This window comes from Cohnella mopanensis, assembly GCF_022352055.1.
In the GTDB taxonomy this organism is placed as follows: domain Bacteria; phylum Bacillota; class Bacilli; order Paenibacillales; family Paenibacillaceae; genus Cohnella; species Cohnella mopanensis.
On the sequence record NZ_JAKRWM010000014.1, the window covers coordinates 115,343 to 230,685 of the forward strand.

At 50.7% G+C, this 115,343-nt stretch carries 97 protein-coding genes (2 of these 97 running past the window's edge); 49 read left to right on the top strand and 48 right to left on the bottom strand.

From position 1 onward, the window contains the following. The 3 genes from L3D05_RS19865 to sigJ form a co-directional block, all read left to right on the top strand. Positions 1–716: the 3' portion of a hypothetical protein gene (locus L3D05_RS19865; protein WP_239618069.1), read on the top strand. Its footprint begins 118 nt before the window's first position; 716 of the gene's 834 nt are visible here — the last part of the coding sequence; its start codon lies off the left edge, out of view; it ends in the stop codon at positions 714–716. A 28-nt stretch (positions 717–744) separates the two neighbouring features. Beyond that, entirely contained in the window at positions 745–1,023 is a 279-nt protein-coding gene (locus L3D05_RS19870) for a DUF2277 domain-containing protein (RefSeq protein WP_239618070.1), read from the top strand. 90 nt (positions 1,024–1,113) lie between these two features. After that, the gene (gene sigJ, locus L3D05_RS19875) at positions 1,114–1,995 is read left to right on the top strand and encodes an RNA polymerase sigma factor SigJ (protein ID WP_239618071.1); all 882 of its coding nucleotides are present in this window, start codon (positions 1,114–1,116) and stop codon (positions 1,993–1,995) included. On the opposite strand, the gene L3D05_RS19880 is transcribed toward sigJ, so the two are convergent. The 3 genes from L3D05_RS19880 to L3D05_RS19890 all read right to left on the bottom strand — a co-directional run bounded on the left by L3D05_RS19880 (position 1,988) and on the right by L3D05_RS19890 (position 4,476). Further along, complete coding sequence (locus tag L3D05_RS19880) at positions 1,988–2,434, bottom strand: carboxymuconolactone decarboxylase family protein (protein WP_239618072.1); 447 nt, start codon at positions 2,432–2,434, stop codon at positions 1,988–1,990. The genes sigJ and L3D05_RS19880 overlap by 8 nt on opposite strands. A 157-nt stretch (positions 2,435–2,591) precedes the next feature. Beyond that, positions 2,592–2,996 carry a VOC family protein gene (locus tag L3D05_RS19885; RefSeq protein WP_239618073.1) on the bottom strand — a complete coding sequence of 135 codons (405 nt, stop codon included), beginning with the start codon at positions 2,994–2,996 and terminating at the stop codon, positions 2,592–2,594. Positions 2,997–3,165: 169 nt separating this feature from the next. Continuing rightward, on the bottom strand, positions 3,166–4,476 hold the full coding sequence (locus L3D05_RS19890; RefSeq protein ID WP_239618074.1) for a DUF5050 domain-containing protein: 1,311 nt from the start codon (positions 4,474–4,476) through the stop codon (positions 3,166–3,168). Positions 4,477–4,809: 333 nt separating this feature from the next. Between L3D05_RS19890 and L3D05_RS19895 the strand changes: the two genes are divergently transcribed. Continuing rightward, positions 4,810–5,472 carry a DUF2306 domain-containing protein gene (locus tag L3D05_RS19895; RefSeq protein WP_239618075.1) on the top strand — a complete coding sequence of 221 codons (663 nt, stop codon included), beginning with the start codon at positions 4,810–4,812 and terminating at the stop codon, positions 5,470–5,472. Next, on the top strand, positions 5,469–6,242 hold the full coding sequence (locus tag L3D05_RS19900) for a gluzincin family metallopeptidase (protein WP_239618076.1): 774 nt from the start codon (positions 5,469–5,471) through the stop codon (positions 6,240–6,242). The genes L3D05_RS19895 and L3D05_RS19900 overlap by 4 nt, the downstream gene beginning before the upstream one ends. A 52-nt stretch (positions 6,243–6,294) precedes the next feature. On the opposite strand, the gene L3D05_RS19905 is transcribed toward L3D05_RS19900, so the two are convergent. From L3D05_RS19905 to L3D05_RS19915, 3 genes are read right to left on the bottom strand one after another with little or no spacing between them, the layout of a single operon-like run. Further along, positions 6,295–7,059, bottom strand: coding sequence for an amino acid ABC transporter ATP-binding protein (locus L3D05_RS19905; RefSeq protein ID WP_239618077.1), 765 nt, complete (start codon positions 7,057–7,059; stop codon positions 6,295–6,297). A 14-nt stretch (positions 7,060–7,073) separates the two neighbouring features. Further along, entirely contained in the window at positions 7,074–7,742 is a 669-nt protein-coding gene (locus L3D05_RS19910; RefSeq protein WP_239618078.1) for an amino acid ABC transporter permease, read from the bottom strand. A 28-nt stretch (positions 7,743–7,770) separates the two neighbouring features. Beyond that, positions 7,771–8,610, bottom strand: a complete 840-nt coding sequence (locus tag L3D05_RS19915) for an amino acid ABC transporter substrate-binding protein (protein WP_239618079.1) — start codon at positions 8,608–8,610, stop codon at positions 7,771–7,773. Positions 8,611–8,937: 327 nt separating this feature from the next. Between L3D05_RS19915 and L3D05_RS19920 the strand changes: the two genes are divergently transcribed. Further along, a complete protein-coding gene (locus tag L3D05_RS19920) occupies positions 8,938–12,339 on the top strand; it encodes a copper amine oxidase N-terminal domain-containing protein (protein ID WP_239618080.1) in 3,402 nt (1,133 codons plus the stop codon). 51 nt (positions 12,340–12,390) lie between these two features. On the opposite strand, the gene L3D05_RS19925 is transcribed toward L3D05_RS19920, so the two are convergent. After that, positions 12,391–12,990, bottom strand: coding sequence for a TetR/AcrR family transcriptional regulator (locus tag L3D05_RS19925; protein ID WP_239618081.1), 600 nt, complete (start codon positions 12,988–12,990; stop codon positions 12,391–12,393). 84 nt (positions 12,991–13,074) lie between these two features. Between L3D05_RS19925 and L3D05_RS19930 the strand changes: the two genes are divergently transcribed. From L3D05_RS19930 to opp4C, 10 genes are all read left to right on the top strand, one after another. Beyond that, complete coding sequence (locus L3D05_RS19930; protein ID WP_239618082.1) at positions 13,075–13,635, top strand: hypothetical protein; 561 nt, start codon at positions 13,075–13,077, stop codon at positions 13,633–13,635. An 84-nt stretch (positions 13,636–13,719) separates the two neighbouring features. Then, positions 13,720–13,941: a hypothetical protein gene (locus tag L3D05_RS19935; RefSeq protein WP_239618083.1), complete on the top strand. Its 222-nt coding sequence runs from the start codon at positions 13,720–13,722 to the stop codon at positions 13,939–13,941. A gap of 164 nt (positions 13,942–14,105) precedes the next feature. After that, positions 14,106–14,495, top strand: a complete 390-nt coding sequence (locus L3D05_RS19940) for a ribosomal maturation YjgA family protein (RefSeq protein WP_239618084.1) — start codon at positions 14,106–14,108, stop codon at positions 14,493–14,495. A 136-nt stretch (positions 14,496–14,631) separates the two neighbouring features. Then, on the top strand, positions 14,632–15,495 hold the full coding sequence (locus L3D05_RS19945) for an alpha/beta fold hydrolase (protein ID WP_239618085.1): 864 nt from the start codon (positions 14,632–14,634) through the stop codon (positions 15,493–15,495). 1 nt (position 15,496) lies between these two features. Further along, positions 15,497–16,285, top strand: a complete 789-nt coding sequence (locus tag L3D05_RS19950) for a DUF1684 domain-containing protein (RefSeq protein WP_239618086.1) — start codon at positions 15,497–15,499, stop codon at positions 16,283–16,285. Between the two features lie 292 nt (positions 16,286–16,577). Further along, positions 16,578–18,212: an ABC transporter substrate-binding protein gene (locus L3D05_RS19955; protein ID WP_239618087.1), complete on the top strand. Its 1,635-nt coding sequence runs from the start codon at positions 16,578–16,580 to the stop codon at positions 18,210–18,212. 44 nt (positions 18,213–18,256) lie between these two features. Continuing rightward, entirely contained in the window at positions 18,257–19,258 is a 1,002-nt protein-coding gene (locus tag L3D05_RS19960) for an ABC transporter ATP-binding protein (protein WP_239618088.1), read from the top strand. Beyond that, the gene (locus L3D05_RS19965) at positions 19,242–20,243 is read left to right on the top strand and encodes an ABC transporter ATP-binding protein (RefSeq protein ID WP_305037459.1); all 1,002 of its coding nucleotides are present in this window, start codon (positions 19,242–19,244) and stop codon (positions 20,241–20,243) included. Before L3D05_RS19960 ends, L3D05_RS19965 begins: the two co-directional genes overlap by 17 nt. 18 nt (positions 20,244–20,261) lie before the next feature. Then, positions 20,262–21,233 (top strand): ABC transporter permease, encoded by a 972-nt coding sequence (locus tag L3D05_RS19970; RefSeq protein ID WP_239618089.1) that lies wholly within the window; start codon positions 20,262–20,264, stop codon positions 21,231–21,233. After that, positions 21,230–22,150, top strand: a complete 921-nt coding sequence (gene opp4C, locus L3D05_RS19975) for an oligopeptide ABC transporter permease (protein WP_239618090.1) — start codon at positions 21,230–21,232, stop codon at positions 22,148–22,150. Before L3D05_RS19970 ends, opp4C begins: the two co-directional genes overlap by 4 nt. Before the next feature lie 336 nt (positions 22,151–22,486). Here opp4C and L3D05_RS19980 read toward each other — a convergent pair whose 3' ends face one another. After that, positions 22,487–23,377, bottom strand: coding sequence for an AraC family transcriptional regulator (locus tag L3D05_RS19980; RefSeq protein WP_239618091.1), 891 nt, complete (start codon positions 23,375–23,377; stop codon positions 22,487–22,489). A 188-nt stretch (positions 23,378–23,565) separates the two neighbouring features. Here L3D05_RS19980 and L3D05_RS19985 point away from each other — a divergent pair, with 188 nt between their 5' ends. Further along, entirely contained in the window at positions 23,566–24,690 is a 1,125-nt protein-coding gene (locus L3D05_RS19985; RefSeq protein ID WP_239618092.1) for a serine hydrolase domain-containing protein, read from the top strand. A 56-nt stretch (positions 24,691–24,746) separates the two neighbouring features. On the opposite strand, the gene L3D05_RS19990 is transcribed toward L3D05_RS19985, so the two are convergent. Continuing rightward, entirely contained in the window at positions 24,747–29,429 is a 4,683-nt protein-coding gene (locus L3D05_RS19990) for a glycosyl hydrolase (RefSeq protein ID WP_239618093.1), read from the bottom strand. Positions 29,430–30,032: 603 nt separating this feature from the next. Here L3D05_RS19990 and L3D05_RS19995 point away from each other — a divergent pair. The 4 genes from L3D05_RS19995 (at position 30,033) to L3D05_RS20010 (ending at position 35,908) form a co-directional block, all read left to right on the top strand. Beyond that, the gene (locus L3D05_RS19995; RefSeq protein WP_239618094.1) at positions 30,033–30,491 is read left to right on the top strand and encodes a MarR family winged helix-turn-helix transcriptional regulator; all 459 of its coding nucleotides are present in this window, start codon (positions 30,033–30,035) and stop codon (positions 30,489–30,491) included. A gap of 66 nt (positions 30,492–30,557) precedes the next feature. Then, a complete protein-coding gene (locus L3D05_RS20000) occupies positions 30,558–31,388 on the top strand; it encodes an NmrA family NAD(P)-binding protein (RefSeq protein WP_239618095.1) in 831 nt (276 codons plus the stop codon). Positions 31,389–31,614: 226 nt separating this feature from the next. After that, complete coding sequence (locus L3D05_RS20005; RefSeq protein ID WP_239618096.1) at positions 31,615–34,758, top strand: hybrid sensor histidine kinase/response regulator; 3,144 nt, start codon at positions 31,615–31,617, stop codon at positions 34,756–34,758. Next, positions 34,739–35,908 carry a response regulator gene (locus L3D05_RS20010; RefSeq protein ID WP_239618097.1) on the top strand — a complete coding sequence of 390 codons (1,170 nt, stop codon included), beginning with the start codon at positions 34,739–34,741 and terminating at the stop codon, positions 35,906–35,908. Before L3D05_RS20005 ends, L3D05_RS20010 begins: the two co-directional genes overlap by 20 nt. Before the next feature lie 54 nt (positions 35,909–35,962). Here L3D05_RS20010 and L3D05_RS20015 read toward each other — a convergent pair whose 3' ends face one another. After that, positions 35,963–36,724 (bottom strand): exodeoxyribonuclease III, encoded by a 762-nt coding sequence (locus tag L3D05_RS20015; RefSeq protein ID WP_239618098.1) that lies wholly within the window; start codon positions 36,722–36,724, stop codon positions 35,963–35,965. Between the two features lie 160 nt (positions 36,725–36,884). Between L3D05_RS20015 and murI the strand changes: the two genes are divergently transcribed. Then, positions 36,885–37,661: a glutamate racemase gene (gene murI / locus L3D05_RS20020; RefSeq protein WP_239618099.1), complete on the top strand. Its 777-nt coding sequence runs from the start codon at positions 36,885–36,887 to the stop codon at positions 37,659–37,661. 97 nt (positions 37,662–37,758) lie between these two features. Here murI and L3D05_RS20025 read toward each other — a convergent pair whose 3' ends face one another. From L3D05_RS20025 to fabV, 6 genes are all read right to left on the bottom strand, one after another. Next, positions 37,759–38,991 (bottom strand): globin-coupled sensor protein, encoded by a 1,233-nt coding sequence (locus tag L3D05_RS20025; RefSeq protein ID WP_239618100.1) that lies wholly within the window; start codon positions 38,989–38,991, stop codon positions 37,759–37,761. 5 nt (positions 38,992–38,996) lie between these two features. Continuing rightward, positions 38,997–41,075, bottom strand: a complete 2,079-nt coding sequence (locus tag L3D05_RS20030) for a bifunctional diguanylate cyclase/phosphodiesterase (RefSeq protein ID WP_239618101.1) — start codon at positions 41,073–41,075, stop codon at positions 38,997–38,999. A 40-nt stretch (positions 41,076–41,115) separates the two neighbouring features. Next, positions 41,116–41,403: an STAS domain-containing protein gene (locus L3D05_RS20035; RefSeq protein ID WP_239618102.1), complete on the bottom strand. Its 288-nt coding sequence runs from the start codon at positions 41,401–41,403 to the stop codon at positions 41,116–41,118. 133 nt (positions 41,404–41,536) lie between these two features. After that, positions 41,537–42,628 carry an AbrB family transcriptional regulator gene (locus tag L3D05_RS20040; protein WP_239618103.1) on the bottom strand — a complete coding sequence of 364 codons (1,092 nt, stop codon included), beginning with the start codon at positions 42,626–42,628 and terminating at the stop codon, positions 41,537–41,539. Positions 42,629–42,651: 23 nt separating this feature from the next. After that, a complete protein-coding gene (locus L3D05_RS20045) occupies positions 42,652–43,392 on the bottom strand; it encodes an MBL fold metallo-hydrolase (RefSeq protein ID WP_239618104.1) in 741 nt (246 codons plus the stop codon). A 158-nt stretch (positions 43,393–43,550) separates the two neighbouring features. After that, positions 43,551–44,741: an enoyl-ACP reductase FabV gene (fabV, locus tag L3D05_RS20050; RefSeq protein ID WP_239618105.1), complete on the bottom strand. Its 1,191-nt coding sequence runs from the start codon at positions 44,739–44,741 to the stop codon at positions 43,551–43,553. Positions 44,742–44,967: 226 nt separating this feature from the next. Between fabV and L3D05_RS20055 the strand changes: the two genes are divergently transcribed. From L3D05_RS20055 to L3D05_RS20065, 3 genes are all read left to right on the top strand, one after another. After that, the gene (locus L3D05_RS20055) at positions 44,968–45,579 is read left to right on the top strand and encodes a M15 family metallopeptidase (RefSeq protein WP_439647965.1); all 612 of its coding nucleotides are present in this window, start codon (positions 44,968–44,970) and stop codon (positions 45,577–45,579) included. A 97-nt stretch (positions 45,580–45,676) separates the two neighbouring features. Continuing rightward, positions 45,677–46,012, top strand: a complete 336-nt coding sequence (locus L3D05_RS20060) for a DUF4190 domain-containing protein (protein WP_239618106.1) — start codon at positions 45,677–45,679, stop codon at positions 46,010–46,012. 102 nt (positions 46,013–46,114) lie between these two features. Continuing rightward, positions 46,115–46,456 carry a DUF4190 domain-containing protein gene (locus L3D05_RS20065; protein WP_239618107.1) on the top strand — a complete coding sequence of 114 codons (342 nt, stop codon included), beginning with the start codon at positions 46,115–46,117 and terminating at the stop codon, positions 46,454–46,456. A 70-nt stretch (positions 46,457–46,526) separates the two neighbouring features. Here L3D05_RS20065 and L3D05_RS20070 read toward each other — a convergent pair whose 3' ends face one another. Then, positions 46,527–47,297, bottom strand: a complete 771-nt coding sequence (locus L3D05_RS20070) for a 3'-5' exonuclease (protein ID WP_239618108.1) — start codon at positions 47,295–47,297, stop codon at positions 46,527–46,529. Positions 47,298–47,554: 257 nt separating this feature from the next. Between L3D05_RS20070 and L3D05_RS20075 the strand changes: the two genes are divergently transcribed. The 4 genes from L3D05_RS20075 to L3D05_RS20090 all read left to right on the top strand — a co-directional run bounded on the left by L3D05_RS20075 (position 47,555) and on the right by L3D05_RS20090 (position 55,738). Continuing rightward, entirely contained in the window at positions 47,555–50,908 is a 3,354-nt protein-coding gene (locus tag L3D05_RS20075) for a glycoside hydrolase family 3 protein (RefSeq protein ID WP_239618109.1), read from the top strand. A gap of 250 nt (positions 50,909–51,158) precedes the next feature. Then, entirely contained in the window at positions 51,159–52,931 is a 1,773-nt protein-coding gene (locus L3D05_RS20080) for a cache domain-containing sensor histidine kinase (RefSeq protein ID WP_239618110.1), read from the top strand. A gap of 3 nt (positions 52,932–52,934) precedes the next feature. Further along, positions 52,935–54,419, top strand: coding sequence for a response regulator transcription factor (locus tag L3D05_RS20085; protein WP_239618111.1), 1,485 nt, complete (start codon positions 52,935–52,937; stop codon positions 54,417–54,419). Next, positions 54,416–55,738, top strand: coding sequence for an ABC transporter substrate-binding protein (locus tag L3D05_RS20090; protein WP_239618112.1), 1,323 nt, complete (start codon positions 54,416–54,418; stop codon positions 55,736–55,738). Before L3D05_RS20085 ends, L3D05_RS20090 begins: the two co-directional genes overlap by 4 nt. A 111-nt stretch (positions 55,739–55,849) precedes the next feature. Here the strand turns inward: L3D05_RS20090 and L3D05_RS20095 are convergent, their stop codons facing one another. Next, entirely contained in the window at positions 55,850–57,838 is a 1,989-nt protein-coding gene (locus tag L3D05_RS20095) for a methyl-accepting chemotaxis protein (RefSeq protein ID WP_239618113.1), read from the bottom strand. A gap of 254 nt (positions 57,839–58,092) precedes the next feature. Between L3D05_RS20095 and L3D05_RS20100 the strand changes: the two genes are divergently transcribed. The 6 genes from L3D05_RS20100 (at position 58,093) to L3D05_RS20125 (ending at position 65,156) form a co-directional block, all read left to right on the top strand. Next, a complete protein-coding gene (locus tag L3D05_RS20100; RefSeq protein ID WP_239618114.1) occupies positions 58,093–59,448 on the top strand; it encodes an ABC transporter substrate-binding protein in 1,356 nt (451 codons plus the stop codon). Positions 59,449–59,523: 75 nt separating this feature from the next. Continuing rightward, positions 59,524–60,405: a carbohydrate ABC transporter permease gene (locus tag L3D05_RS20105; RefSeq protein WP_239618115.1), complete on the top strand. Its 882-nt coding sequence runs from the start codon at positions 59,524–59,526 to the stop codon at positions 60,403–60,405. Continuing rightward, positions 60,402–61,238: a carbohydrate ABC transporter permease gene (locus tag L3D05_RS20110; RefSeq protein WP_239618116.1), complete on the top strand. Its 837-nt coding sequence runs from the start codon at positions 60,402–60,404 to the stop codon at positions 61,236–61,238. The genes L3D05_RS20105 and L3D05_RS20110 overlap by 4 nt, the downstream gene beginning before the upstream one ends. Before the next feature lie 44 nt (positions 61,239–61,282). Then, positions 61,283–62,827 carry an alpha-L-rhamnosidase-related protein gene (locus L3D05_RS20115; RefSeq protein WP_239618117.1) on the top strand — a complete coding sequence of 515 codons (1,545 nt, stop codon included), beginning with the start codon at positions 61,283–61,285 and terminating at the stop codon, positions 62,825–62,827. A gap of 127 nt (positions 62,828–62,954) precedes the next feature. Then, on the top strand, positions 62,955–64,259 hold the full coding sequence (locus L3D05_RS20120; RefSeq protein WP_239618118.1) for an ABC transporter substrate-binding protein: 1,305 nt from the start codon (positions 62,955–62,957) through the stop codon (positions 64,257–64,259). Positions 64,260–64,400: 141 nt separating this feature from the next. Further along, the gene (locus L3D05_RS20125) at positions 64,401–65,156 is read left to right on the top strand and encodes a class I SAM-dependent methyltransferase (RefSeq protein WP_239618119.1); all 756 of its coding nucleotides are present in this window, start codon (positions 64,401–64,403) and stop codon (positions 65,154–65,156) included. Positions 65,157–65,576: 420 nt separating this feature from the next. On the opposite strand, the gene L3D05_RS20130 is transcribed toward L3D05_RS20125, so the two are convergent. Continuing rightward, positions 65,577–66,869, bottom strand: coding sequence for a homocysteine synthase (locus L3D05_RS20130; RefSeq protein WP_239618120.1), 1,293 nt, complete (start codon positions 66,867–66,869; stop codon positions 65,577–65,579). Positions 66,870–67,125: 256 nt separating this feature from the next. On the opposite strand from L3D05_RS20130, the gene L3D05_RS20135 reads away from it, so the two are divergent. After that, positions 67,126–67,704: a 5' nucleotidase, NT5C type gene (locus tag L3D05_RS20135; RefSeq protein WP_239618121.1), complete on the top strand. Its 579-nt coding sequence runs from the start codon at positions 67,126–67,128 to the stop codon at positions 67,702–67,704. Here the strand turns inward: L3D05_RS20135 and L3D05_RS20140 are convergent. Then, positions 67,694–68,368: a DUF7948 domain-containing protein gene (locus L3D05_RS20140; protein ID WP_239618122.1), complete on the bottom strand. Its 675-nt coding sequence runs from the start codon at positions 68,366–68,368 to the stop codon at positions 67,694–67,696. The two genes, L3D05_RS20135 and L3D05_RS20140, sit on opposite strands and share 11 nt — an antisense overlap. A 95-nt stretch (positions 68,369–68,463) precedes the next feature. Between L3D05_RS20140 and L3D05_RS20145 the strand changes: the two genes are divergently transcribed. Next, complete coding sequence (locus L3D05_RS20145) at positions 68,464–68,892, top strand: DUF6157 family protein (RefSeq protein ID WP_239618123.1); 429 nt, start codon at positions 68,464–68,466, stop codon at positions 68,890–68,892. A 76-nt stretch (positions 68,893–68,968) separates the two neighbouring features. Here L3D05_RS20145 and L3D05_RS20150 read toward each other — a convergent pair whose 3' ends face one another. Both L3D05_RS20150 and L3D05_RS20155 read right to left on the bottom strand, forming a co-directional pair. Continuing rightward, complete coding sequence (locus tag L3D05_RS20150; protein WP_239618124.1) at positions 68,969–69,691, bottom strand: hypothetical protein; 723 nt, start codon at positions 69,689–69,691, stop codon at positions 68,969–68,971. A gap of 16 nt (positions 69,692–69,707) precedes the next feature. After that, positions 69,708–70,490: a hypothetical protein gene (locus L3D05_RS20155; RefSeq protein WP_239618125.1), complete on the bottom strand. Its 783-nt coding sequence runs from the start codon at positions 70,488–70,490 to the stop codon at positions 69,708–69,710. A gap of 220 nt (positions 70,491–70,710) precedes the next feature. On the opposite strand from L3D05_RS20155, the gene L3D05_RS20160 reads away from it, so the two are divergent. Next, the gene (locus L3D05_RS20160) at positions 70,711–72,810 is read left to right on the top strand and encodes a methyl-accepting chemotaxis protein (protein ID WP_239618126.1); all 2,100 of its coding nucleotides are present in this window, start codon (positions 70,711–70,713) and stop codon (positions 72,808–72,810) included. Positions 72,811–72,821: 11 nt separating this feature from the next. Here the strand turns inward: L3D05_RS20160 and L3D05_RS20165 are convergent, their stop codons facing one another. The 5 genes from L3D05_RS20165 to L3D05_RS20185 are packed head-to-tail and all read right to left on the bottom strand — an operon-like array spanning position 72,822 to position 77,493. Then, positions 72,822–73,535, bottom strand: a complete 714-nt coding sequence (locus tag L3D05_RS20165; RefSeq protein WP_239618127.1) for a GntR family transcriptional regulator — start codon at positions 73,533–73,535, stop codon at positions 72,822–72,824. A 10-nt stretch (positions 73,536–73,545) separates the two neighbouring features. After that, positions 73,546–74,562, bottom strand: a complete 1,017-nt coding sequence (locus tag L3D05_RS20170) for a sugar kinase (RefSeq protein WP_239618128.1) — start codon at positions 74,560–74,562, stop codon at positions 73,546–73,548. Next, entirely contained in the window at positions 74,555–75,310 is a 756-nt protein-coding gene (gene dagF, locus L3D05_RS20175; RefSeq protein WP_239618129.1) for a 2-dehydro-3-deoxy-phosphogluconate aldolase, read from the bottom strand. The genes L3D05_RS20170 and dagF overlap by 8 nt, the downstream gene beginning before the upstream one ends. Before the next feature lies 1 nt (position 75,311). Beyond that, positions 75,312–76,415 carry a DgaE family pyridoxal phosphate-dependent ammonia lyase gene (locus L3D05_RS20180; protein ID WP_239618130.1) on the bottom strand — a complete coding sequence of 368 codons (1,104 nt, stop codon included), beginning with the start codon at positions 76,413–76,415 and terminating at the stop codon, positions 75,312–75,314. Further along, a complete protein-coding gene (locus L3D05_RS20185) occupies positions 76,393–77,493 on the bottom strand; it encodes an amidohydrolase/deacetylase family metallohydrolase (protein WP_239618131.1) in 1,101 nt (366 codons plus the stop codon). Before L3D05_RS20185 ends, L3D05_RS20180 begins: the two co-directional genes overlap by 23 nt. A 169-nt stretch (positions 77,494–77,662) precedes the next feature. On the opposite strand from L3D05_RS20185, the gene L3D05_RS20190 reads away from it, so the two are divergent. Next, the gene (locus L3D05_RS20190; RefSeq protein ID WP_239618132.1) at positions 77,663–79,591 is read left to right on the top strand and encodes a beta-N-acetylhexosaminidase; all 1,929 of its coding nucleotides are present in this window, start codon (positions 77,663–77,665) and stop codon (positions 79,589–79,591) included. A gap of 953 nt (positions 79,592–80,544) precedes the next feature. Here the strand turns inward: L3D05_RS20190 and L3D05_RS20195 are convergent. From L3D05_RS20195 to L3D05_RS20220, 6 genes are all read right to left on the bottom strand, one after another. After that, a complete protein-coding gene (locus L3D05_RS20195) occupies positions 80,545–81,426 on the bottom strand; it encodes a carbohydrate ABC transporter permease (protein ID WP_439647966.1) in 882 nt (293 codons plus the stop codon). 15 nt (positions 81,427–81,441) lie between these two features. Continuing rightward, entirely contained in the window at positions 81,442–82,317 is an 876-nt protein-coding gene (locus tag L3D05_RS20200) for a carbohydrate ABC transporter permease (RefSeq protein ID WP_239618133.1), read from the bottom strand. A 116-nt stretch (positions 82,318–82,433) separates the two neighbouring features. Then, entirely contained in the window at positions 82,434–83,756 is a 1,323-nt protein-coding gene (locus L3D05_RS20205; protein ID WP_239618134.1) for an extracellular solute-binding protein, read from the bottom strand. Between the two features lie 94 nt (positions 83,757–83,850). Next, on the bottom strand, positions 83,851–85,398 hold the full coding sequence (locus tag L3D05_RS20210) for a helix-turn-helix domain-containing protein (protein ID WP_239618135.1): 1,548 nt from the start codon (positions 85,396–85,398) through the stop codon (positions 83,851–83,853). Further along, positions 85,395–87,161: a sensor histidine kinase family protein gene (locus tag L3D05_RS20215; protein WP_239618136.1), complete on the bottom strand. Its 1,767-nt coding sequence runs from the start codon at positions 87,159–87,161 to the stop codon at positions 85,395–85,397. Before L3D05_RS20215 ends, L3D05_RS20210 begins: the two co-directional genes overlap by 4 nt. Positions 87,162–87,353: 192 nt before the next feature. Further along, entirely contained in the window at positions 87,354–87,803 is a 450-nt protein-coding gene (locus L3D05_RS20220) for an SRPBCC family protein (RefSeq protein ID WP_239618137.1), read from the bottom strand. 105 nt (positions 87,804–87,908) lie between these two features. Here L3D05_RS20220 and L3D05_RS20225 point away from each other — a divergent pair, with 105 nt between their 5' ends. Beyond that, positions 87,909–88,718, top strand: a complete 810-nt coding sequence (locus L3D05_RS20225) for a helix-turn-helix transcriptional regulator (protein ID WP_239618138.1) — start codon at positions 87,909–87,911, stop codon at positions 88,716–88,718. 10 nt (positions 88,719–88,728) lie between these two features. Here L3D05_RS20225 and L3D05_RS20230 read toward each other — a convergent pair whose 3' ends face one another. The 8 genes from L3D05_RS20230 to L3D05_RS20265 all read right to left on the bottom strand — a co-directional run bounded on the left by L3D05_RS20230 (position 88,729) and on the right by L3D05_RS20265 (position 97,951). Further along, the gene (locus L3D05_RS20230) at positions 88,729–89,868 is read right to left on the bottom strand and encodes a winged helix DNA-binding domain-containing protein (RefSeq protein ID WP_239618139.1); all 1,140 of its coding nucleotides are present in this window, start codon (positions 89,866–89,868) and stop codon (positions 88,729–88,731) included. Between the two features lie 609 nt (positions 89,869–90,477). Then, positions 90,478–91,506 carry a Gfo/Idh/MocA family protein gene (locus L3D05_RS20235; RefSeq protein ID WP_239618140.1) on the bottom strand — a complete coding sequence of 343 codons (1,029 nt, stop codon included), beginning with the start codon at positions 91,504–91,506 and terminating at the stop codon, positions 90,478–90,480. 32 nt (positions 91,507–91,538) lie between these two features. Then, the gene (locus tag L3D05_RS20240; protein WP_239618141.1) at positions 91,539–92,426 is read right to left on the bottom strand and encodes a DMT family transporter; all 888 of its coding nucleotides are present in this window, start codon (positions 92,424–92,426) and stop codon (positions 91,539–91,541) included. 13 nt (positions 92,427–92,439) lie between these two features. Next, positions 92,440–93,276 carry a PIG-L deacetylase family protein gene (locus L3D05_RS20245; RefSeq protein WP_239618142.1) on the bottom strand — a complete coding sequence of 279 codons (837 nt, stop codon included), beginning with the start codon at positions 93,274–93,276 and terminating at the stop codon, positions 92,440–92,442. A gap of 31 nt (positions 93,277–93,307) precedes the next feature. Beyond that, positions 93,308–94,348, bottom strand: a complete 1,041-nt coding sequence (locus L3D05_RS20250) for a sugar phosphate isomerase/epimerase family protein (RefSeq protein ID WP_239618143.1) — start codon at positions 94,346–94,348, stop codon at positions 93,308–93,310. A gap of 117 nt (positions 94,349–94,465) precedes the next feature. Further along, positions 94,466–96,052 (bottom strand): extracellular solute-binding protein, encoded by a 1,587-nt coding sequence (locus tag L3D05_RS20255; protein ID WP_239618144.1) that lies wholly within the window; start codon positions 96,050–96,052, stop codon positions 94,466–94,468. A gap of 78 nt (positions 96,053–96,130) precedes the next feature. Next, a complete protein-coding gene (locus L3D05_RS20260) occupies positions 96,131–97,009 on the bottom strand; it encodes a carbohydrate ABC transporter permease (protein ID WP_239618145.1) in 879 nt (292 codons plus the stop codon). A 39-nt stretch (positions 97,010–97,048) separates the two neighbouring features. Then, complete coding sequence (locus L3D05_RS20265; protein WP_239618146.1) at positions 97,049–97,951, bottom strand: ABC transporter permease; 903 nt, start codon at positions 97,949–97,951, stop codon at positions 97,049–97,051. Positions 97,952–98,182: 231 nt separating this feature from the next. On the opposite strand from L3D05_RS20265, the gene L3D05_RS20270 reads away from it, so the two are divergent. Beyond that, positions 98,183–100,516: a helix-turn-helix domain-containing protein gene (locus tag L3D05_RS20270; protein WP_239618147.1), complete on the top strand. Its 2,334-nt coding sequence runs from the start codon at positions 98,183–98,185 to the stop codon at positions 100,514–100,516. A gap of 401 nt (positions 100,517–100,917) precedes the next feature. Here the strand turns inward: L3D05_RS20270 and L3D05_RS20275 are convergent, their stop codons facing one another. Both L3D05_RS20275 and L3D05_RS20280 read right to left on the bottom strand, forming a co-directional pair. After that, positions 100,918–101,757, bottom strand: coding sequence for an aminoglycoside 6-adenylyltransferase (locus tag L3D05_RS20275; RefSeq protein WP_239618148.1), 840 nt, complete (start codon positions 101,755–101,757; stop codon positions 100,918–100,920). A gap of 103 nt (positions 101,758–101,860) precedes the next feature. Then, positions 101,861–102,292: a universal stress protein gene (locus L3D05_RS20280; RefSeq protein ID WP_239618149.1), complete on the bottom strand. Its 432-nt coding sequence runs from the start codon at positions 102,290–102,292 to the stop codon at positions 101,861–101,863. A 175-nt stretch (positions 102,293–102,467) separates the two neighbouring features. Between L3D05_RS20280 and L3D05_RS20285 the strand changes: the two genes are divergently transcribed. Further along, positions 102,468–102,983 carry a DUF1648 domain-containing protein gene (locus tag L3D05_RS20285; protein WP_239618150.1) on the top strand — a complete coding sequence of 172 codons (516 nt, stop codon included), beginning with the start codon at positions 102,468–102,470 and terminating at the stop codon, positions 102,981–102,983. A 68-nt stretch (positions 102,984–103,051) separates the two neighbouring features. Next, entirely contained in the window at positions 103,052–104,977 is a 1,926-nt protein-coding gene (locus L3D05_RS20290; RefSeq protein ID WP_239618151.1) for an ABC-F family ATP-binding cassette domain-containing protein, read from the top strand. 300 nt (positions 104,978–105,277) lie between these two features. Here the strand turns inward: L3D05_RS20290 and L3D05_RS20295 are convergent, their stop codons facing one another. The 4 genes from L3D05_RS20295 to L3D05_RS20310 form a co-directional block, all read right to left on the bottom strand. After that, a complete protein-coding gene (locus L3D05_RS20295; RefSeq protein WP_239618152.1) occupies positions 105,278–105,652 on the bottom strand; it encodes an antibiotic biosynthesis monooxygenase in 375 nt (124 codons plus the stop codon). A 198-nt stretch (positions 105,653–105,850) separates the two neighbouring features. Then, positions 105,851–106,819, bottom strand: a complete 969-nt coding sequence (locus tag L3D05_RS20300; protein WP_239618153.1) for a 2,3-diaminopropionate biosynthesis protein SbnB — start codon at positions 106,817–106,819, stop codon at positions 105,851–105,853. A gap of 18 nt (positions 106,820–106,837) precedes the next feature. Further along, entirely contained in the window at positions 106,838–107,806 is a 969-nt protein-coding gene (sbnA, locus tag L3D05_RS20305; protein ID WP_239618154.1) for a 2,3-diaminopropionate biosynthesis protein SbnA, read from the bottom strand. 17 nt (positions 107,807–107,823) lie between these two features. Then, complete coding sequence (locus L3D05_RS20310) at positions 107,824–109,035, bottom strand: phenylacetate--CoA ligase family protein (RefSeq protein WP_239618155.1); 1,212 nt, start codon at positions 109,033–109,035, stop codon at positions 107,824–107,826. A 166-nt stretch (positions 109,036–109,201) separates the two neighbouring features. Here L3D05_RS20310 and L3D05_RS20315 point away from each other — a divergent pair, with 166 nt between their 5' ends. From L3D05_RS20315 to L3D05_RS20340, 6 genes are all read left to right on the top strand, one after another. After that, positions 109,202–109,981, top strand: a complete 780-nt coding sequence (locus L3D05_RS20315; protein ID WP_239618156.1) for a YheC/YheD family protein — start codon at positions 109,202–109,204, stop codon at positions 109,979–109,981. Positions 109,982–110,060: 79 nt separating this feature from the next. Continuing rightward, positions 110,061–110,426, top strand: a complete 366-nt coding sequence (locus L3D05_RS20320; RefSeq protein ID WP_239618157.1) for a TFIIB-type zinc ribbon-containing protein — start codon at positions 110,061–110,063, stop codon at positions 110,424–110,426. Between the two features lie 186 nt (positions 110,427–110,612). Further along, positions 110,613–111,485 (top strand): ABC transporter ATP-binding protein, encoded by an 873-nt coding sequence (locus tag L3D05_RS20325; RefSeq protein ID WP_239618158.1) that lies wholly within the window; start codon positions 110,613–110,615, stop codon positions 111,483–111,485. Between the two features lie 126 nt (positions 111,486–111,611). Continuing rightward, positions 111,612–112,574: an AAA family ATPase gene (locus L3D05_RS20330; protein WP_239618159.1), complete on the top strand. Its 963-nt coding sequence runs from the start codon at positions 111,612–111,614 to the stop codon at positions 112,572–112,574. Between the two features lie 2 nt (positions 112,575–112,576). Then, complete coding sequence (locus tag L3D05_RS20335) at positions 112,577–113,560, top strand: DUF58 domain-containing protein (protein WP_239618160.1); 984 nt, start codon at positions 112,577–112,579, stop codon at positions 113,558–113,560. A gap of 111 nt (positions 113,561–113,671) precedes the next feature. Next, a complete protein-coding gene (locus tag L3D05_RS20340) occupies positions 113,672–114,961 on the top strand; it encodes a hypothetical protein (RefSeq protein ID WP_239618161.1) in 1,290 nt (429 codons plus the stop codon). Between the two features lie 57 nt (positions 114,962–115,018). Here L3D05_RS20340 and L3D05_RS20345 read toward each other — a convergent pair whose 3' ends face one another. Next, a protein-coding gene (locus L3D05_RS20345; protein ID WP_239618162.1) for an AEC family transporter crosses the window boundary here: on the bottom strand, positions 115,019–115,343 show its 3' end. The gene runs 599 nt beyond the window's last position; 325 of the gene's 924 nt are visible here — the last part of the coding sequence; its start codon lies beyond the right edge, outside the window; it ends in the stop codon at positions 115,019–115,021.

Genomic DNA, 115,343 nt, shown 5'->3' on the forward strand with positions numbered 1-115,343 from the left:
AAAAGCTCGCTTTTTCCTATGTGGACGCATCGGGAAAGCGACTATTGGGATTTGACGGCACGAATCCGAAACGGTTCGTCAATGCGATCTATGCTCCGGGTAAAATCGCTTCGGTGAAATTCGTAAAACATCAGAAGAGATCGGATGAAAGTACCGGAAGACAGATCTCCTATAATTTCGATCAGGATGAGGGCGAACTGTTCAGTATCGTCCAAGGGAAAATCAAGACAGATGAAAGCGTCCTGCTCGCGGAGAAGAATGCATTCCAGGGACATACTTTTCTAAACTATAAGCCCGTGAGCAAAGGGGTTTTCTCCAAGAGCGTGATCAGCAAGATCGAAAAGACCAAAAAACGTAAGGTCATCCATCAGGGGTTACTAGGCCAAGTTTCTAAGGATGTGCAAATCGGACTCGTCCAGTTCGAACGGATAAAAGGGCAAAAGCCGCTAGCAAGCCTCGTACTCACAACGAAATCAGAGCTTATTTTCGACGACTTCGTCGGGAATGACGATGAAATGTCCACATGGCGCGTCTCCGACGGGGGGGAGATTACGACCGAAATGTTCAATATCTTATTCGTCACTCAATCGAAAGCGGGTTATTCCCTCGGCTTCGAATGGTGGGGCGATGAAGGATTAGCCTTAAAAGTCGTTCAGCAACAAGGAACCAACTTCCGTCCCGTGCTGGAAAACTATCGCTATACGATGCCTATTTAATCTGCTTGAACGGAAGGGGATCTATGAGATGTGCAGAAACATTAAGACTTTATTCAACTTCGATCCTCCGGCAACGGATGAGGAGGTGCGGGCTGCGGCACTCCAATTCGTAAGGAAGCTTTCGGGGTTTAACGAGCCTTCGAAGGTGAACGAGGAGGCGTTCCATCTAGCGGTTAAAGAAGTGACCGAGGTCGCGGAGAAGCTGCTCGCTTCGTTGGTAACCCGCGCTCCGTCAAGAAATCGCGGAGTGGAGATCGAGCGCGCCCGCATCAAATCCGTAAGAAGATTCGGAGCTAAGGGGAATTAGTTTTATAGGCCGGAGGAAGCGGTGCAATGTCACAAAACGCGGTTCCTCCTTGTCATTCTAACGTAAGATTGTTACTTGGAGAGCGGAGGAATGACGAATTTGTTTGCCCAAACCTATAAGCAGCATCAATCGATGCTGTTCGGACTGGCCTACCGAATGCTAGGAATCGCGGCTGATGCGGAAGACATCGTGCAGGATGTATTCGCTCAATACTTGGCAATGGATACGGGAGCGGTCTTGAACGAGAAAGCCTATCTGACGAAAATGACCGCGAACCGCTGTATCAATCTGCTTAAATCATCGCGGCGCCAGCGCGAGACGTATACGGGACCATGGCTTCCCGAGCCTATGCCGGATGGCGGTTCCGGCCAAGCGTCCGATTCCGTGGAGCGACAAGAAAATATCGGATATGCGTATCTTGTGCTATTGCAGCAACTAACGCCGCTGGAGCGAGCAATCTACATTCTGAAGGATACATTCGGATTCGAATACGGGGATATCGCGGAGATTCTTGAACGTACGGAACAGAGCTGCCGGAAAACGTTCAGCAGAGCGAAGATGAAGGTAGGCCAAGACACGGGGGCGCTTCAACCGAACGAAGAGATGGAGGAGGCGAAGGAACGTTTCGTCGCGGCGTTCCTGCGCGCGTCGGACACGGGGAACTTCAAGCCGCTGCTGGCCTTTCTGCTCGATGACGTCACGATGGTGTCGGACGGCGGCGGCAAAGTGCGGGCAGCGCTTAATCCGATTCTTGGCATCGGGCGGGTGCAGGCATTCTTCGAGGGACTGGCAGCCAAAGGCAGTTTCAAAGGCGGGTTCGAGCGTATGGTTATGAACGGCCAACTCGGGTTGGCGTATCGTCAGGACGGACGGATTACGAGGGTCATTTGCGCGGAATGGGAGCCTGGCGGCTCCCGCGTACGTCATATCTACTTGATCGTTAATCCGGACAAATTGACGCGTTTTAATTAAAGCAGCCGGGATATAGCCCCGTGGAAACGCCGATTCTGTTCCAAGCGTTGATCGCGTTGATCGCCATGATCAGATCGATGAACTGCTTCTCGCTGAAATGAGTGCGGACGCGGTCATACACCTCGCGAGGGATGCCGGCTTCCGACAGCTTCGTCGCGTACTCGGTCAGCTCGAGAACGGCGCGTTCTTCCTCGGAGAAGTGAGGCACTTCGTGCCACACGCTCAGGAGCGTGATCTTCTCCATGCTCTCGCCTATGCTTAGCAGATCTTTGGCGTGCATGTCGATGCAGAACGAGCATCCGTTAATTTGCGAAGCCCGCAGCTTAATCCATTCGTACAGCTTGCGATCAAGTCCGCTATTCTGGATAAATTGCTCGAGTCCCAGCATGGCTTTGAAAGCCTCGGGATTGGAGTTCCGGTAATTCATTCTAAGTTCCATTTCTCATCTCTCCTTAAGAGTTTGGGTTTGCTCACAAAGATAAGACAGGTGAGGGTTTCATTTTGTGACGTCGTGATCGAATAGATGTGATTAGAATTGACGGAAGCATAAAAAGGTCGCCAGAACATCCTGGCGACCTTTTTATCTAAGCTGAATCTTAGTTCGGTTTTGCTTCGCTGCTGATCATCCATTGAACGCCGAATTTGTCCTCGAGCTGTCCGAATAACGCGCCCCAGAATTCCGGTTGCAGCGGGTGCTTCACCGTGCCGCCTTCCGCGAGATTGGCGAACGCTTCGCGCGCTTCCTCTTCCGTTGGGAACTCGAGACTTAGATTAATGCCGTTGCCATAGTTAAGCGAACCGGGTTCGGAATCGGTCATGAAGAAGGTAACCCCTGCGGCAACCAGGCTTAAGTGGATTACCTTGTCTTTGTTGTTTCCGGCTTGATCCGATACTTGTCCGTGAGTCTGAACGGACAGGATTTCCCCGCCTAGCGCATTCGTGTAGAACTCGGCTTGGGCTCTGGAATCCTCCGAGAAAATATAAGGCGTGAGTTTGGCCATGGGATTCAACATCCTTTCAACCTTCGGTTTGGAATCTCTTCGTTTCCATTGTAACAGTATTCCCACGGATAGATTTCTTATGGATTGCTATAAGAGAACCGCAATCAAAAAACCGAGAATCTCTCGCTTCAAAGGGCGGGAAATTCTCGGTTTTTATTACAGGCATAAGTTAAGCTTTCGTAATTAATACGATCCGGGATACTTTCTCATCGGTGAGCTTAGTCGTTGCTTTACCGTCCACAGTCATGCGGTACAGTCGACCGTTATCGCCTGCATTGACATAAAATATGCCGTCGATATCGTCTTCATATACGCACAAGTCCCATTCAACGCCAACCATCTTCTTAAGGGTCAAGTCCGCATTCAGCACATAGGCTCCATTTTGTCCGAAAAATACCGTAGATCTTACTTTGCCTTTGTTCATCATGTTGCGAACATATCCGACGTTGCTTAGAGAAAGAGTTTTAGTGCTCGTCACTTTGTTGTTGGCCAAAGTAGCCACATAGGCTTTGCCATTAGCGCCTACGTATGCGAATTTATTCGTTCCCGCATTGGCAATCTCAATAATGCCGGACTTGCTCAGATCGATAGTTTTGCCCGCTTTCGTTAACAATTGGCCTTTGCCTTTAGTGTAATCGTAGTCTCCATTTCCGCTGAGACGAATGCCTTTGTTATACATAATCGCATCGTTGCCGGCCCACAATCCGGAATAGACGGAGTTGGCATCAAGCGGGGCCTTCGTATTAACGGCTTTGGCCGCTCCGCCCTTCTTAGGTAATGTGTATAGAACCATGCAGTCGGTCGAGTATTGCGTCTCTTCCGGCTTGGTGTTAATGATCAGATTAAGGCTCGTGCTGTCCGTTCTCGCGTAATAAGAGCTCTCGAGGGCTCCGGCGGCAACCCATTGTACTGCACCGCTGCCGTCCGCGGCTTTGGAAGCAACCCAGGTCGTACGCCCGTTACGGAGAGCATTATAATACACTCTTCCTTCTACGACTGTGAACGAAGGGAAGTTAACGTCGGCCATGTCCGCGATCAGCGACGCTTGATCTGCTTTCTCTACAGTAGATGCAGCGCGGTAGAGGCCTCCTTTGTCGTCCATGAAGTAAACTTGATCCCCGTAGGTTTCTAAGTGGACGATTCTTTTATCCCCGCCATAGTCACGCGCCTTGGCTTGTTCATCCGTTAACGACAAGCGAAGAAGCGTTGTAGAATTTTCGCTGAACATGTAGTACATATAATCTCCGGCGGGCTTGAGCTCGACACCGTCAAAATTTTTACGAAGCCTCTGCGAAGGGCTGCCGTCGGTCTTAACGCGATAGAGATCTCCATTGGAAACGTAATAGATGACGGCGACTTCCTCTGAGCTGCTGGACGTTTCTTCCGCGTGGACAGCCCCTGCACCTATTCCCGTTAATGTGAGAGTAAAGAGTAATAACGATAAAAAAGTACGCTTCATTGCCAATGACATGCTGTTCATTAATAATCTCCTTTGTTGAATTGCATAATGGTTAGAATTTGCAGGTCAATATGAAATCCTACAAACATGTTATTTATCGGAAGTTTGCAGCTGAACGTTAGATGCGTTGTAATATTTTTCAATTAATAAAGGTAAATAATGTAAATGTTCACGAATTGTATATATTTTTGACGTGCCATTCATCCGGGGTGGAAGGGTTATTTGCTTTTCTTTTACTCGACTTAAGTCCGGTGCAGAACAATTCCGCGGTCGGATGATCGTTTCTGGAATTTTAAGTAAGATTTAATTAGAAGAGAGAGTTCAATCTCACGTTACATGGAGGAGGAGTGTCTTGTGCTAGGAGCAATTAGGAGCAATAAAGCGCTGGCGACGGCGGTTTTCCTTGCCATCGGATTAAGTTTATATCTGGCTGTACAATATTTCGTTCTGGGAGCCGATCAATCCGAGTTTGTTAAAGATAAGCTTAGCCGGATGAATCTCGACAAAGTGTGGTACGTAATGATTTACATTCATATCGCGACCTCGATAACCGCAATCTGTACCGGATGGTTGCAATTCTTTGGTAAACTGAGGGCCAGATCCATCCGCACGCATCGGGCGGTCGGCAAGCTGTACAGCTATTGCGTTCTTCTAGGAGGCGTAACGGGCGTATACTTAGCTTTCTACGCGACAGGTGGTTGGGTTTCTAGCGTGGGCTTCCTATTATTAGCGCTGTTATGGATCTATACTTTGGTTCGGGGAATCCGGGCGATTACCGTTAACAAGGACAGGCGGGAGCACCAGAGATGGATGACTAGAAATTATGCGTTGACTTTCGCCGCCGTTACCTTAAGACTATATTTGCCGATTTCCATAGCGGCATTCGGGATTGAATCTTTCAATGACTACTACCGCGTTATTGCTTGGCTGTGCTGGATACCTAACTTGTTTTTCGCGCAATGGCTATTGAATCGATCTAATCATTTTTCTATTTTAGAAGCCGGAGGATCGAAATGAAACGCAACACATGGATACAGGGAAGCTTAATGTCCTTATTATTGCTTTACTTATGCGCTTGCTCGAACAGCAATGCTAATGACGGTAACACGAGCAGCAATAGCCTCATGAAGATCGTGCAGGAGACTGAACACGGGCTATTCTACAGTCCGGACCCGGAAGAGAAAGTGAAAACGTCCGTTGCGGCTTTAGCGGAAGCGTTCGAGTCGAATTATGATCGCATTACTAAGCTCTTTGAGTTTGAACCTGTAGGTAAAACGGTCATCCACGTCTATTCGGACAAAGTTGAATTTACCAAGATGATTGGAAGAGACACCGAGGGGACGTATGTTGCCAAAGAGAATGTGATTAAGGTGTATACGCCGGCGGCATTAGAAGATCCTGAAGTCAAAGCGGATTACGTAGCTCAAGTTGTCCATGAATTCGTACACGCCGTTACTCAGCAGATTAATCCCGTTGTGGGATATGCGAAGTGGCTAGATGAAGGATTGGCTTATTATGCTTCTAATCAGCTTGAAACGGAGCTAGAAACGCGATCCTTATTCTTAGACGTTCCGACACTGGAGCAACTCGAAGATCCCGATTACTTCGCAAAAGCAGGAGGATCAGCGTATTTCTATAGCGGATCGATCATTCGGTTTATTGTTCACGAATACGGGGAGAAGGCTCTAAACGAGATCATTAAGGATCCTGAGCAGATGGAACAAATTCTAAAGGAATCAACCCAGAACATATACGAGAAATGGAAGGCCGATTTGCTGAAAACATAGGGAAATCCCGATTTCCTGGGAAATTCGTCGAAAAAACAAAGCCGAGAACCCTCTATTCGGAGGAGTCCTCGGCTTTTCCGTTCAAATGATTCAGAAACTGTATAGCCCGAGCTGTTCGCGGGTTTTTGAGCACCTCGTCCGGCGTTCCTTGCTCAATGATCCGTCCGCCGTCCATGAGGAGAATATGATCGGCTACGTCCGCAGCGAATTTCATTTCATGCGTGACGATCGCCATCGTCATTCCTTCCGTTGCCAGCTGCTTCATGACCTTTAGCACTTCTCCGACCAATTCAGGATCAAGCGCAGAGGTAGGCTCGTCGAATAATAACACTTCCGGTTCGATGGCCATCGCCCGAGCAATGGCGACGCGCTGTTGTTGCCCCCCGGATAGCTTATGCGGATAGGAGTCCGCTTTATCCGCAAGGCCAACCTTAGCCAGCAGAGCCTCGGCCCGTTTCCGGGCGTCGTCCTTGCTCTTCTTCTGTACGGTAATTTGTCCTTCCATGACATTCTCAAGAGCGGTCATATGAGGGAACAAATTGAACGATTGGAACACCATTCCCGTATTTTGGCGAAGGGCTAGTATATCCTTCTGAGGAATCTTGGCATGCTCATGGAATTCAAAGCTATTGTCTCCCAGCCTCAGCGATCCCTTATCCGGTACCTCCAGCAAGTTGAAACAACGGAGAAGCGTTGTTTTGCCTGATCCGGAAGGGCCGATGATGACAAGGACTTTCCCCTTAGACAACGTGAGATCGACACCCTTCAACACTTCCAGAGAACCGAATGATTTATGCAATCCGCGAATTTCGATCATCTACACGGTCTCCTTTAGGTGGCAGTGAAGCGTTCGAGACGCTTTTCCACGTAATTTTGCAGGACGGACAGAACGGTACTGAAGGCTAAATAAATGACGGCTACTTCGCAATATATAATCATCGGTTCGTAGGTGGCCGCGGCAATAAACTGCGCTTTTTTGAACATATCGACGAAAGTTATGATCGCGACGAGCGACGTATCCTTAACGAGGCTGATGAAGGCATTGCCGAGCGGCGGAACGGACACTCTCGCCGCTTGCGGCAGAATAATGCGCCGTAGCGCCTGCATACGGGACATTCCGAGCGAGAATGCGGCTTCCCATTGCCCCTTCTGAACGGATAATATCGCCGCACGCACGATCTCCGAGCAATAAGCGCCCACGCTTAACGATAGGCCAATGACCGCCGACGTATAGACATCAAGCGTAATCCCTACGCTAGGCAAGCCATAGAAAATAATAAATAGCTGTACCAGAAGCGGGGTTCCCCGAATGACCCATACGTAGAAGTCGGCTATCAGTTTAAGGATCTTCAACGAGGACAGTCGGACGAGCGCCGTCACGATAGCCAGCGTCAATCCTAACGCAAAAGTGATTAACGTGAGCGGGATGGTATAAAGAACCCCTGCTTTAAGCAGGGGCCAGAAGGAGTCGAGTAAAATTTGTATTTGACGATCTGTCATCGTTCAGACATCCTTTGAACTACATTATTTATTTGGAAACGTCGGTTCCGAAATATTTCTCGGAAATCTTCAGATAAGTTCCGTCGCTTTTCATTGCGGCTAATGCTTCGTTAACAGCCTTGACCAGCTCTTCGTTTCCTTTACGGATAAGCGCTGCGCTATGCGAGGCTTCGGAAGTCTCATCTACCACTTTAATTTTCACGTCCGGTTTTTGCTTTTTCAGATCGAGGTAAGACAAGCCGTCGTTAATAGTCGCATCTACGCGTTTGGTAAGCAACAGATCGATCGCTTGGTTAAAGCCGTCTGTGCCTACGATCACGGCGCCGTTCTCTTCCGCGATTTTCGTCAGATTGCTCGTTAACGACTGAGCGGACTTCTTGCCTTTAAGATCAGCCAGCTTAGTAATTTCGGTGTTATCTTCATGTACGAGCAGCACCGCTTTGGAAACGATATAAGGATCGGAGAAGTCGTACTTTTCTTTACGCTCGTCCGTAATCGAAACTTCATTAAATACGATGTCAAATCTCTTGGCGTCTAATCCGGCGATTAATCCGTCCCAAGGTGTCTCCAGAAACTCCGGCTCTACGCCAAGACGTTTGCTGACCTCTTCCGCAATTTCAACGTCGAATCCGGTCAACTTTCCGCTTGCGTCATGATACGTGAACGGGGCATACGTGCCTTCGGTACCGATTTTGATTTTACCGCTGGCTTTAATGCCGGCGAGCGAGCTCTGAGCATCCGGGCTGGAAGATTCCGTACTTGTTGCGGATGGTGATGCAGAATTCGCAGGTGTTTCCGATTTATTCCCGCAAGCCGCCAAAACCACGGCAAACGTAAGCAGCAATGCCAATAAACTTGTTCTTTTCATATAAGTACCCCTCTCTCTATCCTTCTATGATGTCTGACTTTGGTCAGTAAGATGTATAGTACATGCACATTTATGTTTAGTCAACACTTTTCCGATAAAATAACTAGGAATTAAATCGCCCATATTCCGGAAAATACGATAACCTAATCGAAGTAGCCTGCTTTTGGAATGGATTAGGTGACAAGAAAGCCTTTATATAAAATTTAGCAATCTTTCGACGAAAATGATTCTTTTAACGAGAAACATTTGGCCTCTTCCTTGCGTCTTATTAACGAAACCAAATATTTCAAACGGGTGGTATTGCAGTTGGAGAAAGGGAGGACTATTATGCGTAAGTTTATATCTGTGTTAGCAACGTTGGCTTTACTATTTTCAGTTGTTCATCTCCCAGAAGCGAAGGCTGCTTCCGCAATTAAAATCGTCATCAACGGTCAAGAGTTAATAACCGATCAGGCCCCGGTTGTCGTTAACGGAGGCTATACATTGGTGCCTCTGAGGGGGATATTCGAGGCTTTGGGCGCGCGAGTGCAATGGAATCAGAAAGCTCAAACCGTAACCGGAACCAAGGGCGATACGACTATCGTATTGAAACTGGGAGCGAGTACGGCAACAATCAACAATAAAACCGTTACACTTGATGCTTCCGCTAGGTCTATCGGCGGAAGAACGATGGTTCCAATTCGTTTCGTTAGCGAATCGTTGGGGGACGATGTCTCGTGGAACAAAAATACCCAAAGCGTAGTGATTACTACAAAGGCACCTAAAGAGGTCGCTGCTGTTTCTTCGGTAACCGTATCTACTGTTTCGCAATTCGGAGATGGCAGGGATCTGCAGGTGAACTTCACCCCGCCTTCCGACCAAACGAACGTAGACAGCTATCGGTTGTTAGTCGTGAAAGCGGAGAATGCCTCCTCGTTTAACTCGGCTAAAGCTCAGATCGTAGGATCGGCGAACTATACGAGCTTGTCCAAGTACAACCCGGACCAGAGGACGACTCTAACCGCTCAAAGCAGAGACGTCGACGGAGCCTTGTTGCGTACTAACCAGGCATACAAAGTTTTCGTTCTAACCGTAGGTAATGGCTCCTATGCTCTTTCCGCTTCTTCCGTATCGATCAGTCTAAGCAGCAGTCCGGCTGTTAACGCGGCGACAAATGTAAAAATAGACGACGTAGGAGATTTCGGGGACGGACGGGATCTGCAGGTTAGCTTCACCAAAGCGGCTAACGAGAGCAACATTACAGGTTACCGGGTCATGATCGTCAAGAGCGCTAACGCATCACAATTTGATCTTGTGACAGCGAATGGAATGTCCAGTTCTTATTCAACAACAGTATCCAAGAATAGCAATAATACGTTGAGCGTTACCTTGAACTCCTCGTCGAGAGATACGTCGGGAGAATTGATCAGAACAGGCGTGGCTTATACCGCGTTCGTTCTTGCCCTTAGCAATAATACTGGAGCATTGACGAATGGTCTTTCGGTTGGCTCCGCATCGGTTACGCTAGGGACGACGCCACAGGTTCCGACAATAACAAATGTGGAAGACATCGATAACTATGGCGATGGCCGTGACTTGAGAGTCAGCTTTAACAAAGCGACGGACGAAACGCGTATTAACTCCTACCGCATATTCGTCGTACGTGATTATGATTCCGGCACGTTTAATTTAACCGAGGCGAATAAATTGTCCTCGCAATATTATTACGACGTTAGCCGGACGGGAAACAGCACTTATAGCGTGACCCTGTCATCGAGCATGAGAGACGTTAAGGGACAGTTTATTCAGAATGGAGTTGCTTACCGGGTATTCGTCATGGGCGTATCCGTCAATAGCAGTTCCTATCCGAATACGCTTTCCGGACCCTCCCAGAGCATTACTTTAGCGGATACAGGCGTGACTGCCGTTTCGTACGTAACGGTTAGCGACGTTTCGGATTATAACAACGGACAGGATCTTCAAGTATCGTTTCCGAAAGTGAACAACGAAGCGAAAATCACCGAGTATCGGGTATTCGTCGTAAGAGAAGCTAATGCAAGCATTTTCAATTTGTCCATGGCGATGTCGATGCCGACTAGTCAATACACGACATTTAGCAAGACCGGTACCGATATTATTACGAAGACCTTATCCAGCAGTGCCCGCGATACAAGCGGCATAGTCCTTCAGAACGGCGTTAGCTACAAGGTATTCGTTATGACTGTCGGAACCGGGGGAACCGGTGGTACGAATGCGTTATCGTACGCTTCATCGGCGATTACGTTAACGAATAATGGAGCAATCCCTATGGCTACTAACGTTAGCGCTCTCGATGTGGGCGATTTCAATGACAGCCGCGATTTACGGGTATCCTTTACGAAAGCCGCAAATGAAACCAACATCGCTAATTACCGGGTTTTCATTGTTAGGAACGAGTATGCGAATAACTTCACTCTTGCAACGGCAAATTCCATTCAGAATGCTTCCTACTATTCGAATATAGCTAAGAAGGGCACGGATATTAGCGAGCAGCTTCCGGCAGGAGTGCTCGATATCTATGGACTCCCTATCCAGAACGGAATCAGCTATCGCATATTCGTTATGTCGGTTGGTTACGGGGTTGCATATGGTTCGAACTCGTTGTCCGCACCGTCCGCAGCGATTACGTTGTCGGGAAATAGTGTTTTACCCGTCACGATCGTGAGTGTCGCCGACGTCAGCGACTTTAACGACGGTCAGGATCTAAAAATCACTTTCACGAAAGCAACAAATGAAACTAACATTGACCATTACCGGATTTATGTAGTCCGAGAAGCTAATGCAGGTGCCTTTACGCTTGCAACGGCAAACGCGATTACGGATGTTAGAAATTATCGGGTTGTGTCAAAGGGGAATGGAGCAACTATCGAGTCGCTCTTATATGGTTTAAATGATGTTAATGGAATCCCGATCCAGAACGGAATCGCTTATCGGCTATTCGTGATGTCCGCGGGTGGCGGTACTTCCTATGGTACGAACGCGTTATCCTATCCATCCGCTTCAATTACGCTGTCGAACAGTAACGTGCCTACCGCTACGAATGTCGTTGTTTCCAATAACGGGCAGAACCTTCAAGTAGCATTCAACAAAGCTGCGGACGAGAATCTGATTATGTTCTATCGCGTCTTGTTAGTTAGGGATAATCAAAGCCCGAGTTTTACTTTGGCTTCGGCTAACTCCGCTCCTAATTCTACGGTATTTAACAAGACCAGCGGTAACATTAACATGCCGATAACGCCAACGCCAACTACAGACGCATATGGAAATCAGCTCCAGGTTGGGGCTGGCTACTATGTATACGTACTCTCAATGGGAATTAACGGTACGAATTCGCTGTCGTTGCCTTCCAACTGGTTTGCGATTACTTCTTCGCAAGTACCCGAATTGTTAGGCGTATATGGCTATCAGGTCGTAAATACAAACACCGTGATAGCCGGGTTTAACAAACCGGTCAATGAAGACGGCATTAGTTATTACCAAGCATTCGTAGTTCCGGCAGGAATTGCGGTTAATGAAACTTCAGTAATCAACTATGCTTCAACTAGCGCAATTATTGTTAAGTCGCAGGATCCGAGCTATTCAACGACCATCAGCTCCTTAGCATTGTCATACAATGTTTCTTATCAGGTCTATATTTTAGCTTTCGGAACGAATGGAAGCCCCAATAAACTATCTCAACCCAGTGGGCTATTTACACTTAAAACCCAGTAATTATCTTTAATGTCGAAAGGCCGGATCCCGATGAGGGGGTCCGGCCTTTCGTTATTGTTCCTGTAATAAGAAAGTGTCTAAATGATAAGAGATCGTGGTCATCAGCTCATCTCTCGTTAAATGATCTTGGAACGTGGCGTGATGGACGACTAAGCCGTCAATTAAGGCGTGAAGCCTTCTTGTCTCTTGCTCGGCATCGATATCATCTGTCGTTAGTTTCTGACGGATCAGTTCATCGATCATCCTTCGAAACCCTGTATAAAGCTCATGATGCACCTCTAGACTTAAGGCTCGAATCGCGGCGTTGGATCCCGCTTTCCCTGCGAAGGCGAGCCAGATCTCGGCTTCTGCAAGACGCACCTCGTCGAGCGGAACGAGCTCGGCGATGATGAGCATCATGTCGTGCCGGGGTTTTCCGCTGAACGGGATTTTCTGAATGCGATCATTGACTCGGCTTGATACAAGGCGCATGGAGAAGGCCAGCAGCTCGTCCTGCGAATCGAAATAATGCCGCAGGGAACCAAGGGAAAACCCGGCCTCCTCGGCAACCCGACGTACTGAAACGTGATCAAGTCCGTCTCGGCGTATGACTCGCCAAGCGGCTTCTGCTATTTTCTCTTTTCGGTCGTTGTGATCCACAATTTTCGGCATGATCAGATTATATCATGATTGTGTTTTAATACAACTGTGCTATAATAAACTCACATTAAATAATACAGTTGTTCTAAAAAGGGAGTGGAGTCCATTACGGGTGTTATCATTGGATGCGAACTCGCATTTTGGCTGTTTGTGCTTGCAGGGCTAGCGTCCCGATATATTTTGCGGCAGAAGAGGTTGGGGGCTGTTCTGCTCTATTGCACGCCCATTATCGATCTAGTGCTCCTCATAGTCACCGTAATCGATTTGCGAGGCGGTGCCGAAGCGAATGCGGCTCACGGGCTAGCGGCCGTATACATTGGAGCGTCTATCGCTTTCGGCCATTCCATGATTAGATGGGCAGATATTCGTTTCGCGCATCGATTCGCCGGAGGGCCGGCTCCTATGAAGAAAATCAAGTTCGGTCCGGAACATGCACGGAACGAACGGAAAGGCTGGTTCCGGCATGCGTTAGCTTGGGTAATCGGGTGCGGGATCCTATATGGAATCATTCACTTGGTGGATGTAAACAGCCGCACGGAAAGCTTGCTTTCAGTCATTCGGACTTGGTCGCTCGTCTTGGCTATCGATTTTCTTATTAGCTTTAGTTATACTTTGTGGCCAAGAGCGCAAAAAAAAGCATCATTTGATAAAAATTAACAATCTTTTTACCGATTCGGCATTCCCGCATGATGATGAGCCCGTACAATGAAACCATCAAATCCGAAGAGGAGAGATGGAAGCATGATTCATTTGTTGGAAAGGCCGCCGGAAAGCGTCGAATTAATAGATCGATATCCAATCGCTTACGATGATTTGGAGGATGCGATCAGGAACCGTCGCATGTTAAGCGAACAAATGAACTCTCTCGAGTCTAAATGCCGCACTGAATTAAAAGGATTGCAAGCGGAACTGGACCAGCTTCTCATCGAGTTATCCCGAACGCTCGAATCTGCTCGACCTTAACCTAGAAGCAACAATGGGATGGCAAATAAAAACGGATAGCCTCAGGCTGATAACTTCCACTCGGGGAAGCGATCGGGCCTTTTTTGTGTATTTATAGAACACTGTATCCCCGTTATATGATAGCCTTGGTTTATAATCTGTTAGCGCAAAGCGAGAGGGTTCCAATGAAAACCAGAGTAACCTATTTGGGTGCAGCTTTTATCGTTATAATATTAGGATTGAGCACGCGGGCGTATGCAAGCTCATTGCCCCCTTTTGTTGCCGAACATTTCGGAGATGCATTGTGGGCGAGCATGATTTATTTAGGCATTCGCTCGTTGTTTGCGAATAAGAGTCTTGGCTGGGCATTTGGCGTCAGCTTGATTTTTTGCTTCGGGATCGAATTCAGCCAGCTATACCAAGCGAGTTGGATTAATGGGATCAGAGATACAACCTTGGGCGGCTTAATTTTGGGAAAAGGATTTTTGACCGTGGATTTAATAAGGTACAGCATTGGAATCGCCGTTACTTGCGGCATAGATAGCTATGTACGTAGCGGGTTAATACGGAAGTAGTCTGCTCTTGCGGATCGAATTGACAAAGGTTATTTGAAATGGATAATGGTAAAGATACGAAAGAGCTGTTGAACGACGAAATGTAATTCATAGCAAGCAACAAGCAACATACATCAAGAGAAAGTAGAGTGCACTTATGTTTGCGAATGTGAATGGAACTCGTATTTATTTCGATATAGAAGGTTCCGGATATGTTCCCCGCGGGGATCGAATGGAAAGTCGTCCGGTATTGTTCGCGATTCACGGCGGCCCGGGAAGCGACCATTCCGATTTCAAGCCGTGGCTGACCCCGCTCGCGAAGGAAATGCAGATCGTCTATATGGACCAACGCTGCAATGGACAATCGGATAGAGTTGATCCGGCTATGTGCACATTCAATCAACTGACGGATGATATAGAGGCGCTTCGCCAGTATCTTGGATTCGATAAAATCCACTTGCTGGGTCATTCGTTCGGCGGCATGGTTGCGCAAGTGTTCGCAACGAGATATCCGGAATCACTAGAGAAGCTTCTGCTGGTGAACACGGCTCCTAGTTACGAGTTCTACTCCGCGGCGTTGGAGTACGCCAGCGCTGTGGCTACGGAAGAGCAACTGAGCGTCATACCGGAAATGTTCGAAGGTCGCGTCGAGAACGAACAGCAACTCATTCGCTGGTGGGATATTTGTTACCCGCTCTATTTCCACGTTCAGAACGAAGAAGTGATGAGAGAGACGGGGAACCGCCCGATCGGGTGCCTCGAGATTGCCAATTACACGTTTAAGCACTTCATGCCATCCTATGACGTTCGTCCGAAGCTGCCAGCTTTGCAGGTTCCGACATTAATCGTAGCCGGCCGTTATGATTGGATTACGCCGGTCTCCCAAGCGGAGGAAATGCACCGTTTAATCCCTCAATCGGAGCTGGCCGTATTCGAATACAGCGGGCACATGCCGTTCATCGAAGAACATCCAGGTTTCATTAGAACGTTATCCTGCTTCATCGCCGGCGAGGTTTCATAAGATGACAACCGTAGCGTTCGAGGAATGGAAAACGGAGCGTGAGCAGTCTGTGGCTCAGTTTCAAGGCGATCTGGCATTAGTAGGGCTGCATACGATCAATGAGCCGATGCAAGTGGAAGGAATTCCGGGTACATGGGCACCTTTGGTTGGCGATGAGCGAGGATTGGCACTGACGGCAACAGATACAGACGGAATTTCGGTGGACGGACAAGCCTTAGTGGGTACCGTCAAGTTGGCGATCGACCGTACGCTAGTACGGTTCTCGCCCACGTTGACGGCCGTAGCAACCGCGCAACCGGGTTCGGATCATTTACTCGCCGTATATGATGCCGATTCGGAGGCGATTAACCGCTATGAAGGGATCTCGGCTTATTCGTATGATCCGGATTGGGTCGTCGAAGCCGAGTGGATCAGCGATAACGGCGACGGGCAGCGGAAGATGGCTTTTACGCACAACTCTGATCAAGAGGGGGTGTTGAGACATCATCAATCGCCAGGGGATATTCGTTTCGTCAGAGAAGGCGTTACCTATGATCTCAGCCCTTTCGATTCGGACGGATCACTGATCATCGTATTCGGTGACCAAACAAATGGTAGGATTACCTACGGAATGGGAAGAATGGTGCTCGTTACCCCGGGAGCGAACGGCAAGGTGACGGTGGATTTCAATCGGTCTTTTCTTCCGCCTTGCGCTTTTTCTTATCATTTCAATTGTCCGTTGCCGCCTGCCGGCAATCGTTTGCCTTTCGAGGTTACTGCCGGGGAGAAGCAAGTGATCTATCGGGAGTAAGAACAATGCCGTATCGCGTTTTCCTTATCTGGAGAACATAGACAAGACCGGATGCCTTATCGGCTTCCGGTTTTCTGTTTTTTCTGTTTCATAATTCGACAAATTTCGTCATTTTTCACAATGAAACTGCTGGATAAAACATGTATGATAAAAAATGGTGCTTGACGTGGCAGCCGTGGGAGAAGTTCCCTGCCACTCGTTGTATTGACAAAGTTCGACAAAAACTTCATATTTGTTTAAAGTGGAATTAAATCATATAAGAATAATAGGAATTAAATAGGGAGTGTACAACATGAGAGCAAGACGCACCTGGAAAAAAACATTAACGTTTGTGCTCGTGGCTGCTTTAACGACATTGACGGCATGCAGCGGATCGAACAATAATCCCTCTACCGCAACCGGATCGGCAAGTCCGTCCGGCAGCTCCAAGAAAGTCGTGAATATCGGCGTGACTTATTCCCCGAATGCGCTGAATCCCTTGTCCCCGGTAGGACTCGTATCCTCATACGTATCGGGCCTGATGTTCTTGCCCCTCGTAGAGCTTGACGAAGATTTGACATTTAAGCCGATGCTGGCTGATTCCATAGCAACGACGGATAACAAAACCTTCACTGTGAAGCTGAACGCGAATGCCAAATGGACGGACGGAACCCCGGTTACCGCGGATGACGTCATCTTCACGATGAAGCTGATGAGTAACGCGAAGGTGGCATCCGGATTCGCTTATTTGTTCGCGATCTTGGAAGGCCTAGACGATTCCGGATATTTGCCGGGAGGGACTGCGGATATTTCCGGCGTTAAGAAGTTGGATGACCATACGATCGAGATGAAGACGAAAGCACCGACGACCTTAAACATTTTTCAAGACACGATCGGAAGATACTTGCTCACCGTTCCTCAGTCCGTTCTCAAGGATGTAGCTCCGGAGAACATCAACAAGAGCGAATTTTTCCAGAAGCCGACCGTCACGAACGGACCGTTCAAGCTCGTGAGCTATGACAGAGATCATTATGTACAGATGGAAGCAAACAAGGATTACTTCAAAGGCGCTCCTAAGCTGGAGCAATTGAATTTCAAAGTATTGCAAGGAACGGCGATCTCCGCGCAGCTTCAAAGCGGCGAAATCGACATGAACATTCCGTCGGCCGGCGTTATTCCGATTGCCGATTACGAGAAGGTCAAAGGTCTGGCAGGGTTCACGACGAACGATGGACCGCCGATTGCTACCCAATTCATGTACATCAATGAGAAAACGGTACCGGATGCCAAGCAAAGACAAGCTATCTCTTATGCGATCAATCGCCAGTTGATTGTCGAGAAGCTGCTTAAAGGCTCGGGGGAAGTCGTTGACGGGTTCTTGACCAGCTACAGCCCTTATGTGGACACTAGCGTGCAGCCTGTCGCGTACGACCCGGAGAAAGCGAAGAGCTTGCTGAAGGAATCGGGATGGGACGCTGGAAAAACAATCAATTTGTCTGTACTATCCGGCGATAGTACACTTGAACAAGCAGCTAATATTATGGCGGAGAACTTGAAAGCCGTCGGCGTTAACGCCAAAATTCAAATGCTGGACCTGGCTACCCTGATCGATAAGCTTGTGAAGATGGAGTATGATCTCGGGATTCTTACCGTCTCCCTGTCTCCGGTCAATCCGCTGCCGGACGTGGCTTACTTCCTTCATGAAGGTAACCCTAACGGGTACAAGAATGCGGAAATCGAGACATTGCTTACTGCATTGCAGGCCGAAACCGATGAGGCCAAGATAAAAGAAAACTACAGCAAGCTGCAGAAGATCGTCGCTCAAGACGTTCCGATGCCTTCCATTTACGCCATGAAAGCTTTGGGAGCTATGAATGGCAAAGTAACCGGTGCTAAGCCAAAAGACTACGGCATGTTCATCAATGTCCATGAGTGGGACGTAAAATAAAGTAATCGCATCAAGGGAATCTGATCATCAAGGTGGTGATAGGGATGGAGTCTTTGCTTGCCGTCAGCCACTTGCAAACGGCTTTTGACACGGACCAAGGCAAAATCGTAAGCGTTGACGATGTTAGCTTTAACTTGAAGCCCGGGGAGACCTTGGCGCTCGTAGGAGAATCGGGTAGCGGGAAGAGCGTTACCGCTCTATCGATCATGCGGCTGCTTGGAAAGAGCAGTCGGATTGACGAGGGTCAAATTCTGCTGGAAGGCACGGATATCCTGAAGCTGGATGACCGGCAGATGAGAGAGATTCGCGGCAATCGGATTTCCATGGTTTTTCAAGAGCCGATGACTTCGCTCAACCCTGTCTTCACGATCGGGTACCAGATGTGCGAGGCCATTAAGCTTCATTTGCATCAAAGCTCTCGGGAAGCGCGGGCCACCGCGATCGAAATGCTTAGGAAAGTCGGCTTGCCGCGGCCGGAAGAGATGATGAACGAATACCCCTTCGCCTTGTCGGGAGGGATGAGACAACGGGTCATGATCGCCATGGCCCTTTCTTGCAAGCCGAAAGTTCTTATCGCGGACGAGCCGACGACGGCGCTTGACGTGACTGTCCAAGCTCAGATCATGCGGTTGATGAAGCAACTGTGCGAGGAAGCGGGCACGGCGATTCTGTTGATCACCCATGATCTCGGCGTCGTTGCGGAGATGGCGAATAGGGTACTCGTCATGTACGCGGGGCAAGTCGTCGAGGAAGCGGATGTATACACGTTATTCGACGATCCTAAACATCCGTATACCCGGGGCTTATTAAAATCGATACCGAGCTTGGATGTCGCGGAAGGCGATCAATTAGAGTCAATACCGGGTTCGGTGCCTGCTCGATACCAGTTCATGAAGGGTTGCCGATTCTATAATCGCTGCTACCTGGCAACCGAGCATTGCAAGAATCACCTTCCTCCGCTTGAGGACAAGCAGGAAGGTCAGCTGGCACGTTGCTGGGAAGTAGGGAGATCAGGGGAGGGAGCCGTGGATGAAACCTATGGATAAGCTCGATGAAGCTCAATCCTCACCGCTACTTACGCTTGATAGGCTGAAGAAATATTACCCCATCCGTCGGGGTATTCTTAACCGGACCGTCGATAACGTGAAGGCTGTCGACGGCGTGGATCTATCTATCTATGCCGGAGAAACCCTCGGCCTTGTCGGAGAATCGGGCTGCGGAAAGTCCACCATCGGCAGGTCTATCGTCGGTTTGGAGAAGCCGACGGAAGGACGCATTCTGTTCGACGGGAAGGACATTGCGGGTTACTCCGCTAGCGAGCGGGTTAACTTCCGAACGCAGCTCCAGATCGTTTTTCAAGATCCCTATTCGTCCTTGAATCCCCGGAAGCGTGTCTCCGATTTAATTGCCGAACCGCTTAAAGTTCACCGTATCGTACCGGATAAGGAGATAACCAAGGAAGTCGACAGGCTGCTCGATATCGTAGGGTTGCCTATGAATAGCAGAAACCGCTTCCCGCACGAATTTTCCGGGGGACAGCGGCAGAGAATAGGAATAGCAAGAGCACTGTCGCTTAGGCCGAAGCTGATCGTCTGCGACGAGCCCGTATCCGCGCTCGACGTGTCGATTCAAGCGCAAGTGCTTAATCTGTTCAAGGACTTGCAGAAGGAATTCAACCTGACTTACCTTTTCATCGCCCATGGCCTTGGCGCCGTTAGATATATTAGCGATAGAATCGCGGTCATGTATCTCGGGAAGATCGTAGAGATCGGGACGGCCAAGGAGCTATTCGAGAATCCGCGGCATCCTTATACGGGAGCGTTGATGGATGCTTACCCCGTTGCGAATCCGCGTCTGAGGAATCGAAAGAAAATCGTGCTTCAGGGAGACGTTCCAAGTCCCGTGAACCCTCCGACAGGCTGCCGATTCCATACGCGATGCCCGAATGCGCGGGCGGAATGCCAAGAGCGGGAGCCGGAGCTGGCGGGAGACGGCCAACACTCGGTTGCTTGTTTCTTCCCTAACGATTAAGAACCGAGGTGTTTTTTTTTGTTTAATTATGTGATCCGCCGATTGCTGATTGCCATTCCGGTATTGTTCGGCGTAACGATCATCAATTTCGTAATCATGAGGATGGCGCCGGGCAATCCCGTAGACATGCTCGTAAACCCGAAGCTGCCGGAAGCGGCATTGGAAGCCAAGAGAATCGAGCTGGGGCTTAACGCTCCGGCTTATGAACAGTATTTTCGCTGGTTAGGCAATCTGTTCCGCGGCGACTTGGGTTATTCCATGATTACCTATCAGCCCGTGGGGAAAATGATAGGGGAACATATGGGACCGACGCTGCTATTGATGGGAATCGCCCTGATTCTAGGGATTGCGATTGCTATTCCTCTTGGCGTGCTCAGCGCCTCGAAGCAATATTCTAAATTGGATTATTTCGCGGTGACGGGGTCATTCTTGGGAATCTCGATTCCTAACTTTTTTCTGGCATTAGGACTCATCTACGTATTCGCTTTGCACCTCAAGATCCTGCCGTCCAGCGGAATGACCGAGCTTGGAAGCGGGGGAGGGTTTACGGATGTTCTCGTGCATCTGATCTTACCCGTTATCGTGCTTACGGCTAACGTCGCCGGGAGAAATATTCGATACGTTCGTTCGAGCATGCTGGAGATATTAGGGCAGGATTATTTGCGGACGGCCCGCGCGAAGGGGCTCGGAGAATTTCTAGTCGTGAACAGGCACGCCATGAGAAATGCCTTGATTCCGATCGTAACGGTGCTGGGCATGGAAATTCCGATCTTATTTGGAGGCGCGGTTGTTATCGAGCAGATTTTCTCTTGGCCGGGAATCGGGCAATTGACGATGTCTTCCATCATGAGCCGCGACTATTCGATGATCATGGGACTGAATCTGGTAGCGGCGTTTATCGTCATAGCGGCGAATTTACTTACGGATATCGCCTATGCCCTGGTTGATCCGAGAATTAAAAATAGTTACCAGGGAGCGGCGGCCAAATGAATCTGGATAAGAACAGCAGCATGGATCGGGATGAGCCGCTCATCGAGTCGGAAGCTTGGATTGCGAAGAGCGATGACAGCTCCGCTAAGCTATTCGCTCGCCGGTTCAAGAAGCATAAGCTTGCCGTTGCAGGGCTTGCCGTTATGGCCGTTCTCGCATTATGCGCGATTTTCGCCCCGCTGATCGCGCCGTATGACCCGAGTACGATAACGGATAGCTTCAGTGCGGCTCCGTCTTGGCAGCACCCGCTCGGCACGGATCAGATCGGACGGGACGAATTGTCGCGACTGATCTATGCGGCTAGAATTTCCCTGTCGGTCGGGATAGGATCCATTCTCATCTCGTCGGTCATCGGGACTGTACTTGGACTTGTATCGGGATACTATGGCGGCTGGGTAGATAATATCATCATGAGAATAACGGACGTATTCATGTCGTTTCCGTATATTATGCTGATCCTCGTCGTTGCCAGCATCGTGGGCCCGGGATTAACGAACATTATATTGATTTTGGGTTTTCTGGGGTGGCCTAGTGTGGCGCGGCTGGTGCGAGGGAACGTGCTGTCCATTAAGGAAACGGACTATGTCAAAGCGAGCGTCGTATTGGGTTTTAAGACTCCAAGAATTTTGTTCATGCATATTCTGCCGAATACGGTCGCTCCGATCTTGATCTATGCGACCTCCGGGGTCGCGGGAGCGATTCTGGACGAGGCCGCGCTCAGCTTTCTCGGTCTAGGAGTACAACCGCCTACCCCGAGTTGGGGGAACATGCTGGCGAGCGCGCAGTCGCTTACGGTACTCACCTCCCAGCCATGGCAGTGGATTCCGCCAGGGGTTATGATCATTCTGAGCGTGCTGTCGATCAACTTCATCGGCGATGCTCTTCGAGATGCTCTCGACCCTAAGAATACGAAATAAATAGACGGGGCTGTAGTGGAAGTTAGGGTAATCCGACCTTCCGCTACAGCCCTTTTATTGCAATTGTAAGTACGGCCCCGAAATAACTGTAATTCTACAGTTATTTTTGCCGAGTTCTGCCCTTGTCTTATGATTAGATGGAAAAATCCATTTATTATTCAGATTTTAGAGATAAAACTATCTATTCGATCGAATTAACTGTAGATATCCACTTATTTTGATTTTTCGTTCTGTGGGCATCTAAATAAATGGATTTTTCTACTTGTTTTTTGAATTAAGGAAAAGGACACTCGAAGTGGTGCCAAAGCTCAGATCCGCAAGGTCAGAATAGGCTGTCTACTTCGGTTTAACCGGAATGCAAAATTCAACCCGAACAAGATGATCTGGATCGCTAAGGGGATCGCCGTAGAAGATTTCCATCTGATGGCGGGAGTCGTCCCAAACGTAGGGGCTGAGAGGAAGCCATTGGATGCTTACGAGATGGATGAGATCGCGGACGATATCCGCTTGATCCTCCAGATAGACGACGGCGTATTTGCCGCCGGGTAATGTTATCCTTTCCACGTCGAGAGTCGGCGCGAACGGCAGGTCGGTCGTAATACATGCGGAATAGCGATGCTTCGTAGCCGGTGTGATGTAGGGATCGCTCGGGATTACTCCTATGTACATGGAATTGCAGACAAGCAGGTCTCTGGCTCTCATCCAAGCCTCCGCCCGGTTGAAGGCGTCGGAGATGTCGGGATTCGGTTCGTCGGTGTTGATGGTGCCTTGGTATCGGATGCATGCGGCTTGTCTTTCGGGTAGAACGTTTATGCTTATTTTCAGGGCATTGTATCTCGATTCCAGTAGTCGCCACCTCTCTTGTCGAGACCCGGCGGCTTCATGGCTTCCTCTGAAAGAGTCCGTAACGGCATTGAGGTTATACCTGCTCCGATATTCCGAGGGCGATAGTCCGATATGCGAGCGGAACGTTCTGGAAAAATGGGCTGAAGACTGAAGACCGCACTCCAAAGAGATGTCGGACAGGCTGCGCTCGGTTTGGAAGATTAGCAGCTTGGCGGCTTTCTCCACGCGCAGGCGGTTGATGAAACGATGAACGTTCTCGTTCATCGTTTTTTTGAATATCCGGTGAAAATGATACGCGGAAAATGCGGCAATGTCCGTAAGCTCGTCTATAGGAAGAGGCGAAGAGAGGTTCTTCTCGATATAATCGACGACCCGGTTCATGCGATCCTGGTATTCTTTGTCGAGCAACGACTTGGGGAGGGGGATGGCAGATCACTCCGTTTAATGGCGCTTTTTCCCATCATAGCAAAAATCGTTAAATGAATGGCAAAAAACGAAAAGATTTCTGCCGCGAGCCGCGATATGATGAGTCGTGTTCCGTTTGGATATTTTAGAGAGGGGCACATCTCATGCTTAGTAAGTTAACAGAAAAGGCAACGTACTCGATAGCGTTCCTATTGGTGCTAATTGTAATCTTCCTGACCGGTTGTTCCTCTAATATAGACAGCCCGGCAGCGATTACGACTGAGCAGCAGGCAATAACCGTGCAAGAGCCGGATTATTGGCCGACCTACGGTTGGCGGACGGCGGATGCGGAAGAGCGCGGTATGGACTCCTCCCAGCTGGACGACATCTTGAGGGAGGTCACCTATCGACCGATACAGTCGATGGTAGTGGTTAAAAACGGGTATATCGTCAGCGAATATTATCAAGAAAGTCAGCCGGATAAAGATTACGAGATTTACTCCGTGACGAAGAGCATAACATCGGCTTTGATCGGGATCGCGATAGAGCAAGGACTCATTAAGAGCATAGACGACAAAGTGCTCGATTACTTTCCGGAGTATGCCGAAGCGGTGGCGGAGGACGGCAAGAAGGAGATTACGATCGAGAACCTGCTTACGATGACGTCGGGGTTGGATTGGCCGGAATGGACAAGCTGGAATTACCGCGTCGATCCGTTGATCGAGTCGAAGGACTGGCCGGGGTTCGTGCTGCGGAGACCGATGGAAGACAAACCGGGAGAATCGTTCAATTACAATACCGGGGGGTCGCAGTTGCTGGCATCGATTTTGAAAAAAACAACCGGCCAGAGCGAATACGATTTCGCCAAAAAAGTGCTGTTCGAGCCACTGGGCATTACGCGCGAAATGCGATGGTACCCTAGTACGGATGGTACGAACACGGGAGGCTTCGGCCTGAAAATGACCGCGAGAGACCAGGCGAAATTCGGTCTTCTGTACTTGCACGGCGGCAAATGGGAGGGCAAGCAAATCGTCCCCGAGGACTGGGTTAAGACCTCCACGAAAGTGCATTCTCAGGGAAACTATATGTTCGGAAAATACGGATACCATTGGTGGGTAGGGGAATATGGCGGAGAGCAGGTATTCAATGCGATGGGTTACGGAGGACAATACATTTTCGTCGCGCCCGCATTGGACCTCGTCGTTGTATTCAGTTCCAATTCGCCGATGGATGCAACGATGCCTCAGTCTATTTATACGCAGATCGTCAAAGCCGCTAGGGAAAAGTAGAAGGGCAAAGGCCGTGAACCTTCCTGCGAAGAATTCACGGCCTTTGCGTTGCACGTTTATTGCTGTGTTACGTCATCGAGATACACGGTGGCAGTTCCGGACGAGTTGCCCGGCGCCAGCACTTGAATGCCGAGAGCCTTAATTTGGTTCTTGTTCGTCACGCTGGAGAGGTCGAACGTTATTGTATTAAAGTCAGTACCTGCGTAAGTGATTTCGCCGGAATCGAACCAGCTCCAACCGTCACCCGATTGCAGGAATAGCTTAAGCTTCACTCCGCTTCCTAGATTCGCGCCAGCTCCGGGAACGATCTTGACCTTTGCCGTAACCGCGGTTGCGGTGCTAAGATCCAGCGCGTTCGCATGGCGAATTTGGAACTCTCCCACTCCGAGATCGAAATCGGCCTTCAGAGAATGAGTTCCTTTGGAAGCCTCGGCCGTAGTGGTCTCTAAGCCAGTCGCGTGGGCCGTGTTATAGGCTCCGTTGCTGTCGTTATTGACCGCCCAGCTGTCGGCGGAAGTTTCGAAATCAAAGCTCATGCCTACAGGTTGCGAGGCCGTAATATAGACGTCATCCACGTAGGCGGTTGCGGTTCCTGTACCCCCGGCAACGGCTTCGATCTTCACGCCGATCGATTGGATGGTATCCAGATTGGCGATCCCGGTGAGCGGGATGGACAAGATCGTAAAACCGCTGGAGTCGACGGGAGTTGGCGTTCCGCTATCGTGCCATTCCCATGCCGAACCGACCTTAATGTAAAGACGCGCGTTGGCTTGACCGGAAGACAGCTTCACTTTGACGCTGATCGCGGTTGCCGCAGACAAGTCTAGTGCGGCAACCTTAGTAAATTCGAATCCGGTGCCGCCCAAGGAGAATGTCGATGCCATGGAATGAGTACCCTCCGAGGCAGCGTCCGTCGTAATCACGGGTGCCGTCGCGCTCGCGTTATTCACCTCTATGTTCCAGCCGGAAGTATCCGTCTCAAAGCCATAGAGCGTGCCTGCCGAAGCTGGATTGCTGCCGGCACCGCTACCGCCGTTAGGCACGCCGCCTGTTCCATCGTTAATCGCTTTGATATCGTCGAAATACAAGGAGCTGGAGAGAGTTGCGCCGCCTACCGAGTTAACGTAGATGGACAGCTCCTGTACGTTCTTAAGGCTGACTTTGTTTATTTTCTTACCCAAGTTCCCCGTATCCCAAGGGGCAACGTTAAAATCGTTAAAGTGTAGGTTTACCCAACCAGGCGTAGTGGTAGCCAGCGATGGATAAGCCTCGAAGGAGACGCTGTCGACCTTCAGTTGAATGACGAGCTTCTGGTTCGATCCGTCCGGCACGAGCCAGAATTTCAAGCGGTTGAAGGTTGACCAGTCGACGCTACCAAGAGATTTGGTTACGCCTGCGTAGCCAGAGCCGGCTAACGTGTAGTCGAGCTTCATCGCATAGTTGCCGCCGCTCTTGTGGGCTCCATCCAGCGAGACCGTCGTCGCATCGCCGCCCGCATGAATCACTTTCGCGGCGAGTGCTGCGTCGCTGCCTTGGTACGATTCGAAGTCATCGACAAGTGCTGGGTCTTTCGGCGCTTCGGTATAGACGCTATACAAGTTTAGATTGTCGATATAGATCGCCCCGTCAAGATCCAAACCGCTGCCGACGAGAGATACGGCAAGTCCGGTTGCGGCGGCAGATTTCGCTGGATCGTTCAAGTCAATGACGGGAGAATATTGGGCATAGATAACCCCGTTTATTGTCACTGTTGGCAGATCCGTAAGTTTCCTCTCGCTCGTTGTCATCCCGTATTTCGTATTCCAATCGTCCGGCAGCATAGCGATTGCGCGTACGCTGGCATTAGCGCTTTTGCTTCCCGCCGATAATGGAATCCAAGCGTCTAGCTTCACTCGTTTGACGTCGGCAATCGTCACGGTATCCGACAAACCGGATAACTCCAGCTTCAGCTCCTGCCAAGTGTCGGAATAGACGGCATTGCTAACGCCTAGCTGGAGCACCTTGTTGCCTCCAAGATCGCCATGCGAAAATGCCAATCCGATCGTGTCGGGGTATGTTCCGTTATTCTGAAATCCCGCGATATCGGAATCGAACGTGAAAGATTTCATTAAAATCTCTTCCACTTTCACGAAAACGGTAACCGATTGTTGCAAAACGGTGTTATCCGGTTTGTACGCCTTAACCGTAAGGGTGGCGGACTTTCCGTTAAAGCGTGCAGAAGGCGACCAATTTGCGGTGTAGTAAAATTGATCCGCATCCAGCGTCATCGGAATTTCCTCGTTAGAGCCTGCGACCGAGTAAGTGACTTTTGTCGGCTGGACATTTACTGCCCGTACCCGAATAGTCGTCGTCGCATCGCTAACCGTGCCATTGTCCGTAGGAGAGACGATGTGCATCAGAGGTTTTTTCGCGGCGGTGGTTGCCGCATTTCCATATATGCCTTTTACTTCTTTAAGGAAAGCGGTGTAGGGATCATTGTAGTAATCGATGAAGTCGGGTAGCAGCTCATGGTCGCCTAACCCGTTCGGAGCGTTGCGATAAGGAACATACAGGTTGTTGCCAAGCCCGAAATTAGCCCAAGTTTGCATATAGGCGATGCGCTTCGCGTCCGGATCGGACTTGATTGCATTAAGCAATTTGGTGAACCAATGCGTATCGGCGTTGCCCGTCGTCAGCATGCCCGCGGGGCTATAGCCGAATTCGGAGAAGGTAGCGATCTTGCCTTTGCTGTCCGCCAGCTTGGATATCATCTTAAGATCGGCAACCAAGCCGTTCAAGAAGCCTTCCGTTCCCGGCGTCTGCTGATTATCGTACTGATCCATTCCTAGAACGTCCACGTAGTCATCGCCAGGGTAAGTGGTCATATAAGAGCTTTCAGCTCCTCCGAACGTGCCGTTAGGGGAGAACGTGTACAGGAAGTTATGCACGCCTTTCTTATCCCGCAAATATTCGACCGTGTATCGGAAAATTTCTACGTACTGGCTAGTGCTAGTCGTCTTGGCGCCCCACCAGAACCAACCGCCGTTCTGCTCATGGAAAGGACGGAAGAGGATCGGGATGAGGTTGCCGTTATCGTCCTTCACATTGTTGGCGAACAGGGCGATGTTATCGAGAAACGCGTTGTACTCCGCATTCTTGTCGCCGCCCGGTAAAATATGCTCGACGACGGAGCCTGTCGTATCGTTAAAGCTGCCTCCCGTAACGAAGTTCGGCATATGGGAGCTGAGCGTGACGATTCCGCCGATCTTGTGAACGGCTCTTACCGACTCGGTCAGGTTGGCACGACTCTGCTCGAAGTTGCCTAATACGCCCGGTTTTTCTTTTCCTTCCAAGCTAAGCGTATCCCAGCCGAATACGGCAGGGAAATCGCCGACCGAGTTCTTGACCTCTGACTGAAGCCCATCGCCGGATGGCGTTAGGGTGATGCCTACATCGGTCGCGTGCTGGTGTCCGAAGAGGACTTGCTTTCCGCGGGTATTGTTCAAGTAGAGAAATAGAGAACGCGTATTTGCGGTAGCGTTCGGATCTACGAGATTGATAACGGGTGTCGTTCCAACATTACCGTAACCGCCGCCGTAACCACCGCCACCGCCGGAAGAAGCGCTCCCGCTCAATGCGGTGACAACGCCGTTAACGACGGAATACTCGCCTTTAGCGACCGGTTTGCCGTTGATGATCGTATTGTCGTTAGCGATAATTAATTTCTTAACGGAAGCCCCCGTATGTAAGATGAGTTCCGAGGACGAGCTTAACGTCAGGCTGTCGACCGTCGTTCCTTGTTCTAGCTCGACGATCGAAGCATTCTCGGTAATGATACTGCCGATAACCGTTTGTCCGCTTATGAGCAGATGGACTTTGCCGTCCGGGCGATTGACGATGACGACGGGCAAAGAGGAATCTTTAACGGTGATCGAATGCTCTCCGCCGCCTGCCACGAAGGTTGTTCCTTTTACCGCGACATGATCCAGAGTAGCATCGCCATCCCCTATTCCCGTCGCGAGATATAGATTTCTGGCGATTTCCGTGTTCCGAAGCACGACATCCGAGGCGTTAATGACGGCGTTTCCGGCTACTTTACCGCCTGTATATTGTCCGCTCTTCGAATAAAATGCTCCAATAAACTTATCGACAAGGCTGATGACTTCTGCGCGTTTAATGTAACCGTTAGGACCAAACGTGCCGTTCTTATAACCGCTAATTACGCCTTCCAAAGCGTTAATGGCATCTTTGGCATAGCCGGCGATTTGATTAGCATCCTTGAAGCCGTCAGCGAATGAGGCATTCGAATCGGCCTTTAGCGAAAACGCCCTTGAGAGCAACGTAACCGCATCCTGACGGGTAATTCGTTCAAGAGGTTTGGCCTCGTTGTTCGGGAATCCCGTGTAGTATCCGGCTTCCTTGGCAATGCTCAGGGAGCTCTCATACCACGCCCCGGCTGGGACGTCCGTGAACGATACGCCGGATACATTCTTGAATCCGAATAGGCGATTAATGACCGTGACGAATTCCGCCCGGGTCATCTCCCCGTTCGGCTTGAACGAACCGTCCTTCGTGCCCTTCAACACGCCATAAGAACTCCACTTCTCAATTGCGGCTTGTGCCCAATGCCCTTGAATGTCGGAGGCATCCTTCCCTTGCGTAGAGGAATCGGAACTGGCTAATGCCGCCGAAGTAAACGTAGAAACGATCATCGTTAAGATTAGGGCGAAGACAAGTCCGATTCGTAGCTTCTTATTCATTTCAACTCTCCTTTTTCAATATTTAATTTTTCTAATACAACCTAACAATTGATAACAAAGTTCGACATTGTTATAGAGATGGAACGAATGGCAAACCCCCTTCATGGAATATTCAAAATTAGAAATGCGAAGAGTCACCTACGTAAATCAGCAATGTAAGCGCTTTTACAAGATTATAAACGCAATGATTACAGAATTATAGACGACTGGATTTGCTTTTATTGTACTTGGTTGTTGTCATTTTGTTAGGTTTCTCTGGTTCATGTGGGGGATTTTTGTTAGGTGCCTTAAAGAGGGGGAGGCGGACTGGCACACACCGATTAGCTGTCGCTGAGTGCAAGTTAGACCCTAAATTTGCGCTCGATATTCCGAAGGGGTAATTCCGACTCTTTTCTTGAAAATCCGACGGCGTAACAATTGGGCTAATTCGCCGATCGTTAAGAAGGCGGTCATAAAGATAAACTGCGATTTGCTGTAGAGGAAAGCCGTGAGCTCTCGTATAGGGGTGCTCGCGGCTTTTTGCGATTCGTTGGCTGTTGACAGTATTCTTCTCTTTAGATACATTGTAGTTAAATATTTAACTAATTAAGGGCGATGGCTTAAATGAATGACATTCAACGGTACGTGACGGAGCCCCCGCTCGAGGCAAGAGCCTTCTTCTCGCTGGTGGACGCTACGGCTCGTTTGATCGGATTCTCCGAGAAGTATTGGTCTTCCAAAGGCTTGAACGGAGCGCGAATACGTTTGCTTGTGGAAATCGCCAAAGCCGGCGGTACGATCCTGCCTTCGGATTTGGCTGCTCGAATCGGCGTGACGAGAGCGAATATAAGCGTCTTGCTCGTTCCATTAGAGGAAATGGGTTATCTGACAAGTTCAGGCCATCCGGAAGACGGACGGAAGAGAATCATCGTTCTTGCTCCGGAAGGAGAACGCTTGTTGTGGGACGTGCTGCCGGGGAATAGGTCGGTCATCGCGTCTCGGATGGAAGGGCTTAACGATGAGGAAAAAGTCCAATTGTTAACCCTGCTTGGCAAGCTGCAAAAGGGGACTGCGACTCCGTAGTTCCTTTCTTTTACGAAATATAGTTAAACATTTAACTAATAAGTCGCGAGAGGGGATATTTTAACCATGAAAATCGTCATAACGGGCGCTACTGGCAATTTTGGAAAGTTAGTTGCAAAGGAATTACTCAAACGTATTCGAGCCGAAGATCTTATTCTTAGCGTAAGGAGACCGGACGCGGTTGAAGCCGAAACCTACAAGCGGCTAGGAGCAGAGGTTAGATACGGAGATTACGATGATCCGGAATCCCTTAGGGAAGCTTTCCGCGGAGCCTCTCGGCTGCTGCTCGTGTCTTCCTCGCATTCCGATGATTCCGTTCGCCTGAAACAGCACGCGGCCGCGATCGAAGCAGCCGCAGAAACGGGAATCGAACATCTTTTCTATACAAGCTTCGCCTATGTGGAGAAAGGGAGCATGCCGCTGCATGCAATGCATCTTCAGACGGAACAAGCGATTCGTGCTTCTACTCTGACTTATACAATTCTTCGCAATGCGACCTATATGGATGTTCTTAGGTTTCTTGGTTTAAGAGAAGCGGTATCGAGCGGCATTCTGCTCAGCCCTCCTGGGGATTGGACGTTTAATGCCGCATCCAGGGAGGATCTGGCGACTGCCACGGCAACCGTTCTGACGGAGGATGGGCATGAGAACCGAATGTATGAGCTTACGGCTTCGCGCCCATGGAATCTAGACGATCTAGCGCGCGCTCTGTCGGAAGCGTCGGGACGGCGAGTCGTTCACCGCACCGACCCCATCATGAATAATCCCTTGTATCGGATGTTGCCTCTATCGGATACGAGAACCGTTTCCCCCGATTTGGCGAGGTTAGTCGGCTATCCTTTGCGGTCTCTGAAGGACGAAGTCCGCAAGCTGCTAGAGTCTAAGGTGATCCGCTAGAGGTTAATCAGGACTCCTTCGGCGAAGTTCAGAATGGGTTCAGAATCGCGATTATACTGGAGGAAAACAAACCGTTGCGCATGATAGGCGGATGTTCCTGCGCTTAGTACCGTGGAAGCCTGTTGGGGCGACAGTCTCAACAGGCTTAACTCTCGTTTAAGCCGGAACAATTCTGATATAATTCGAATGACGAAGGAAGGACAGACAGATGTCGAGGAGCCGGATGATGGATAAGCGAAAGCGGATCGTAAGCATGATCATGATAGCCGTTCTGATAGTGACCGTACTTATGTTTGTTCTAGCGGAACTTGCGTCAAGAGACGGCGTCCGTGCCAGTAACGGCGTTATCGATTTAAGCGAATGGGATTTTCGCGGCGAAGGCACCGTTCGTTTGGACGGGGAATGGGAGTTCTACCGTAACCGGCTGCTGACGCCGGAGGATTTCTCTTCGGGAACCCTAGCTTCAAGCGGTACGGCAGAGAAGGGGGGCATCGTCAAAGTTCCGGGCGTGTGGAACCGCTACTTGCACGATGACGGCTCCAAAAACGGAATCGGTTACGGGACTTACCGATTGCTGATCAAGCTGCCCGCATCGACAAAAGGCTTATACGGAATCAAAACCTCGAATATTCGAATGGCTAACCGGATTTATTTGAACGGACAAGAGGTTGGCTCAAGCGGATCGCCAGCTATAAGCCGATCGGAGGGCGTGCCAAATAACATTCCTTATGCAGGGTACGCCACCATCGAGGGGGATACCGCGGAATTGATCGTACAGGTCGCGAATTACAGCTACTCTACAGGGGGGATCATCTATTCGATCTCCTTCGGCGATCAATCATCCGTGACGAACAGCAAACTATTCAGCGTATTCAAGGATGCCGCATCGCTGGCCGGGTTATTGGTTCCGGCCGTGTTCGGCTTGTTGCTCTACGGTTTGAGGAAGCAGGAGAAGGGCTTGTTATTTTTAGCGCTGTTCTGCCTCGTTTGTCTAGTTTATATGCTGACCCAAGGAGAGAAGTTGATCGCCCTGTTGCTACCGGGCATTCCTTATTGGGTCGTGTTGAAGATTCAGCCGATCTCTTCGTCGTTGGTCTACTATTTCTTACTGAGATCCGTGGCGGAGACCAGTCCGGGAGAAGCGCATAGATACGCGATACCGGCAGCGGGATGGCTTACGTTAACTTGGATAGGCGTTATCGTGTGCACGTCCTCCTTGTTTATCTCCCAGTGGGAAATTTTGATTTTGTTTAACGGCATGACGGTGGTCGGCTATTCGATGTATTTAATGTTGAAGGGGCGCCAACGGAATTCGACGATAGACATCTATTGGTTGATTAGCGCGCAGAGCGTCCTGATCATGATCGTCCTCTATGTGCTTTATTTGTCGGGAGTATGGGCGGGGTTGCACCTCATCGCTTACGAGATGGTCATCTTTTTCTTCGCCCAGGCAGCGCTATTCGCGAAACGCTTCACTCATTCCGCTAGGGAAGTAGAGAAGCTGTCCGAGAAGCTGCTAACCCTTGACGGGTTAAAGAACGAATTCATGGCCAATACGTCGCACGAGCTGAGGACGCCTTTGCACGGCATGATCAACATCGCCCAGTCCATGCTGGAAGGGGCAACGGGATCGCTGAATAACGAGAAGCAAGCGCAGCACCTGTCCATGATCGTGACGACGGGTAAGCAGCTTTCCGTGATCATTAACGAAATTCTCGAATTCGCAGAGCTGCGCAGCGGAGGGTTAAAGCTGGTCAAACGGGCGGTTCATCTCCAGCCGATCGTCCATGCCGTAGTCGAGGTAATTGAGCATACTCTGGCAGACAAACAGGTACGCATAGTCCAACGTCTGTCCGGTAATCTACCGCTGCTGGATGCCGATGAGGATCGGCTGCGGCAAATTCTGTATAATCTGCTCGGCAATGCGATCAAGGCGACGAGCGCCGGAGAGATAACCGTAGCTGCTTATGCGGAAGACGGTTATATAACGGTCGAAGTCACGGATACGGGCATTGGGATGCCCGCTGAACAGCTAACGGCGATTCTTCATCCCCGGCAAGGAAGAGCTTCTAGCCGCAAGTTCCAAGGCTCCGGGCTGGGGCTGAAAATTACGAAGCAGTTGGTCGAGCTGGGAGGAGGAACGATCTGGGCGGAGTCGGCCGAGGGCCAAGGCACGACCTTCTTTTTCACCGTTCCCCGTCTGGAAGAAGATATACAGTTATTTGTTCAGGAGGGAATGGAGGAGGTTGCCGCTACGACCGTGCCGGATTGGGACATGCAAGGGGAGATCATCCCTTCTGCAGCTCGCGGCGAAACGGAGTTCAGAGTTTTAATCGTGGACGATGATCCGGTTAATCTTCAGGTGCTTATCCATTTGCTGTCCATGGAACGGTGCGAGGTAATCGCGGTCGGCAGCGCGGGAGAAGCGCTTCAGGAAATCATGGCTCCGGGCATGAAATACGATCTCGTGATTACGGATTGGATGATGCCGAGGATGTCTGGAATCGAGCTTTGCCGAGCCATTCGGGGAAGATTCATGCTATCCGAGCTTCCCGTACTGCTTCTGACGGCCAAGAGCAAACCCGAAGATATCCGGATCGGATTCGAGGCGGGCGTCAACGACTACATCAGCAAGCCTGTCGATGCGGGCGAGCTCAGGGCGCGCGTTCGGACGTTGCTCGAGCTCAGGGGATCGGTCAAGCTTGCCGTGCAATCGGAGATGGCGTTCTTACAAGCGCAGATCAAACCTCATTTTCTATATAACGCGTTAAATACCATTATCGCGGTCTGTCCCGTCGACCCTTACAAAGCGATGGAATTGTTAGTCGAGCTAAGCCAGTTTCTTAGAAGCAGCTTCGACTTCCATAACCGGGACAAGCTGACGACGATCGGCAAAGAGCTGGAACTGGTGAAGTCCTATCTTGCGGTAGAGCAGGCGAGATTCGAAGAACGGTTGAACGTTCGGTTCGAAGTGGAGTGCGATATGCAGGTGCGGATACCTCCGTTGACTATCCAGCCGATCATCGAGAATGCCGTTAATCACGGGGTCATGAAGAAGGAAGCCGGCGGTACGGTCAAGCTTGGCATCAAGGAAGAAAAAGGAAATATTGTGGTCAGGGTAGAGGACGACGGAGTCGGGTTTACGGAGAAGCGGCTAGCCGAGGTGCAATCGGACAAGGGGACGGGTAGAGTCGGACTCAGCAATATTCATCGCAGGCTTGTGAATTTATACGGCAGCGGATTGGATATAAGCAACGGGCAAGAGCGAGGGGCCATCGTTAGCTTCCGGTTTCCGAAAAATTTAGCCATGCTATCTGCCAATAATGAGAGGGAAGGGGAAGCGACAGCGGATGAGAGCGATACTAATTGACGATGAGAAACCAGCGCTTGCCCAGATCGAATGGTTGTTGGAACGAGACGGTCGCTTGGAAGTGGCGGCTAAGTTTACTTCCGCCCGGGAGGGGATGAAATACCTAGAGTCGCATAAAGCGGAGATCGTCTTTCTGGATATCGAGATGCCCGGGTTGAACGGGCTGGAAGCGGCTGAGCATATTTGGCGGATCGATCCGGAAATTCGTATCGTTTACATAACCGCTTATTCCGAATACGCGATTGAAGCCTTCGATCTGAACGCTCTTGATTACTTGCTTAAGCCGGTTCACCCGGAGCGGTTCAAGAGGACCGTTACTCGAATTATCGAGGATCTAAGCAGGATACGGATAAAGATGGAGCAACCGGTTCCGCCTCAGGCAACGACTTTTAAACGCCTTGCGCTTCATGACGGGGGGATGTCGGATACGTCCCTTAAGCACTTGCGGGCCTTACGCACGTTGAAAGCCCAAGAGCTGTTCGCCTATTTTATCCATTACAAGGATCAATGGATTTCCAAAGATCAACTGCTGGAAACTTTGTGGCCCGGCGGCATCTACGAGAAAACCACCGTCTTGCTGCATACCTCTGTCTATCAAATTCGCAAGCTGCTAAAGGAATGGAATGTGAATGCCGCTATCGAATATGCTTTGGATAGCTATCGGCTGGCAAGCGACAGCCTGATCATAGATAAAGAACTGTTCGAACGGGAATCGGCTGAGCTGACGGTACAGTCGGAAGCGAGAAGAGAGGCAGTCGCGCGCGCGTTGAGTTTGTATGCCGGAGATTATTTGGAGGAGCACGATTACGACTGGGCGGTATCCCATAGGACGGAGCTAAGACAGAAGTACGTCAGGCTGGCGAGTAACCTCGCCGATTACGAGGCAGCGACTGGCCGGGAGAAGGATGCCCTGGATAGGCTGACCGCTCTCCACGCGCAAGAGCTCTACTCCGACGAAATATGCCTGCGGATCATGAAGCTGCTTGCCGGGATGAGGGATTATGAAGCGGCTATCGCTTATTATGATAAATTCGAGCAGCTGCTGCGCGAGGATCTGAACGCCGACCCGGATTCAACGCTAGCGCGGTATGCGGAACACTTGGCGAAAGACAGTGTGAAAGACAGTGCGAATGCACGCCGAGGCCGGTAGCCTAATTAGGGCCCCGGCCTGTTTTGTGGGACAATCCTTCCGCACGTCCTATCGTTATCCAGTAACTTCAATCTCCAGAACAACAGGGCAATGGTCGCTACCCCTGATCTCCCAATCAATCTGCGCGTCCATGATTGATGGAGCTAGTCTCGCCGAAGCGAGGAAGTAGTCGATTCGCCAGCCGACGTTCCGTTCGCGTACGCCCGGCATGTTCGACCACCAAGAAAAGACATCGCTCCGCTCTGGATACAAGTGTCTGAACGTATCGATGAAGCCTGCTTCCAGCAACTCGGTCATTTTCCCCCGCTCTTCGTCGGTGAAGCCGGAATTGCCTCGATTAGCTTTCGCGTTCTTGATGTCTATCTCTTGGTGGGCCACATTCAGATCGCCGCAAACGATGACAGGCTTGAGCTTGTCCAACTCCTGAAGATACGCGCGAAACCGATCCTCCCACTCTACGCGGTAATCCAATCTAGATAGGTCGCGCTTAGCGTTCGGCGTATACACGGTTACCAAATAGAAGTCTCCGAACTCAAGCGTAAGTATTCGCCCCTCGGGCTCGTGATCTTCCTCCATGCCGTAACGTACGGAGAGGGGCTTAATCCTCGTAATAACGGCCGTACCGGAGTAACCTTTCTTCTCCGCGTAATTCCAATATTGCGCATACTCTTCGCCGTACTCTAGGCAAATTTGCCCTTCTTGAAGTTTAGTCTCCTGAACGCAGAAAATATCGGCATCGATTTGCTTAAAATAATCGTTAAATCCTTTGTTGACGCATGCCCGCAGGCCGTTCACGTTCCAGGATACCAGCTTCATCGCTATTCACTCCTCGTCGATCTGTGACTCTTTTTTCCAAGTGTATCATAGTTGCTCGATCTTATAGAAAGACGGATTGTTTTTTGCCCGAAAACTGCTATCCTTAAAGAGGGTTACGCTTGGGATATCTAATACTACTTCTAATAGGAATAGATGACATATGACAATCGGATTTTTCGACTCGGGCATTGGCGGACTAACCGTGTTGGAGGAGTCGCTGCGAAGGCTCCCGGCGCAGGATTATCTCTATATGGCGGATACGCTTCATGTCCCCTACGGACCGAAAGCAGAAGATGAAGTCAAATCGTATATTATGGACACCGTCGAGAAGATGATGGCCGAAGGCCTTGAAGCTTTGGTAGTGGCCTGCAATACGGCTACGAGTATCGCGGTTAACGAACTGCGAGAGCGGTATTCCTTGCCGATCGTCGGGATGGAGCCGGCCGTTAAGCCGGCGGTAGAGATGAATCGCGCAACAGGCAAAAGAGTGCTCGTATTCGCGACCGCTCTCACGTTGCAGATGCCGAAGTATTATGCGCTCGTCTCCCGCGTGGACGACGGCGGAATCGTGGATTCGCTGCCCTTGCCGGAGCTGGTCCAATTTTGCGAAGCATTGCAGTTCGACAGGAAAGTCCTGGGGGATTATTTCCGCGAGAAGCTGTCCGGTTACGATCTCGACGATTACGGAATCGTCGTGCTGGGCTGCACGCACTACCCGTTCTACACAAACATTCTACAGGAAATACTGCCTTCGCACATTCAGATCGTTAACGGAAATGCAGGAACGATCCGCAGGCTATCGGCTTTGCTCAGTCGTTATGGCGTGGCATCGGGCAGGGGAAGCGGGAAGGTCAAGTTCATGTGCACCGGCGGAGAGCAGGCGTATATCGACAAAATGCAAACAGCGTTAACTCTCCTCCGCGAGAATAAACTATAACCGGAAAGGCCGCAAATCTCCCCACGTGGAGCGTTCGCGGCCTTATATGGTTGCGAAGAATGATCGGAATGGCTCATTCGTAGCTATGGAATTGCGATTAGAAATTTTGCGTTACCGTGTTCAGGTCTTCGGCAGAGCTAGCCACCTTTGTCGTTGCATTCCCGACCTCTTCAATTGCTTTTACGAGAGAGGTTAACTCGATTTGCAGTTTGCTAATCTCGGCAAGGCTGCTCTCGAGCGCAAGCAGAATCCGGTCGAATGCCTCTCCGGTTTGTTCGGATTGCCTCTGCCCGGATTGAACGAGCTGTTTAACCTCATGGATGGAGTTCACGACTTCTTGCGAGCGGGAATTGGACAGGAGAATGAGCTCGCTGATTTGTTTAACGGCTTTGCCGGTATCCTCGGACAGCTTCTTGACCTCGTTCGCCACGACGGCGAACCCGGCTCCGTGAGAACCGGCCCTTGCGGCTTCGATCGAGGCGTTGAAAGACAGGATCCGGGTCTGGGAAGCTATTTCCTGTACGATGCGTACGATCGTTCTCATCTGATCGGAAGAATGGATAAGTTCGGCAAGAGACGACTCCATCTGCAAGGACCGCTTTAGAATAGACTCCATCTGCTGTTCAAGCTCGTTTAATTTATCGGAGCCTGTGACGGCGAGCTGTCGGGAAACTTGAGCGAGATCGGCATTATGGAGGAATAGTTCGTTCACTTGGTTACTGCTGGCGATTAGCTGCTCGGTCGAGGCGCTGGTCTGCTCCGTTAACGCGGCCAACTCTTGGCTGACGAGGCCGATCTTGTGTTTGACTTCTTCCCGAACCTGAGCATGAACCTTCTCCCTTTCCTCCAGGCTTTTCTTATCATAAGCTTCGATAACGAGCTGTTGCTCGAGGTTCAGGAGCTTGGTAACGGCTTTGCTATAGATCAAACTTTGTTTGCTGTCCGGAGTGTATCGATGAATGATATCCAGGAAGGTGCTCTGCAAGTTCTGAAAACTGCCGATGTACCATTTGGATTCCAGGCCGATGCGTTGGTGGACCTCGGCGATCCGCAACCGTTTCCGTATGTATTCGTCGTCGATATGCCCGCTGAAAATTTCAATGACATGTTGCTTCAGCGTCGTTCGAAGCCGGTCGACCGTGCTGTTCTCGGTAATGATTTGCTTTAAACCCGCCACTTCTAAGATCGTCGAGTAGAAGGTTTCGATAATTTCATCGATATGCTCGATAATGAGCGGTTGGAGAGAATGGACGTTACGTAAATCCTCTTGCGTTAGATCGATCATTTGTAATTGCTTAATTAATAGATCCTGATCTAATTCAAACGCCATACGGGCTACACTCCTAATAAGTAGAGGGATTCCAACCTATCCGAGGGCATAGGCGGATCGATGAAATAGCCTTGCACGATATCGCAGTCCATTGTCCGAAGATATTGCAGCTGTTCCGTCGTCTCGACGCCTTCCGCAATGACTTTCAGATTCATGCCATGGGCCATATCGATAATCGCTTTCGTAATGACCGCGCTTTTCGAATCGCTAGTCAATTCTTGGACGAAACTCTTATCGATCTTCAGAATATCAATGGGAAACTGCTTCATATAACCTAATGCGGAGTAGCCTTTGCCGAAGTCGTCTATCGCGATTTGGAAGCCGAGCGATTTGAATTCATGCAGAATGGGCAGCACCGATTCGATGTCGTTCATGCTGCTGCTTTCGGTAATTTCAATGACGATTTGCTGCGGGCTGCAAGGCGTGCCGCACACGATATCGCGGATAGAAGAGACCAAATCCGCCGCCATAAACTGTCTAGCGGATAGATTAACGGCAACCGCCGGAACGAATAGGGATTCGGATTGCCATTCTCTTAATTGGGAGCACACCTCCTTCAAAACCCATTTGCCAATATCCATTATGATTCCGGTTTCTTCCGCGATGGGAATGAATTCGCTTGGTGAAACGGTTCCTAACCTAGGGTGATTCCAACGCAGAAGCGCCTCCATGCCTTCCATGCGGCCGGTTGAGGCATGAACCTGAGGCTGATAGTGGAGCTGCAATTCCCCTTTGGAGGCTGCCCACCGCAGCTCGTTCTCCAAATCAAGCTTACGTTTGAAGGTGTCCATAATACCTGCGTTGAATAGCTGGTGACCGCTGTTATTCAGCTTAGCTTCGTACATAGCCAAGTCGGCATGTTTAACGAGAGTATCGAAATCGTTGCCGTGTGACGGGCACATGCAGATTCCAATGCTCGCGGTAAGGTAAAGTTCGTTGTCCTCGACAAGAAAAGGCCGCTTCATGCAGGAGATAATATGCTTGGCAGTGGTGATCGCTTCCGAGGGCTCTTGCAAGTTTTGCAGGACAACAATGAATTCGTCTCCACCAAGCCGGGAAACAATGTCGTTCTTGGTTACGCTTGCGCTTAGACGACCCGCAACCTGCTGAAGCAGCTTGTCGCCTATGCTGTGGCCCAAGGAATCGTTCACCATTTTGAATCGGTCGAGATCGACGAATAACACCGCCAAGTTCCGTTTTCCTCGCGCGGCTTGTGCCGTAGCTTCGTTCATTAGTTCATATAGTAAAGTGCGGTTAGGCAGTCCCGTCAAAGGATCGAAGTGGGCTAAATACTTCAGATGCTCTTCGGACTGCTTGCGCTCCGTGATGTCGGTGAACATGCCGATGTAATTCGTAATATGCCCTTGCTCATCGCGTAGGGTTGAGATGGACAGCCATTCCGGATACAGGTCTCCGTTCTTCCTACGGTTCCAAATCTCCCCTTGCCACATGCCGTAAGAGTGAATTCGTTCCCACATCTTAATGTAGAAATATTGATTTTGAATCCCGGAGCTCAGCAGTCCAGGCGTATGCCCGACGGCTTCTTGTTCGGAATACCCGGTCATCGTCGTGAAAGCTTGATTGACGGCCAGAATTTTCAGCCTCTTGTCGGTTATCATGATTCCTTCGCTAGCGTTGCTGAACACCTGGGCATGAAGCCGAAGCTTGGAGATCGTATTTTTGCGATGAGTAATGTCGGTGAACATCCCTACGTAATTCAGCAAGCAGCCATTGTCATCGTTAACGGAACGAATCGTGAGCCATTCGGGATAGATCTCCCCGTTCTTCCTGCGGTTCCAAATCTCCCCTTGCCACTGTCCGTCCTTATGGATGGAAGCCCACATTTCCACGTAAAATTCCGCATCTTGCAAGCCGGATTTCAGCATGCTTGGGGTTCGGCCTATGACTTCCGACGGTTCGTACCCGGTTATCGTGCTGAAAGCGGGATTAACGCTTATGATTTTTGAGTAGCAATCCGTAATCATGATGGCTTCCTGCGATTCATAAAATATCGTCGTGTAGGGTAAAGCCGGATGTTTCGGATGTATCTCTGTGCCGCTAAGGGTATCAGGATGTCGATTCATGTGTGAGCCCCTCTCCGTTGCTAGACCTTGCGGGTCCTTGTCAAAATAAGATGCCGGCCATCTCTAGCCGTTCTTTGAGCCGTTCATGCATTCCCGTAAAGGAAACTGTGGTATGAAAATCAGTGCAAATTTTCTGTACGGCCAGCAATAAACCGAGGCCGGAGCTGTCCATATCCGGTACGGCATCGAGATGAAAAGTGACCGAGTCGAGTTTTTGTTGGATAAGTGGGAACAATTGTTGGCGAATCGAGGTGGCCTCTTTAACCCCGATCGACCCGGTTAGCACGATTTCTATTCGCTCTTCGATACTCCTGATTTCATAGCACATGTACGGGCCTCCCCGAATGGAGTGTATACCTATCTATACCGTAGATGGCAATATTTATCTGTGATATTCCTCACAGCGTCAGAAGGCCGACATTCCCTGTGGGGGAGTGTCGGCCTGATGGGCGTTGTCGTCTTTATTGTTCGAGTTTACCCGTATCCGGGACAAGTTTTCTGAAGAGTATTCTAAGCAAAGGCGGAACCGCGAAAAAAATGAAAAAGGTCCGGAAAAGCTGATAGCTCGTGACGATGGAGACATTCGCTCCGATCTCATGCGCGATGATGCCCATTTGATCCATTCCTCCCGGCGATAAGCTTAGCAACGAGGTTGCGGCGGAGACAGGGTGCATCTTGGTCATCAAGTAGCTTAGACCGCATGCTCCTAGGACCAGAATAACGCCGCTGGCGGCGGCAAGCGAAACGATTCGCAGCTTGTTCTGCAAGGTCTCGGGCTTAAGCAGCAAACCGACATAACAACCGATCATTAATTGCGCTGCGGCTATGAACGTCGGGGGCAATACGGGACCGGGCAACCCGGACAGATGCAACGCGGCCGCGACAAGCATAGGGACTAACAAGTATGCGGTAGGGAAACGGACCTTCTTGCCGATTACGGCGCATGCGGTACAAGCAATCGCATAAGGAATAAGGGACGGGAAAAGTTCCCCCCAACCCGCGGTTTCCGTTACAAGAGGCGATGCCGGAAGTGCAGCGGAAGGCACAGAGCCTACCAGCGGGCTGAAAATCAGAAGCGGTACGGACACAACGATGATCATTAATCGGGAAGCTTGCAGGAAGGTGACAACCGTGATGTCGATCCCCTTGGTCTCTTCCGCGAGCGCGATCATCTGCGTAAGGCCACCGGGAATGCTTCCCGTTAAGGCCGTCGGGAAAGGAATGCCCGTCAGCTTGGACAAGCCGAAAGCGATAAGCGAACAGAGGAGAAGCAGCAGTAAGGTTAGAATAACCATCGACGGCAATTGGCGCGCGATTTCCTGAAGAGTTGAGATCGTAAACGATAGGCCTATCGCATAACCGACGATAATAAGTCCCGCGCTTTGGAAGTAGCTGGGCCATTGGAGCTTAACCGAGCTTCGGCTTGTCAGCCACACTCCGATCATCGGTCCTAGCAGCCACGGGATCGGAATGCGCAAGAGAGTGAATAAGTAACCGGATACTAACGCAATGAGCAAGGTTAGACCGATTTGCGTGCTTTTGTTGGCTGCCATGAGCCTTAATCGTTGCTTGTGCATCAGTCGGCCTGCGCCGCCAATTCCGCGATTCGCTCGTTTACGCGATGGTTATAGAAGCCGCCGTGGAAGCAAACGACCGTTTCGATATCGTAATCGGCAAATTTTCTGAGAGAACGGAACGCTTGGCTAAGATCTGGAGTAAACGCCGGATTGGGTCCCATAAGTTCTCCATTTTGAACGATCATGGCGTCTCCCGCGATCAAAGTTTTGCTTGGCCGATGATAGAGGCTAACGTGACCCGGAGTGTGCCCCGGAGTATGAATGACGGTCGTTCCGCCTCCAAAGGGGAGAATTTCTCCATCGGAGAGAATTCGGGATACGTTCTTTGGTGAGGAAGGGGAGAATACTTCTTCGTATTGCCGTGCGATAGCGTCCGGCAATTGGCCGAGGATCATGCGGAGCCGTTCTTCAGGCACCTTGATCAACGGCTTATCTCCATTAATATATGGCGCATCCGCTTCGTGGGCGTAGATTTCGAGTTTGCCGTCTGCCTCTTTAAGGAACTGCGGCAAGCCTCCGATATGGTCGATATCCTGGTGAGTCAGCACGATAGCATTGAGTTTGGCGTCAACGGGTAACTCGGCTTCTTGGAGAAGCTTCATGATTATATCGAAGCTGCCGGGCAATCCCGTATCGATGAGAACGATGGACGCGTCATCGAATAATACCGAAGGGTGATAGGTAGCTGCGCCCGATGAGGCGATTAATTCAAGCATTTCGATTCCTTGAGCGATTCTCATGTTTCACAATCCTCCAATAGCGTTCGGTAGTGATATGCCCTAACGGGATTTACGATACTCCTACAGGGTGGGTCGAGTCAAATTCGCATCAGCGCTTATATAAAGAAGCCGGGTCACCCTATGTTGGGTTCCCGGCCGTTGATGATGTCCTAATCGGATTAACTTAAATTCGGAATGCTAACGTTCGGATCCACGTCCGCTTCATAATCGACACCGTCCGTTTCAAAGCCGAACAGTTGGAAAAATTCGCGGCGGTAGCCTTCGAGATCCGTCAATTGCTCAATATTGTCCGTCGTCAGCTCGGCCCAGATTTTCGCGACCTCCTGCTGAACGTCCTCCCGCATTTCCCAATCGTCGATCCGGATGCGACCTTCCTCGTCCGTCGGTACGCCTGACGGAGTATAGAGGCGATCGGCGAACAATCGATAAGTTTGTTCGATGCAGCCCTCGTGAAGTTCCTTTTCCTTCATTACCTTGTATAGCGCGGAGATGTATAGCGGCACGACCGGAATGGCCGAGCTTGATTGCGTGACCAGCGCTTTGCTTACCGTCACGTAAGCCCGGCCTCCCGTTGCGCCTAGCTGTTCATTCAATTGCTTGGCTGTCGCTTCAAGGTGATCCTTCGCCTGTCCGATCGTTCCTTCGCGGTAAATGTCCTGCGTAATTTTCGAACCGATATAGGAATAGGCGATCGTGGTGGCATCATCGGCTAGCACGCCGCCTTGTTGCAGCGCGTCGATCCACATTTGCCAGTCCTCGCCACCCATGACGTCGATCGTCTCGCCGATTTCCGCTTCCGTCGCCGGCTCTATGGTGATCGTACTGACTTCTCCGTCATGGAAATTGACCGTTTTGTTCGTGTAAGGCTGTCCGATCGGTTTGAGCACCGAGTTAGACGTCTCGCCAGTCCGGGGATTCGTCCGGCGCGGGGAAGCCACGCTGTATACGACTAGGTCAACTTGTCCTAGCTCTTTGCGAATGAGGTCAATCGCTTTAGCTTTCGTCTCGTCCGTGAAAGCATCACCGGTAACGCTATACGATTTCAATCCGGCTTTCTGAGCCGCGTTCTCGAATGCCGCCGAATTGTACCAGCCTGCAGAGGCCGGCCGATCTACGGCACGCTGGCCTTGGCGGTAGATGCCCACGGTATTGGCGCCTGCGCCGAATGCCGCTACGATTCTTGAGGCAAGGCCGTATCCCGCGGATGCTCCAATAACAAGGACATTACGTGGGCCTTTCAGTGCGGGTTGAGCTTTGACATAGTCCAATTGCTCTTGTACTTGGAGAGCGCAGCCTTGCGGGTGAGCGGTCGTGCAAATAAAACCGCGTGTTCTAGGTTTGATAATCATTGTACGTTGATTCCCTTCTAAGTTCGATTGCTGTTTTCTATTTTAACGATTTTTCGCCAAAACGGAAACTCCGTTGTGTTCTCGAGTATAATGTCTTGTACAATTGACCCTAGAGGAAACACGGATATGAATCTGTAAGAATGGATATTCTATGAATAGAAACGATAGAGGCTCTGATAGATATCATTCTCCAATGGAGAGGAAAGGCTAGGGTAAACGCGTAAAAATGAATACGAATCAAGAGGTTGCCGCAGTGCGATCCCGACCTAGGCCGACAAGCCGTCAACGTCGTATAGGACTAGGGCTAGCGGTACTTGCCGTACTGCTTGTTTACTTCATGGCGGATACAGGAGCGCTGAAGCGCTGGCTACCGATAGGATGGTTTCGGGAGATTCCGGTCGTGACGGAGCTTAATCCGATTGTTGCCAAGAACAGAGATAAACTAGTAGAAGAAAGCCGCAAAATAGGCATTCGCGTCGTCATCACCGATGGCTTCCGCAACTTGGAAGAGCAGAATGCTTTATATCGAAAGGGAAGAAGCGACGGAGGAGCGATCGTTACTCAGGTGAAGGGAGGACAATCGTTTCACAATTACGGTCTTGCCATCGATTTCGCGCTCGGCGTCGCCGGGGGTAAAGTCATCTGGGATTTGGAATACGACGGTAACGGAAACGGCAAGTCGGATTGGATGGAAGTCGTGGCCATCGCCAAGAAGCTGGGATTCAGTTGGGGAGGAGATTGGGCGAGCTTTCCCGATTATCCTCATCTGCAGATGGATTTCGGTTATACCATCGGCGAGCTTCAACGGGGCTGGCGGCCGCCAGCGAGCGCGCAATAATCCTTTGAGGCGGTGATCCTCCTAAGCAATTATGATGTTCGCGTTCTCCGTAATGGAGTATAATCGACATAATCATACATTCTTAGGAGGATATTCCGTGGAAGATAACATGAAAGAGACGCAATACCCATATCCGCCGCAACAACCCTATTCGCCACCGCCCAAGACGAACGGTAAAGCCATAGCTGCCTTGATACTAGGAATATTTTCTATTATCATTCCTAATTTTGGGATTCTCATTGGAATAGCGGCGATCGTATTCGCGTCCTTCTCATTTAAAGATATTAAGCGGAGACAGGAACTGGGTCGAGGACTGGCGAAGGCTGGATTAGTATGCGGAATCGTCGGAACGTCGATTCACTCGCTTATTAATATCATTGCATTTATCATTGCGTTCAACTCAAGCTTCTGGGAGGCTTTCAATAATAGGTAGATCGGCAGGGGTTGAGGGAGATTTATTTGTCAAATAATGTCTACCGAGTTGCGCGTTATGAGGTATAATGGGGTTACTTATACATTATTAGGAGGATCTTCCTTGGATCAAAATTTTAAAGAACCCCAGTACGGATTTTCGCCTCCGCCTCCGGAGCGATTCGTGCCGCCCAAAACAAACGGAAAATCTATTGCTGCTCTGGTGCTTGGCATCTTGTCGATCGTATTACCCTACGTCGGCTTTCTTATCGGGATTGTCGCAATCATTTTTGCTTCCATTTCGTTTAAAGAAATCAAAAGAAATCAAGAGCAAGGACGAGGTATGGCGATTGCCGGGCTTGTGTGCGGAATCGTGGGGACGGCCATTTATGCGATAATTATCCTGATTGTAGTTATTGCAGCTATAACTTTATATGGTGCGGCCACGACCTACAATTATGGATAGCGCTGGAATTTCATCTTATATAGAAGGGCTGTCTCGAAGAGAGACAGCCCTTTTTAATATTCAGAGTAAACTAGCTCCCCGATTTGGACTGGCGTGCTTTCGCGACCTCGGAAGAGTAATACTCTTTCAACTCCGCCAATTTCCTCTCGTCCGTTAACGGGATTTTCGCGGATAGATAGCTTTCCACGAACGCTTCCCATTCCTGCACTTTCTTCTGTGACACCATGGAGCGAATAGCATTCTTAACCATTCTGCGTTCCTTGGAATTAGAGAACTGATCTTTATAATGCTGTTTGAGTTCGAAATCCAATTCGCCGAATACCCGTCGAAACACCTCGGATGTCATTCGCGCATCATCTAATGCCCGGTGCGCCGACCCTTCCGCCGCAATGTCGAGATCGATGAGGGCCGCTTCTACGCTCACATCGTTCGTGACCTTCTTATAACGCAGATAACCCTTCAGCAAGTCGAAGTAAGGATCGGCCATCCAACGAGCATCGTCAAGCTTATGCATCCTCGTATCGAATACGATCCGCTTTAAGTCTTCCCCGCCCCAAGTGACGAGCAGATAAGACTCGCTACGGTCAAGCCACTCCGCGAATTCGGAGATGATCTTCGGAAATCCGGGGGCGACGTCAATATCTTCTTGAGGGATTCCTGTCTTTTTCCTGATGAAGCTGTTCAGCTTCGAGTAATATACCGGCTTAATGAGCGAGGAGAACTCGTCTACTTGCCGCAATGACGAATTCAACCTCACGGCTCCGATTTCAATGACTTCCATCGGCAGATCGCTGGCAAACTTTCGGCCGTTGAATTCAATGTCCAGAATGATGTAGTCCAACTGCTTGACCTCCGCTCTATAACTCGTAAGCTCCATTCTATCAAAAATCCGGCAAATAGCGAAAGATCGTTTTGGAGGTTGTTGGAGGGAGGTTTACCCAAAAAATAAGGAAAGAATCAGAAAAAAGCCTGTCTTATAAAGAATCCCGAAAGCGCTTACGATAAATAGGAGCTTAATGGTTTCCAAATTAAAACAGGTAATGTTGTTGGCTGCGGTTATTCTTCTGCCGACCAAGAACAGTCAGGGAGGAACAAAACATGACTTTCAAAGTTACAAAAGGAACAAGGGGTAAACGCTTCATTCATCTTGCGTTAGCGGCGTGCCTTAGCATTCCCGTCGTTCCCGCAATCTCCGCCCCTGGTACGGCCTGGGCGGAGACGTCGACTTCCGTAACCCCCATAACCCCCGTATTCAGCGGAAACTCCAAAGACTTAAAGACTTTTGTGGACGATGTGCTAGACCACATGAATATCGATGATCTGGCTTATTATGCGGCGCAGAAAACGGCGACGGAGCCCCGCGTGACCTTGGACGGTACCGGCTACCGGTTGCCTGCCGGCGCTGTGGGAGGCTCGGACAACGTGCATGGCGTAGCAACGGATATGCCGGTGACGATGCATCTGGGCCAAACATGGAATCAGGACCTGATGAAGCAGGTCGGAACCGTACTCGGAAATGAAAAACGGAGCCAGGTTGGAATCGACAATGCAAATCCGCTCATGTTCTCCGCAGTGGCAGACGTTCGCATTAATCCGCTTAGCGGACGTTATGAGGAAGGGTTTGCCGAAGATCCGTTTCTCACGAGCGTCATGGCCGATAAGCTGGCGCGTGGAATCGTAGGGGATGATCCCTTTTACTTGAAGGTTCAGCTCGGAACGAAGCACTATATGACCTACAATTCGGAGTGGAACCGCAACACGGGCAACTATTATACGGGAGTGCGCGGATTGAACGAGTACCAATTGCCGGGTTTCTCCAAGGCGATTGAGAGCGGCTCGATCCAAGGGGTTATGAGCTCATACGCGACGATGAACGGCGTTCCCGGCGCCATCTCTCCCGAATTGATCAGAGCGGAGAGTAAAGCTCCATTTTCTTTGTTTAACGTATCCGACTTTAACGGCGACGGGTTGATGGTTACGCAATACGGCAACGGCTACGACAAATCCTACGTGCCCGACAACGACCATCTTGCCGGACTGATGCTGCTTGCCGGCTCGCATATGAATAACTCCAGCGCGACCGGGGCCGCGGGAAGCCCTACGGCGGACAACTACAAAAACGCGGTCAATAAGAAGCTCTATGGCGTAACGATCCAGCATCTTAAAGATTTGGTGCGCCCTCAAATAGAACTGTGGGTACGTGTCGGCTACTTCAACGCCAAGAATGATCAAGGTTTACCGGCGGGTTACCCGTACTCTGGCCTAACCCTTGATGTAAATAAAGTGGACTTCAATACGACGAGCCATCAGCAAGTTGCCCTGCAAGCCGCGCGCGAAGGACTTGTCTTGCTTAAGAACGAGGGCAGCGTACTGCCTCTAAGCCAGAACGCCAAGGTAGCGGTGATGGGGCAGTTGGCGGATGCGCGCTTGAAGGATATCTATGCATCCGAAACGCCGAAGATTGACGGCTCAGGCACGACGCCGCTTGCCGCTATCCGGAATTTAATCGGCGAGGATCAAGTGGCCTACGACGCGGGCGCTAAGAAGATCGCTTTGAAATCGGAGAAAACCGGTAAATTCGTAACGGCGGCTTCCGGCAAAGGCGAGCAGCTTACTGCAGGGGCTGATCCGGTTGCGGTGGCAGGGACGGATAAAACATACTATTCCTTAACCGGATCGCAAGGATACGTAAGCGAGAACGAGGCTTTCCAAGTGTTGGACTGGGGCAATCGCGCTTACAGCTTCAAATCGCTTGCCAATAATAGCTGGGTGACGGGGAGCGGCGATAAAGATTCGGCTAGCGACAAAGCTAAGGTTCAGAATGACGGCGAAGATATGATGTCCCAATCTTGGGGAGGCGGCTTTGCGCTGAATATGTTCTCGACCAATTTCCCGACCTACTTCAGCTATGAAACGAATGCTTCCGGCCAGAAAAATATTCGTACGGGAGCCCTGCCGGCTTGGAGTTTCTCTAGCAACGTCCCGTTCCAAAACTCCATGTTGACGGAAGGCTATTATTTTTCCGTAAACGACAGCAAGGCTATCGTTGCCGGCACGACAGTAGATCAGTTCAAAACGGCTAAGGATGCTAAGGAGTATGCGTTCTCCGAAGTTGTCCTAGAAGAACCGGGAACAAAAGCCGCGGTATTAAAGGCTTCGAACGATTACGCCATTGTCGTCGTCGGAGCTGGCCCGAAAATCGTAGCAGGAGAAGGCGTCGATCGTTCTAGCCTAGCTTTGGGTACAGATCAGGCGAAACTTGTACACAATGCTGCCGAACAGTTCCCCGGCAAGACGATCGTCGTCATCAACTCGAACTATCCGCTGGCTGTCCAGGACATTCAGGACGATAAGAATGTGGCTGCTATTCTGTATGCTTCTTACGGCGGGCAATATGATAATAAAGCTCTGGCCGAGGCGCTGTTCGGCGATTATGCGCCAGCTGGCCGTTTGACGGGCACGTGGTTGCAAGACACGAGTTCTCTTCCTAAATTGTCGGCCGAGCAGCAGAGCAAGGTTGACCCGGCATACACCGTCGACATGTCCATCTCGGATCCGATCCAAACCAAACTGACTTACCTGTATTCGGAAGAGAAGCCGACCTACGAGTTCGGTTACGGCCTCACTTACACGGACTTCAAGTACAGCAAGTTGGATGTATCTTCGACAGTTAAATCCGATAAGGCTTTTAACGTTAAGTTCACCGTAACCAACACGGGTAAGATGACGAGCGACGAAGTCGTCCAGCTATACGTGCATGCACGCAATTCCGCTTACGGTTCTTATGCTCCGATCAAACAGCTAGCCGCATTTAAAAGAATCAAGAACGTTAAGCCAGGACAATCGGTTCCGGTGACCTTGACGGTCAATCCTAAGGATTTTGCGGTCTGGGACGTCAATAAACAAGATTATACGGTTGAAGCCGGTAGCTATGACGTCATGGTAGGCCGTTCCTCTAGCGATATCCTGCTTAACAAAGCCGTAGAAGTGAAAGGCGATTCTATCGCCGAGCTGAAACGGAATCAATTATTGAACGTGTGGGAACACACCTTCGCGAGCAAGGGCGTTATCGGCTCCGAGGTTTCCAAAGCGAGAACGGCGAAATATAAAGGACAATATTATGCCGTTACTTCAACGGCGAAAGGTGATTTTGTCGGAATTCCGAAAGTGAATCTGACCGGCGCCAAATCGATTACAATGCGCGTGGCGACGACGAATCCGACCGGGACAATCGAGTTACGGGCAGGGTCCCCGTCAGGTACGTTGCTTGGGACGGCTAGCTTTGGCTCGACCTCTCCGGTATCCTATGGAATCGGAGGCGGGCAAACTGTCCAAGAGCTCGGCTTCAAGGCGGTTACCGTTCCGCTTAAATCGGCGAAGAAGGGGAACCAGAATCTGTTCTTGGTTTTCCGAGAAGGCGATGTTCGCGTAGACAGTATCCAAATCAAATAAGCAGTCGAACGAATCAAGGGATTGTTACAGTCCCTTGATTCGTTGCGTATAGGTACCCTTGATCGATCAAATCTAAAAAAATCGGACAATATCAGAAAAATGCCGCACTTATGAATGGCTGCCCATTGGTCTAAAATAGGAATTGATATCCGGATTGTCGGGTGATACGATTCCCTAATCTGCCTAACAAACGATCAGGCCGGTTAGGGAATTTTGTTTGGAAAGAAATGAATTCGAAGGGCGAATTGTCATGAACCATTGGATGCGTGATTTTGTCAATTTTATTCGTCTGCCGCGAATTCGGAGCCGATTCCTCTCGGCTATGATTCTCGTGTCGCTTCCGCCCTTATTCGTACTGGGATACTTCTCCTTTAATATCGCCAAGGATACGCTCGTACAGAATCATATCCAAACGAATCAGGGCCACTTAAAAACATCGAGCGAAATGGCGGATCTTCTGCTTCGGAATATTATTAATATGAACCGGATTATTTTGTCCAACGAACCGCTAAGGCAGGAGCTCTATCAGAGCGGAGGCGCCAACGGCGCTAGCCAAGAGGTGCTGAATGTCCGTACGGCGAACCGCCTGCAGAACATCGTCGTATCCAATCTGTTCGATACTCAGAATATAGATTCCATTTGTCTGTTCGACCGCAATTTCAAATCCGTTTGTTACGGACGATCGGAGCAGGCGGGCAAATACGGAACGGACGACACCCGTGAACAGATCGCAAGTACGGATTGGTACGCCCGGAGCTTGTCCGCCAAAGGCAAAGAGGTATTTTTCGGCTATAACGTACTGGAGGAATCGTCATCGGGCAACTCCTTCTCCAGCGTCAAATTATTAAGGGATCCGAACCACCTAAGCGGAGAGATGATCGGCCTGCTGGTCATCAATATTCGGAAGACGATCTTTCGACAGGCGGTCAACGAGAGCGATGAAAGCGGATTTCTCGTGCTGGACACGGATGGCAAAGAGCCCGTGGTCGTCTATGATCATCGTCCGGAGCTGACGAACAACGTCGGATTGGGTTCGAGCTTAGAGACCACGTTGGCCCAATTCGAGAAATCCGGCTATCTCTATAGCCAATACCGCAACGCGACGAGCGGCTGGATGTTCGTGCATTTCGTGGAGACCAAAGCGCTTCTGAAGCAATCCGATCGTATCGGTACCGTCACGATGCTCATCGCGGCACTGATCGCGGGAATTGCTTTACTGGTGTCCTACTTCGTATCGGGTACCATAACGCGCCCCTTGCTGCAGTTAAAGAAAATGATCGTAGACTGGGCTAAGGGCAATCCGACTAACGAGCCGAACGAATCCTTCACGGCGGATGAAGTCGGAGTGATCGGCCAAACCTTCCAGAAAGTGACCTTGGAGAATCAGCAGTTGAGCGAGCGGCTTCTTCATTCGCAGTTAAAGGAGCGGGAGGCGGAGCTTAGATCGCTTCAGGCCCAGATCAAACCTCATTTCCTATACAATACGCTGGATTCTATCTATTGGATGTCCTTGCTGGAGGACAAAGCGGATATTGCGCAAATGGCCCTGTCGCTTTCCGAGAGCTTCAAGCTCAGCCTGAACAAAGGAAGGGAAACGATCCCGGTGTTCAAGGAATTGAAGCATATCGAACACTATATGATTATCCAAAATTTGCGATATGACAATCGGTTTCTGTATGTCGAAGATGTAAGCGAGGACATCATGCAATTCGAGATGATGAAGCTTCTGCTGCAGCCGCTGGTTGAGAACGCCATCTACCATGGTCTCGAGCCTAAGGTGGGCCCAGGAACGATTCGGTTGACCGGCCGCAAAGACGGCGATTTCCTTGTGTTCACCGTGTTGGACGACGGGGTAGGCATGGCGGATCTGTCCCGGACGGAACAAGGCTACGGCATGCAAAACGTAAGAGAACGGTTGCGCTTGTACTATGGTCCGAATAGCTCGTTCGTGGTTGAAAGCTCTCCGGACGAGGGAACAACGATCGAACTTCGGTTTCCCTACAATGAGAGAAAGGAGGGATAAGCAATGCTCAAGGCGGTTGTGTTCGACGATGAATTCATTGTGCTCAAAGGGTTGAAGAAGCTGATAGATTGGTCGGAATACGGAGTGGAGCTAGCGGGAACGGCCTCGGACGGGCTCTCGGCGCTGGAAGTATTCCGGCAGCTTAAACCGGATATCGTCATGACGGATATTCGAATGCCGGGTATGGATGGTCTTCAACTGATCGAAATCATCCGCAGGGAAAGTCCGGATACGATGTGCATCGTGTTCAGCGGCTATAACGAATTCGAATATGTTAAACGGGCGATCAAATTGGGCGTGGTTGATTACTTAGAGAAACCGGTCACCATTACTAAAATCAGAGAAGGGATTCAAAAAGCGGTTAACAAGCTTACCGAACTTAATGAAGTGTCTTCGTTGAAGCAGAAATGGCAGCAAGGCTTACTTGAGAAGACGACCCTTGATCTGTTGCTGCAAGGCGCCGAGGCTGAAGCGGCTTGGGCGGAACAATTCGGCCCGGATGTCAGCCGATTGGCCGGACTCACCGTTCTGGCCTGTTCCGATAAAGAGTTCAATCTGGATAATGGGGCTTCTAAGCCTTATAGGACAATTTCCATACGTAACGGCTCCGAAAATCTTATCGTGGTGTTCCATTTCGATTCGTCTTCGCAAGCGTGGACGGAGGAATTGGTATGTTGGTCCGGTGCGGCTATCGGGTCCGGCAGAACATACTCGTCTTTGGCCGATGCTCCGAAGAGCTATAAGGAGGCTTCAAGAGCCCTTCGATACGGCAAGTACTTAGAGGGTAAAGGCTGGATTCGATTCGAGGATCTCGGAGATAATCACGCGGTGAACCCCAATCTCTCGGAAAGGGAAGAAGAAGTTCTGTTCGACATGAGGATTGGAGATAAGAAGGGTCTAATGAAGAAGTTGGACAACTATCTCGAGGAGTTTAGGAACGAGAGGCTGGACCCCGAGGTCGCCGAGATCGAATTGTTGAAAATGGTGCTCCACGGATGGGAAGTCGCTAAGGAGACCGGAGATAATCCGGCGCAGCTCAAGCCGGCGGGTTATCTGCCGCAGCTTGAGCTGCGTAACATGCAGACGCAAGACGAGATGGCGGCATGGCTTCGTCATGAAATGGAGACGATCATGGATTGGATTATCGGAGTGCGTCAGCGGTCCAAGCATTCGGCCGTGGAGAAGGCGATCCGGTATATTAGCCACCATTACGGGCGCGATTTGACCCAACAGGAAGTCGCGGACCATGTCGAGATGAACGCAACGTATTTCAGTCTGTTGTTCAAGGAGCAAATGGGCATATCCTACATCAAGTACTTGACCAAGGTTCGCATGGAAAAGGCCAAGGAGCTCCTGAACGAAGGGACGACTATCCATGAGATTAGCGAGAAGGTCGGCTATTACCATGCCCGCCACTTTTCGGAAGTTTTCAAGAAGCAAACCGGCATGACTCCGGGACAATATCGCTCAAGGGGAGGAGGGGCATGAACGCTAAGAAAGGGATGTTCGTTCGTAGCTGGATGCTTGCGTTCCTGATTCTCGCGATTCTCTCCTCTTGCGGCGCTCCCTCCAAGACGGAGCAGAACCGGCCCGAAGAGGAGACGACAACGATTCTTTATTTGACGTCAATCAAGGAGAATGAGGGAAGCTCCAAGATCATTGGGGAATTAGCCAAGGAATATCAAATCGAGCATCCCAATGTCCAGTTCAAGCTCGAGAACATAGCGGAGGGCGACTTAACGCAGAGAGTGCAGCTTCTTGCCGCTAGCAACGATCTGCCGCAATTGTTTAATTACCAATCGGGCAAACCCTTGCTCGATATGATCGATAGCGAAGCCACGCTTGATTTGGAGGCAACTTTTAACGACCTCGGCATGATGAGTAATCTAAACCCCGCCGCCGTTGATCTGCTGAAAGCTTATGTGGATGAATCCGGACTGTATGCGCTGCCGCTTGAAATGAACATCGAGGGCTTCTGGTACAACAAAGAAATTTTGTCCCAATTTCATTTGGAAGAGCCGAGAACGTGGAATGAGATGCTTCAAATCGCTCATACGCTTCAGCGGGAGGGAATTCAGCCTTTTTCCGTTGCAGGCAAGGAAAAATGGCCTATCACAAGGCTGATTAATGCCTACGCCATCCGCAAATACGGAACCGATGCGATGGAACGGGTCGATAAGAACGAGTTGAAATTGACCGACTCCGGTTTTCTGGAGGCGGCACAGACCGTGCAAAATATGGGCCTCAGCGGTTACTTCGGACCTTTGGTGAACACGATCGATCTAGGGACATCCGTCGATATGTTCTTGAAGGGCAAGGCAGCGATGTTATATACGGGGAGCTGGCAGCTTCGGGATTTCAATGATCCCGTTCGCAATAAAATCGGCGCGGATCAGATCGGCTTTTTCAGCATCCCCTTAGTTCAGGACGGCTTGGGGACGCTCGATGAGTATCCGGTAAATGCAGGATTGACCACTTCTTTTTCCAAATCGGCTTACAACGAAGAAGTGGGCAAATGGATGAAATTCGTCTTCGAGAGGTACGGGGATCGCGCCATGGGAGAGCTAGGCATGGTTACCGGATTTAACGTGCACAATTTGCCGGAGAATGTGTCTCCCTTGACGAAGATGGTTCAAGACAAAATCAATCACGTGAAGAAGGGCGCGCTATGGTTCGAAGCCCGGTTCAGCACGAGAGCGCAATTGCTGGCATGGGATAACGCTCAACTGCTCGTCACGAACCGTAATTATACGCCTAGCCAATATTTGCAGGAATTGCAGCAGGAAATGGATGAGGATCGGCGCTGAAGGCCGGTGATTATTGCCTCTATAAGCTCACAAGACAGAGAAAGGGCACTCCATACCTCGGAGTGCCCTTTCCCTTATGGACTTTGCGGTTTACCCGTTAAGATCCGCTCATTACAATTTGAACCTATCCACAACACTTTGCAACTTTTCCGCCATACTAGTAAGCGACTGTGCAGCTTGATTTACTTCCTCCATGGAAGCTAGCTGTTCTTCGGATGCAGCAGATACGTTCTGGGTATTGCCATTAGAGACTTTCGCCACACTTGCGATATCCTCTACGGATGCGGCAATCTGCTGCGTGCTTGCAGACATTTGCTCCGTTATTGCGGAGATTTCAATAATTTGCTCCGCAATGCTCTGCGTCGATTTCTCCATCTGCTGGAAAGCCTCTTCCGCCTCATTCACGATCTCTATACCCTGCTCGGCTTCCTGCGTTTTCTCTACCATCTGTCCCTTAGCCTTCTCCATCAACATGACCATCTCAATGATAACGTTAAGAATTTGATCAACTGTGTCCTTGGACTGATCCGCCAGCTTACGCACTTCATTCGCGACCACAGCAAAACCTCGTCCGTTCTCACCCGCACGGGCAGCTTCAATAGCCGCATTCAAGGATAATAGATTCGTCTGTGAAGACATGTCGGCAATCGCTGCATTCATGTCCTTGATCGTTGAGGACAGCTCGCTCAGTTTGCTAATCATAGCCGATGTATCGTTGACGGATTCGCGAATGGAAACCATCTGAGAAGTCACTTCCTGCATCTTTTGTCTACCTATCGATACATCTCTTCTCGTATCCGTTGAGGATTCCACGATTAGACTCGCAGATTCTGCAATTCTCTGGATACCGATCGTCATATCTTCCATGGTCGAAGCCGTTTCGTTCGCGCTTTGAGACTGGGCATCCATCCCTACTGCGACTTCCTGGATAGCGGTAGTAATATGCTCAGAGGCTTTGGCCGTCTGTTCGGCGCTTGCAATCATTTCCTCTGAGGAGGCCGCAAGCTGGCTCGAGGTTTCCACCACTTCCTGCAGTACAGAATGAAGGGATTCTGTCATTGCATTAAAGGCTACCGCAAGCTGACCCAATTCATCCTTGGAGTTTGTCTGGACTCGCTCTGTCAAATCGCCGCGGCTGATTCGTGCTGCGGCGGCCATAAGCTTTTGCAAAGGTTTCGAAATCGATTCGGTAATAAAATAAGTCAAAATAAGTCCCATAATAATAGCGATCACAATGACAATAATCGTTTTACTCTTAATTGGCGCCGTCGATTCGGTAATATCGCTATACTCCATCGTACCGACAATCTTCCAGCCTACTACCGAAGTTGTAAAGGTAGCCCGCTTATGATTCCCGTCCAATGAATAATCAATCATTCCGTGATCTTGGGTGAGCATTTTGGAATAATGTTCACCTTCGGCATCTGATCCAGCCGCATACTTCGGATGAGTAATGAACTTACTATTGCGGTCAAATATATAGATATAGCCATGTGACCCGATTGTTACATCCTTTACCTGATTCGCAAGCGCCGAGAGACTAAGATTAAACGAAATGACCCCGTTGCCATCTTTCGTTACTTTGGCAATCGATACAACCATATTATTAGTCGTTACCGAAACATAAGGATCCGATACGACAACTTTCTCTGGAGATTGTTTGGCTAGCTTATACCAATCTCTTGTACGAGGATCATAATCCTGTTTGCCGGGATCAGGGGCTTTCATCCATTCGCCCTGTTCGTTGCCCAGAACGAGCAACTCCAGCTCCGGATGCGTGTTGATGAAATCATCAAGCAGTCGGCGATTATTTGTGTTGTTCGTGGCCGTCAATTGGCTCGACAGCTGCTGGGAGAGCATGCTGACGTCTTTCATTTCCATCTCAAGATAGGTGTTAATCGTGTTGGCAATTAAATCGACATTGTTTTGGGCGCTTGAGGAGATGTTGTTAACCAATTGCGTTTTGGCGCTTTGATAAGAAAAATAGCCAATTAACGTGCCCGGAACGACTAGCGCGATGATAAAGGCTAACACCAACCTACTTCTAATGGATTTCATGTTAATCGACTTGACTTTAAAACGAAATTTTCCGTTGCTCATTTGCTTTTGTTCCTCTCGATGTAGGGTTGTTCTCGCAATCTTTCACTTGTCTTAAACTACTATGCTTGAATCCTATATATCGGTTATTTATTTCTATTTATTTATAAATCGTAGAATATCATGCGTTATTGTAGGTCCTAAAAAATGCGGAGCGGATACAAAAAATGAAGCGCTTATGGGGGTGCGGAGATCCATTTACAATTGAGATTGTAAGCGAGAAGACAAACTGCATTTCATAAATAGGGGGAATAAAAATGAAGACCTGGAAATCGAAAATCGCAGGAGTTACTTTGGCTTCACTGTTCGCGGTTGCCTTGAGTGCTTGCGGCAACTCAAATTCTAATTCCAATTCCGACGCATCGGCTAGCCCGTCCGCAGCAAGCCCAGCGGCAAGCGCGGCTAATGCTGATCCTGTAACGTTGACCATGCTCGTATCAGGCGCTAAAGCGGCTGAAGGCGCCGATTTCGAACTCGATACGCTACCGAAGCTCGTGAAAGAAAAGTTTCCTAACGTGACGTTGGAAGTGCAGAAGCTTCCTGACGAGCAATATTACACCTCGGTTAAAGCCAAGCTGGCAGCCGGCGAAGGTCCGGATATTTTCTTAGTCTTCCCGAAACTCGCCAACATGGGAGCAATCGAAGTCGCCAAAGCCGGGTACGCGGCGGATCTGTCCGGATTAAGCTTCTGGGATAAAGTCAGCAAGGCGGCGGCAAGCGATATGAGCTACGAAGGCAAGCCTTATGCCGTAGCGAAAGGCATGGACATTCTTGGAACTTACTATAACAAAGATCTGTTCGCGAAAGCGGGCGTTACGGAGCTTCCGAAAGACTGGCCGAGTTTCCTAGCGGCAGCCGACAAGCTTAAAGCGGCGGGCATTACGCCGATCGTTATGGGAGATAAAGATCCGTGGGTCGTTCAGTTCGGTATGTACCAGCTAGCGGCGAACACCGTGTATCCTACGGATCCTGAATTCGACAACAAGCTGCAAACGGGCGAAACGGCTCTGACCGACGCGAAATGGGTCGAAACGGTAAACCAGTACAAAGAATTGTATGACAAAGGTTATGTTGTTAAAGGCTCTCTGGGAATGGCTAGCGCTCAAGCCTCCCAACAATTCATCGACGGCAAAGCGGCTATGATCTTCACGGGTACTTGGGATTTGCCGGGCCTTGCGGCCAAGGGCGCGGTTGATTTCGAACGCGGATTCTTCTCCTTGCCGGGCAACAAATCCGGCGAACCGTTATATGCTTCCGCATCGACTGCGGCGGGATATGCTTTGAACGCCAATTCCAAGCATCTTGACTTGGGCAAGCAAATTTTCGAATACCTGTATGACGGTCAATCCCCATTGTTCCAAGCTTGGGTGGATTCCAACCCGTCGATCAGCGTCTACAACGGCGTTGAATTGAAAAACGAAATTTTCAAAGACGTGTTGAGCGAAATCCAAAGCACGGGCAACGCGTTCTACTTCTCTAACCAAATGTGGCCAGCGGGCGTTAGCGACGTTATGCAATCTAAATTCGCGGAAATCATCGGCGGCAAGAAGACGACTGCCGAAGACGTTACGAAAGCGATGCAAGACAAATACAAAGAGTTGAACAAAGGTTAATAGTTGTTTGTCATCAAGGGAGATGCTGTTATCTCCCTTGATGTAATTTTTTTATCAGGAAAGGAAAGAAGCATCATGAACAGTGCCGTCATGAGAAAAACGATGTATTACTTTGTACTGCCGGCTCTCCTCTTTTACTGCTTGTTCTGGATTATTCCGATCTTAAAGCTGTTTCAGTACAGCGTGACGGATTACAACGGCTATGTTCAGAAGTTTAATTATGTGGGCTTCGATAATTTCAAAAATTTGTTTCAATCCGAAATCTTGGGACTTTCCATCAAGAACACTTTGATTTACACGTTCATTACCGTAGTGCTCGGCAATATCATTGCATTGGCGCTTGCTTTCCTTCTGAATGCGAATATTCGAGCCAAAGGTTTCTATCGTTCGGCTTTCTACATCCCGACACTGTTTAGTGCGATCGTAGTAGGGTTCATCTGGAGCTACGTTTATATGCCGGACGAAGGACTGATTGCCTCTTTCTTGAATAAAATCGGGATTACAGGGTTCGACACTAACTTCTTGGGTAGCTACTCCAAAGCTCTCTATTCGATTATCGCAGTAGATATTTGGAAAAATATCGGTACGAGTACGATCATCTTCCTGGCCGGCTTGCAGACTGTCCCGCATGACTTAATTGAAGCGGGGAAAATCGACGGAGCGGGACGATGGAAACTGGTTCGGTTCATCAAGATCCCTATGCTCGCTACTTCCATCACGATTAACGTCACGCTCAGCGTCATTAACGGGCTGAAGGCGTTCGACTATCCGTTCATTATGACGAACGGCGGTCCCGGCACGTCGACGAATACGTTGATTTTCGCCATGTACAAAATGGCCTTCACGGATCAACAGTTCGGCAAGGCGTCGGCGCTCGGTATCATTTCGTTCGCGCTCATTATCGCGATTACCGCCATCTTCGTGTTCACCTTAAACAGACGGGAGGTTTCGGCATGAATCCCGGTTCGCTTATGAAGAGGTCGCTTACGCATGTCGCGATTATTGCTTTGGTGTTCGTTAACCTTGTGCCTCTCTTGATTATCCTTTCCAGTTCATTAAGATCGCCTAAGAACATGACCAATCCGTTGAACTGGTTCAACGAGTTTACGCTGGAGAGCTTCAAGTCCGCGTTTACGCGCATGCATTTCCCTACCGCGTTGTGGAATAGTGCGGTATTGACCGTCGTATCCGTCGTTTTCGTTGTCCTGTTGGCTGCAATGGCTGCGTATCCGATGGCCCGGATTAGAGGCCGCTTGAGCCGATTTCTGTATATTTTCTTCTTGTCGGGTCTCGTCGTTCCGGGGCAGATGGTGTTGATTCCGATCATTCAGATGATCAAAGGGGTCGGGATTCCGATGAATCAATATACTCCGATCTTAATGTTCATTACGTGCAGCCTTCCGTTCTCTACCTTTTTGTATACCGGATTTATCCGCAGCAGCGTTCCGGAAGAAATCGAAGAAGCCGCGCATATTGACGGAGCCGGGTTATTCCGTCGTTTCTGGCAGATCGTCTTCCCGCTCATTCTCCCGGTAACAGTATCCGTCGTCATTACCCAAGGGGTCTGGATTTGGAACGATTATTTCTTTAACATGGTATTTATCACGAAGGCGCTGGACGCTCCGCTTCCGGTAGCTATGCTCGGATTTCTGGGCGATCAACAGAATCCCGCGCAGTGGAACGTCTTGTTCGCGGCGTGTTTTCTTTGCGCGCTACCGCTGCTTCTGGCTTTCCTTGCCCTGCAGAAATATTTCGTGGGCGGTTTGACGGTGGGGTCGGTTAAAGGGTAAACATAACATCAGGAGAAGCTCGTTAAGGAAAGGAAGTAAAACAGATGAGTTTAAGTTTTGTCGAGATGGCGGAGAGCTTGAAGCCCGATTTGATCGAGAAGAAGGTGTACCCGACCCGGTTGGTCGAAGCGGAAGCCGATTCCGAAGCCTTTCAAGGGTGGGCGGTACGGGAAACCGGGTCTATCGCGACTTTGCGGGATCGGGCGTTCACCAAAGGCGATAGCATCATCCTCGATTTCGGGGACCATCATGTGGGCAGGCTGACCTTGTCGCTGGAATCGGTGGATGCGCGGGCGGATTCGCCGGTCCGGCTGAAATTCATTTTCGGAGAAATGCCATGCGAAATCGCCGAAGACTTCGACGAGTATAACGGCTGGCTTGACCGCTCTTGGCTGCAGGACGAGATCGTAAACTTCGACGTATTGCCAGGTACCTATACGTTACCGAGACGATATACGTTTCGATATTTGAAGATCGAGGTTCTCTCTCCCGCAAGAAAATTCAAAGTCGCGTTCCCGGATATTTACGTGACGACGGAGACGTCCGCGGACGTCACTCAGGTTCCCCCATTGCCGGACGATATGCCGGAAGATTTGCGGGAAATGGACCGCATCGCGGTGAAAACGTTGCAAGATTGCATGCAAACGGTATTCGAGGACGGTCCTAAGCGAGACCGGCGGTTGTGGATCGGGGATCTGCGCCTTCAAGCGCTGGCGAACTACTATACGTTCAACAATCATGATCTCGTCAAAAGGTGCTTGTATTTGTTCGCCGGGCTGCGTTTAGATGGGGGGCAAGTCGGAGCCTGCGTGTACGAGAAGCCGGAACCGGCCAGAGACGATATCTATTTGTACGACTACTCGCTATTTTTCGTATCGACGCTCTACGATTATGATCTAGCCTCCGAAGACCGGGAAACCGTGAACGAGCTTTGGCCCATTGTGATGGAACAAATCGAACTCTCTCTCTTGCGTCTCGACGAACAGGGGATCGTAAAGGATGACGCTTCCTGGTATTGTTTTACGGATTGGCACGAAAAGCTGAACAAGCAGGCTTCCGCGCAAGCGATCTTAATCTATTGCTTGAAGCGAGGGCTTGCCTTGGCGGAGAGATTGGAACTGCAAGCGGAAGCGGCTGCCATCCGCAATCACATTGAACTCGCATCCGAAGCGGCGCTGACCCATCTATGGGACGAACGGCAAGGTTTCTTCGTAAGCGGGGAGGATCGCCAGATTTCCTGGGCTTCTCAAGTGTGGATGGCGCTGGCCGAAGTGTTGGATCCGCAAGCGAACGCGGCATTGCTGGAGCGCCTCTTCGAAGTGAATCCCGATATTCGGCCGATGACGCCTTATATGTATCACCATCTCATTGAAGCGCTTATTACGGTCGGAAATAAAGACAAAGCGTTGGAACAAATGAAAGCCTATTGGGGGCAAATGGCTCGCGACGGCGCGGATACTTTCTGGGAAGTCTACAATCCCGAGGACAAGAAGAATTCGCCTTACGGCAGTAACCTGATCAACAGCTATTGCCACGCGTGGAGCTGTACGCCGACCTATTTTATAAGAAAATACTTTCTGCAGCCTTGATGCATCGGAGACTCCCTCGGGGAGTCTTCTTTGTTGATCCGGAAAGATAGGGTTATACTGAAATTCGATAAAACGAAGCAGAATACAACCAAGAAAAGGGCATGTGGTGAACGTGAGGAAACAGGGAATGAAGGTTGCGAAAATGGGGCTAGCAGCCTGTGTGCTTCTCTTCGCGTCATGTGGAAATCCCGGCGGAAATCCTAGCGGAAACCATCAACCGCAGACTGCCGCCCCAATGACCATCCTCTACCTGACGGCCAGCAACGAGGATCAGGGGAGCTCCAAAATAATTAGCGAGCTGGCGAGAGAGTACGAGCAACAACACCCTCAAGTGGATTATAAATTCGAAAGCGTGCGGGACAGCGATCTTTCCGAGAAAATTCAGTTGCTGGCAGCCAGCAACGACCTTCCGGTCATATTCGGTTACCAATCCGGCAGGCCGTTGCTCGATTTCATACATAGCGATGCAGTGCTAGACTTGGAACAGACGTTTAAGCAGTTAGGCATCTATGACAAATTGAATCCTTCGGCAGTCCAATGGCTCAAGAAATACGTGGATAACACGGGACTGTATGCCCTGCCTCTTGAAATGAATATCGAGGGTTTCTGGTACAACAAAGAAATTTTTACGCGGCTAAACCTAACGGAACCGAAGACATGGGATGAAATGATCGCTGCGGCCGAGAAGATCAAGCAAGCGGGCATTCAACCGTTCGCCGTCTCAGGGAAAGCGAAGTGGCCGATTACGCGTTTGATCAACGGCTATATCATTCGCAAGCTCGGAGCGGATGCGATGGAGCAGGTGGAGAAAGGCAAGCTTGATATTACGGATCCGGGATTCGTAGAGGCGGCGGATGCCGTTCAGAAGATGGGGCTTAGCGGTTACTTTGGGCCGAACGTCAATGCTGTGGATATCGGAGCTTCTTACGACTTATTCGTACAGGGGGAGGCGGCGATGTTTTACTCGGGAAGTTGGTCTATTCGGGACTTTAATAATCCTGCGTTGAATCCGATCGGTCCTGAGAATACCGGGTTTTTCAGCATCCCCCTCGTCGAAGGCGGCGTGGGTTCGCTCGATGACTACCCGGTAAACGCGGGATTAACGACTTCGTTCTCCCAAGAGGCTTACAACGGCGAGGTGGGCCAGTGGATGAAGTATGTATTCGAACGCTATGGAGATCGTGCAATGAGTGAACTGGGGATGATAACGGGATTTAAAGTCGAGGAAGTACCTGAAGAAGTCCCGCCGCTTACTCGCATGGTTCAAGGGAAGTTGGACGGCGTCAAGAACGGGGCCTTATGGTTCGAGGCGAGATTTAATACTCGGACACAACTATTAGCCTGGGAGAACGCCCAGTTACTTGTGACGGATCCGTCATTTACGCCAGCGGAGTATATGCAGCAGCTTAAACAGGCGATATCAGGCCAATAATTTGGTTGTAGCGTACCCGTTCATACGAAAATAGATTATAATGTATTTTAGATAAATGAAACGATGTTTCATCAGTTGAAACATCGTTCATGATCCTTTCGGCAATCGCCTAGAATCTCTGGAGTGGGAGAGTGAAGTCCAGTGAATAGCAAAGAACGGTTCTCTAGCAGAGTAGATAATTATCAGAAATATCGCCCCAGTTATCCGTCGGAAGCGGTGGATTATTTGTACGAGGTTATCGGCTTGAACGCGAATTCGGAGGTGCTGGACGTTGGAGCGGGAACGGGTATATTCTCCAGGTTGCTGCTAGAGAGGGGGACGTCCGTTACGGCGGTAGAGCCGAACGAAGCGATGCGGGAAGCGGCTGTGTCGGCTTCGAAGGGGGACCCGAATTTCCGTGCGGTACCGGGCTCCGCGGAGGAAACGGGATTGCCGGATCAATCGTACGATTATATCGTGAGCGCGCAGGCTTTCCACTGGTTCGATCAGGCGGCGGCGAAGAAGGAGTTCGGTCGGGTGCTAAGGCCCGGCGGCAAAGCGATATTGGTGTGGAATTCACGCTTGACGAGCGGCACGCCTTTTCTCGAAGAGTATGAGGAGTTATTGCATTCCCTCGGCACGGATTACGGCAAAGTAAACCATCGAAATATCTCGCGCGAGATGCTGCTCTCCTTTTTCAAGCCCGGTTCTCTGAGGGAAGCGCGTTTCTCGATCCGGCAAGTGTTTGATTTCGAAGGGTTGAGCGGGCGGTTGTTCTCTTCGTCCTACAGTCCGCAAGAGGGACACCCTAACTACGAGCTCATGGTAAAGGCGTTACGGGAGTTATTCGACCGGAATGAGCACAATGGGACGGTAAACTTCGACTATGAGACGGAAATTTACTGGGGCGAGGTATGAAGTCGACTTTATTCTACATTATTCTTGCTCCATATTCCCTTGTGAAAATGAATCGGATTAAGTTTAAGACCAATCATGTTTTTGTTGATTAGCTTGGCCGTCGTATGGATGACCTTTAATGATATTTCCTGAAATTGCGAAATATATGGAAAAGTACAGTTATTTGGCTCGGGTTCTACCTCTAGAGAATAATTAATGGATAAGTACAGTTATTATGAGCGGTTAATGCCGAAAGGAGGACCCTTCCTCCGAAATAACTGTACTTTTCCCGTTATTATTATTTTTCGCCTCTCGGAGAGGCACAATAAATGGATATATCCACTTATCGAAAAAACGTCCATCAAGCTCTAGCATCAGAAAAACCGTCAGGATACCCTGACGGTTTTCTTTGTAATGTTATGAATGCAGGAATCAAAAGATTTACGCTTGGCTAGCCGTGATAGCTTGTTCCAGATCGTATAGAATATCCTCGATCGCTTCCGTTCCGATGGAGAGACGGATCAAGCCTTCGCTAACACCGGTAGCCAGCTGTTCCTCCGGCGATAATTGCTGGTGCGTCGTGCTCGCGGGGTGGATGATCAGAGACTTGGAGTCGCCGACATTGGCGAGATGCGAGAACAATTGGACCGCTCCGATGACCTTCTTGCCTGCCTCGGCTCCGCCTTTGATGCCGAAGCTAAGAATGGCGCCTTGGCCTTTCGGCAAGTACTTCTGGACCAGCGAGTAGGAGGGATGGCTCTCCAAGCCCGGGTAGTTCACCCATTCGACGGATTGATGGCTCTCCAGGTACTTGGCCACGGCCAATGTATTCTGGCTGTGGCGTTCGATTCGCAGGTGAAGCGTCTCCAAGCCTTGCAGGAGCAAGAAGGAGTTGAACGGAGAGATCGCCGCGCCGAAATCGCGCAATAGCTGTACGCGAGCTTTAATAATGTAAGCTAGCGGCCCAACCGCTTCCGTAAATACGACGCCGTGGTAGCTAGGGTCGGGAGTCGTCAGGCCCGGGAACTTGTCGTTCGCCGCCCAATCGAATTTACCCGAATCCACGATTACGCCGCCTATTGTAGTCCCGTGTCCGCCGATGAATTTGGTTGCCGAATGAACGACGATGTCTGCTCCGAAGTCGATCGGACGCAGCAACAGCGGGCTTGGAAAGGTGTTATCGACGATAAGAGGAATTCCGTTCTCGTGAGCGATGTTGGCGACCGCCTCGATATCGAGAACGTCTCCCTTAGGGTTGCCGATCGTTTCCGCGTAGAGCGCTTTGGTCTTGCTGTTGATCGCCTTGCGGAAATTTTCCGGATCGGACGGATCGACGAACCGAACGGTAATGCCAAGCTTCGCGAAAGAGTGCTGGAATAAGTTATAAGTACCGCCATAGAGGCTTGTCGCGGATACGATTTCGTCGCCGCTTCGGGCGATGTTCAAGATGGAATAGGTGATCGCCGCTTGTCCCGATGCGGTGGCAAGCGCGCCGATTCCGCCCTCGAGAGCCGCGATCCGTTGCTCGAACACGTCCGAGGTGGGATTGGTGACGCGAGTGTAGATGTTGCCCAGTTCTTGAAGCGCAAACAAGCTGGCCGCGTGATCCGTATCGCGGAAACCGTAGGATGTCGTTTGATAGATCGGTACCGCGCGCGCGTAAGTGGTAGGATCGATTTGCTGGCCTGCGTGAATCGCCAATGTTTCCGGTTGTAGCTGTCTTTCCTCTGCCATAAGTTTCAGCCTCCTGATTTGGGGTCGACCGTCAAAAAAGGCATCTCGCTATTCGTGCGCAAGCACGATTAGGAAGATACCTTCAGCGGTCTGATGGGTAGTCTTGCTCTTTTTCTAATTCCGATTATATTTATAGGATTTATATGGATAATAACAAGTTTTACGGAATACGTCAACAAGTTTTCAACGAAGATGCCTGTCCCGCCGTCCAATAGGGTATGATGGAGTTGTGGAAGAAAAACAAGGGAGAGCAGCTATGAAATTCGGATTCGACATCGATGATACGATACTTAATTTACGAGAGCACGCCTTTCGAATCTATAACGTCAAATTAAACAGGCAAGTAGGAATAGATGCTTTTCGCGCATTAACGACGATTCCGATCCATGAGGCATTCGGATTGTCCGTAGAAGAAGGACGGCAATTATGGAATGAGCATCGGGATGAAATTTATTATTCGGCTCCCCCGTTCGATGATGCGGTTCAGACGCTGCAGGAGCTCGAAGGCCAAGGGCATGAAATTTATTACGTGACCGCCCGTAATCCGGAACACTGCGAAAGAACGAAGAGCGCGCTGATCAAGGCAGGTTTCCCGGTTCAGGATGACCGTTTCTATTGCGGGATGGCGGATTCCGAGAAGGTTCATATTTTACGGAAGTTAGGGTTGGATTACTATTTCGACGACAAACCGGCGGTACTTGATACGTTAAGCGAGTTGGAGATGTTCGTATATGCTAAGGACAATCCGTATAACAGACACTTGAATATTCCGCGAATCGTGAACTGGTGCGAGTTGCTGGAGATTATCAAGCGAGCTAACCCATCTAGCGAATGATGAGATCAAGTTCCCTATCGTAGCCTTCCGGGAGCACGAATCCCACCTTGTTAGCTCCGCAAGACTCGCATTGAAGCTCATATCGGCAGATGATAGGCAAGACTTCCGATTGTTTGGCCTGATAGGCAACCGGCTTCGCATCCACAAGCACGCCTAGCCCTGTGTCGATGATCAAGTCGCCTGCTTCGTTCAGATGAATATCGTGGCATCCTTCGCAGGTGAATCGAATATCTTCGGGCCGTCCGTTCGGACGAATGATCCATTCGAAAGCTAGCGACTGATCTTGCTCCTGAATGAGGACATCGATTCCCGCCCAAAGCTCTCGGCAAATGACTTTCCGATAGGGAGTCAGGTTCATGAATCGGCATGTGGATCTAGGGCCGATGAAGTAATGGAAGGAGCCGGCTTCCTGGTCTAATCCTTCTACGATCGCATCCCCGGAAGCGCCGACGAATTTCCAAACCAGATGAAGAGCCGTTGAGCTTTCGTGGGGCCTGAATAGCGTCATACTGACTTCTTGCGCGGATATGCCTACGTAGTAGCCTAATTTCTGCGCGATGAAAGAGACGTTAGCGTCAGCTTGTCCTTGATTGGGGATGAATAGCAGGGGCTGTTGCCGATAGACTTCCGAGAAGGTGGGTAAAAACTCGTTCTCAGCGGGCATCCTGAACGCCTCCCCATCGTACTTCACCGTTAGCATCGGTTGAGGATATGAAGGAAGCAGTTTGTCTTATTCCGAAAAAGTAGGAGGCGTTGTTGATGGAATGGAATTACTACAATACATTCATTACGGTTTCGAAAGATTGCCCGGCAGAGAGAGGCATCGTCCCCCCGGAGAAGAAAAGCGGCAAAACGAAACCAGGGATTGAATACGAATTAGTCTTTAACCATCCGTATGGTTATACGCAGGAAGATGTGTTGTTCGAAACCCACGTACGGCACAAGGACGTTCCCGAAGAGGAGTTATCCGCTCGGCGGAATGACATTCGCAGCGCCTTTTTCTCGAAACCGATGGCATGCTTGCGGGCTTCTATGCTGCCGAAGAAGTACGGATGGGGACTGCACTTCAACGCGGAAGGCAAAGTTGCCCTTGTCGCGAGAGAGTCGGCGGAATACGACCATTACGCGAATGGCGGGGAAGAGGGCTTGAAGGTAGTCGCCGCTATGCGGAATAGTAAGGAGAAGTAGGACGAATCGGCGATACGCAAAGATTAAGGGGTTGATCTATTAGACGGTGTTACGTCTGAAGATCAACCCCTGTTTCTTATCCTTTTACATTAGGCTCAATGCCTTTCGAAAGGTTGTTGGAAACCCAATCGGGAGCGTCCAATTTAGGTGTCTCAAGTTCGGGAGTGCTCAACTCGGGAGTGCTCAACTCGGGAGAGTCTAACTCCGATACCGCCGATTGCCGACTAAGACAGGCGTTCTTCAATCCCCGGGACACCAGAATGCACAAAACCAGGAATAAGGTATACAAAGCGACGTCAAAGATGCTCGATACTAGATATAGCGTTGCGCTAGGTTCTTCCATTCTAGTAATAACTCGATTTAGCCCGCTGGTAACGAAGAATAAAGTAATGAGCGGGGCTGCCAATCCGCTAATGAATCGTCCTTGTTTGAGAGTGGCGGGTAATCTTTGCATATACTGCCCCATCCTGTAATAGGTGGAGGGAATTCCGTAGAAGTTGAAGAAAGGGATCATCATGCAAGCGAGCGACATGCCCGGCGTGCGGGAATAGAACGGGAATAAATCTCTTAAGTCCACATGAACGCGATAAATCCAAATTAAGTAAATGATGAGCACGATGTAGTAGAGTACGGAGGCACATATGCCGACAAACCCATCCAAGGAATAAGCGTAATCCAAGTATAAGTCAACGTCGATCGCAAAGACGATGGTACACAACAGACTGATGGATACTAAGGCAACTAAAGCCCAAAGCAAAATTTTGAGCACGTTCGACATCACTTCCGAATAAAGCCTCATTTATAGAACTCTCCTCTTAGGATGGATTTAGGTTTCTTAGAAAATCCAGCGCGTCTTCCATGGTATCCACGGGAACGATCTCAAGCCGCAAGCCCAGTTCCTTAGCCACTAAAACGGCTTCTTCTTCATTGCTTAAACCTTCGTAGTAGAACCGTTCTTTGTCCTTAGGAACGAAAAAATAGTCCGCTCCGGCCTGCTCGGCCGTCCGAAGCTTATCGCGGATCGCACCAACGGATCCGACAGAATGATCGGGTTCTATTGTTCCGGTTCCCGAGATGATATATCGTCCGTTAGCGGAGAAATCCTCCTCTTGGGCTTCTTCCACTAACCCGATGGCTAGCATAAGCCCTAATGAATCGCCGTAATAATCGGCCGTTTCTTCGATCAAGCTGTCCAACCTTTGATCGAATTCATCCTCGGTTACCGGGTTCTCCGTTTCATCTTCGACAGAAGTGATCGCGTTCATGATCGTCTCGTCGCGGGCTTCTTCGCCGATCTCCTTTAGTTCGGTAAAGCTATCTGCCGCGGAAGCGTCGGCAGGCGCGAATTCCGCATCGGGGAATGCCCTTTGGGTGGACCAACGCTCGAATAAATTACGAGTGAAGCCCTCGCGCACATAACAGAAATGAACGCTGCCGTTGACCCCGATATCCTGAACGGAAACAATCTCGCCGGGCGCGGAGAACACGTAATAGCGAGGGAGGAAGCAGATAATCGCGGCGCTTACGGGGAGAAGGAGGAGTAGACTTACGATGATGATTTCGGGGCGAACCCGTCTTTTCGTTTGGTTAGCACTCAACTGCACACAACCCATTCTTGTAAAAATGTCCCACTGCTATCAATAATTCGACGATAATCTATTAATTCCTTCAAAATAAGTCATTCTCATCGTGCATGGAAGAGCTATACCTTGCTCCATTCGACAAATTTTACACAAGACGCGCCTATGGATGATTCAGAGTTAAATATTTCCTATTAGAGTTAATCTAAGTACGGTTGACTCTATAGGAGGAATACGCGTGATCGTTAGAGAGAAATGGAATTGGAAAGTTTGGTTTTCGGGGTTTCGTACGATCCAGAATCAATTTTTGATGATATTCCTGTCCGCTATTCTCGTTATCCTGATCGCGATGACGGCCGTAAGCTATTCTTTCTCCCGTCAACTAATTAAGGATGGCATAGAGGACAAGCTGAGAAGCCAGACTCATCAATACGTGAACGAGATCGGGAACAAGCTCCTATCTACGATATTAACTCCGCAGACCTTAGCCCCGGTAGTAGAGGCGAACGGAACGCTAGGGGGGAACGTCGTTTACGGAGATCCCTATGCGGACGAGGCGACCGGGACCGTAATGGTTAAGGTTTCGGTTCCTTATTATGATGAGGAGCAAACCTTCGTTGGCTATGCGACGCAGGACATTAGCTTGGATAGCATACAGCAGCTAGTCGGAAGCATTTCGGTTGGCAGGAACGGTTCGGCTTTCCTGATCGATAAGAACGGATGGGTTCTGGCGGACAAAGATTACGTCAAGATCATGAAGGTGAAGCTGACGGAGGATACTAACGAATCTTTAGCCGGATTAGCGGAGACCATGCTTGGCAGCTCCGTGACGGGCAAGACCGAAGCGGACGACACTGTAGAAGAAAGTAGTCCAAGCGAGAGCGCAGAAGTTGAAGAAGTATCCAACCCCGACGAGGTTGGGAGCGAGGATACGGAGAGCGACCTGAGCGATCTAGGCTTGGAGATCGATCTGGGTTCCGGGGAGGAAGACACGATAACCGAGGAAGCTCCCGGGGCAGTCGAGATCCTGAATAGTCCTATCGAGATCGTCGAAGGAACAGGGACTTACGATAAGATGGGACGAACGATGAGAGCATACTATGCCACGATTCCCGACGCAGGCTGGAAACTTGCGCTTACGATTCCCGAGAGCGAGCTGTATGGGCCGTTATTCAAGCTGTTCGAGCCGCTGACTCTCCTCATTATCGCGGCCTGCGTCATCGTCTCCATAGGCGCGTATCTCTATAGTCGCTACATTCTCAAGAATGTAAGGGATATTAACCGGCTAGCGATCGCGATGGCGGAAGGCGACTTTACGAAGCGGACGCAGTTGCGTTCCGGCAACGAGCTGCAGAGATTAGGCAATAGCTTTAACCAGACGTTGGATGGATTATGCGATACGATGGACGACATCTCGCAATCTTCCATTGCGATGTCGTCCCACGCGAATCAGATGAAGAGCGGTGCGGAGGAGACGACTCGCGCGGCGGAAGAGATCGCAAGTTCCATTCAGAGCGTGTCCGAAGGCGCGGACAACGAGGCGAGAATCGTTCTGGGATTCAAGGAAGTCGCGCAGGACGTACTTGGACAGGTTAAAGAGATTAACGTGAGCACGGAGCGCATGAAGGAAGTGGCTGCGAAAGCCCGCAAGGCTTCGGAGACGGGCACTAATTCGTTAGCCCACGTCATCGTTCAGATGGATGCCATCTATGAATCGGTCCAAGCCTCTTCGAATGACGTGTTGAAGCTGAAGCAGCATTCGAACGCGATAGACGAAATTTTAGCGTTCATTACGTCGATCGCTTCCCAGACTAGCCTTCTCTCGCTGAATGCGGCGATCGAAGCGGCCAGGGCGGGCGAGTCCGGCAAAGGTTTCTCGGTCGTATCGATGGAAATACGCAAGCTGGCCGACCAGTCGGCGACGGCTGCAGGGGATATAAGCAAGCTGCTGGCGGAAGTTCAAGCCTCGATCTCTCAAGCTGCGGCAAGCATGGAGCAAGGAACCGGAGCGGCGGAAACGGGAAGGGAATTGGCACGGGAGGCGGAGAAGTCGTTCGGCGCCATCGGGAGCAGCATCGAGAAGGTAACGCAGCAAGCGTCCGGGGTCTACGATTTTGCTCGTCAGATCGAAGCAAGCGCGGGGAGTATGACTTCTTCGGTGAAGGATATGCTGCTGCTCGCTTCTAAGAACGCCAACGATTCCAGTACGATCGCCGCCGCGGCGGAACAGCAGAACGCGTCCATGCAGCAGGTCGCGGCATCGGCAGTCGTTCTGGCCGAATTGTCCCAGCAACTGAAAGAGAAAATGCAGCCCTTCAGGAAGAGGGCTGCACGTTAATAAATGGACTTCTATACGTCGTAATTGACGATATATTTCTGAATTTCAGTATTGTAATACCCTTCGCTGAATTCAATCAACTCGCCTGTATCCTCATAGGAATAACGCGTTCTCATGAGCAATGGCGTCATCTTGTTAATTTGCAGCAGGCTCTCCACGGAAGGAGGGGCGACGGCAACGGAAAACTGATCTCGGAATTTCGCCAAGGAAATTTGCCGTTCGTCCAGCATGCCATATAAGGATTGCGCGTCCAGGCCGATGAGTTCAAGATCGCCTCTGCGCATCGTTAAATAGTGCGTATAGTGGATATAAGGCACGTCATTGAGTAAGTAGAGCCGTTCAATGCGCATGCATTGTTCCCCGAATAAGGAATGCAACTCCGTTCCTTCCTCGTGATGGACCACTTCCGTATGCAATAAACGCTTCTGAATCCGGTGGCCTTCCTCGACTAAGATTTCCGTAAACCGTTTCGAAGTCGATAGCTTAGAGGAGGAAGTATTGCGAATGACCTTCGTGCCTTTGCCGCTGCTCGTTTCCAGATAGCCTTCTTGCACGAGCTCCTTGATCGCATTGCGAACCGTAATTTTACTAACCTCGAACTCCGTTTCTAGTTGAGGCTCGGAAGGAATATTGGTCTCAATGGGATACGCACCGTGAAGGATTCGATCCTTTATTATACTTTTGATTTGCAAATATAAAGGTCTCTTATTACGGTTCAAGCCCATTCAGAAGTCCCTACCTTTCCACATCGCCTACCGCTTCCGTCATCGCACGGAGGATCTCGCTCTCGGAGGACATCGGCGTATCGCCTACGATCGTATGCGCAAGCATACCCGCGGCGGCAGCGAACTCGACGGTCTTCTCCGGCGAGAATCCGCTAAGTTCCCCATGCACGATTCCGCTCGTATAGGCATCTCCTGCCCCTATTCTATCATAGACGGAGAAGGTAAGTTTCTTGGAAAACGCGAAGTTTTGATTCTTATAGATAAAGCCTTGCAAGGAATGCGTGTTGTCGCCGTTAATGGAACGGTGAGTACCGGCCGCAATCTTGATCCCATATTGGGATGCAACGGCGGGGATCAGGTCGGCTAGCTGCTCCGACCGGGTTTCTTTCCCGGTGTGCATGCCTAGGATGAACATCGCGTCCTTCTCGTTCATCATGACGATATCCGCGAGTTGAAGCATTTCCTCGTAATGCGGTTTCGCCTTCTCGTAGCCGTCGGCTCCCCAAAGCGACGGGCGATAGTTGCAGTCGAATACGACGGTTCCTCCGCGCGCTTTGACTGCTTTCGCCAAGCTTTTCATATGAAGACGAACCGAATCGTTCATGGCCAGCGTAATCCCGCAGAAGTGAACGACATCCGCTTGCTCGGCGATGGCATCGTAATCATACGTGCCTTCGGGCGCGGTATTGAAGCTGCTTTCTAACCGGTTGGAATAAGTCACCCGGCTTGGCCGCGCGCCAAAGCCGTTCTCCAAGAAGTACATCCCTACATATTGTCCGCCCCGCATCGTAAACGTTGTCGTTAAGCCTAATTTGCGAACATAGGCCGTAGCGGCATCCCCCACCGAATTGACCGGCAAAGTGGTCACAAGATAACTGGTATGACCGAAGCGCGCTAAAGCCGAACCTACGTTAACCCCCGTTCCCGAGAAGGAGTGGTTCAAGCTGCTGGCTTGAGAGAGAAGATCGTAGCCCGGCACCTGCAAGCGCATCATCACTTCGCCGAACACCGCGATCCGTTTAGCCATGGTGATCAACCAATCTTTTCATGACATCAAGCAGCTTGCGAACGTCCTCTACGTTCGTATTGCCCGTAGCTTTATCTATAATCGAAGAGTAGACGTGAGGGATGACTTGCGGAACATTCGCCTCTAGAGCAATGCGCAGAATCGTCTCGAAATTGTCCATATCGATTCCGCCCGTAGGCTCCAATGCGAAGCCTTCCTCGCCGCAAGCTTTCGCGACGGCACGCAATTCATCCTCGCGGCTTAATCCGTTCATCGGGAAGTATTTCAACGCTTGGCCACCCATATCGCGGACAAGTGCAATCGCCGATTTCACGGGAACGATCGCTTGTTCGTTATGCGCCGCGCTTACGGGACCCGTAGAGATATTCACGTAACCGACTTGTCCGGTCGGGGAGACTAGGCTGTTAATCCAGCTTTGCTGGCCATTGAGGTTGGCGCGGGTCGCTCCAACAGCCGGGAACACTTGATTGATATGGCTGCCGGGATAATATTTCGCGATCTCGGCGACGACGGCCGCCTGACGATTATCGCCCGCGCCCAACCCGATCGACACCGCGTCGTCGATTTCTTTACCATAGGCTTTCATGGCGGCAACCGCTTCTTCGACCGTCGGGTAATCTTTCGATAGAACGCCGACCAGTACGTAGCCTTCAGCCGCTTCGAATACCTCCTTGGCATTCTCGATGCTGTTCGCTAACACGTTTAAGGCGACCCGGTTTTTATAAAAGCGCTTGTTCAAGTTCGTCATTTTATTTTCCTCCCGCTAGTTCACGTATTCTGGATGCGATAACTTGCATATCGTCGCCTTGCAGCGGACGAGGGTCGATATCGAAATAGCCTTGTCTGACTCCGTAATCGCGAGTGTAGATCGCGATCTCGCCGTTCTGTAATTCAGTAACGACTTGCTTGGCGGTCGTACCCGATTTGGCCGCATCGATCTGAATGCGCGCCCGGAAGATCGCTCGTCCGGCTTCATCCTGGACGATGCCGACTTGAACGCCTTCCAGCTCGTTCAACGTCATAAGCGTCTGCAACGATTGCTTTTCTTTCTCGCTGTTGTCCGCTTTGACGATATATTCATCGAGCGCTTGAAGCAGCCCGAACGTCGTTTCCTTGCCTACCTTCATGCTGCGTCCAATCCCGTGCAACTGCACCTTAAGCCACTCGATATAAATTCTTTTGCCGCCCACGATTCCGGATGTCGGACCTTCAATCGCCTTAGATCCGCTGTAGATAGCTAAGTCCGAGCATTTGACATACTTCTGAATGTCTTCTTCGGCAGCCGCGTCGACGATGAGAGGGACTTGATTACGTTGGGCGATTTCCCAAGCTTCCTCGACGGAGATCATGTTTTTCTGTACCGCATGGTGCGATTTGACGTACAGAATGGCCGCCGTCTTGTCCGAGATCGCATCTTCGATATGCTCGGCTTTGCCTTCGTTCGCGTATCCCACTTCGAGGAGTTTCCCGCCCCCTAAGAATACCATCGTTTCCACGGGTGCTCCATATTGCACGTTGTGGCCTTTCAGAATGATGATCTCGTTCTTGTCGATGGCCTCTTGGTGCAGGCGTACGCTCTTGCGGCGATCTCCTTGCGTGACGACCGCGGCAACCGAGAGCGCAATGCCGCTGGAAGCCGAGTTCACGACTACCGCAGCTTCCGAGCCAAGAATCCGAGCGATATAATCGCCGGCTTTGTCCACCAAGTCCGCGATCTCCACATAATTTTGCCCGCCGTGTTTCATTGCGTCCATGACCGTGTCGGTAGGAGCGGATACTCCTAATATGCTCATCCGCCCGCTTGCATTAATAACGCGCTTAAGTCCGTATCTAGCATTCAATGAATTCGCCATTTCGAACGACTCCTTTGGTTTCAATTGTCTTATCCGCTATGCGCTGTTCCCCTTCGGAGTCCAGAAGCGCAGTCTGCTCATGTTTGACGGTAAATAAAGTTAAGTTCGCGGAGTCCCCGGCTTGAATTCGACCCAGCTCGGGCTTCCCGAGCCAATCCGCTGCGCGCGTCGTGACCGCTGCGATGACCTCTTCTAACGGGTAACCCAAGTAAAGAAACTTGGAGAGGACATGGGCCATGCTATATACCGGTCCGTTCAATCGGTTCCCGCGATAGATGTCGGTGCTGATCGTGTTCAGTCCGATGCCGTGACGCTTCGCGGCTTCGGCCACCCGGAAGGAAAAGCTCGCCGTCCCGTGACCGACGTCGAGGTGCACGCCTCGGGCAATCGCATCTCGCAGCACCTTGAGAGGGTTGCCTTCGGCATCGAAAAGGTTGTTGCTTTTGCCGTTGAGGTAGTGCGTAATGATATCCTTCTTCTCGAGAAGGGGGATTACCTCTTCGATGTCCGGCGGTCCGGAACCGATGTGGACCATTAACGGCAACGAAGTTTGATTGGACAGTTCGCGCGCGCGGCGCAACGGCTCGATGCCGCTGTCGCGGACTACGCTTCTGCTTATTCGCGCTTTAAGTCCAACGATGAAATCCCTGTGCTGTTTCGCGACTTGAACGACTTTATCGGCATCGATCCAATCCAGATTGGATAATTCGTCGATCCTGGCTAAGCCTAATCTTGAAATGTTGAGAAAGGCGAATACGTTGGTGCGCGCCCGTAAGCGGCTTGCCGCTAAATCGGCGATCCGGTCCGCTCCGCAGCTTCCGGCGTCCACGATCGTGGTTACGCCCTGCTTAACGCCGATTTCGTCGATTTCATCGCCATAGGGATCAAAATCGGGAAAGGCATGAACATGCATATCAATCCATCCGCTCGATACATAAGCGCCGGCGCAGTCGGTTACTCGGTCTCCCGTCCCGCGGCCGGCCTCGGCTACCTCGATAATCGTGCCCTGTTCGATGATGATATCGATAGCGTCGCCATTGACGCGCTTTAGGTTTCTCAGAACAAATCGATCGTGCATGTCAGTCACCTTCTTCCACGGCTAGAATGGTAAATCATTAAATTGTCAGATTCGTATTGCTTTCCTCTATAAGATTAGGATAGCATATAAATCACATAATACAATATAACGTTATAATGTTTAATCGTCAAAAGTTGGATATCCATCTTAGGGTGCAGGAGGAAGCGCGATGAAATTGCATTTTGAAGGAGATTTGAACGCATTACGGCCCGGTATACGGGTATTGTCGCAAGAGCTTAAATTTTCCGAAGAGGACAATGGATTAGTCGTTCAAGTCGGGCAATCCGGCGACCAGGACGAATTGGAAGTCGGTTTAAAGCAAGGCAAGGCGTACATCTATTATGGGCAAAAACATCAGTTTTTTCGCGGATTGGGACTACTCTTGCAACGCGTTTCCGCGGGAGATTCGGCTTTCGAGCTTCGGGAACGGCAGCAGTTTGATACGATCGGCCCGATGTTCGACCTATCGCGCAATGCGGTTTTAACCGTCGATAGCTTCAAACTTATGCTTAATAAGATGGCTTTAATGGGATTGAACACCGTGATGCTGTATATGGAGGATACGTATTCTGTCGACAGCGAGCCTTATTTCGGCTATATGAGGGGTCGATATACGTATGCGGAGCTGAAGGAAATCGACGATTACGCCGACCAATTCGGAATCGAGGCATTCCCGAGCATACAGACGCTTGCGCATCTGGAGGAGTTCCTGAAGTGGCAGCCTGTTTGGGATTATCGGGATACGAAAGGCGCGCTTATCGTTGGAGAAGATCGGACGGATCGGTTGATCGAGAAGATGATCGAAGCCGCCAGCGCTCCGTTCCGCAGCCGTAAAATCCATATCGGCATGGACGAGGCGGAGGAGCTTGGCCGAGGTAAATATTTAGACCGCAACGGCTACCGAAGCCGGTTCGAAATCATGACGGAACAGTTGGATAAGGTGCTCGAATGCACGCGTCGCCTTGGCTTGAAGCCAATGATGTGGAGCGACATGTTCCTGAAGCTTGCCGTCGGGAATGCCGGAACCGAAAGCAATTATTACGATAAAAATACGTCGATTCCCGAGGAGATGGCTCGACGCATTCCGAAAGACGTCGATATGGTGTACTGGGATTACGTTCACTTGGAGCCGGAAGATTACGAGAACGTGATCGCCAACCATCGGCCGCTCGGTTGCAATCTCGTGTTCGCCGGCGCCGTATGGATCTTCAATACTTTCGGGGTCAATTACGGCTTGAGCTTGAACGCTTCGGACACGGCTCTTCAAGTGTGCAAGAAGGAAGGGATCCGCGAAGCCTACGCGACGATGTGGGGCGACGACGGGAATGAAGGCAATCCGTTCGCCGCGCTGCTGGGATTACAGCTCTACGCGGAGCATGCCTATTCGGCGGAAAAGCCTGATCGGGAGTGGGTAGCCAGCAGAGCGAAGTTCTGCACGGGAATCGAAGCGGACGCGTTCCTGTTGATGAAGGATTTGGACGAAACACCGGGGGCCGAATCAGACAACCGTAAGCAGAGCAACCCTTCGAAGTTTCTGTTGTATCAAGACGTACTGCTTGGACTGTTCGACAAACAAATCGAAGGGTTGGATATGGCTGGGCACTACGCTCGGTTGCAGCACCAAATACGTAGTCGTCGTAACCCGTCCGCCGATTTGGATTACTTGTTCGAGGTGCCGGAGAAATTATGCGGCGTGCTGAAGCGGAAGAGCGAAGTTGGAATCGAGCTTAAGCGAGCCTATGATGCGAAGGACAACGCGAAGCTGCAGGAGATTGCGACGGAAGTGTTGCCCGCCATCGCTGAAGCGGTACGCGAGCTGCGCAATGCCCATCGCGTGCAGTGGCTCCGTATGTTTAAGCCATTCGGTTGGGAAGTGATCGATATCCGCTACGGAGGAGTCGTGAACCGGATAGATACGGCGATTTACCGACTTCTCGATTATGTCGAGGGCCGAATCGATCGGATCGAGGAGTTGGAGCAGGAGCGTCTGGTGTATAGCGCGACGAACCGATTCAACAACAAGGGAGCCGGCTGGTGCAGCTATTATTACAGAATGGCATCGCCTAACGTCTTCTTTCACGTCCTTAATCCGTTCTGAGGATTGATCATATGAAATGGGCTGCTCTTAAGGTCTTATATGATCTGGGGCAGCCTATTTCGTATGTCGGCGGCGTGATTAATAACCCTTAAACTCCGCACATTCTACTGTATGAGGGCCTCGTTCCCCCCGAACTCGCATCAACTAGTCGCCATCTAGGTGAGAAGCGGGTTGTGCTATTGTCGAAGGGGAAATAGGGTGATGGCATAGCGCTAATTGGTCGTAATTTACGCAAGCGAGGCGTGATAAGGTGATGGCATAACGCTATTTGCCTCGATTGGCGAAAATGGGGTAGCAAAGTGGAAAATAAAGTGATGGCGAGGCGTTAAATGGCGGCATGTTAAGTAACTTTGGTGCAAAAAGGTGATGACATAACGTTATATCTGCGCGCACTGGCCACCACACACGCATTCACAGCCACACACGCACATTCCCCCGCCCATAGTCGTAAAAAGTGACAATGACGAGCCACACACGCCCATTCCCCCGCCCATAGTCGTAAAAAGCGACAATGACGAGCCACATACGCGCATTCCCCCGCCCATAGTCGTAAAATGCGACAATGGTGGCCACACACGCCCATTCCCCCGCTCATAGTCGTAAAAAGCGACAATGACGAGCCACACACGCCTATTCCCCAGCTCATAGTCGTAAAAAGTGACAATGACGAGCCACACACGCATATTCCCCCGCCCATAGTCGTAAAAAGCGACAATGACGAACCACACACGCACATTCCCCCGCTCATAGTCGTAAAAAGCGACAATGACGAGCCGCACACGCACAATCCCCCGCCCATAGTCGTAAAAAGCGACAATGACGAGCCGCACACGCGCAATCCCCCACCCATAGTCGTAAAAACCAATAATATCAGGCCGCACGAGTCCCTATAGGCAAAAAAAGGTCCGCCAGAGGAGCAATTGAGCGCTCCCCGACGGACCTTTTCCCCGATATTATCCTTTTACAGCGCCTGCGATCATGCCCTGCATAATGTGCTTTTGGAAGATCAGGTAGACGATGATGGTCGGTACCACCGAGATGGCTAACGCCGCCATCGTTAGTTTGTAGTCGGTCATGTATCCCGTAGAGAACATCGACAAGCTGAGCGGCAGCGTCTTCAGCGCAGGCTTGCTGATGAACACGAGCGCGAACGAGAATTCGTTCCAGTAGCGAAGGAAGGCTAGAATCGCAACGGTAGACAGTGCCGGAAGGGATAGCGGAAGCATGATTCTTCTGAAAATGCCCCAGTACCCGGTTCCGTCGATCATAGCCGCTTCTTCGATATCCTTAGGAAATGTGTTCATGTAAGCTTGAACGATAAAAATCGCGATAGGAAGCTCGAACGCCACGTAAGGTAAAATAAGCGCCCAATAGGTGTTGAGAAGATGAACCTTGTTCATCAGAATGAAGAGCGGGACTAGAGTACTGTGAATCGGAATTAGCATGCCGAGCAGGAATAATCCCATCACGGCGAGCTTGAGCCGGAACTGAAAGCGAGACAGGACATATGCGGCCAAAGCGCCGGCTACCAGCGTTAGGACAAGCGCGCCGATCGTAACGACGATGGAGTTGAACATGGCGAGCCCCATATCGGACACTTCCCAAGCCCGCTTGAAGTTATCCCACTGCCAATGAGCCGGAAATTGGAATGGACGGCTGAAAAACTCGTCGTTCGTCTTGAACGCGCTCATGAACAGCCAGAACAAAGGATAAAGAGTAACCAATGCGTACGCCAGCATCGCAACGTTCGAGATGCCGCCGCGCAATTTACGCAGACCTAAACCCGAAGTCGAGGAGGATGGCCTGCCAGAATCGCTTGTTGTCTTCTTATTCATTGTAGGGTCCTCCTCTTAACGATAGTCTTTTTTCATCAAATATTGACTGCCGGCTATTAAAATAAGACTCAGAATAATAATCGTCGTGGACACGGCGCTGCCGTACCCAAACCGGTAGATAGAGAATGTATTGTTATACATATAGGACGCGAGCACCTCGGTTGAATGCGCCGGTCCTCCGCCAGTCATGATATAGATGAGGTCGAACGCTTTCAAGCTACCGGAAATGCAAAGCACGATGACGACTTTGATCGTATCCCAGATCATCGGAAGCGTAATGGAGAACAGCTTGCGGGAGCCTTGAACTCCGTCGATCTTGGCGGCATCGTCGATCTCGCCCGGGATATTTTGCAACGCTGCGATAAAAATAATCAAGTAAGGGCCGATATAGTTCCAGATGATCGGAACCATGAGCGAGTACATCGAAATGCCGGGATCAGCCAACCAAAGTTTCTTCCAAGAACCGAGTCCCAGACTGTCGAGAAGGAAGTTCAAAATCCCGATTTCCGGGTGATAGATATAACCCCATATAATCCCCACGACGACCGAGGACAGAACCATCGGCATGAACACGGAGGAACGGATGAAACTGTGGAACCAATGATTTTTGAGCAAGAGCAAAGCCAGAATAAGCGCGATGGGCACTTGTCCGAAGACGGAAGCCACGACGACGAGCATGTTGTTCTTAAATGAAAGCCAGAATATAGGATCCTGGATCGCCTCCAGGTAATTTCCGAGACCAATGAATTTCGCCGAGCCGATGCCTTTCCAATCGAACAGGCCGTAATAAGCCGACCAGATAATAGGGATCATAACGAAGATGACAAACAGAAGCAGCGCGGGTAACAATCCTAATACGATAAAACTTTTCATACGGCTAGTAGATGTCATACTAAGCTCCTTTCACTCCTTAATAGTTAGGACGGTTTCAGCCCTCCTGCGAGGAGGAGAACTGAAACCGCGACATGTTGTTGTTTAATTAAGGGGCTGTACCACTCTACCGTACGTTACCTGCGAAGCGATTTGGCTTGCGCTTCTTGAATTTTCTTCGCGATGTCCGCGGCTTTGCCGCCCATAAGGAGTTCTTGAAGTCCGTTATTTACCGCTTCCGCACCGGCGGAAGTCATGATGCCGTCATATACGGGAGTCATTTTCACGGTGTTAAGAAGCTCATATACTTTCGAGAAAATCGGAGTTACTTTGCTCTTGTCGAGATCAACTTTGTAGCTGACAAGCTGGTTGCTTTCCAGTACGCGCTTCTGAGCATCCGGCCCCGCCATAGCAAGCATCAGTTCGAATGCGGCTTCTTTCTTCGCGCCCGTAGCGTCTTTGCCAAGGCCAAGGCCTGTTCCGACAACGCCGGACAAAGTATTCGGATCGCCTTTACCGCCAGGGATGGAAGGAAGCACCGTGGCTCCCATTTGTTCCATAGCTTCAGCAGTTGCGTTCGCGGCAAAGTTCGTCAACGCCCAACCGCCGTCGATCATGAATGCCGCTTTGCCTTGCGCGAACATTTGCTCCATCTGCGTATTGTCGATTGCGTTGAAGCCTTCTTGGAACGCGCCTGCGTTGCCGAGATCTTGCAAATGTTGCAGCGCTTGAACGAATTCCGGATCGGTGAACTTCGCACCGTCTTGAGCGGATGCTTTCAGGAACCATTCCGTGCCGGTTACGCGATCGGCTAGCGAACTAAGGATACTGGACTGAGCAAGCCAAGATGCTTTGTTACCCAGCGCAATCGGCGTAATTTTTTTGCCTTTCAGGACTTCAACGGATTTCATCAAATCGTCCCATGTTGTCGGAACTTGCAGTCCGTTAGCGTCTAGAATCGATTTGTTATAGTACAGTATCGAAGTCGGGCTCAGAGCAATCGGAGCACTGTAGATGTTGCTATCGATCGTGAATCCGTCGAACGAGCCGGGAAGAAACCCGTTTTTCCAGTCCGTCTGCTTATCGAGCAACTCGTTAATTGGTTGAATCAGACCGCCCGCTTGGAATTCCTTGGTCATAATGCCCGGCCACATAACGAACAAGTCCGGCATTTCGTTAGCCGCCGCGACCGTTTTTAGGCGCGTTCTGTATCCATCCGGCGGAATGGCCTGAATATCAAGCTCGATGTTCGTATGATCTTTTTGGAATTGATCGATGATCGAACGCATCGTCTGCGCGCGTTGGTCATCGCCGGTGTAGTTATGCCAAAGAGAAATCTTTACTTTTTCTTTGCCGTCAGAAGGTTTGGCCCCGTTGTCGGAGTCTTTGTTGCCACAGCCGGCCAAGAGAAGCGATATCGCTACTGTAGATGCCATAATAACGGATAATGTTTTTTTCATTTATTTGACCTCCCTGTTTTAACTGCTCCTTCAGTATAGGGGGAGCTTTTTTGAATAGGCAGGGGACAGAAATCAGGAGTAGGGTGGGTAAATATCAGTTGTTCGTTCGATATTCCGAAGGCGTCTTTCCCGAAACCTTCTTAAACAGCTGGCTGAAATACTTAACGTCCTCGTACCCGACACTCCGCGCGACGTCGCTGATTTTCATCGGAGATTGGCTCAAGAGCTCCATGGCGCGCCGCATGCGTTCCCTCGTCACAAACTCGATATAAGTAAGGCCGGTCTCCCGTTTGAACACTTCGCTAAAATGATTGGGGTTGAGATGAACATGCTTAGCGACCTGCTGCAGCGTGAGATTGTTATCCAGATGGTTGCCTATGTAAGCCATGGCGCGTTTGATATAAGATACCCGTTCACCCGCGGCCAGCTCTTGGTACTTGTCCATTAACGATTGCAGATGCTTGTACAGCGTTTCTTCCGGCCGCTCCGTAATATCGTCGGATGGCTGCAGCAACTGTGCCGGAAGCGGCTCTTCCCCTTCCAACGCCTGAAGAACTCTGACCCGCTCGATCCAGCGATGCCCGGAGATCAGAATGGAATTGAGATAAGCGCGGAACGAGCTCGGCGTTACTGCCGGGTCCACGAGTTGGGCTCTTATCGTTTCAATGACCCAAATCTTAAGCTCGACCGCATTGCCTGTTTTCAGAATAGAAATGAGCTGCTCTTCCTCCTCTTGCGAGGAAATCGTTCTGCCGCCTGCGTTATCCTTGACGTCGACATAGGCGATTAAGCCTTCTCGGCCGGCAAACCATTTGAAAGTAAAAGCGAAGGAAGCCTCCGAATACGATGTTCTTAACTCCCGGAGTTCATGCACGACCGAGCCTGCGGCGATGAACAGCTTACACTTGAGCTTTCGGCCGATTCGCTCGAATTCCAGCTTGATCTTAGGAAGCTCGATTTCCGCCTGTTCCTGGCTGAGGACGAGCAGGATGTAATCTTTGCGCAGCAAAGTTTCGCCATCTAGAAGCTCGTTAACCATATTCTGAACGGCGAAGTGAAGAGAGTTGGCATAAATCGTATCTTCGCCCCACCCCGCAGCCGCGATGATGAACACTTGGAATGACTTGTGATCCGCATTCAAATTAGGAAGCAGATGAGGGATTTGCGTTAACGACTGCTTGTCCAGAATCCCCTCTATGACAAGCTGCTCTAGCAGGCTGTCGCGGAAAGCGGATTGCTGGATATGGCCTTGCTTCAGCGTAGCCCAACGGTTTAACAGGCGTTGCTTCGCGTGCATGGCGGCTTTAATAATATCCTGAGGCGGGCTGGTCTTGAGCAAGTAGTCGCTCACGCCTTCCCGGATCGCTTGCTGGGTATAGCTGAAGTCATCATATCCGGTTAGAATGATGATTTCCGTGTCGGGCAACAGCTTCTTCACTTCCGCCGCTAACTCCAGGCCAGATTTGCCGGTCATGCGAATGTCCGTTAGTACGATATTCGGCCGCTCGATCGGGATTCGGGCAATGGCCTCTTCGGCGGAGACGGCGGGAGTCAGCAACTCGAAGCCGAGCTCCTGCCAATTGATCACCGTGCTAAGTCCGGTGCGAATAATGACTTCATCGTCTACGATCAGTACTTTCATGCTTGGGATTCCTCCATTGCAGGTAGGGTAAACGTAACGCGCGTTCCGATGCCTTCCATGCTTTCGATCTTAAGGCCCGCCTCGCTGCCGTAATGCAGCAACAGCCGTTGATGCACGTTTCGCAAGCCGTAACTGCCTTGCACGATCGGCTCGGGTTCATCTGACTGCTGAAGCCGGTACAGCACTTCGCGAAGCTTATCCGGCTCCATGCCGACGCCGGTATCGTCAACGACGAAAGTCATCGTTTCTTTGTTCATGACGGCATGAACGTGAATGACGCCTTTGCCGTCTTTTTTCAAAATGCCATGAATGAGGGCATTCTCGATAAGCGGCTGAAGCAGCAGCTTAAGCATCATAATGTCATTCATGGAGGGATCGACGAAGAAGTGGATTTCGAATTTGTCCGGGTACCGGATGGCTTGTATATTCGCATAATGGCGGGCATGGGAAATTTCCTGCGAGACAGAGCAATATTGCGCCCCTTTGTTCAAGCTGAAACGCAGGAAATCGCTTAGATTGCCGACCATATGGGCTGTTTTGGTGTCTTGATTCATTAAAGCCATCCAATGAATCGAAGATAAGGTATTGTACAAGAAGTGCGGGTTGATCTGCGCCTGCAAGGCCAGCATGTCGGCTTCTTTTTTCATCGATTCGTTATGCTTCACTTGCTCGGTAAGCCGTTCGATGCGTCCTCCCAGCTTGTTGTAGCTGCGAACGAGCTGCCCGATCTCGTCCATCGTTTCCACGGGATACGGTTCGATCGGCTCCTCCGGATTCGTGTCCTTCAGGAAATGCGTCAGCATCAACAAGGGCCGAGTGACCTGCTTGACGAAGAAGACGACGAGCGAAGCGATCAGCAGGCCTGCTATTCCGACGGATACTGCCGTCAGAGCGAGGACATATCGGTTTTGCGACCGGAACTCGGCGTAAGGAATGACTCTGACTAGCGTCCAGTTCACGTCAGGCATCGTCAAATATAGAATCGTCTTCTTTGACGACGATGGATCTTCGTAATTGAAGGAACCGGAAGGTTCCGTAAAAGGCGGAAGACCCGGCAGGAAGTCTTGTATGGAACCGTTCATAGGGTCGGCGGCTCCGCTGGACAAGATACGTCCTTGCGAGTCGACGAGCATCGTGTAATCATCGCTCTCCAGGCTCGCTTGCTTCAGAATTCGTTTGACGGATTTTTCGTCCAAGCTCATGACGAGCATGCCGATTTGTTCGAAGGTGAACATGTTGCGAATAGGGCGCACGAGAGAGATGACCCTTTTAACGCCGGAGATCGTCCGATTCTCGTACAAGGAAGTCCACCATCTAGGATGAGTTGTGAAATAGTCCGGATCTTGCGCCGTAATATCGGTCAGCCCTGATTCCAGAATCGTGGAATTGGAAACCGGATGGGATTGATACTTGGGATTAATCGTGATGTCGGATATGTAGGGCTTCGAATAGACGAGATTGGATAGAAACTCGATCATGAGGGTTTGTTTGACCACGTTATCCCCTTGGTTGCTTAAATACTGCTGAACATCTTTACTGCCGATCAGAAACAAGGACATGTTCTCGATGTCCTTGACGATAAATTGAAGATTCGTATCGATTTGCCGTAGACTGCCCATCCCCGACTGCTTTGCCTTTTCCTCCGTTAATTTAGAAGCAGTCGTATACGAGAAATAACCTAGAGACAAGAGAGGGACGAGTATCGAGACGAGCAAAAAAAACGATAACTTGCGATTAAGCGACCTTCGTAACCAACGTGACATAGCTTTCCTCCGTGACGATTGTCATTCGTATCCATATCCTCTCTCATCCCGCAGATGTTTATGAGAAGGCACGGAATCCAAATCCTCAAGATCGTAACACAATCCTCGCCAAGAAAAATAGGAGACAAATAAAAAGCCATCCCCGAAGGTCGTCTCAGACCCTTGAGGATAGCTTTTGTGGGGTATCGTTTCTTACCAGCCGAAGTTGAGCGGTTTGCCCGTTTCCGAGTATGTCTTGATGTTGCTGATGATGTACGGCCAGCTTTCGGAGGTTTTCTCGAAAGAAGGGTGGTTATCGGACCACTGGTCGTTAACAAGCGTCAGCTTCGTGGTTTCGCCTACCGGTTCGAGGGTAATCGTGACGCGGGTTTGCAGTTGCGCGTGGTTCGGGTTGTAGGAAGGTCCTGGATGCTCGGTCGTGCTGAACACTTTATTCGGTTCGTAGGCGAGAATTTCGCCGTAGACATGAACCGTTTCATCGCCGTCGGAGCCCGGACCGATATATTCGTAGGTGCTGCCTACTTCGAAAGTCGAGCGAAGGACGGATCCGAAGAAGATCGCTTTCGTACCTTCGGGAGAGACGAGCGTCTGCCATACTTTTTCCGGTGTTGCCCCGACGTATATCACGTATTTCAATTCCATGATTAAATCCCCTTTCAGATCAGCGTTGCTCTTATGATAGAATATCCCCAAAGGAATGTATTGTAAAAATACGACAGCCCAATAGCGGGAGGGAGAACCTCATTCATGAACCCGATTGCCGATCATTCGACCAAAGGGATTTTGCGCGCGGATGCGGGCAAACAGAAATTTAAGCTATCCCGATATGAGCCTGCGCAGGAGCTGCGGACTTACATTCAACATTATTGGGTTGTGGAATGGGATTTGAGAGGGATGGAGCCTTATCGTCAAACCGTGTTGTCCCATCCCAACGTTAACCTTGTATTCGAACCGGAAAATACGCGAATTTACGGGATATGGGAGAAAACTTCGACTCAAATCCTCGAAGGCCAAGGCAGCGTATTCGCCATTAAATTTAATCCCGGGGGCTTTTACCCCTTCTGGCAGAAGCCGCTTTCTACTCTCACCCGCCAATCGATCGCCTTATCGGACTTGTTCGGGGAGGAAGCGGCCCCTTTGGAAGCCGACATTCTTGCTGCGGGTGATGCCGCTTCTCAGGTCGAACGAATGGATCGCTTTTTACTTGCGCGCTTACCGGATGAAGACGGGAATGTGGAACTGGTTAATCGGATGGTCGCCACTCTCGTTGCCGATCGGGATATTCTCAAGGTCGAGCAGTTGGCTGAACGATATGACGTAAGCGTAAGGACGCTGCAACGATTATTCGATCGTTATGTGGGCGTAAGCCCGAAAGGGGTAATTCAGCGATTCCGGCTTCACGAAGTGGCCGAGAAGATCGAGAAGGGCGAAACCGTAGATTGGCCGGCGCTGTCCGAAGAGATGGGCTATTTCGATCAAGCGCATTTCATTAAGGATTTCAAGGCGTATTTGGGCAAGACGCCGGATGAGTATATGAGAACGATCGGTAGCGATTAGCACGGGGGATTTAAGCCTGATGTTCGACAAAATGAATGTCGTGGCTCGTGCAATCCGCTTCTGCAAACCGAAGCAGCTTATCGCCTTCATCGGATAATTCAGCAATGTCTTTTTTGCTGAGCGCTCGGAAGGGCTCGATGACTAAAGTGGCGGATTTGCGCTCGCGAGCGATCCTCCAAGTTCCCGCGACGAAGCCGTCGATCAGGAACGTCGAGCGGATAATTCCGTTAATCGTGAATACCCGTGCTCGATCCTCCTCGGAGATAATGCGTGTCCGGTCGGAATGGGACAGAAGCGCGTTATCGAATTCGGCCATGAATCTCGCCGGAATCGCTGTTTCGGCGTCGGGAAGAGGCACTTCTGTGAGATCGAACAACTCCTTGCCCTGCTCATCGCGGAATGTCCGTAGACGGGGTCTCATCCGATTGATGACTTCGCTAAGCCGCGTTAACCCTGACCATGCCTGCATGTCCTTCACCGACGCGGGGCCGAAGGCAGCTAGATAACGTTCGAGCATCGTCTCCAAACCGTTTTCCTCGGATAACGGTTTGCCCAACCAAGCTTCCGCGGATGTATGGGCGGCTTGTCCGCTTTCGCCCCATAATCCGCGCGGCGGAACCTGAACGAGCGGGATATACGTGCGGATGGCGGCGGCGATAGCGGCAGGATCATGGTCATGCCAACGCTCATCCGCGGTTAACAGATGACTGAGTTCATTGAACGTTAGGGGGCGTTCTTCAACGAGTGCCCGCCCTGCGGCGGTCAATGCCGCCATGTCTATATCTGACAGTCGTTTGCCGTGGTTTCCTTGGAATCCGCGTTCGAGAACGGTTTGTAGGATGGGACGGAGAATCAGGCAGTCCCGAGAAGAGACGAGATGGATCGTCGAGCGCATGAGCGCGATCCTTACCGCCTGCCGTGATCGGATAAGCTGCGCCAATTCGGCTTGGTCGAAATCTTCAAGTCGAGCCCATAACCCGATATAGGGAGGGTTGGGAGCTTGTGCTTGCATCCCGACTAGATGCTCAATCGCAGTTAGGGCAGGCATTTTCTGGCGGCGAATCAACATTTGCCGTTCGAGCAGTGCCCGGTTGAGGGCGCGTTTGGTAAGGATAGGCACTTCTGCGATGGGGGTTTTATTAATCGACATGATTCATTGCCTCCCGGTTCCCATATCTGATAAAGTCGAAAATAGATAACGTGACCCCGATAAGGTGATGGCGTAACGCTATTCACTTCATTTTCGATCGGAGGAAGTAGAATAGAGTGATGGTGTAACGCTATTGGTCTCGCAACTATCGAATTCGGTTAGCATGACTCCAATAAGGTGATGGTATAACGCTATTTCCGGAAATAGCATCCGGTAGAGTAGGAATAGAGTGATGGCATAACGCTATCATAGTTTTTTTTGAGTATCTTATAGCTCCATTATAAACCAACAACCCTGACACCAGTCTGTCAGAGTTGTTGGTTTGTTTACGATATCGGGGCATTGCCTCGCCAAAGTCGCAAAAAGCTACTATAGGAGCGTAGAACGCGAAGAATGCCTCGCTAAAGTCGCAAAAAGCGACTATGGGAGAGTGGAACAGAAGAATGCCTCGCCAAAGTCGCAAAAAGCGACTATGGTAGCGCGGATCGCGAAGAATGCCTCGCCAAAGTCGCAAAAAGCGACTATGGGAGAGTGGAACGCGAAGAATGCCTCGCCAAAGTCGCAAAATGCGACTATAAGCGGTGAAAGGTAGTGAGCGTAAGTGTGTAGTTACGGCTTCAAATCCTTCAAAAATACTTTCCGTCCGGTTTGAGCGGAAAGATAGAGCGCCTCAAGGGTTTCGGCAAGCGCGATTCCTTCTTCTACGCCTGTTAACAGCTCGCTTTCTTTGCCTTGAATCGCCTTTAACCATAAGGAAAGAGTAGACTCTCCGGCATCGGGCAGGGCAGCCGCTTCTTGAAGGGCATTCCAGCGGGATTCCGGCGCGAAAAATCGGACCATGCTATCCGAAGGCTGAAGCAACTTGCGATGCACGCCCGATGCGCCCCCTCCGAGGAAGCTTCCCGCCGTTCCGTAGAGCTCGATAGAGAAGGGCGACTGATCGGCGGCATAGCTGGTGTCGCAGATGGCGAGCATGCCATTGGCATATTCGAATAGGCTCGCCGCATTATCCTCGGCTTTGTTGCCTGCATAACTGGAGATAATGGAAGTGACGGCAACAGGTTGTCCCAATAACCAACGCATCAAGTATAGACAATGTGCTCCAAGGTCGGTAAATACGCCGTATTTCGAATCGAGAAATCTCGGCGCGAGAGGGACTTCGCCAGTTGCGCCGTCATGGGCATTCCTTATTCGCACGCTGGTGATCCCGCCGATCGCGCCGGTAACCGCCACCTTCTTGGCGGCAAGATTGACGGGCCAGCGCCTTAACGACATGTCGATCGCGAAATGGATATTCGATCGGCGAATCGAAGCCGCGACCCGGTTCGCTTCTTGAAGCGAGAGCGCCAATACTTGGTCGGCCAGCACGTGCTTGCCGGCTTTGGCCGAGATCTCGATCAGCGAAGCGGCTTGCTCCGGCGAGCTATCGACGATGACGCCGTCGATATCCGATCTAGCGAGAAGCGTTGCCAGATTAGGCTCGAACGCAGTGCCGAATTGTTCGGCGTAAGCTCTTCCCCGTTCGAGGTCATCGTCCCACACCGCGACGATTGTAGCCTCGGGAAACTCGGCCAAATCCCGTACGAAGCTCTTGGCATGATAGTGGTTCCAGCAGCTGAGCATAGCAATATTAGGCATCATAGCACCTCTAATTCATAGACTTTCGCAATCTATACATTCACGGCGACGATCGCGGCGATTCCCGTCGCAATTCCTAGCACGCCGCCTTTGCTCAGCTTCTCTTTGAAGACGAAGGCAGAGATTAACGTCAGCAGTACGATCATGCTGCCGTTGACGAACGGATAGAGGTAGGCTCCCGGCAACCGGCCGGAAAGATCGTTCATCAAGGCGTTTCCGGCTCCGGTCGATAAGCCTACGCCAAGGATGAATATAACCGAGCTGCGCGAGAAAGGAATCCGGTCGAAGGACGCCTCCGATTGTCGCAACCGGCCGGATCCGATCCAGCCAAGCAAGGAGCAGACCAGAGCGGCGGAGAAGCCGACAAGCGTAAGTTCAGTCGACTCGCGCCCGTCCAGCATCGATTGGTGGGCTTTAGCGAGCACGGGGATGAGCCCGTTAAACAAGAAGGCGAGCAGACAGTATACGAACCAGCGTTTTCCCGCCTGTTGAACCGTATTGCCTCGTTGCCTTCCGTAAATCTGGATGAAATAAAAAGAAAGCAAGAATAGGGCTAATCCCGTAAGCTTGGCCGGACCCGCTGCCTCATGCCACAGCGTCATGCTGGCGACAACGGGTACCATCAGGCTTACGGAGAAGTAGAAAGACGAATACGATAAAGGACCGGTATTCATCGCCCGCGTATAGAAGAACATGGTTGAAGTAAAGACCCCTCCGTACAGGCATCCGAACAGCCATGTCCCAGAGCTGATCGCAGGGGCTCCTCCGATTACCCACCATAAAAGCAAACCGAGGGCGATCAAGGAGCTATAAGCGGCGATAAGTCCGAACATCGCCCGGTTCGACCGCAACTCGGGCAGCTTCTTCAAGCATAGCGTCTGGATGACGAACATCAGGGCGGCAAAGGCAGCTAGCAGCACGGTTCCTCCCGAATTAACGCTCTGCCGATCGGTCGAGCATCGGGAAGAGAGCTTTCATCTCGTCGTCGCTAGGACGACGGCCATATTGGGCAATCTCGAAGGGCTCTGCGTAACGAACTCCTGAGGCCTCCGCCCCGTACCATTTACCGAGAGCCGGTTCCATCTCTTTGGAAACGTTCATGAACTCGGCCCAATATTTCAGCAGGAACGCTTTCTTGTCTTCCCAGCTCTCGGGAACTTGGTCGAGGAAGCCGGCTTGCCAAGGCGCGAATTCGTAGAACTGAGAGGCATGGGCATCGCACGCGAGAAGCTTCTTCTCCAGTACCGGTTCTATGTCGATGACTATGTCGGCCGAGTAATGGCTTTTCATCGAATAATCCGGCATGAGCAGCACGACAGGTCCTTGGTTCAAGGCAGGGACGTCCGGTACCGCATTCGGGGTTTTGGCGACGAAAGGAAACGAGTCGCTGACGACTTTGCCAGCATATCTATTGTCGGAATGGGCTCCTCCGTCGGGATGGAAGGTGATGACCACGTCGGCCCTCCAGCTCCGGATTTGCCGGACGACCTCATTGCGTACCGCAATGGTCGGAAGGAGCTCCCCGTCGGGCGTATCGAGTACCTCGTACTCGTCGATTCCAAGCTTACGCGCCGCATCGGCGGCTTCGTTCCTTCTTCGTTCAACGAGCTCCATGCCGCTAATCTCGTAGTGCCCGCAGCAACCGTTCGTCAGCGATAGAAATTTAACCCGATGTCCCAGCTCCGCGAATAAGGCCGCGGTTCCTCCGGCATAGATGTCCGGTTCGTCGGGATGGGCCCCAATGACGATGACCCTTACTTCTTTTTTCATGTTGAATCCCTCCATATGATCAATAACGGGTCTAACCGGCCAACCCGAGGTCCTTCAACACCTGCTGAAGATACCTGCGGGAAGAGTCCAATCGTTCGTCCATTTCGTCCCAATAACTGATCGCCTCGTAAGCATCCGGTTTCATCCATTCTCCCGAGGCAAACCTCTGCTCGCATAGCGCGGCAAGCCGAACGAGCTCCGCCACTTCCGCCAAGCTGAGGTCGGGATGAACGTTCCGCCATTGCTCCACGTAGATGTCCATATGCATAAGTCCTTTGTGATCCTCGACCTGCACGTGCAAAGAAGGATTCACCTTGCCGATTTCCGCGAAGATCGTCTTGTAGTCGACAATGCCTTGACCGGAAGCTTTCAACTGACGAACAAGTCCGTTTTCCGAAAAATAAAGAATGCCGTCCTTGGCATGCATCTGGTGAATATAAGGAGCGGCCCGCTTGGCGACCGCCACGGGATCTTCGGCTCTGGACAATACGTTAGCCGTATCGAATGCGACACCCAGAACGTCCTCCCCGACTTCCTCGATCATCCTCAGAACCTCGTAAGAGGTAATTTCCTCATGCGTTTCGAGGTTGATGCGGGAGCCGGAATCTCTTAGCGACGGCGCTAGCACCTTCAAGAATCGGCTCGTCGCCTGCAACTGTTCCTCCCAAGTCACGTCCGTGCGAAAGCGATCGTTCACGAAGTAACCGGTGTGGCCTCCCCGCCAGCCGGCGGTAACGCCGATCAGTTCATAGGCGCCCATCTCCGCTGCGGCATAGATTTGCTTCTCCATGGCCAGCTTATAATCGCCGCCGCCTAGCTGCCAGATTTCCGGGGATTCGGTCGTATTATAGGGATTAACTCTACCAACTCCGAAATCAATGAACATTCCAAGCCCCTTGGCACATGCGGCCGCCTCGCGCAAAGCAACTACATCCAACTTCTTGGATACGTAGAAGGGGGATTTATAATACACGCCCTCATAACCGTCCGCCTTCGCCTTCTCGAGTACTTGTTCCACCGGCATATATTCGTCCTTCAAATAGCCGTGATGCAGCTCTATGCCTACTTTCATTGCGATAAACCTCCTTGGTCTGCTCTACTCCGTTCCAGTTAAGAAAAACACCGGGAAAGCCTTGTCTCGCGATGAAGCAAGGCTTTCCCGGCGTATTCCCTTGCGAATGGCTTGTTATTACTTCAATGTGTTGTTGTAGATTTCAAGAAGCTTGGTAACGCCTTTGTCGTTGATTTCCTTCACGTAGCTATCCCAATCCGTGTCTACGGATGCTTTGCCGTAGATGAATTGCTCCTGCGATCTCATGAAGAAGTCGTGGACGGTCGTGCTTCTCATCGTTTCTTCTTCCTTGTCGGCCGGAGTCAGCTTAGGCACCTTCGCGACGGAAGGGAACCAGTTTTTGGCGTTGGCTTCCGCGGTCAGCGAATCGACGAGCGGGTTGTTCAATACTTTGGAGAACCAATCGTAAGTGAATACGGTCGTGAAGTTGTTATTAGACGCGCCGACATTCCAGAGTGCCTTCTGAATCATGTCGCTGCTCTTCACTGCATCCGTGAAGTCGCGTTTGCCGTCTTTTTCGACGAACGTTTCGTCTTGGATGCCCCAAGTTCCGAGATTGATTGCTTCGTCGCTGTACAGCCAGTTCACGTATTCGAGCAGCTTGTCGAAGTTCGGCTTCTGTGCCGCAGTCGCGGGAATGACGTAAGCGAAGTTAATGCGCTGAGCCGACGGACCTTTGACGCCGCCCGGGCCGGCAATCGGAGGGAGCGGAGCAAGCTCGAAGTCGGGAGTTACGTTTTTCTTGCCGTCCGCATTGATCTGTCCGAGCTCGCTAATCCAAGTGTAGGTAAACACGCTCTGGCCGGTAGCCATCTTCTGCTTCCATTGATCCGTGCTGGACGTGAAGATTTCAGGATCGGCCAATTTCTCTTTCATCAGTCGGTTCAGGAATGTAACATATTGCTTGTAGTTGTCGCTCGTATACGCATATTCGAACTCGTTCTTCTCGGAGTTGAATACGAAGCCGTTGTAAGCGGGTCCGATTCCCCATGCGGCTCCCGACAAGTTGATGAGTCCGAGCGCGCCGTTCAGGTTAGCCATCGGATAGCTTTTCGGATCGGCTTCTTTTAACTTTTTCAATACGTTATATAGCTCATCCATCGTTGTTGGAGCTTGCAGGTTATATTTTTTGAGCAGATCGACGCGGATGACGGGAGCGGTGTTGTACATTGCCGATTCGAACATGAACGGAAGGCCGTACAGCTTGCCGTCCTTCAAAGTCCAGTTGTCGATTTCCTCGGAAATCTTGTATTGTTCGAGTTTTTTCTTCAGGTTCGGCAGCTTATCCATATAGTCGCTGATCGGCAAGAATACTCCGGTTTGGGCGAATTCCATATAGACCGGATGCTCGACGTAGCTGACGAGATCAGGCGCGGAGCCGGAGCTTAGCACGATTTTGAGCTTGTTCTGGTAATCCGCGTCCGGGGTCGGCTGAATATCCAGCTTCACGTTGGCTAGCTTCTGGAACTGCTCGAGCACGGGCCATGCCGCATTGAAAGGGTAAGAGGGATTGTCGTCATACATCATGGAGATGGTGATCGGCTGATCGCCTCCGTTCCCCGTGGTTGCCGCCCCGCCGGTTTCCTTCGCGTTCGAGCCCGAATTGGAACCCGAGCATGCCGACAACAACGTAGACATGGCCAGCGTTAATGCGATTCCTCCGGCAAGCCGCTTGCTTTTCTTACTGCCTTGTACCTCTTTCATAGTGCAATTGCCTCCCTTGTGTTGGTATAAATCTATCATAAAAGCTGTTCAGGCTGGGCCTGCGAAAGTAAAGGAAAATCAGCCCTTCACGGAACCGAGCATGACTCCCTTGGCGAAGTACTTCTGGGTAAACGGAAAAATGAGCATAATCGGCAACGTGGTCGACATAATAGCCGCCGCCTTAAGCGAAGCCGAAGAGATGTTGTTCCCGGTGTCGCCGACTTGGCCGACATTGCCCGCCAGATCGGATCCGGCAATAATATTGCGTACGATCATCATGACCGGATGTTTATCCGTGCTGTTCAAGTAGATCATGGAGTTAAACCAGTTGTTCCAGTAATACACGACGAGGAACAAGGTAATGGCCGCCAGAATCGGCTTAGACAGCGGAAGGATGATTTGCACGAGAATACGAAACGGATTCAAGCCGTCCAGCATGGCGGATTCTTCGATTTCTTCGGGAATCCCTTGAAAATAGGTCATCATCAATAGCAAATAGTAAGGCGTAATGCTGAAGGGAAGCACGATGGCCCAGATGCTGTCGATGAGTCCCAAGCTTTTCACGAGCATGTAAGTCGGGATGAGTCCGCCGCTGAAGAACATCGTGAACATAATGAACAGAATGAGCAGCTTGCGCCCCTTCAAAGCTCTCTTAGATAGTGGATAAGCGCAGATCGTTAGCATGAACAAGCCGATTGCGGTTCCAAGAGCTGTCTGAATAATGGAATTCTTAAAGCCGGCCAGTATGCTAGGATGCTGGAAAACGCGAACATAAGAGTCCAAGTTAAAGCCTTGAGGCCATAAGCCGACTTTGCCTCCCACTACGGCGCTTGAATTGCTGAATGACACCGAAAGCAGATGCAAGAACGGGACAAGGATAGAGGCCACGAGAAGGAGCATTACGACCGAATTGACGGCCATGAACCATTTGAAGCCGGTAGAACGGCGGTATAACATGCTTAATTCCTTCCTCCTTTTTGAACTCTTACTTTTAGGCTAGTACAATGAGAAACCGGATATTTTCCTAGAAATGTAGTTGCCCGCCGATACGAGCATTAGCCCGATCAACCCGCCGAATAGGCCGACGGCCGTCGCATAGCTGTAATTGTTGTTCTGCAAGCCCATGCGGAATACGAACGTATCGATAATGTCGCTTGTCGTAGAGTTGCTAGGCGTATAGAGCAGCAATACTTTCTCGAAGCCCAGCGCGAGCATGGAGCCGAGCGAGATGATAAGCACGACCGATATCGTCGGCAGAATTTGCGGAATCGTCACGCTTAACGTCTGACGCCATCTTCCCGCGCCGTCCATCTCCGCAGCTTCGTACAACTGAGTGTCTACCGATGCGAGAGCCGCCGTGTAGATGATGGCGTTCCAGCCCATGAACTGCCAGATGTCGGACGAAATGTAGATCGTGCGGAACCAGCCCGGTTCATTCACGAAGAAGATCGGATCGATTCCGAGCTGCCCAAGGAAGGAATTCACGATGCCGCTCGTCGGAGAAAGAATTTCCTTCAGTATTCCCACGACGACGACAACCGCGACGAAGTTAGGGAAATAAGAGATCGTCTGGATGATCGTCTTGATCTTCTTGTTGAGGATTTCGTTCAGCAACAGGGCGAACAGTATCGGAAGCGTGAACGTAATCGCCAAGTTTAAGACGCTGAGTAAGATCGAATTCTGGAAAGCCGCCCAGAACGTCGGGTCGTTCCAGAACATTTTGAAATACCGCAGCCCTACCCATTCTTCCCCGTACATCGAGCCGCCGGGTACGTATTTTCTAAAGGCGAGCACGTTGCCTAGGATCGGTCCGTATCTAAAAATAAGGAAATAAGCAATCGGCAACACGAGCATGAGATAGTAGTGATTGTAGCGTTTGAAGTAGGGACTCACCCGCATAACCAACCTCCTTCGTTTTTTGTCTTCCCTTATCCAAACACATCCGAAAGCGGCTTCCTACGGCCAAAATCGGCTTCATGTCACACGATTCTACTTCCCCGAAGTCACATAAACGGACAATGTAACACTTTTATACCTATCTGCTTACAAGGGGGATGAGGTTATTGACGGCGCGAGGCGTACATAATACCCTTTGTTTCTAGGCTCTATAATTGAAGGGGGGAAATGCGGATGGGGCGATGGGGTAAAAGATGGAGAGTGAGCTTCCGGAGCATTTTCTTCCGGTTCATTATTTTGTTCGTGTCGATTTCCGTACTCATTCAAATCATTAATTTCGTGACCTATAACGTATATTTGCAATACGTGCAGAACCGGATCGAGCGAAATTACGATAGCTCGCTTGCTAATGTGGCTTCCTCTCTCAACCATCTGTTCGAAGGAATCTATCAATCCAATTTTCTGCTATCGCTCGATCCGAGCGTTCTTAGCGTTTTCTCCGGGGAAGGAGATAACAAGGGCACCTCCAAGTATGCCGACATCAGCCAAACTGTTCGCTCCTTGGCCCGAATTCAATACATCGATTCCTCGATCGACAGCGCTTATATTTACAAACGCAAGGACGACCTGATCATCAGCAATGAAGGCACATACTCGGCCTCTTATTTCTATGACAAGGTGTATCGCTTCGAGGAGTATCCCGCGGACTTCTGGAAATCGCACAGCTCGGGTTACAAGCTGTTCTCTATCTTGCCGCCGTCGCAGATTAGCGGGTCGGAGCGGAATGAAGGCAAGGTGATTATTCCGATCGTTCAATCGAAGATCGCCGAATATTGGTCCAACAACCTGTACGTTATTAACCTGAACGCCAAGAACATCGTCCGATTGCTTCAGGATTACAAGCTTACGCCGGGCAGCGTGCTGTTCATTGCCGACAAGAATGGGACAGTGCTCGCTTCGTCGGAGCCGGATTTTGTCAGCAATCCGGAGCTGCAGACGTTCATGGGGGGCATTCTAGAACAATCCGCCGGCAAGTCGCCGGCAGTCTATAAAAAACAAAAAATGAGGGTCGTCACCCTCAATACGAATTTCTTCTATAACGATGTCGTTATGATCGCCGCCGTACCGGAGAACGATATTCGCAGCAGCTTGAGCAACATGGAGAAGTTAAGGTGGGTTTCGGCGATATTCACGCTGCTGCTCAGTTTGATTCTGTCCGTTGCCTTCAGCAAAAACCTGTATGCGCCCATCAAGTCGCTCGTCGATCGCCTGAACGGACCTCAAGCGAAGGGCAAACGCGCCATGAACGAATTCGAGTATTTGAATGACGAGATCGGGCGCATTATGACTAACGTGCAGTCGCTTAATCAGCAGCTTTCCTATGCGCTTCCGCTCGCTAACGAGCAATTTTTGGTGAAGATGCTGAAGTACAATTACTTATATGACGACGTAAGCGTGGAGGCATACCAGAAGAATAGTAGCTTCTCGTTCGAGAATGACCACTTCATGATCGCGTTGTTTCAATTCAACTTCCGGAAGCCGTTCTATGATTCGTTCAACGAATCGTTCCAGAACGATTCTTCGCGAATGCTGATGAAATTGCTGAAGTCTTTGCTGCCATTGGACTACCCTTGTTATTTGTTGGAGATGGATTCGCATTTGTTCTGTCTGCTGGCCAACGTTCCCGAGGGGGCGGATCAAGCTTTGTATGAGCGGTATTGCGAGGATATCGTGGAGTTATTCCGCAAGGACGAGGACTTCCTGAGGGTTCATGCGGGAATCGGATGCGTGCGTAAAGGCTATAAGGGCATGCGGCAATCTTATATTGAAGCGATGAAGGCGCTTTGGCGTATTTCGCCGTTCGATGGCAAACGGGTCTATACGTTCACGGAAGCCGATCATGACCAGGACGTGACGCGATACCTATTAAGCAAAGAAGACGAGAACCGGTTGTTCAACCTTCTGTTGTCCGGTAAGAAAGAGGAATTGCACATCCTGTTGAAACAGATCATCGATCATAATCTTTCCGCCGGAATGACGGCTCCGCTGCTTCGCGAATTGTACATGCGATTCTATATGATCGGCCTGCAGGTTCTGAAGCAGCGGGATAAAGAGCTAGACGAGGAGGTCGGCAAGTCGTACACGGGCTTCATCCTGTCCAACGATTCTCCTTCGGTCGACGAGATCACGGAATCTATTTTTTCCTATTTCGAGAATGTCGCGAACGTCTGCGGCGAGACGAACGACAAATTCGACGTCGGCTCCTTCAAGGCGTATATTGATCAGCACTTCCACGAGGATATTCATCTGGAGCTATTAGCCCAGAAGTATAATACCTCTTCGCAGTACATGTCCCGGTTGCTGAAGAGAGAGCTGGGAATCGGATTTCAGGAATACTTGCTGGATCTCAGAATCCGCAAAGCGAAGGAGTTGCTCGCGCAGTCGGATCGCAAAATCGGCGACATCTGGGAAGCCGTAGGCTTCAACAACCGGAATACGTTCATTCGGGCGTTCAAGGGGAAAGAGGGCATTACGCCTAGCGAATATCGGAGCAATATGAGTAAATAACACGAAGATAGTATGCGATCGCCATCATGCGGCGTCCTGTGACGAACGGCGCCTACGCCGCCACAATCGCGCGCCGGGAGTGCGCTAAAAGGCTACCTCAAAGGAGTCGCGTCCAACAGTCCTTTTAGCGGAACGGGACTTTACCTCCTTGCTCGTTTTCTAACGAAATAGATGGATATATACAGGTATTTAGAGGCGAAATCATCGGAATCTTAGAAATAACGGGAAAAGTACAGTTATTTCGCGGAGATAGGCTTTGTTCAGGCATGAATCAAGAAAAATAACTGTATTTTTCCATTAATTTTATTATTGCAGCTAGTACCCTTGAAGAATAACTGTACTTATCCATTTAATTTCAGTCACAGGTCGGTGCTCCCCCGCATTCTAGACGACGAATGTTTCTACCCTTCGCACTCCATGCGCAATCGCTTTATGTATTGGGACACCCCGCGGTCTTCCTCGTGCGGATATTCGTAACCGAGCTGTTCAGCGACGGCGACTCCGACCGTTCTGGTGAGCTCCCCTGTCGCGATAAGCGCATCCCATATTCGCTCCGGATCGCTGTCCGAATACGTTCGAACGAAGTCCGTCCATAGGTTGTCCGGCAAATAACGTTCAAGCCACCTTCCCGCTTTTCCCGTGTTGACCGACCAGTCGTTATTCATCCCCACATACCAAGTCAACAGCGTAACGAGCGCGTCTCTCACGACTTCATCGAGCATGTATTTAGCATAGGGCAACTCTTTTCTCCATAGTCCCTTGGCGACGTTCGTCGAACACCACCAAATTTCATTAATCGCGCCCTCAACTTGCTGTCGGCTAGGCTTGCTTGTGACGTAAGATCGGTCGCTTGGAGACTCGACGGTGCCCATCTGGTTATCCTTATCCAGAAGCACCTTCGTCAAGCTGTCCGTGGGCTCCACGATATGCTCTACCTTGCGGAACGAGAGGTCGATTCTGATCCCGTCGTTGAACAGCATCAAGAAAATATCCCACACCTCGCCGTTTTCCTCGATCTGGTTATGCTGCATGATCATCAACTCGCCGAAGCTTGCAATCCATTGCTGGTCTTCCGAGTAAGGAGCGATATCCGTCACTCCGTAGATGACGTCGTAGTCGCATAGGGCATCCTGCTTGACGTTCGGATTCACGCGGGAGCCGTTCAGGAGAACGACTTTAATTCGAGGATCCTGCTCGGCAAACGTTAACAATTGCCCGATGACTTCATTTTCGTTTCTCATGGGATCACCCGATTCTTGTTAATACTCTCTTTCTATAGTTTACCAATCATCTATATCCGTTTCCATTGAAAAGCCTGACCCGCCGGGTCAGGCTCTCTATCGTTTATTTCATAATCATAACCGGTATGTGCGCATGAAGGATGACATTGTGGCTAACGCTTCCGACCATGAATTCCTTGAACGAGCTCAAACCTCTGTTGCCCATAATGATCAAGTCGCAGTCGCTATTCTCGGCATAGTCGATAATGGCTTGGGCCGGCGAACCGGCGAGAATGACTACGTCCGCGTGCGGGAGATCTCCGGTGATTGCCCTCACCTTGTCGATAATTGCGTCTCCTTGTTCCTTCACCTGTTCCTGATAGCCGTCAGGCTGAGCGAAGGTCATGTCCGCGACGATAACCGGTTGCAAGTTAATGACATGCGCTACGGTTAGCAGCGTGGAAGGCTCTCTCCCGACGATTTGGATCGCTTTATCTAATGCTTTGCCGGAAGCTTTGGAGCCATCGTAAGGGACTAGGATGTGGTTGAAGATCATGACGAATTCCTCCATTTTATCTTTGTGCCGCGAAGAAAGTAAATAATCCGTTTATCGCGGCTTGGTTAGTTTCCCTCTTTTTACAGAAATTCACTCATGGATTGCCCATTTGACGGGAAAACCGATATAGTTAGAATGAGTCTGTGAGTATTTCATAAGAGGGTGGTAAGTCTTCATGGTACAACTTAAACCAAAACATACGCGGATTAAACACGATATTCCCCTAACAGGGCAAGAAAGAGTTCTGCAAGTTTTAACGCTAATTGTATTCTTGTGGGGCATTGTCTATTTGGTGGCGCAATGGACCGATCTTCCGGCTACGGTTCCAGCCCACTACAATGGCAAAGGGGAAATCGACCGTTGGGGCAGCAAGTGGGAGTTGGCGATCCTACCGGCGATCGCGATTATTTTGAGCGCTGGGTTATCGGTACTCTCCCGATTTCCTCATCTGTATAACTATCCGGTTACGATCACGGAGGAGAACGCGGTTAAGCAATATTCGCTTGCTAGGAAAATGGTGATTTGGATGAACCTCGAAATTCAGGTTCTATTTTGTTATATCGAATGGACATCCGTTCAAGCGGCTCTCGGCAAAAGCGAAGGAATGTGGATGTGGTCGATTCCGATTTTGTTGGTCGTCTTGATGGGCACGTTGGTTGTTTATATCATTCGCGCGTTCAGATCGAAGTAATCGTCGGGCTATTTATGATATGATACGGAGTGTTATTGCATTCCTTAGGCAAAGTAGGTTGATGTTCCATGCATTTACTATCCGTTGAAAATATATCGAAAAGCTATAGCGATAAAATTTTGTTCGAGGACGTTACCTTCGGCATTGAAACGGGGGATAAAGTCGGCATCATCGGCGTTAACGGGACGGGCAAATCGACGTTCCTTAAGGTCATCGCGGGATTGGAGCCCGCCGATTCGGGTAAAGTATCGATCGGCCGGTCGGTCGTTCTTCGCATGCTCGCGCAGGATCCGTCGTTCGCTCCTGAGGAGACGGCTCTTGAGCATGTGCTCGGCGGGAATTCTCCGCAATTGGAAGCCGTTCGCGACTATGCCGAGATCATGGAGGCATTGGCTCTGAATCCGGAGGACGTCCGGCTGCAGGAGCGGTTGGTTGCCGCCAATGCGCGAATGGACGAGCTAGGTGCTTGGCAACTGGAGAGCGAAGCGAAAACCGCGCTGACGAAACTAGGCATTCTGAATTATAACGACAAGGTATCGACGTTCTCCGGCGGACAACGCAAAAGGGTAGCCATGGCCGCGGCGCTGCTACAACCGTCAGATGTGCTTATCCTCGACGAGCCTACGAACCATATCGACAACGACTCCGTCGCATGGCTTGAAGGCATGCTTCAGAAGCGCAGAGGCGCGCTCCTTATGATTACGCATGATCGCTATTTCTTGGATCGGGTAAGCAATCGCGTGATCGAGCTGGATCAGGGCAGGGCTTACTTCTACGAAGCGAACTATAGCCGGTTTCTCGAGCTGAAGCTCGAGAGGGAAGAGCGGGAAGCGGCATCGGAGGCGAAGCGCCAAAATTTGCTGCGCAACGAACTGGCTTGGATTCGCCGGGGCGCGCAAGCGCGTTCCACGAAGCAGAAAGCGCGGATCGACCGCTTCGAGGCGTTGAAGGAACAAGGACCCAAGGCATCCGCGGGCAAGATGGATGTGTCCATTGCTTCTTCGAGGCTGGGCAAGAAAATTATCGAGATTGAACATCTGGTTAAACGGTTCGGCGATCGCGCGTTGATCAACGATTTAAGCTATATCGCCGTTCCTGAAGATAGAGTTGGTATCGTCGGACGCAACGGGAGCGGGAAATCTACGCTGCTGAAGCTGATTGCGGGCAAGCTTGAGCCCGATGAGGGCAGCGTGGAGCTCGGACCGACGGTGAAACTAGGATGGTTTAGCCAAGAGCACGAAGAGATGGACGAATCGCTTCGGGTCATGGAATATATCCGCGAAGGGGCAGACCAGGTTAAGACGTCGGATGGCTCCACGATATCCGCGGGTCAGATGCTGGAACGGTTTCTGTTCTCGCCTTCCATGCAGTGGACCGTCATCTCCAAGCTGTCCGGAGGAGAGAAGCGCCGGCTGCAACTGCTTCGCGTACTGCTTAATGCGCCCAATGTGCTTCTATTGGATGAGCCGACCAATGACTTGGACATCGCCACTTTGACGGTGCTGGAAGATTATTTGGATGATTTTCCGGGCGTCGTCATTACGGTATCGCATGACCGCTATTTCCTCGACCGGACGGCGGAACGGATTCTCGCTTTTGAAGGCGACGGCGTCGTTACGCACCATGTGGGCAACTACTCGGAGTATCAAGCTTTCGCGGAGCGGCAAGAGGCGTTGAAGCAGGCGGAAGCTGCCCCTGCCAAGACCGCGGCGGCTCCGGTTAAAACCGAGAGCAAAGATCGTCCGATCGTTAAGATGTCTTATAAGGATCAGAAGGATTTCGAGCAAATCGACGGTTGGATCGAGGAGACTGAAGAGGAGATTGCGACTGTCGCCAGGCAGATGGAAGAGTCGAGCAGCGACTCGATGCGGTTGCAGCAGTTAGCGGAGGAGCAGCAACGGCTGGGTGCGAAGTTGGACGGTTTGCTTGAGCGCTGGACGGAGCTCAACGAGCTGGCCGAGCTGATCGTGGCGAACAAGAGCGGTAAATTCTAACCAATAAGCCCGCCACGCGAGCTTAAATAGGCGGAAGACGGCCAAGGGAACGAAATAAGCTCGCAACGCGAGCTTAAATAGCCGTAAGACGGCCTCGGGAACGAAATAAGCCCGCCACGCGAGCTTAAATAGGCGTAGGACAGCCGCGGGAACGTAATAAGCTCGCCACGCGAGCTTAAACAGGCGGAAGTCGGCCAAGGGAACGAAATAAGCTCGCCACGCGAGCTTAAATAGCGGGAAACGCAAACAGGAGATATCCCATAGACATTACGGGATATCTCCTGTTTTTATTGAGGGCGATCAAGCCTCGGGAAAGGTAAAAGCCACCTCGTGCACGCTAAGCTTAGCGCCAAGCATAATGCCCGATCCGGGCTTCGCGGGTTGCTCGCCATGGCTCGGCTGATCTCCTGCCGGAGCTCCCTCGGGAGGCTTAGGGCGAGAATGGGCATGCGCTTGCTTAAAGGCATCGCTGTTCACCCAGCCATCGAAAGCTTCCCGGCTCGCCCAAGTAGTGCACACTTTGAGCTCATCGTGCTCTTCGCCAGCCTCGGTCAACAATTCCATGCGGACAAAACCGGGCGCATGCTGCACTCCTTTCGGATTTTTGAACCTTTCGACGATTTCTCCTACGTGGCCTGATTTGATTTTTATCGTATTGATAGCAACGATCATCATACTATCCCCTCTCGGTTATGGTTTCACCTTCTAAGTGTAACAAACTTATGGCGTAACCAGAAATCGGCAGGGGAGAGGTAGTGGTAGAAGTGGTGGGAGAGGTAGTGGGAGACAAGGATGATCCTAGGGGACGAGCGGTTAGAGTAAGCGTGCAAGAGAGGTGCAAGAGAGGTGCAAGAGTCGAGCAAGAGATTCCGCTTAACCATCTAACAGAACGCCGATGCCAAGCCTCTCCGCTTCCCGCCAATAATAAGCGGCGAGGGTCATATCGAAGGCGGCCATCCCCATCGGATTGAAGAAAATCGGCTCGGATGGGGCCGCAACCTCCAACGCCCGCTCATAAACAACGTTCCGCAAGGACACGGTATCTCGCTCGGTTAGCCCGGCTTGCGTATGAAGCTGTTCGATATCGGTATTTTCCCGACATACTTCTTGCCAATTGTCGACGACGATGGCTTTAACGGAGCGTACGTTTTGCGGCGTGTATTCGCGCAAGGAAATGTTCATGAGCAGGCTGCCGGGTAGCGGGGGTTCATCGATATAACGCTCGGTGGACGAGGTGCAGGTGAAGACGATATCGCTATGCCTGTAGACTTCCTGCCAATCTGAGGCGACAACACTCATGACCCGCCATTGCGGATCGAGGGTTGCGGGATCGATGCCCCTCACATCATGCAGTCTAATGCTGTCAACTTTGTCGCCGAACATAGCGAGGACCATCTCCAACTGTCTACGCCCGATCGGTCCCCAACCGATCATGCCGACTCTGTATCGACTCAAGCGCCTCAGCGCAAAAAATGGACGCAGCATGACAGCGCTGACCGCCGCCGTCCGAAGCTCGCTGAGCAGGCCGCTATTGAGAATCGCAACGGGAACGCCATCCGCGGGATCGTTAAGAATGATCGTGCTGTGCGCCCGGGGTTTCCCCTGTGCCACGTTGCCGGGGAAGCTAGCGATCCACTTGATACCGCTAATATCCGTACTTCCTCCAACGAACGAAGGCATGGCAATGATTCGGTTGCCCGGATGCCTGAACCGCAAGTACGGCTTGAGCGGCTGGACGACTTCGGGAGTATCCAGCAGAAGCAAGGTCGATTCGATCAGGTCGGCTAGACGCGGCCAATCGATGCCGATGTCGCGAATATGATCATTGTTTAAGTATCTCATTCCAACCTACACCCTCTATTAAGCGCCGCTAACATGCTGACGCACCCACTCCTCGTCGTATACGGTATCCAAGTACCGGTCTCCCCGGTCGGGAAGAATGGCGACGCATACGGCACCTGCCGGAATGTCGGCCTGCATGGCCTTAATGGCTGCAATAATTCCTCCCGATGAAGCGCCGGCAACGATCGACTCCGTCCGGACAAGTTCCCGGCAGCCTTCGATACATTCGCGTTCCGATACGTAGACCACCCGATCGATAAGTTCCTTCCGGCTAATAGGAGGGGATAGGGCCGCGCCTAACCCCGGGAACTGACGCGCTCCCTTTGTCCCACCGAAAATCACGCTCCCAAGAGCATCTACCGCAACGATTTGCGTATCCAAGCGACTATCCTTCAGCCTTTCCGCGCACCCCCGTATCGTCCCGCAGGAGCTGACTCCGCAAAACAAATAATCGACTCGAGGCAGCGATTCCAAAATTTCCGGCATGGTCGTATGATAGTGCGATAAATAGTTGTTCGGATTCCCGTATTGGTTCGTCCAGTAGCAATTGCCGATTTGCTGCTGCAATTGCTTGACGCGTCGAATGCGGGCAAGAAGATAATCGCCGCTAACGGGATCGGGGTGTTCCACCCTCTCGATCTCTCCGTGCAAGCAACGGATTAGCTTGAGATGCGAATCGGTCGTTCTAGGGTCGACCACGCAGATGAAGCGTAAGCCTAAGATCAGGCAGAGCTGTGCTAGGCTAACGGCCATATTGCCGGAGCTCGACTCGATAATCGTCGTGTCGTGGCGAATGTCTCCGGTGCGGATAGCTTCGCGCAAGATGAACAATGCTGGACGATCTTTAGCGCTGCCTCCGGGATTCATGAGCTCCAGCTTCCCGAATACGCTGAAAGGCGAATCCGGGAACAGCCGCCGCAGAGGAACGAGCGGAGTGCGACCTATCGTCTGGCACAAACCGTCAAGCCGATCGATGTCAAAGTCCATCAGGCGTGCAGCTCCTCTTAGTCGTAATATATTTTTTTGTGCTTTGGCACGGTGCTGTCATAAGTAACGTCCGAAGGAACGACTCGGAGGGTTTCCAGTATCCCGCCTCGAATCATGACGCCGATCTCCGGAATCCGATCAAGCAGCTCGCGCTCGATGGCTCCGTAAATAGCCGGAGCTTTGTTCCCGCTGTCGACCCTCACGGTAAGCTTGTTGGCGTGGACATGGATTCGCACGGCGGCATCGCTTAGATGACGATAGACGACGTCTTCGATATCGTAGACGCTTATTTTCTCGCCATGCTTAAGCTCCGGTCCGATCCGCCGGACAAGCGCTTGGAAGCTCATTCTCCTATGTCCGTCGACGACGATCGGACGCAAATCCCTCACGATATCGTATGTTACGTAACGCAGCGAGGGGAAAAGATCACGGGTCAGCGAAGTAAGGACGAGCACGGATTCGTTTTCGGGCAAAGGCTCATCTTCGCTGAATAGAGCCTGCACGGGAACGCCTTCGGCTTCGATTCCTTCGACGAACAAATATCTTCCGTGTTCATGAGAATAGTAAGCAATCGTACCAATCTCGATCGAGCCGTAGGTATCGGTTATATTAGCTGGCTGTACGCCCAGTCGCTCAGCGATTCTGTTCTGCCATGCGGGGGAAGCGATTTCGCCGACAAGCACCACTTTTCGGACGCCCCATGAAGCCGGATCATCCTCGCAAGCCGATAATAGACGGTCCAGAATGGAGGGCATCGTGTAGAGAATGGAGGGACGTAATGTTCTTAACCGTTCGTGATGCTGTTCGATCGGCTGCTGAAAGGCAATCGATTGGGCTTGAACCCCGATCCTCTCGAAAATTTCCAGCGCGGTGCCGGCCGCATGGCCTGTGCCCATATCGGATAATGCGATTGCTGGTTGAGTGGGCTTAAGAATTCGCTCGAATAGCGCGGATTTAAGGCGAATATAGTTTTGCTCGTCTTCGTCGGAATAGTAGATCGCTTTACGCCGAAGCGAGCTCGTTCCCGAGGTTCGGTAGCAGGTGGCGTTTATCCGGGGATCGAAGGGCTGTTCATTGTAATAGTGTCTCTCCAGCAGCTCGGACGTCAGGAGGGGGAGCTCGCTTAGCGATTGGACCGTGGTGCTATCCACGCCGTTGAGAAGCTGGCCGTACCAAGGGAAAATGTCGAGAATCCGCTCGGTCTTCCGCGATAGGCGGTGTCTATCCATAATCGATCCTCCGTTTCGGCAGCCATTGTTATTCATTTATATGTTGGGATGGAGAGCACGTTCTTCTTTTGCCCCTAGACGACAGCCCTTCCTTCTCGGAAGTAATTCCATACAGTAATCTATGAAGCAATTTCTGCACGGGAAATGGGAAGGGATGGCGGAACGGATGAACAAGCAAACCGCGGTATCGAGTAAATGGATCAAAACTAAGATGCTGGAAGGCTCTTCATCTCTGGCTGCCCATATTCCTACAACGTTGCGTCTTACGCAAAACACGCTGAATCGGATGTTAACGCGATATGGAATGGTCTACGTGAAGCCGGTATCGGGATCGTTGGGGATCGGCGTGATGCGTGTGGAACGGTCGAAGGGGAAGTGGAAAGTACAGTCGGGGCTTAAGATCAGCTCCTTTTCCACGTTCCAGAAAATGTTCCGTTGGCTTCGGTCGCAGATACGCGGAACGCCGTATTTGGTTCAGAGAGGTATCCATGTTCTGAGGCATCGGGGAAGGCCGCTCGATTTTCGGGTCATGATCCAGAAAGCGCGGTTACAAGGTTGGTTAGTAACGGGGACGGCGGCACGGGTGGCTCATCCTCGCAAGGCGGTAACGAACGGAAGCCAGGGAGGCAGCATTTTCGGCGCTAAATCTTTGCTTCGGAGGATAGCGGGCAGGAAGCAAGCTGCCAAGGCACTTAAAACTTTTAATCGCCTAGCTTACTCAACGGCTAGAAGATTCACGCTAGCTTACCCTAGAATGCGCGAACTCGGATTAGATATTGCCGTGGATACCAAGGATCGGGCTTGGATTCTCGAAGTGAATACGAAGCCGGATCCTTGTCCCTTCACCAAGCTGAACGACTCGTCCATGATTCGGAACATCGTGAAGATTGCCCGGGGTTATGGGCGAACTTATTGTTTAGAATGCAACAAGGCCAAGCGGGGTTAAGGCTTTGAAATCCAAGAAACCACGCCGCGATTCCTCCGTAGTAGTTAGGGTAAACTATTGAATAAGGGAGGAACGTTGAATGAACTGTCCGGTATGCGAAGGGTCACGTATGAGAGAAGTAGAGAAAAACGGTATTCTGATCGATGTCTGCCCATCTTGCAAGGGGGTGTGGCTCGATCGGGGTGAATTGGACAAGCTGATGGAAGACGTTAGGGAAGTTCGCCAAGATTATAATGAATGGTACTATGGGGATTCCGCTAACCATCAAGGAGCTCCAAGAGGCTCTCAATCTCCACAACAACAATACCAACCGCCGCAACAGCAATATCAACCACAACAACAGCAGCATTATCCTCAGCACGGTCATCAGGGCCATTCTTCCTATCCGAAATATAAGAAAAAGAAGAGCATGATGGATGTTTTCGGAGACTTGTTCGGCGATTGATTACTAACTTCGAGGACGGTGCTTGTCGGATTTATATAGTTAGGATCACATAAACGGAGGTTAACCGGGGACAATCCGGTTGGCTTCTTTTTTTGCGCGTGCCATTGACAACGATAATGAGAACCATTATCATTCAAGACATGGGAGTTACTTGAGAACGGTTTTCAACGGAGGATGAATGCGATCATGTCACGGTTAAACACAAATCAGTTATCCCTCGCATACGGCAGCCGGCAGATTGTGCAGGAGCTGAATTTAAGCGTGCCGGACGGTCTGATTACGGCGCTTGTAGGCGCGAACGGGTCAGGCAAATCGACGATCCTGAAGTCCATGGCTAGGATTCTTGCCCCTACTCAAGGGGGCGTTTATTTAGACGGCAAGCTGATTCATCGCCAACCGACGAAAGAAGTGGCTAAGCATCTGGCCATTTTGCCGCAAAATCCGTCATCGCCGGAAGGGTTGACGGTTCGCGAGCTCGTCTCGTTCGGGAGATACCCTCATCAGAAGGGATTCGGTAATCTGTCCGGGGAAGATAACCGGATGATCGATTGGGCTTTGCAAGCGACGGGAATGACGGAGTTCGGCACTAGGTCCGTCGACCACTTGTCCGGAGGACAACGCCAACGGGCATGGATTGCGATGGCATTGGCGCAAGGAACGGAAGTGTTATTGCTCGACGAGCCGACGACGTTCCTAGACATGGCTCACCAAATGGAAGTCATGACTTTGCTGGAGAAGCTTAATAAGGAACAGAAGCGCACGATTATCATGGTCGTGCACGATTTGAACCATGCGGCCAGATATGCGCAACATCTCGTTGCTTTGAAAGCCGGTACGGTTCTGTATGAAGGACACCCGGAGGTCGTTATGACTTCCCAGATGCTGCGAGACGTGTTCAACATCGACGCCGACATTATCCCGGATCCGCGCACCGGTGCCCCTCTATGTCTGCCTTATGGGTTGGCTGGAGAACATTCTGAGCCGACGACCCCTACCCCTGTAACTGGCGAAAGCTCCCCCGCGGAATATCGTGAGGAAAGAGTTCAAGCGATGGCTTAAGGGGCGAAGTCGACTACCGGCAATAGGTTCATTGGATTTAGGTCCGAATAAAATATGAGATCTTACAATTCACACCCTCCTCCTCCATTGTTAAAATGTAGAAAATGGAGAGGGGTGTTTTTTGTCGTGGATAAACAGAAGCTGCAGCAGAATCTTTCGGCTGTTACTAATAACGTAAACTCGGTGGTCATCGGGAAAGATCAGGTGCTGGAGCACCTTCTCATCGCGTTGCTTTCCTCAGGGCATATCATTCTGGAGGACGTGCCGGGCACGGGGAAGACGCTGCTTGCCAAGACGTTGGCCCGTTCGCTGGATTGCCAGATGCGACGGATTCAATTTACCGCCGATTTGCTTCCTTCCGATGTGACGGGCATCAACTTCTATAACCAACAGGCTAGCCGGTTTGAAATGCGGCAAGGTCCCGTATTTACGAATTTGCTGCTCGCGGATGAACTGAACCGGGCGACGCCGCGTACCCAATCTAGCCTGCTGGAGTGCATGGAGGAGCGCCAGGTGACGATTGACGGAGTCACGTATCCGCTCGAATCTCCCTTCATGGTCATCGCAACTCAGAATCCGATCGATAATCACGGTACTTTTCCTCTTCCGGAAGCCCAATTGGACCGTTTCATGATGTGCGTATCGATGGGCTATCCGACGGAAGAGGAGGAGCAGGCGATATTGCGGCGGTTTACGGCCCTTAATCCGTTAGATTCGCTCCAACCTGCCATCAGCCAGCAAGAAATCATTGAACTGCAAAGCCTTGTGCCGCAAGTATTCGTTAGCGACGAGGTGTACCGTTATTTAATAGCGATCGTATCGGCTACGCGCAATCATCCGGAAATCTCGTTCGGAGTCAGTCCAAGAGGGAGCTTGCAGCTGTTGAAGGCGGCCCAAGCCCGCGCGTTGCTGCAAGGACGGGATTTCGTGCTGCCCGATGACGTCAAATCGTTAATTAAGCCGGTGTTCGCGCATCGGATTATACTCAAGGACACTTATCGGGGCGAGACGAATCGCGCAGATCAACTCCTCGAACGCTTGGTCGCCGGCATTCCCGTTCCGACCGAAGCCGCGTTGGAGTCGAGGTAACCATGGCGGTTCTTGTCTGGGTCGTTCTAGTGATGGCCGTGCTCTATCTCCTGCAAAAGTTCTTGTATCTCGCAATCGGGCTTAAATCGATTTCTTATGATCGCATCTTTAGCTCGTCCCGTGTTTACGCAGGCGAAACGGTGTGGATGCAAGAAACCCTCTCCAATCGCAAAAGGCTACCGCTGCCGTGGCTGCGCGTGGAGTCTCAGTTACCCGCCCAGCTCGTGTTCAAGCACCGTGAGGCGGATATGTCGATCAATCGCGGGGATCAACTGCAGAACCATGCCAGCTTGTTCAGCGTCCCGTCCTATACGGAAATCGTTCGAAAGCATGAGATCGTCTGTCCGCAACGGGGAAAGTATCGGATTGCCTCTTACACGTTATCGCTTGGAGACGTGATCGGCGTGACCGGAAAGTCGATCCGACAGAGCGCGGACTGCGAGATTGTCGTCTTACCTAAGGTGAAAGAATTAAGCGACTTTCCTCTGGATGCCAGAAAATATTTGCAAAGCGTAAGAAGCATGATCAGCCCGGTTATGGAGGATCACTATTACGTTGCGGGAATCCGACCTTATAGACAGGGTGATTCCTTCCGAATGGTAAATTGGAACGCGACGGCCAAGTCCGGTGAACTTCTCGTACATAAGAGGGAGAGCATGCAGGATAATGATCTTACGATCATCTTAAACGCGGAATTGCACGATTCTATACACAACTTACGTACTACCCAAGAAATCTACGAGGATGCGGTCAGTTACGCGGCTTCTGCCGCGCAGTACATCATTTCCGGCGGCGGTAAGATCGGATTCTTGTATAACGGGACCGTCGAAGGACATTCGGGGATGATATTCCGCGTCCCGGTGAAATCCGGGGCCTCGCATATGGATAGGCTGTTGGAAGCGATGGCCGGCTTTCAACCCGTTACGACGCTTGGGCTGACGTATTTGCTAGAGCCAATTGGTAGAGGAACGGACACGCGGACTTAACTATATGCTTATCTCGGCATTCATCGATCCGAAGCAGGAACAATTGATTCGCCGGCTTCGTAGCCAAGGCAGTACGGTGCAACTCCTGCTGGTGGATAAGGGGGTGCCTAGATGAAGGGGAGTTTAACGCCTAGATCCTCCGGGATTGGAAAAATGGTATGGCGCATATTCGTAGAGTTGATGATCTGGCTCCCCTTGGTGTTGATATTTACGACCAAGATGGAAGTTCGGGACAGGGTCATTACGGTGGGGATCATTCTACTTTTTATTGCCTTGGGATTATTGGTCAATCGATTCCCCCCGCTGTGGCGAAGATTAGCTATGATTTCAATAATCATTGCTCTAATCGGACTTGGGATCGGGCAGTATACGAATCTTCTTCCTGTTTTCCTTTGGCTGGGTATCGTGCTCTGGAGAGGGCGATTCGTTACGTTGGGGCATTGGCATTACGGCCTTGCGTTCTGCGTCTGCTGCGCCGGTCTTATCGTGGGTTCGAAAGTGGGAGCTTGGGCCGATTATCGAATCGCATTCATCGTATTGGCTGTCGTGTGGGTAGTCCAATTTTTCTACGTGCTTAATAGAGGGTTGGTCGAGAACGCGGGGCTCCATAATGGTATCCTTACGAGTCCGGTCAAGAAGGCCAGCCGGAATTACTTATTGATTTTCTTAGCTATAGGCGTAGTCGTCATCGCTCTTACCGCCAGCTACGGAGAGCGTTGGCTAACGCCGAAGCAAGTGAAATGGGAGAGACCGACCGGGCAAATCGAGCAGCCTATCCCACCTCCCGAATCCATGGATATGCCGGATTGGATGAACGAGCTGGCCAAGAAACAAGGAAAGCCGTCCGTCCTGTGGGATTATGTATTCTGGGCGCTCATAGCAGCAGGGGCATACGGAGTGTTCTGGTTTGTGCGGCTCGGGTGGAAGGAAAGAAGGACCTGGCGCGAGATTATTCGGCTGATCCGGGCATGGTTCCTAAGAGAGAAGAAGGCGGAAGAGCTTCCCTACGTGGAAGAACACCGAAGCCTGCGGAAGGAAAAGAAAGAGGGGCAAAGCTTCTTCGATTCCCTCTTCCGTAGACATGGCCGAAAAGTGAATTGGGATCAGCTCAGCAATCCGGAGAAGGTTCGCCGCCTTTACGAAGAGGCGATAATGACCGGGATCGAGCAGGGCTATACGTTCCGACCCAGCGATACGCCATCCGAAACGCTGGAGGGGTTAGAAACCTGGCGGGAGGCTCTGCCGACATCCTCTAAGAAGGAGAAGAACGTCGATTATTGGAGTCGTTTCCTGCAAATTCGGAGGGTATTGCTTAAACTATACGAGAAAGCCAAGTATAGTCCTCACGAAGTCACCTCGCAGGAGGCTGAGAGCTTGAAGGAGCAGATATCGGACCGTTAAGCGGCTCCTTCTTAGGATTAGGCCAACCCGTAATCGCGGGTTGGCCTTTTGTGCCTATTAGGCAAAAAAATAGGTGGATAAATAGATAACTAACGTCAGAGTAACGCTGCTGCACAGGGTCGATACAAGAACGGCTTGGGCGGCGAATTCCGGTTCATTGCCGTACTCCAACGCGAGTGCCGCACTATTCCGCGAGGTTGGTATGGCGCTTGCGATGAAGAGCGCTTGCGCGACGATCCCATCGACATGAAATAAACTAAGAAGGGAGAACGCGAATAACGGAGCTACGAGCAGACGAATGAAGGTGCTAAGAAGCACTCTGCTCGTGTTTTTGTACAGTTTGGCTCCGGCCATCTGCGCGCCGATGGATACCAAAGCCAGC

Coding starts and splice junctions, on each gene's coding strand:
- L3D05_RS19870 (WP_239618070.1), top strand. CDS start 745: ATGTGCAGAAACATTAAGACTTTATTCAACTTCGATCCTCCGGCAACG.
- sigJ (WP_239618071.1), top strand. CDS start 1,114: ATGACGAATTTGTTTGCCCAAACCTATAAGCAGCATCAATCGATGCTG.
- L3D05_RS19880 (WP_239618072.1), bottom strand. CDS start 2,434: ATGGAACTTAGAATGAATTACCGGAACTCCAATCCCGAGGCTTTCAAA.
- L3D05_RS19885 (WP_239618073.1), bottom strand. CDS start 2,996: ATGGCCAAACTCACGCCTTATATTTTCTCGGAGGATTCCAGAGCCCAA.
- L3D05_RS19890 (WP_239618074.1), bottom strand. CDS start 4,476: ATGAACAGCATGTCATTGGCAATGAAGCGTACTTTTTTATCGTTATTA.
- L3D05_RS19900 (WP_239618076.1), top strand. CDS start 5,469: ATGAAACGCAACACATGGATACAGGGAAGCTTAATGTCCTTATTATTG.
- L3D05_RS19905 (WP_239618077.1), bottom strand. CDS start 7,059: ATGATCGAAATTCGCGGATTGCATAAATCATTCGGTTCTCTGGAAGTG.
- L3D05_RS19910 (WP_239618078.1), bottom strand. CDS start 7,742: ATGACAGATCGTCAAATACAAATTTTACTCGACTCCTTCTGGCCCCTG.
- L3D05_RS19915 (WP_239618079.1), bottom strand. CDS start 8,610: ATGAAAAGAACAAGTTTATTGGCATTGCTGCTTACGTTTGCCGTGGTT.
- L3D05_RS19920 (WP_239618080.1), top strand. CDS start 8,938: ATGCGTAAGTTTATATCTGTGTTAGCAACGTTGGCTTTACTATTTTCA.
- L3D05_RS19925 (WP_239618081.1), bottom strand. CDS start 12,990: ATGCCGAAAATTGTGGATCACAACGACCGAAAAGAGAAAATAGCAGAA.
- L3D05_RS19935 (WP_239618083.1), top strand. CDS start 13,720: ATGATTCATTTGTTGGAAAGGCCGCCGGAAAGCGTCGAATTAATAGAT.
- L3D05_RS19940 (WP_239618084.1), top strand. CDS start 14,106: ATGAAAACCAGAGTAACCTATTTGGGTGCAGCTTTTATCGTTATAATA.
- L3D05_RS19945 (WP_239618085.1), top strand. CDS start 14,632: ATGTTTGCGAATGTGAATGGAACTCGTATTTATTTCGATATAGAAGGT.
- L3D05_RS19950 (WP_239618086.1), top strand. CDS start 15,497: ATGACAACCGTAGCGTTCGAGGAATGGAAAACGGAGCGTGAGCAGTCT.
- L3D05_RS19955 (WP_239618087.1), top strand. CDS start 16,578: ATGAGAGCAAGACGCACCTGGAAAAAAACATTAACGTTTGTGCTCGTG.
- L3D05_RS19960 (WP_239618088.1), top strand. CDS start 18,257: ATGGAGTCTTTGCTTGCCGTCAGCCACTTGCAAACGGCTTTTGACACG.
- L3D05_RS19965 (WP_305037459.1), top strand. CDS start 19,242: ATGAAACCTATGGATAAGCTCGATGAAGCTCAATCCTCACCGCTACTT.
- opp4C (WP_239618090.1), top strand. CDS start 21,230: ATGAATCTGGATAAGAACAGCAGCATGGATCGGGATGAGCCGCTCATC.
- L3D05_RS19980 (WP_239618091.1), bottom strand. CDS start 23,377: ATGAACCGGGTCGTCGATTATATCGAGAAGAACCTCTCTTCGCCTCTT.
- L3D05_RS19985 (WP_239618092.1), top strand. CDS start 23,566: ATGCTTAGTAAGTTAACAGAAAAGGCAACGTACTCGATAGCGTTCCTA.
- L3D05_RS19990 (WP_239618093.1), bottom strand. CDS start 29,429: ATGAATAAGAAGCTACGAATCGGACTTGTCTTCGCCCTAATCTTAACG.
- L3D05_RS19995 (WP_239618094.1), top strand. CDS start 30,033: ATGAATGACATTCAACGGTACGTGACGGAGCCCCCGCTCGAGGCAAGA.
- L3D05_RS20000 (WP_239618095.1), top strand. CDS start 30,558: ATGAAAATCGTCATAACGGGCGCTACTGGCAATTTTGGAAAGTTAGTT.
- L3D05_RS20005 (WP_239618096.1), top strand. CDS start 31,615: ATGGATAAGCGAAAGCGGATCGTAAGCATGATCATGATAGCCGTTCTG.
- L3D05_RS20010 (WP_239618097.1), top strand. CDS start 34,739: ATGAGAGCGATACTAATTGACGATGAGAAACCAGCGCTTGCCCAGATC.
- L3D05_RS20015 (WP_239618098.1), bottom strand. CDS start 36,724: ATGAAGCTGGTATCCTGGAACGTGAACGGCCTGCGGGCATGCGTCAAC.
- murI (WP_239618099.1), top strand. CDS start 36,885: ATGACAATCGGATTTTTCGACTCGGGCATTGGCGGACTAACCGTGTTG.
- L3D05_RS20025 (WP_239618100.1), bottom strand. CDS start 38,991: ATGGCGTTTGAATTAGATCAGGATCTATTAATTAAGCAATTACAAATG.
- L3D05_RS20030 (WP_239618101.1), bottom strand. CDS start 41,075: ATGAATCGACATCCTGATACCCTTAGCGGCACAGAGATACATCCGAAA.
- L3D05_RS20035 (WP_239618102.1), bottom strand. CDS start 41,403: ATGTGCTATGAAATCAGGAGTATCGAAGAGCGAATAGAAATCGTGCTA.
- L3D05_RS20040 (WP_239618103.1), bottom strand. CDS start 42,628: ATGGCAGCCAACAAAAGCACGCAAATCGGTCTAACCTTGCTCATTGCG.
- L3D05_RS20045 (WP_239618104.1), bottom strand. CDS start 43,392: ATGAGAATCGCTCAAGGAATCGAAATGCTTGAATTAATCGCCTCATCG.
- fabV (WP_239618105.1), bottom strand. CDS start 44,741: ATGATTATCAAACCTAGAACACGCGGTTTTATTTGCACGACCGCTCAC.
- L3D05_RS20055 (WP_439647965.1), top strand. CDS start 44,968: ATGAATACGAATCAAGAGGTTGCCGCAGTGCGATCCCGACCTAGGCCG.
- L3D05_RS20075 (WP_239618109.1), top strand. CDS start 47,555: ATGACTTTCAAAGTTACAAAAGGAACAAGGGGTAAACGCTTCATTCAT.
- L3D05_RS20080 (WP_239618110.1), top strand. CDS start 51,159: ATGAACCATTGGATGCGTGATTTTGTCAATTTTATTCGTCTGCCGCGA.
- L3D05_RS20085 (WP_239618111.1), top strand. CDS start 52,935: ATGCTCAAGGCGGTTGTGTTCGACGATGAATTCATTGTGCTCAAAGGG.
- L3D05_RS20090 (WP_239618112.1), top strand. CDS start 54,416: ATGAACGCTAAGAAAGGGATGTTCGTTCGTAGCTGGATGCTTGCGTTC.
- L3D05_RS20095 (WP_239618113.1), bottom strand. CDS start 57,838: ATGAGCAACGGAAAATTTCGTTTTAAAGTCAAGTCGATTAACATGAAA.
- L3D05_RS20100 (WP_239618114.1), top strand. CDS start 58,093: ATGAAGACCTGGAAATCGAAAATCGCAGGAGTTACTTTGGCTTCACTG.
- L3D05_RS20105 (WP_239618115.1), top strand. CDS start 59,524: ATGAACAGTGCCGTCATGAGAAAAACGATGTATTACTTTGTACTGCCG.
- L3D05_RS20110 (WP_239618116.1), top strand. CDS start 60,402: ATGAATCCCGGTTCGCTTATGAAGAGGTCGCTTACGCATGTCGCGATT.
- L3D05_RS20115 (WP_239618117.1), top strand. CDS start 61,283: ATGAGTTTAAGTTTTGTCGAGATGGCGGAGAGCTTGAAGCCCGATTTG.
- L3D05_RS20120 (WP_239618118.1), top strand. CDS start 62,955: ATGAAGGTTGCGAAAATGGGGCTAGCAGCCTGTGTGCTTCTCTTCGCG.
- L3D05_RS20130 (WP_239618120.1), bottom strand. CDS start 66,869: ATGGCAGAGGAAAGACAGCTACAACCGGAAACATTGGCGATTCACGCA.
- L3D05_RS20135 (WP_239618121.1), top strand. CDS start 67,126: ATGAAATTCGGATTCGACATCGATGATACGATACTTAATTTACGAGAG.
- L3D05_RS20140 (WP_239618122.1), bottom strand. CDS start 68,368: ATGCCCGCTGAGAACGAGTTTTTACCCACCTTCTCGGAAGTCTATCGG.
- L3D05_RS20145 (WP_239618123.1), top strand. CDS start 68,464: ATGGAATGGAATTACTACAATACATTCATTACGGTTTCGAAAGATTGC.
- L3D05_RS20150 (WP_239618124.1), bottom strand. CDS start 69,691: ATGAGGCTTTATTCGGAAGTGATGTCGAACGTGCTCAAAATTTTGCTT.
- L3D05_RS20165 (WP_239618127.1), bottom strand. CDS start 73,535: ATGGGCTTGAACCGTAATAAGAGACCTTTATATTTGCAAATCAAAAGT.
- L3D05_RS20170 (WP_239618128.1), bottom strand. CDS start 74,562: ATGGCTAAACGGATCGCGGTGTTCGGCGAAGTGATGATGCGCTTGCAG.
- dagF (WP_239618129.1), bottom strand. CDS start 75,310: ATGACGAACTTGAACAAGCGCTTTTATAAAAACCGGGTCGCCTTAAAC.
- L3D05_RS20180 (WP_239618130.1), bottom strand. CDS start 76,415: ATGGCGAATTCATTGAATGCTAGATACGGACTTAAGCGCGTTATTAAT.
- L3D05_RS20185 (WP_239618131.1), bottom strand. CDS start 77,493: ATGCACGATCGATTTGTTCTGAGAAACCTAAAGCGCGTCAATGGCGAC.
- L3D05_RS20190 (WP_239618132.1), top strand. CDS start 77,663: ATGAAATTGCATTTTGAAGGAGATTTGAACGCATTACGGCCCGGTATA.
- L3D05_RS20195 (WP_439647966.1), bottom strand. CDS start 81,426: ATGAATAAGAAGACAACAAGCGATTCTGGCAGGCCATCCTCCTCGACT.
- L3D05_RS20200 (WP_239618133.1), bottom strand. CDS start 82,317: ATGACATCTACTAGCCGTATGAAAAGTTTTATCGTATTAGGATTGTTA.
- L3D05_RS20205 (WP_239618134.1), bottom strand. CDS start 83,756: ATGAAAAAAACATTATCCGTTATTATGGCATCTACAGTAGCGATATCG.
- L3D05_RS20210 (WP_239618135.1), bottom strand. CDS start 85,398: ATGAAAGTACTGATCGTAGACGATGAAGTCATTATTCGCACCGGACTT.
- L3D05_RS20215 (WP_239618136.1), bottom strand. CDS start 87,161: ATGTCACGTTGGTTACGAAGGTCGCTTAATCGCAAGTTATCGTTTTTT.
- L3D05_RS20220 (WP_239618137.1), bottom strand. CDS start 87,803: ATGGAATTGAAATACGTGATATACGTCGGGGCAACACCGGAAAAAGTA.
- L3D05_RS20225 (WP_239618138.1), top strand. CDS start 87,909: ATGAACCCGATTGCCGATCATTCGACCAAAGGGATTTTGCGCGCGGAT.
- L3D05_RS20230 (WP_239618139.1), bottom strand. CDS start 89,868: ATGTCGATTAATAAAACCCCCATCGCAGAAGTGCCTATCCTTACCAAA.
- L3D05_RS20235 (WP_239618140.1), bottom strand. CDS start 91,506: ATGCCTAATATTGCTATGCTCAGCTGCTGGAACCACTATCATGCCAAG.
- L3D05_RS20245 (WP_239618142.1), bottom strand. CDS start 93,276: ATGAAAAAAGAAGTAAGGGTCATCGTCATTGGGGCCCATCCCGACGAA.
- L3D05_RS20250 (WP_239618143.1), bottom strand. CDS start 94,348: ATGAAAGTAGGCATAGAGCTGCATCACGGCTATTTGAAGGACGAATAT.
- L3D05_RS20255 (WP_239618144.1), bottom strand. CDS start 96,052: ATGAAAGAGGTACAAGGCAGTAAGAAAAGCAAGCGGCTTGCCGGAGGA.
- L3D05_RS20260 (WP_239618145.1), bottom strand. CDS start 97,009: ATGTTATACCGCCGTTCTACCGGCTTCAAATGGTTCATGGCCGTCAAT.
- L3D05_RS20265 (WP_239618146.1), bottom strand. CDS start 97,951: ATGCGGGTGAGTCCCTACTTCAAACGCTACAATCACTACTATCTCATG.
- L3D05_RS20270 (WP_239618147.1), top strand. CDS start 98,183: ATGGGGCGATGGGGTAAAAGATGGAGAGTGAGCTTCCGGAGCATTTTC.
- L3D05_RS20275 (WP_239618148.1), bottom strand. CDS start 101,757: ATGAGAAACGAAAATGAAGTCATCGGGCAATTGTTAACGTTTGCCGAG.
- L3D05_RS20280 (WP_239618149.1), bottom strand. CDS start 102,292: ATGATCTTCAACCACATCCTAGTCCCTTACGATGGCTCCAAAGCTTCC.
- L3D05_RS20285 (WP_239618150.1), top strand. CDS start 102,468: ATGGTACAACTTAAACCAAAACATACGCGGATTAAACACGATATTCCC.
- L3D05_RS20290 (WP_239618151.1), top strand. CDS start 103,052: ATGCATTTACTATCCGTTGAAAATATATCGAAAAGCTATAGCGATAAA.
- L3D05_RS20295 (WP_239618152.1), bottom strand. CDS start 105,652: ATGATGATCGTTGCTATCAATACGATAAAAATCAAATCAGGCCACGTA.
- L3D05_RS20300 (WP_239618153.1), bottom strand. CDS start 106,819: ATGAGATACTTAAACAATGATCATATTCGCGACATCGGCATCGATTGG.
- sbnA (WP_239618154.1), bottom strand. CDS start 107,806: ATGGACTTTGACATCGATCGGCTTGACGGTTTGTGCCAGACGATAGGT.
- L3D05_RS20310 (WP_239618155.1), bottom strand. CDS start 109,035: ATGGATAGACACCGCCTATCGCGGAAGACCGAGCGGATTCTCGACATT.
- L3D05_RS20315 (WP_239618156.1), top strand. CDS start 109,202: ATGAACAAGCAAACCGCGGTATCGAGTAAATGGATCAAAACTAAGATG.
- L3D05_RS20320 (WP_239618157.1), top strand. CDS start 110,061: ATGAACTGTCCGGTATGCGAAGGGTCACGTATGAGAGAAGTAGAGAAA.
- L3D05_RS20325 (WP_239618158.1), top strand. CDS start 110,613: ATGTCACGGTTAAACACAAATCAGTTATCCCTCGCATACGGCAGCCGG.
- L3D05_RS20335 (WP_239618160.1), top strand. CDS start 112,577: ATGGCGGTTCTTGTCTGGGTCGTTCTAGTGATGGCCGTGCTCTATCTC.
- L3D05_RS20340 (WP_239618161.1), top strand. CDS start 113,672: ATGAAGGGGAGTTTAACGCCTAGATCCTCCGGGATTGGAAAAATGGTA.